General features: G+C 63.2%; 87 protein-coding genes and 1 pseudogene (1 of these 88 running past the window's edge). 35 read left to right on the top strand and 53 right to left on the bottom strand.

Annotated features, from left to right (window positions below):
• The 5 genes from NDO48_RS15880 to NDO48_RS15860 form a co-directional block, all read left to right on the top strand.
• Window positions 1-223, top strand: partial view of an aldo/keto reductase gene (locus NDO48_RS15880; protein WP_018430780.1) — the 3' portion only. The gene continues 767 nt to the left of window position 1, outside the view; 223 of the gene's 990 nt are visible here — the last part of the coding sequence; its start codon lies off the left edge, out of view; the stop codon is at window positions 221-223.
• Between the two features lie 21 nt (window positions 224-244).
• Window positions 245-1,972, top strand: coding sequence for a glycerol-3-phosphate dehydrogenase/oxidase (locus NDO48_RS15875; RefSeq protein ID WP_018430781.1), 1,728 nt, complete (start codon window positions 245-247; stop codon window positions 1,970-1,972).
• The gene (locus NDO48_RS15870) at window positions 1,945-2,790 is read left to right on the top strand and encodes a class I fructose-bisphosphate aldolase (RefSeq protein WP_267321771.1); all 846 of its coding nucleotides are present in this window, start codon (window positions 1,945-1,947) and stop codon (window positions 2,788-2,790) included. The genes NDO48_RS15875 and NDO48_RS15870 overlap by 28 nt, the downstream gene beginning before the upstream one ends.
• 127 nt (window positions 2,791-2,917) lie before the next feature.
• A complete protein-coding gene (locus NDO48_RS15865) occupies window positions 2,918-4,432 on the top strand; it encodes an FGGY-family carbohydrate kinase (protein WP_018430783.1) in 1,515 nt (504 codons plus the stop codon).
• Window positions 4,429-6,039 carry a GMC family oxidoreductase gene (locus NDO48_RS15860; protein ID WP_018430784.1) on the top strand — a complete coding sequence of 537 codons (1,611 nt, stop codon included), beginning with the start codon at window positions 4,429-4,431 and terminating at the stop codon, window positions 6,037-6,039. The genes NDO48_RS15865 and NDO48_RS15860 overlap by 4 nt, the downstream gene beginning before the upstream one ends.
• Before the next feature lie 39 nt (window positions 6,040-6,078).
• Here the strand turns inward: NDO48_RS15860 and NDO48_RS15855 are convergent, their stop codons facing one another.
• The 19 genes from NDO48_RS15855 to NDO48_RS15765 all read right to left on the bottom strand — a co-directional run bounded on the left by NDO48_RS15855 (window position 6,079) and on the right by NDO48_RS15765 (window position 29,036).
• The gene (locus tag NDO48_RS15855; RefSeq protein WP_018430785.1) at window positions 6,079-6,906 is read right to left on the bottom strand and encodes an HpcH/HpaI aldolase/citrate lyase family protein; all 828 of its coding nucleotides are present in this window, start codon (window positions 6,904-6,906) and stop codon (window positions 6,079-6,081) included.
• Window positions 6,903-8,120 carry a CaiB/BaiF CoA transferase family protein gene (locus NDO48_RS15850; protein ID WP_018430786.1) on the bottom strand — a complete coding sequence of 406 codons (1,218 nt, stop codon included), beginning with the start codon at window positions 8,118-8,120 and terminating at the stop codon, window positions 6,903-6,905. The genes NDO48_RS15855 and NDO48_RS15850 overlap by 4 nt, the downstream gene beginning before the upstream one ends.
• Complete coding sequence (locus NDO48_RS15845; RefSeq protein WP_018430787.1) at window positions 8,117-9,172, bottom strand: ABC transporter ATP-binding protein; 1,056 nt, start codon at window positions 9,170-9,172, stop codon at window positions 8,117-8,119. Before NDO48_RS15845 ends, NDO48_RS15850 begins: the two co-directional genes overlap by 4 nt.
• Window positions 9,173-9,242: 70 nt before the next feature.
• On the bottom strand, window positions 9,243-11,348 hold the full coding sequence (locus NDO48_RS15840) for an ADP-ribosylglycohydrolase family protein (protein WP_018430788.1): 2,106 nt from the start codon (window positions 11,346-11,348) through the stop codon (window positions 9,243-9,245).
• Between the two features lie 21 nt (window positions 11,349-11,369).
• Window positions 11,370-12,554, bottom strand: a complete 1,185-nt coding sequence (locus tag NDO48_RS15835; protein WP_018430789.1) for an ADP-ribosylglycohydrolase family protein — start codon at window positions 12,552-12,554, stop codon at window positions 11,370-11,372.
• A complete protein-coding gene (locus NDO48_RS15830) occupies window positions 12,541-13,965 on the bottom strand; it encodes an extracellular solute-binding protein (protein WP_267321770.1) in 1,425 nt (474 codons plus the stop codon). Before NDO48_RS15830 ends, NDO48_RS15835 begins: the two co-directional genes overlap by 14 nt.
• Before the next feature lie 46 nt (window positions 13,966-14,011).
• Window positions 14,012-14,908 carry a carbohydrate ABC transporter permease gene (locus NDO48_RS15825; RefSeq protein WP_018430791.1) on the bottom strand — a complete coding sequence of 299 codons (897 nt, stop codon included), beginning with the start codon at window positions 14,906-14,908 and terminating at the stop codon, window positions 14,012-14,014.
• Window positions 14,908-15,882: an ABC transporter permease gene (locus NDO48_RS15820; RefSeq protein ID WP_018430792.1), complete on the bottom strand. Its 975-nt coding sequence runs from the start codon at window positions 15,880-15,882 to the stop codon at window positions 14,908-14,910. Before NDO48_RS15820 ends, NDO48_RS15825 begins: the two co-directional genes overlap by 1 nt.
• A gap of 6 nt (window positions 15,883-15,888) precedes the next feature.
• Window positions 15,889-16,932, bottom strand: coding sequence for a LacI family DNA-binding transcriptional regulator (locus NDO48_RS15815; RefSeq protein ID WP_018430793.1), 1,044 nt, complete (start codon window positions 16,930-16,932; stop codon window positions 15,889-15,891).
• 269 nt (window positions 16,933-17,201) lie between these two features.
• Window positions 17,202-19,184 (bottom strand): NAD(P)-binding protein, encoded by a 1,983-nt coding sequence (locus NDO48_RS15810; RefSeq protein WP_018430794.1) that lies wholly within the window; start codon window positions 19,182-19,184, stop codon window positions 17,202-17,204.
• A 268-nt stretch (window positions 19,185-19,452) separates the two neighbouring features.
• Window positions 19,453-20,508, bottom strand: coding sequence for an Ldh family oxidoreductase (locus NDO48_RS15805; RefSeq protein ID WP_040457354.1), 1,056 nt, complete (start codon window positions 20,506-20,508; stop codon window positions 19,453-19,455).
• Between the two features lie 2 nt (window positions 20,509-20,510).
• Entirely contained in the window at window positions 20,511-21,473 is a 963-nt protein-coding gene (locus tag NDO48_RS15800; RefSeq protein ID WP_267321769.1) for a hydroxyacid dehydrogenase, read from the bottom strand.
• 52 nt (window positions 21,474-21,525) lie between these two features.
• A complete protein-coding gene (locus tag NDO48_RS15795) occupies window positions 21,526-22,311 on the bottom strand; it encodes a FadR/GntR family transcriptional regulator (protein WP_018430796.1) in 786 nt (261 codons plus the stop codon).
• Window positions 22,308-23,387, bottom strand: a complete 1,080-nt coding sequence (locus tag NDO48_RS15790) for a four-carbon acid sugar kinase family protein (protein WP_018430797.1) — start codon at window positions 23,385-23,387, stop codon at window positions 22,308-22,310. Before NDO48_RS15790 ends, NDO48_RS15795 begins: the two co-directional genes overlap by 4 nt.
• On the bottom strand, window positions 23,384-24,376 hold the full coding sequence (locus NDO48_RS15785) for an ABC transporter ATP-binding protein (protein ID WP_018430798.1): 993 nt from the start codon (window positions 24,374-24,376) through the stop codon (window positions 23,384-23,386). The genes NDO48_RS15790 and NDO48_RS15785 overlap by 4 nt, the downstream gene beginning before the upstream one ends.
• On the bottom strand, window positions 24,376-25,386 hold the full coding sequence (locus NDO48_RS15780) for an ABC transporter ATP-binding protein (RefSeq protein WP_018430799.1): 1,011 nt from the start codon (window positions 25,384-25,386) through the stop codon (window positions 24,376-24,378). Before NDO48_RS15780 ends, NDO48_RS15785 begins: the two co-directional genes overlap by 1 nt.
• On the bottom strand, window positions 25,383-26,342 hold the full coding sequence (locus tag NDO48_RS15775) for an ABC transporter permease (protein WP_026227761.1): 960 nt from the start codon (window positions 26,340-26,342) through the stop codon (window positions 25,383-25,385). The genes NDO48_RS15780 and NDO48_RS15775 overlap by 4 nt, the downstream gene beginning before the upstream one ends.
• Before the next feature lie 7 nt (window positions 26,343-26,349).
• Window positions 26,350-27,306 carry an ABC transporter permease gene (locus NDO48_RS15770; protein WP_018430801.1) on the bottom strand — a complete coding sequence of 319 codons (957 nt, stop codon included), beginning with the start codon at window positions 27,304-27,306 and terminating at the stop codon, window positions 26,350-26,352.
• A gap of 80 nt (window positions 27,307-27,386) precedes the next feature.
• Window positions 27,387-29,036: an ABC transporter substrate-binding protein gene (locus tag NDO48_RS15765; protein WP_018430802.1), complete on the bottom strand. Its 1,650-nt coding sequence runs from the start codon at window positions 29,034-29,036 to the stop codon at window positions 27,387-27,389.
• Between the two features lie 376 nt (window positions 29,037-29,412).
• Between NDO48_RS15765 and pdxA the strand changes: the two genes are divergently transcribed.
• From pdxA to NDO48_RS15745, 4 genes are all read left to right on the top strand, one after another.
• Entirely contained in the window at window positions 29,413-30,402 is a 990-nt protein-coding gene (gene pdxA, locus NDO48_RS15760; RefSeq protein WP_040457322.1) for a 4-hydroxythreonine-4-phosphate dehydrogenase PdxA, read from the top strand.
• Complete coding sequence (locus tag NDO48_RS15755; RefSeq protein WP_018430804.1) at window positions 30,399-31,304, top strand: dihydrodipicolinate synthase family protein; 906 nt, start codon at window positions 30,399-30,401, stop codon at window positions 31,302-31,304. Before pdxA ends, NDO48_RS15755 begins: the two co-directional genes overlap by 4 nt.
• 71 nt (window positions 31,305-31,375) lie before the next feature.
• Window positions 31,376-32,512: a sialidase family protein gene (locus NDO48_RS15750; RefSeq protein WP_018430805.1), complete on the top strand. Its 1,137-nt coding sequence runs from the start codon at window positions 31,376-31,378 to the stop codon at window positions 32,510-32,512.
• 40 nt (window positions 32,513-32,552) lie between these two features.
• Window positions 32,553-33,683, top strand: a complete 1,131-nt coding sequence (locus NDO48_RS15745) for an iron-containing alcohol dehydrogenase (protein ID WP_018430806.1) — start codon at window positions 32,553-32,555, stop codon at window positions 33,681-33,683.
• Window positions 33,684-33,720: 37 nt separating this feature from the next.
• Here the strand turns inward: NDO48_RS15745 and rfbD are convergent, their stop codons facing one another.
• From rfbD to NDO48_RS15725, 4 genes are all read right to left on the bottom strand, one after another.
• Window positions 33,721-34,605 (bottom strand): dTDP-4-dehydrorhamnose reductase, encoded by an 885-nt coding sequence (gene rfbD, locus NDO48_RS15740; protein WP_267321768.1) that lies wholly within the window; start codon window positions 34,603-34,605, stop codon window positions 33,721-33,723.
• Window positions 34,602-35,681, bottom strand: a complete 1,080-nt coding sequence (rfbB, locus tag NDO48_RS15735; RefSeq protein ID WP_157632923.1) for a dTDP-glucose 4,6-dehydratase — start codon at window positions 35,679-35,681, stop codon at window positions 34,602-34,604. Before rfbB ends, rfbD begins: the two co-directional genes overlap by 4 nt.
• The gene (gene rfbC, locus NDO48_RS15730; RefSeq protein WP_267321767.1) at window positions 35,678-36,241 is read right to left on the bottom strand and encodes a dTDP-4-dehydrorhamnose 3,5-epimerase; all 564 of its coding nucleotides are present in this window, start codon (window positions 36,239-36,241) and stop codon (window positions 35,678-35,680) included. The genes rfbB and rfbC overlap by 4 nt, the downstream gene beginning before the upstream one ends.
• 91 nt (window positions 36,242-36,332) lie before the next feature.
• Window positions 36,333-37,514, bottom strand: a complete 1,182-nt coding sequence (locus tag NDO48_RS15725; RefSeq protein ID WP_157632924.1) for a glycosyltransferase — start codon at window positions 37,512-37,514, stop codon at window positions 36,333-36,335.
• 185 nt (window positions 37,515-37,699) lie between these two features.
• Between NDO48_RS15725 and NDO48_RS15720 the strand changes: the two genes are divergently transcribed.
• The 5 genes from NDO48_RS15720 to NDO48_RS15700 all read left to right on the top strand — a co-directional run bounded on the left by NDO48_RS15720 (window position 37,700) and on the right by NDO48_RS15700 (window position 44,056).
• On the top strand, window positions 37,700-38,950 hold the full coding sequence (locus NDO48_RS15720) for a polysaccharide biosynthesis/export family protein (protein WP_018430811.1): 1,251 nt from the start codon (window positions 37,700-37,702) through the stop codon (window positions 38,948-38,950).
• A gap of 82 nt (window positions 38,951-39,032) precedes the next feature.
• The gene (locus NDO48_RS15715) at window positions 39,033-40,622 is read left to right on the top strand and encodes a GumC family protein (protein WP_018430812.1); all 1,590 of its coding nucleotides are present in this window, start codon (window positions 39,033-39,035) and stop codon (window positions 40,620-40,622) included.
• 174 nt (window positions 40,623-40,796) lie between these two features.
• Window positions 40,797-41,459 (top strand): hypothetical protein, encoded by a 663-nt coding sequence (locus tag NDO48_RS15710; RefSeq protein WP_157632925.1) that lies wholly within the window; start codon window positions 40,797-40,799, stop codon window positions 41,457-41,459.
• Window positions 41,460-41,581: 122 nt separating this feature from the next.
• A complete protein-coding gene (locus NDO48_RS15705; RefSeq protein ID WP_018430814.1) occupies window positions 41,582-42,418 on the top strand; it encodes an ExeA family protein in 837 nt (278 codons plus the stop codon).
• A 117-nt stretch (window positions 42,419-42,535) separates the two neighbouring features.
• Entirely contained in the window at window positions 42,536-44,056 is a 1,521-nt protein-coding gene (locus tag NDO48_RS15700) for an O-antigen ligase family protein (protein WP_018430815.1), read from the top strand.
• Between the two features lie 115 nt (window positions 44,057-44,171).
• Here NDO48_RS15700 and NDO48_RS15695 read toward each other — a convergent pair whose 3' ends face one another.
• The 4 genes from NDO48_RS15695 to NDO48_RS15680 all read right to left on the bottom strand — a co-directional run bounded on the left by NDO48_RS15695 (window position 44,172) and on the right by NDO48_RS15680 (window position 50,014).
• Window positions 44,172-45,515: an oligosaccharide flippase family protein gene (locus tag NDO48_RS15695; protein ID WP_267321789.1), complete on the bottom strand. Its 1,344-nt coding sequence runs from the start codon at window positions 45,513-45,515 to the stop codon at window positions 44,172-44,174.
• Window positions 45,516-45,937: 422 nt separating this feature from the next.
• A complete protein-coding gene (locus NDO48_RS15690) occupies window positions 45,938-47,224 on the bottom strand; it encodes a glycosyltransferase family 2 protein (RefSeq protein WP_245262422.1) in 1,287 nt (428 codons plus the stop codon).
• Window positions 47,225-47,568: 344 nt separating this feature from the next.
• Entirely contained in the window at window positions 47,569-48,432 is an 864-nt protein-coding gene (locus NDO48_RS15685; protein ID WP_081623578.1) for an SDR family NAD(P)-dependent oxidoreductase, read from the bottom strand.
• 16 nt (window positions 48,433-48,448) lie between these two features.
• The gene (locus NDO48_RS15680; protein ID WP_018430819.1) at window positions 48,449-50,014 is read right to left on the bottom strand and encodes a GMC oxidoreductase; all 1,566 of its coding nucleotides are present in this window, start codon (window positions 50,012-50,014) and stop codon (window positions 48,449-48,451) included.
• 581 nt (window positions 50,015-50,595) lie between these two features.
• Here NDO48_RS15680 and NDO48_RS15675 point away from each other — a divergent pair.
• From NDO48_RS15675 to NDO48_RS15650, 6 genes are all read left to right on the top strand, one after another.
• On the top strand, window positions 50,596-51,552 hold the full coding sequence (locus tag NDO48_RS15675) for a glycosyltransferase family 2 protein (protein ID WP_018430820.1): 957 nt from the start codon (window positions 50,596-50,598) through the stop codon (window positions 51,550-51,552).
• A 284-nt stretch (window positions 51,553-51,836) separates the two neighbouring features.
• Window positions 51,837-53,363: a hypothetical protein gene (locus NDO48_RS15670; RefSeq protein WP_157632927.1), complete on the top strand. Its 1,527-nt coding sequence runs from the start codon at window positions 51,837-51,839 to the stop codon at window positions 53,361-53,363.
• A 424-nt stretch (window positions 53,364-53,787) separates the two neighbouring features.
• Complete coding sequence (locus NDO48_RS15665) at window positions 53,788-54,789, top strand: glycosyltransferase (protein ID WP_198292917.1); 1,002 nt, start codon at window positions 53,788-53,790, stop codon at window positions 54,787-54,789.
• 179 nt (window positions 54,790-54,968) lie between these two features.
• The gene (locus tag NDO48_RS15660; protein ID WP_157632928.1) at window positions 54,969-55,430 is read left to right on the top strand and encodes a hypothetical protein; all 462 of its coding nucleotides are present in this window, start codon (window positions 54,969-54,971) and stop codon (window positions 55,428-55,430) included.
• Between the two features lie 16 nt (window positions 55,431-55,446).
• Window positions 55,447-56,433: a polysaccharide deacetylase family protein gene (locus tag NDO48_RS15655; RefSeq protein ID WP_267321766.1), complete on the top strand. Its 987-nt coding sequence runs from the start codon at window positions 55,447-55,449 to the stop codon at window positions 56,431-56,433.
• Window positions 56,430-57,632: a glycosyltransferase gene (locus NDO48_RS15650; RefSeq protein ID WP_267321765.1), complete on the top strand. Its 1,203-nt coding sequence runs from the start codon at window positions 56,430-56,432 to the stop codon at window positions 57,630-57,632. The genes NDO48_RS15655 and NDO48_RS15650 overlap by 4 nt, the downstream gene beginning before the upstream one ends.
• A gap of 459 nt (window positions 57,633-58,091) precedes the next feature.
• Here NDO48_RS15650 and NDO48_RS15645 read toward each other — a convergent pair whose 3' ends face one another.
• Complete coding sequence (locus NDO48_RS15645) at window positions 58,092-58,319, bottom strand: hypothetical protein (RefSeq protein ID WP_018430827.1); 228 nt, start codon at window positions 58,317-58,319, stop codon at window positions 58,092-58,094.
• A gap of 163 nt (window positions 58,320-58,482) precedes the next feature.
• Window positions 58,483-64,974, bottom strand: coding sequence for a type I polyketide synthase (locus NDO48_RS15640; RefSeq protein ID WP_267321764.1), 6,492 nt, complete (start codon window positions 64,972-64,974; stop codon window positions 58,483-58,485).
• 326 nt (window positions 64,975-65,300) lie between these two features.
• Between NDO48_RS15640 and NDO48_RS15635 the strand changes: the two genes are divergently transcribed.
• Together NDO48_RS15635 and NDO48_RS15630 are read left to right on the top strand one after the other, a co-directional pair.
• Window positions 65,301-69,941, top strand: coding sequence for a MupA/Atu3671 family FMN-dependent luciferase-like monooxygenase (locus NDO48_RS15635; RefSeq protein WP_267321763.1), 4,641 nt, complete (start codon window positions 65,301-65,303; stop codon window positions 69,939-69,941).
• Between the two features lie 59 nt (window positions 69,942-70,000).
• Window positions 70,001-70,597: a 4'-phosphopantetheinyl transferase family protein gene (locus tag NDO48_RS15630; RefSeq protein ID WP_157632929.1), complete on the top strand. Its 597-nt coding sequence runs from the start codon at window positions 70,001-70,003 to the stop codon at window positions 70,595-70,597.
• A gap of 22 nt (window positions 70,598-70,619) precedes the next feature.
• On the opposite strand, the gene NDO48_RS15625 is transcribed toward NDO48_RS15630, so the two are convergent.
• Both NDO48_RS15625 and rfbA read right to left on the bottom strand, forming a co-directional pair.
• Window positions 70,620-72,044: an undecaprenyl-phosphate glucose phosphotransferase gene (locus tag NDO48_RS15625; protein WP_018430831.1), complete on the bottom strand. Its 1,425-nt coding sequence runs from the start codon at window positions 72,042-72,044 to the stop codon at window positions 70,620-70,622.
• A 466-nt stretch (window positions 72,045-72,510) separates the two neighbouring features.
• Window positions 72,511-73,386 carry a glucose-1-phosphate thymidylyltransferase RfbA gene (gene rfbA / locus NDO48_RS15620; protein ID WP_018430832.1) on the bottom strand — a complete coding sequence of 292 codons (876 nt, stop codon included), beginning with the start codon at window positions 73,384-73,386 and terminating at the stop codon, window positions 72,511-72,513.
• Between the two features lie 318 nt (window positions 73,387-73,704).
• Between rfbA and NDO48_RS15615 the strand changes: the two genes are divergently transcribed.
• Window positions 73,705-74,505, top strand: coding sequence for a WecB/TagA/CpsF family glycosyltransferase (locus NDO48_RS15615; protein ID WP_267321762.1), 801 nt, complete (start codon window positions 73,705-73,707; stop codon window positions 74,503-74,505).
• Window positions 74,506-74,572: 67 nt separating this feature from the next.
• Here the strand turns inward: NDO48_RS15615 and NDO48_RS15610 are convergent, their stop codons facing one another.
• Both NDO48_RS15610 and NDO48_RS15605 read right to left on the bottom strand, forming a co-directional pair.
• The gene (locus NDO48_RS15610) at window positions 74,573-75,832 is read right to left on the bottom strand and encodes a glycosyltransferase (RefSeq protein ID WP_018430834.1); all 1,260 of its coding nucleotides are present in this window, start codon (window positions 75,830-75,832) and stop codon (window positions 74,573-74,575) included.
• A gap of 421 nt (window positions 75,833-76,253) precedes the next feature.
• Window positions 76,254-76,691 (bottom strand): Lrp/AsnC family transcriptional regulator, encoded by a 438-nt coding sequence (locus NDO48_RS15605; protein ID WP_018430835.1) that lies wholly within the window; start codon window positions 76,689-76,691, stop codon window positions 76,254-76,256.
• Window positions 76,692-77,036: 345 nt separating this feature from the next.
• On the opposite strand from NDO48_RS15605, the gene rocF reads away from it, so the two are divergent.
• Window positions 77,037-77,957, top strand: a complete 921-nt coding sequence (rocF, locus tag NDO48_RS15600) for an arginase (RefSeq protein ID WP_026227771.1) — start codon at window positions 77,037-77,039, stop codon at window positions 77,955-77,957.
• Entirely contained in the window at window positions 77,957-79,015 is a 1,059-nt protein-coding gene (locus NDO48_RS15595; protein ID WP_018430837.1) for an ornithine cyclodeaminase, read from the top strand. Before rocF ends, NDO48_RS15595 begins: the two co-directional genes overlap by 1 nt.
• Window positions 79,016-79,169: 154 nt before the next feature.
• On the opposite strand, the gene NDO48_RS15590 is transcribed toward NDO48_RS15595, so the two are convergent.
• Both NDO48_RS15590 and NDO48_RS15585 read right to left on the bottom strand, forming a co-directional pair.
• Window positions 79,170-79,823: an aspartate/glutamate racemase family protein gene (locus NDO48_RS15590; protein ID WP_026227772.1), complete on the bottom strand. Its 654-nt coding sequence runs from the start codon at window positions 79,821-79,823 to the stop codon at window positions 79,170-79,172.
• Between the two features lie 2 nt (window positions 79,824-79,825).
• Window positions 79,826-81,277, bottom strand: a complete 1,452-nt coding sequence (locus NDO48_RS15585) for an MFS transporter (protein WP_018430839.1) — start codon at window positions 81,275-81,277, stop codon at window positions 79,826-79,828.
• Between the two features lie 253 nt (window positions 81,278-81,530).
• Between NDO48_RS15585 and NDO48_RS15580 the strand changes: the two genes are divergently transcribed.
• The gene (locus tag NDO48_RS15580) at window positions 81,531-82,373 is read left to right on the top strand and encodes a MurR/RpiR family transcriptional regulator (protein ID WP_018430840.1); all 843 of its coding nucleotides are present in this window, start codon (window positions 81,531-81,533) and stop codon (window positions 82,371-82,373) included.
• 188 nt (window positions 82,374-82,561) lie between these two features.
• Window positions 82,562-85,237 carry a DNA translocase FtsK gene (locus NDO48_RS15575; protein WP_267321788.1) on the top strand — a complete coding sequence of 892 codons (2,676 nt, stop codon included), beginning with the start codon at window positions 82,562-82,564 and terminating at the stop codon, window positions 85,235-85,237.
• Between the two features lie 85 nt (window positions 85,238-85,322).
• Here the strand turns inward: NDO48_RS15575 and NDO48_RS15570 are convergent, their stop codons facing one another.
• From NDO48_RS15570 to tauA, 10 genes are all read right to left on the bottom strand, one after another.
• Window positions 85,323-86,036, bottom strand: a complete 714-nt coding sequence (locus NDO48_RS15570) for an outer membrane protein (RefSeq protein WP_267321761.1) — start codon at window positions 86,034-86,036, stop codon at window positions 85,323-85,325.
• A gap of 282 nt (window positions 86,037-86,318) precedes the next feature.
• Window positions 86,319-87,335 (bottom strand): NADP-dependent oxidoreductase, encoded by a 1,017-nt coding sequence (locus NDO48_RS15565; RefSeq protein WP_267321760.1) that lies wholly within the window; start codon window positions 87,333-87,335, stop codon window positions 86,319-86,321.
• Window positions 87,336-87,510: 175 nt separating this feature from the next.
• Window positions 87,511-88,743, bottom strand: coding sequence for a peptidase T (gene pepT / locus NDO48_RS15560; RefSeq protein ID WP_267321759.1), 1,233 nt, complete (start codon window positions 88,741-88,743; stop codon window positions 87,511-87,513).
• 97 nt (window positions 88,744-88,840) lie between these two features.
• Complete coding sequence (gene pta, locus NDO48_RS15555; RefSeq protein WP_267321758.1) at window positions 88,841-89,839, bottom strand: phosphate acetyltransferase; 999 nt, start codon at window positions 89,837-89,839, stop codon at window positions 88,841-88,843.
• 59 nt (window positions 89,840-89,898) lie between these two features.
• Window positions 89,899-91,674, bottom strand: coding sequence for a sulfoacetaldehyde acetyltransferase (xsc, locus tag NDO48_RS15550; RefSeq protein WP_267321757.1), 1,776 nt, complete (start codon window positions 91,672-91,674; stop codon window positions 89,899-89,901).
• A gap of 108 nt (window positions 91,675-91,782) precedes the next feature.
• Window positions 91,783-93,183, bottom strand: a complete 1,401-nt coding sequence (locus tag NDO48_RS15545) for an NAD(P)/FAD-dependent oxidoreductase (protein ID WP_018430847.1) — start codon at window positions 93,181-93,183, stop codon at window positions 91,783-91,785.
• 23 nt (window positions 93,184-93,206) lie between these two features.
• Entirely contained in the window at window positions 93,207-93,593 is a 387-nt protein-coding gene (locus tag NDO48_RS15540) for a nuclear transport factor 2 family protein (RefSeq protein ID WP_018430848.1), read from the bottom strand.
• Between the two features lie 135 nt (window positions 93,594-93,728).
• A complete protein-coding gene (locus NDO48_RS15535; protein ID WP_267321756.1) occupies window positions 93,729-94,556 on the bottom strand; it encodes an ABC transporter permease subunit in 828 nt (275 codons plus the stop codon).
• The gene (locus tag NDO48_RS15530; RefSeq protein WP_018430850.1) at window positions 94,549-95,361 is read right to left on the bottom strand and encodes a taurine ABC transporter ATP-binding protein; all 813 of its coding nucleotides are present in this window, start codon (window positions 95,359-95,361) and stop codon (window positions 94,549-94,551) included. The genes NDO48_RS15535 and NDO48_RS15530 overlap by 8 nt, the downstream gene beginning before the upstream one ends.
• A gap of 78 nt (window positions 95,362-95,439) precedes the next feature.
• Window positions 95,440-96,459, bottom strand: a complete 1,020-nt coding sequence (tauA, locus tag NDO48_RS15525; protein ID WP_267321755.1) for a taurine ABC transporter substrate-binding protein — start codon at window positions 96,457-96,459, stop codon at window positions 95,440-95,442.
• Between the two features lie 156 nt (window positions 96,460-96,615).
• On the opposite strand from tauA, the gene NDO48_RS15520 reads away from it, so the two are divergent.
• Window positions 96,616-98,097 carry a PLP-dependent aminotransferase family protein gene (locus NDO48_RS15520; RefSeq protein WP_267321754.1) on the top strand — a complete coding sequence of 494 codons (1,482 nt, stop codon included), beginning with the start codon at window positions 96,616-96,618 and terminating at the stop codon, window positions 98,095-98,097.
• 6 nt (window positions 98,098-98,103) lie between these two features.
• Here the strand turns inward: NDO48_RS15520 and NDO48_RS15515 are convergent, their stop codons facing one another.
• The 3 genes from NDO48_RS15515 to NDO48_RS15505 are packed head-to-tail and all read right to left on the bottom strand — an operon-like array spanning window position 98,104 to window position 102,652.
• Window positions 98,104-99,009, bottom strand: coding sequence for a DMT family transporter (locus NDO48_RS15515; protein ID WP_416377205.1), 906 nt, complete (start codon window positions 99,007-99,009; stop codon window positions 98,104-98,106).
• On the bottom strand, window positions 98,993-101,398 hold the full coding sequence (locus NDO48_RS15510) for a PIG-L family deacetylase (RefSeq protein ID WP_267321753.1): 2,406 nt from the start codon (window positions 101,396-101,398) through the stop codon (window positions 98,993-98,995). Before NDO48_RS15510 ends, NDO48_RS15515 begins: the two co-directional genes overlap by 17 nt.
• Before the next feature lie 48 nt (window positions 101,399-101,446).
• Complete coding sequence (locus NDO48_RS15505) at window positions 101,447-102,652, bottom strand: ROK family protein (protein ID WP_416377204.1); 1,206 nt, start codon at window positions 102,650-102,652, stop codon at window positions 101,447-101,449.
• Window positions 102,653-102,952: 300 nt separating this feature from the next.
• Between NDO48_RS15505 and NDO48_RS15500 the strand changes: the two genes are divergently transcribed.
• From NDO48_RS15500 to NDO48_RS15470, 7 genes are all read left to right on the top strand, one after another.
• Window positions 102,953-104,206: an extracellular solute-binding protein gene (locus tag NDO48_RS15500; protein ID WP_018430856.1), complete on the top strand. Its 1,254-nt coding sequence runs from the start codon at window positions 102,953-102,955 to the stop codon at window positions 104,204-104,206.
• 13 nt (window positions 104,207-104,219) lie between these two features.
• Entirely contained in the window at window positions 104,220-105,164 is a 945-nt protein-coding gene (locus NDO48_RS15495) for a carbohydrate ABC transporter permease (protein WP_026227776.1), read from the top strand.
• Complete coding sequence (locus NDO48_RS15490; RefSeq protein WP_018430858.1) at window positions 105,161-106,012, top strand: carbohydrate ABC transporter permease; 852 nt, start codon at window positions 105,161-105,163, stop codon at window positions 106,010-106,012. Before NDO48_RS15495 ends, NDO48_RS15490 begins: the two co-directional genes overlap by 4 nt.
• A gap of 3 nt (window positions 106,013-106,015) precedes the next feature.
• Window positions 106,016-107,530 (top strand): argininosuccinate lyase, encoded by a 1,515-nt coding sequence (gene argH, locus NDO48_RS15485; protein WP_267321751.1) that lies wholly within the window; start codon window positions 106,016-106,018, stop codon window positions 107,528-107,530.
• Entirely contained in the window at window positions 107,530-108,573 is a 1,044-nt protein-coding gene (locus NDO48_RS15480; RefSeq protein ID WP_018430860.1) for an ABC transporter ATP-binding protein, read from the top strand. Before argH ends, NDO48_RS15480 begins: the two co-directional genes overlap by 1 nt.
• On the top strand, window positions 108,570-109,484 hold the full coding sequence (locus NDO48_RS15475; protein WP_267321750.1) for a carbohydrate kinase family protein: 915 nt from the start codon (window positions 108,570-108,572) through the stop codon (window positions 109,482-109,484). The genes NDO48_RS15480 and NDO48_RS15475 overlap by 4 nt, the downstream gene beginning before the upstream one ends.
• Window positions 109,485-109,884: 400 nt before the next feature.
• Complete coding sequence (locus NDO48_RS15470; RefSeq protein ID WP_267321749.1) at window positions 109,885-110,532, top strand: outer membrane protein; 648 nt, start codon at window positions 109,885-109,887, stop codon at window positions 110,530-110,532.
• Window positions 110,533-110,579: 47 nt separating this feature from the next.
• Here the strand turns inward: NDO48_RS15470 and NDO48_RS15465 are convergent, their stop codons facing one another.
• The 5 genes and pseudogenes from NDO48_RS15465 to NDO48_RS15445 all read right to left on the bottom strand — a co-directional run.
• Window positions 110,580-112,547 (bottom strand): 3-hydroxyacyl-CoA dehydrogenase NAD-binding domain-containing protein, encoded by a 1,968-nt coding sequence (locus NDO48_RS15465; RefSeq protein WP_267321748.1) that lies wholly within the window; start codon window positions 112,545-112,547, stop codon window positions 110,580-110,582.
• A 2-nt stretch (window positions 112,548-112,549) separates the two neighbouring features.
• Window positions 112,550-112,945 carry a RidA family protein gene (locus NDO48_RS15460; protein WP_018430864.1) on the bottom strand — a complete coding sequence of 132 codons (396 nt, stop codon included), beginning with the start codon at window positions 112,943-112,945 and terminating at the stop codon, window positions 112,550-112,552.
• A complete protein-coding gene (locus NDO48_RS15455) occupies window positions 112,938-113,354 on the bottom strand; it encodes an acyl-CoA thioesterase (protein ID WP_018430865.1) in 417 nt (138 codons plus the stop codon). The genes NDO48_RS15460 and NDO48_RS15455 overlap by 8 nt, the downstream gene beginning before the upstream one ends.
• A 9-nt stretch (window positions 113,355-113,363) precedes the next feature.
• On the bottom strand, window positions 113,364-114,557 hold the full coding sequence (locus NDO48_RS15450; RefSeq protein WP_267321747.1) for an acyl-CoA dehydrogenase family protein: 1,194 nt from the start codon (window positions 114,555-114,557) through the stop codon (window positions 113,364-113,366).
• 3 nt (window positions 114,558-114,560) lie between these two features.
• Window positions 114,561-115,214 (bottom strand): annotated as a pseudogene (locus NDO48_RS15445) (enoyl-CoA hydratase family protein); the annotation flags it as partial.
• Window positions 115,215-115,343: the final 129 nt, after the last annotated feature.

Here is a 115,343-nt window from a genome sequence, read left to right as displayed (position 1 = left end):
GGCGGCCATTGCGCCCGTCATCGACCGGCACCGGGCGAGCATGGCGCAGGTGGTGATCGCCTGGACGCTGGCCCAGCCCGGAATCACATTTGCGCTCTGTGGCGCTCGCAATCCGGCGCAAGCCCTTGATAACGCGCGGGCCGGCCAGATCAGGCTCGATGCCGACGATCTGACAGCCCTCGACACCGCCATTTCCAGGCATCTCGTCGCGATGGACGCCTGACCGAAGGAAGCGCTCCGCACCATGAACCGCAGCGAAACCATAGCCGGCCTCAAGGGCCGGAACGGCCCTGCCGTGCTCGTGATCGGGGGCGGCATCAACGGCATCAGCTTGTTCCGCGAGCTGGCGCTGCAGGGTGTCGACGTGCTCCTGGCCGACAAGGGCGACTATTGCTCGGGGGCGAGTGCCGCTCTGTCGCGCATGGTGCATGGCGGCTTGCGTTATCTAGAGAACGGCGAGTTCAAGCTGGTGCGGGAGTCGCTGCTGGAGCGCGACAGGCTGCTCAAGAACGCCCCGCATTTCGTCGCCCCGCTGCCGACGACGGTGCCGATCTTCGATCTCTTCTCGGGCATCACCAACGGTGCCTTCCGCTTTCTCGGCCTGACCCGAAGGCCAAGCCGTCGCGGTGCTGTCGTCATTAAGGCGGGGCTCGCCGTCTATGACGTCCTGACTGCCAGCCGCCAGCTGATGCCGAAGCACATCTTCCGCAGCCGGGCCGAAACACTGAAGACCTGGCCGGCGATCAATCCCGATATCCGCAACTCCGCGACCTACTATGACGCCTGGGTCAGCCGGCCCGAGCGGCTGGGCGTTGAAATGCTGAACGACGCGCTCGTCGCCAATCCTTCTGCAGCTGCGTTGAACCATGCGCAGGTCAGCGGTGACGCCGACGGGGTGATGCTCACCGACACGCTGACCGGCGAGACGATGCGGCTGAAGCCGCAGCTGATCGTCAACGCCACCGGCGGCTGGATCGACCTGACAAACGCTGGCCTTGGCACCTCCGTACCCAGAATGATGGGCGGCACCAAGGGCTCGCACCTGATCGTCGCCAATCGCGAGCTGCACGACGCGCTCTCGGGCCACATGATCTATTACGAGAACGAGGACGGTCGCATCTGCATCCTGTTCCCCTATCTCGGCAATGTGCTTGTTGGCTCGACGGATATCCGTGTCGACGATCCGGACGAGGTGCGCTGCGAGGCCGACGAGCGCGATTACATTCTTCAGTCGCTCGCCTTCGTTTTCCCCCATCTGCGCATCGCACCTGAAGAGATCGTCTTCCAGTTCGCCGGTGTACGCCCGCTGCCGGTCAGCGACGATAGCTTCACCGGCCGAATCCCGCGCGATCATTTCTGTGAAGCGGTTCCAGCGAGCGGCGCCGTGCCGGAGATGCTGTGCATGATCGGCGGCAAGTGGACCACGTTCCGCTCCTTCGGCGCGCTGGCCGCCGACATGGCGCTGGAGAGGCTCGGCATGAAACGGGCCAGGGATACCGAGGAACTTGCCATCGGCGGCGGCAGGGATTTCCCTGCTGATGTCGAACGCTGGCTGATCGAACAGGCAGCCATTTCAGGACTGCCCCGTGCCCGCATCCGCGAGTTGTTCGAGCGTTATGGCACGGACGCGGCAACGATTGCCGAAGCGCTCGGCGATGACACGATGTTGCTAGGCTGCCGCTACTCCATTGCCGAGCTCGCCCATCTGATCGCGCATGAACATGTCGAGAAGCTCGACGATCTGCTGCTGCGGCGCACGACAATCGGCGTGACCGGCAAGCTCTCGTCCGGGCTCATCGAGCAGGCGCTCGACATCTTGGCTGGGGCCAAGGGGTGGGATGAACAGCGTAGCGCCCGCGAGCGCCAGGAATTTCTCGCCCTGCTGGAAAGCCGGCACGGGCTCGACGCCACCAAACTCTCAGCAAGATCCGAAAGGAGCGCTCAATGCGCATCAGCCCTAAAGTCCGCATGAACCGTCTGTTCGCCAACGGTCGCTGTCTCGACGTTGCCATCGACCATGGCGTCTGCAACGAGCCATCCTTCCTTGACGGGCTGGAAGACGTGGCTGGTGTGGTCGACCAACTGGCCGCGGCGCGTCCCGATGCCATCCAGATGAATTTCGGCCAGGCCGATCTGCTGCAGGAGCGCGCGGGCAAGGACAAGCCGGCGCTGGTCATGCGCATCGACATGGGCAACCCCTACAACAAGACCCGCCACCGCGACATGTGGTCGGTGCTGCAGAACGAGCACGAACCTCTGATTGGCGCGCTGGCGATGGATGCTGCCTGCGTTGTGGTCAACCTGTTCATGCTTCCCGACGAGCCCGACCTGTTTCGACAGTGTGTGCAGAACATCGCGCGTGTCCGCGCCGACTGTGACAAATACGGCATGCCGTTGATGATCGAACCGCTGGCGATGCTGCCAAATTCGGAGCGCGGCGGCTACATGGTCGACGGCGATGCCGAGAAGATCGTGACGCTGACGCGGCTGGCTCGCGAGATGGGCGCCGACATCGTCAAGGCCGACCCGACCACGGAGGCTGGCGATTTCTACCGGGTGGTCGAAGCGGCGCGCTGCCCGGTGCTGGTGCGGGGCGGCGGCAAGGAGGACCTGCGGACCGTATTCGACAAGTCGGCGGCACTGATGGCGCAGGGCGCGCATGGCATGGTCTATGGCCGCAACGTTTACCAGCATGCCAATCCGCGCGCGGTCGTGGCGGGCCTGATGGCGATCATCCACGAGGGAGCCGACGGTGCAACAGCCTGGGACCGGTACAGCCGGTCGAACTAGGGCATTTGCTCGACGCAGCGTCCCGCAAGCTGCGAACCGGTCGTGCGGGCACATGCGATCAAACAAGACAGAGCCTAATTCCCATTCGATGCGAATGGGATAGGCTCCAAGGCCTTGGGAGGGGCTTATGGGAGGATATATTCTCGGCCTCGATGCCGGCAACACCGTCATCAAGGCCGTGCTGTTCGACCTTGAAGGGCGTGAGCTGGCACTTGCCGCCAAGGACGGCCGGTCGTGCATGCCGAAAGCAGGTCATGTCGAGCGCGACCTGGGCGAGCTGTGGCGCAATGCCGTCGAGGTCATCGGACAGTGCATCGAACGGTCGGGTGTCGATGCCGCAGACATCCTCGCCGTCGGTTGCGCCGGCCATGGAAACGGGCTCTATGCGCTCGACCGTGACGGCGAGCCGCTTGTCGGCATCCAGTCGCTCGACACACGCGGCGCAGCACTTGTGTCGGAATGGCAGAAGCAGGGCGTCGGCGAACGCACCTATCCGCATTGCCTTCAAAAGCCGTGGGCGGCGCAGACGCCGACGCTGCTCGCCTGGCTGAAACGCCACGATCCGGCGCTTTATGGGCGCATCGGTACTGTGTTCCTGTGCAAGGATTTCGTCGTCAACCGGCTGACCGGCGCGCGCTCGTCCGACACCACCGACATGTCGGGATGCGGACTGCTATCGATGCCGGGCCGCCGCTATGAAGGTGAGTTGCTTGCCGCCTACGGGCTCGAGGACTGCGCGCCGCTGTTGCCGCCGGTGCTGGAATCGGCCGAGATCGCCGGGCGCATTTCACCTGAAGTTGCGCGCCTGACCGGGCTTGCCGAGGGAACATCTGTCATTGCCGGGCTCTTCGACGTGGTTGCCAGCGCCGTAGGCTCCGGCGTCACCCGCACCGGCGCTGCCTCGATCATCGCCGGTACCTGGAGCATCAACCAGGTCATCACCAACGAGCCGATCCGCGACCCCAGCATCTTCATGCTTTCGACCTACGATCCCGAGCGCTATCTGGCGATCGAATCCAGCGCCACCTCCGCCGCCAATCTCGAATGGATCGTGCGGGAGTTCTTCGAGCACGAACACGAAACCGGCCGTTCGCCCTTCGAGGTCTGCGGCGAGCTGGTCGCTTCGATCGATCCGACGAGTGATGTGCCGATCTACCATCCTTATCTCTATGGCGCCCAGACCAACGGCCAGGCGCGTGCCGGCTTCTACGGCATCGCCGGCTGGCACAGCCGTGCCCATCTGCTTAGAGCGCTGTTCGAGGGCGTGGCGTTCGAACACCGACGTCATGTCGAGACGTTGCGGGCAGCGGGTGCTACGCTCGACGAGGCGGTGCTGTCGGGGGGCGGCTCGCGCAGCGCCATTTGGCCGCAGATCTTCGCCGACGTGCTGGGCCTGCCGGTAACGGTGGCGCGCAGCCGCGAGACAGGCGCACTGGGTGCTGCCATTGCCGCCGCCACCGGCGTCGGTGTCTTCAAGGACTTCGCCGACGGTGCATCTGCAATGACGGCGGCGGCGCGCCACTATGAGCCCAATTGCGAGCTGGCGCAGGCCTATGGACGGCGCTACCGGCTTTATGGCGAAATCAATAAGGCGATGGGCCCATTGTGGCAGAGCATGGCGAGCGAACAGGTCGGGGCATGACCGATACAAGCGATTTCGGCACCTATGACTTCGTCGTGGTCGGCGCCGGCTCGGCCGGCTGCGTGCTGGCCAACCGCCTGTCCGCTGATCCTGGAAATCGCGTGCTTTTGCTCGAAGCCGGCGGCAGCGACCGCTATCACTGGATCGATATTCCCATCGGCTATCTCTACTGCATGGGCAATCCGCGCACCGACTGGCTGATGAAGACCGAGGCCGAGGCGGGCCTCAACGGTCGGGCGCTCAACTATCCCAGGGGTAAGGTTCTGGGCGGCTGCTCGTCAATCAACGGCATGATCTACATGCGCGGCCAGGCCGCCGACTATGATGGCTGGCGCCAGGCCGGCAATGTCGGCTGGGGCTGGGACGACGTTCTGCCCTATTTCCTCAAGTCGGAGGACTATCATGGTGCGGCGCCATCCGGACACGGCAAAGGCGGCGAGTGGCGGGTCGAACGCCAGCGCCTGTCCTGGCCGATCCTCGATGCCTTCCGCGATGCCGCCGAGGAGATCGGCGTTCCGCGTACCGATGACTTCAACCAGGGCACCAATGAAGGTTCCGGCTATTTCGAAGTGAACCAGAAGAAGGGCGTGCGCTGGAACACCTCCAAGGCGTTCCTCAGGCCGATCCTCAACCGGCCCAATCTGCGCGTCGTCACCGGCGCCGAGACAGAACGGCTGGTGCTCGATGGGCGGCAGGTGCGCGGTGTGGTCTTCCGCTTCGATGGCAAGCTGTTTGAGGCGAAGGCCGGGGAGACGATCCTTGCCGCAGGCGCGATCAATTCGCCGAAAATCATGGAGCTGTCGGGCATCGGTCGGCCCGATGTGGTCTCCGCGCTCGGCATCGATGTGGCGCACCGGCTCGACGGCGTAGGCGAGGGGCTGCAGGATCATCTGCAGATCCGCACCGTCTTCAAGGTGAGCAATGCCGCGACGCTCAACCAGCGCTACCACAATCTGTTCAGCCGCGCGGCAATGGGCATCGAATATGCGCTCAGGCGCTCCGGCCCGCTGTCGATGGCGCCCAGCCAGCTCGGCATCTTCGCCCGCAGCGATCCGCGCCTCGAGACGCCCGACCTCGAATACCACGTCCAGCCGCTCAGCACCGACAAGCTCGGCGAGCCGCTGCACCGCTTCCCGGCGGTTACCGTTTCGGTTTGTAATTTGAGGCCGGAAAGCCGGGGCACGGTGCATGCCGTGTCGGCCAATCCGCGCGTGGCGGCCGCCATCAGGCCCAATTACCTTTCAACGGAAGGCGACCGCGATGTCGCCATCGCTTCCATCCGCCATGTGCGCAAGCTGATGTCGACTGCGGCCATCAAGCGCTTTTTGCCGGAAGAGATATTGCCCGGGCCGGCAGTCGCGAGCGACGCCGATGTGCTGCGCAAGGTCGGCGACATCGCCACCACGATCTTCCATCCGGTCGGCACCTGCAAGATGGGCTCGGATCCCATGTCGGTGGTCGATGCGCGGCTCAGGGTTCACGGACTGACCGGCCTGCGCGTCGTCGATGCCTCGATCATGCCGTCGATCGTCTCGGGCAACACCAATTCGCCTGTCATCATGATCGCGGAGAAGGCGTCCGAGATGATTTTGGCGGATGCTGCATGAAACTGCGCGACGGGTCTGACAACCCCTGGGCGCGCTGCTCTAAGCCCTGTCCAGGATCGTCCGGGCGCGGGCAATGACGGGTGCATCGACCATCTTGCCGTCGAGTGCGAAAGCACCGCGGCCTTCGCTTTTTGCGGCCTCGGCGGCAGTCGCGAGCCGCTGGGCCCAGTCGAGCTCGGTTTCGGTCGGGGAAAAGCCGGCGTTCAGCAGCGGCACCGCGGACGGATGCACACAGGTTGCGCCGTCGAAGCCGAAGGCCTTTGCCTCAGCTGTGGCTGACCTGATTCCGTCGAGGTCGGTGTAGTCGGCAACGCTGCGCAAGAGCCCGAACGACTGCTTGCCGCATGCCTTTGCGGCCATGTGCAGAAGTTGCTTGGGCAGGCGCAGCACCTCGGGCGTGGGCTCGGCGCCCATTGCGGTGGCATAGTCCTCGCCGCCGAGCGCCAGCCCCATGACACGCGGATGTGCGCCAAGCGAACGGGCATCGAGCGCCGCGCCTGGGTCCTCCACAAGGCCGATGAACAGCGTCGGCTCGCGTTCGATCGAGGCGAGCAGCGTCGCCAACTGGTCGAGTTCCTCAGGTGCCGACAGCTTTGGAATCATCAGGCCGGTCACGCCGGCCCGGCAGGCGGCAGCGGCATCGTCGAACCGCAGTTCGGCGGGCGCGTTGATGCGCACGAAAACCGCGGCGCCTGCTTGTCCGACCTGCCTGACTGAGGCGGCAAGGTTTTCGCGCGCCGAAATCTTGGCGTCTTGCGGCACCGAGTCCTCGAGATCGAGGATGATGGCGTCGGCGCCCCGCTCATGCGCCTTGGCGACGAACCGCTCGGCATGAGCCGGCACATAGAGCAGGGAGCGCAGCCTCATCTGCCGGCTCCCGCGACGATTTTCGCAACTGCCTCGGGCGAGACGCCGACCTCCTCGAGCACTTCAGACGTGTGCTCGCCGAGCCCCGGCGCCGGGCGACGGAAGGTTCCCGGTGTCGCCGACAGACGCGGCACGATGTTATGCATCGGCAGCGCGCCATGGTCGGCGTCGTCGAGCGAAACGATCACCTCGCGCTCGGCGAAATGCGGGTCGCCGGCAGCGTCGGCGATACTGTAGATCGGCCCGACGGTGGCGCCGCTGTCACGCATGATGGCGAGCGCTTCGTCATGCGAACGGGTCGCGAACCAGGCGCCGATGGCGTCGTCGACCAGTTCGCGATGCCTGAGGCGCTCGCTGTTGGTGACAAAGCGCGGATCCGTGTTCATGTCGGCCCGGCCGATGATCTCGAAGATGCGGCGCGCCACTGCCGGCGTCGAGCCGGACAGGGCGACATATTTGCCGTCGGCGCAGCGATAGACGTTGCGCGGGCTGGCCGTGTTCGAGGCACTGCCGACACGCTCCTTGACCTTGCCGGTCAGCGCATGGATGCCGGCCTCGGGGCCGAGCACCGAAAAGATAGGCTCGAGCAGCGACAGGTCGACGACCTGGCCGCGCGACTTGCCCTTTTGGCGGGCAAAGAGCGCGGTTGCCGTCGCCGACATGCCATAGATGCCGGCAATCATGTCGGCGAGCGCCAGGGGTGGCAGCACCGGTTCACGATCAGGGAATCCGGTTCGATAGGCGTAGCCGCTCATACCTTCGACGATGGTGCCGAAGCCGGGGAGTTCGGCATAGGGCCCAGTCTGGCCGAAGCCGGAAATGCGCACGACCACAAGATCGGGATTGCGCTCAAGCAGCAGGTCCGGGCCAAGACCCATCTGCTCCAGCGTTCCCGGGCGGTAGTTTTCGATCAGCACGTCAGCACTGTCGATCAACGTCCACAGCGCCTCGCGGTCGGCGTCCTCGCGCAGGTTGAGCACCACCGAGCGCTTGTTGCGGCCATAGGTCTTCCAGAAGATCGACAGGCCGTCTTCTTTCCATTCGCGCAGTGGATCGCCGGCCGGCGGTTCGATCTTGATGACGTCGGCGCCAAAATCGGCAAGCTGCAGCGACAGCATGTTGCCGGCGACCAGTCGCGACAGGTCAAGCACCTTGATGCCTTCAAGCGGTCCCTCGGCGGCCGGGTCCCAATGCATGCGGGCAAAGCCGGTCATTGAAGGCGTCCGCCGGTCTGCTTGTCGAACAACAGCACCTTGGCCGGGTCGAAGCCGAGCCCGACAGGCTGGCCGGCCTGCAAGGGTGTTGCATCGCTCAGCACCATGGAGATGTCGTTGGCGCCGATGCGCAGCAGCACTTCCTGTGCGTCGCCCGTCGGTTCGACCAGGACGACCTCGGCGGCAACACCGTCATCGGCGAGGCCGATATGCTGGGGGCGAATGCCGTAGACGACCTTGCGACCCCGCGCGAGGCCGACACCGGCGGGCAGGGGCAGCGTGGCGCCGTCGGCAAGCCGCAGGTCTTGGCCGTCGACTTCGCCGGACAGCAGATTGATCTCGGGCGAGCCGATGAAGCCGGCAACAAAGAGGTTGTGCGGGTTGCGATAGAGCTCGAGCGGCGGGCCCATCTGCTCGATCCTGCCGCCGTTCAGCACCACGATCTTGTCGGCCATGGTCATGGCCTCGGTCTGGTCGTGGGTGACGTAGATGGTGGTTTTGCCGAGACGCTGATGCAGCTTCTTGATCTCGCCACGCATTTTGACGCGCAGCTTGGCGTCGAGATTGGACAAGGGCTCGTCGAACAGGAAGGCTCTGGGATCGCGCACGATGGCGCGACCCATCGCGACGCGCTGGCGCTGGCCGCCCGACAGCTCGCGCGGCAGCCGGTCGAGCAGGTTTTCGAGCCCGAGGATTTCGGCTGCCTCGGCAACGCGCTGTCGGATCTCGACCTTGGACACGCCGCCGAGTTTGAGCGCGAAGCTCATATTGTCGGCGACCTTCATATGCGGGTAGAGCGCATAGTTCTGGAACACCATGGCCAGGTCGCGTTCCTTGGCCGGCATGTCGTTGACGATCCTGCCGCCGATGGTGATTTCGCCGGAGCTGATATCCTCAAGCCCGGCGATCATCCTGAGCAGCGTCGATTTTCCGCAACCCGACGGGCCGACCAGAACAACGAACTCGCCGCTGCCCATGTCGAGCGAAATGTCGTCGAGCACCGGCACGCTGCCATAGCTCTTGCCGACGTTCCTGAGTTCGATTTCAGACATATTCCTCCCTTTCGATAGGCCCTTGCCGGTCCCCGCTCCCGTCGCCAGACCAGGAGCGGGGACCACACCGTCAGGCCGTCTCGATGATCTCGACCGTTCCCACGCTCATGCGGCCGAGCGCGCCCAGGCGCAGGCCGGCCATGCCGTAGGTGTACTCGTCGTCCTTCGCCTCGATGAGCGTCTTGCCGTCGATAGCAAAGGACAGCGTGTCGCCGGTCGCCGAAAACGCGAAGGCATAGTTCTTGCCGAGCTCGCGGTTGAACGGCGCGCGGGCGAGAACGGTCGTGCCGAAGTCCTCCTTGAGGATCACCACGTCGCTGCCGTCGAAGCCGGCGGCATAGAACCGGCTGGTGCCCTGGACACGTGCCGTGACCAGCTGCGAGCCACCGGCCAAAGGCTGGATGTCGGCCACGACCTTGACGTCGCGGGCATAATAATGGCCCGCCCACATGTCGGCGTCGTTTGGCGTATGGGCATGGATGCGGCCGTTCTGCAGCGTCCAGTGACCGCGGTTCCAGGTGAAGCGAGAGATCGCACCCCATTCCTGCACCTCGGTGCGCGGATCGATGACGGAGTGGCCGGCACCTTCGACCTTGAAGTCGGCAAGGAACAGGCGGCCCAGGAACTTCACCCGGCCGAAATACTCGACCTGGATGCCGATCTCGTCGATGGCTTCGAGCCCTTCCGGCACGGTGAACTCATAGTCCTGCCAGGCTTCGTGATTGGGCACGTGCCAGCCGCCGATCTCTTCGATGGTGCCCGACATGGCGCGGCGGACATAAGGCGCGACGCGCAGGTTGCCGTCGCCGTTCCACGGATCGAGCCAGAGCTTGAACGACACCTTCTGACCGGCATCGACCAGCGGAGTGAACATCGGCCGATAGCGTTCGTCGTCGAAATCTTCGCGACGGTAGAACGGCTTCCAGAAGATGCGGCCGCCCTGGCCGCGCTCCAGCCGGTCGAGCTGGATTTCGAGCGAGCCGCGTGAGCCCTCGACGTGCCTTTCGGTCGAGGCCTTGGCGCTGACCTGATTGAAGCCGGCGGTGCGGAAGGCGTGGGTGGCGCCGGGAAGGTCGAAGTCGAAGCGCACGCCGCGGCGGGTGAAGTCCTCGAGCCACAGAGCCGGCACCTCGTCGCCGCGCAGTTGCAGCGCAAGCACTGTCAGTTCGCGGGCAAAGGACGGAATGTCGACGATGTTGAGCGAGCCGACGACGCCCGAGGCGATGACGAAATCGTTGATCGGCTTGCGGTACTTGTCCCAGCCGGGCTGCACGCCCTGGAAGGTGCCGACGATGGCGCCCGCATTGCCGGCGTTGCAGTCGGTATCCCAGCCGGCCATGGTGGCGATCTCGGCGGTACGCGGCAGGTCGCCCTCGCCATAGAGGATCGCCATCACGGTCACGCCCGCATTGGGGATGATGTGGCAGACGCCGGGATAGCGGTCGTAGCCCCACTCGGCAGTCAGCATGTCGCGGCAGGCACGCCAGTTATCAGGATTGGCCTTGTGGAAAGCGATCACCGCGTTGGCCACGCGGGCATAGGTCGAGCGCGGATCGATGGTTGCAAGGGCCGCCGCAACGATCTCGTCGATGGAGGTTGCCTCGAAGGCCTTGGCGATGGCTGCGGCGCAGAAGCGCGCGCCATTCAGGCCATCGCCGTCATGGGCGACGGATGCCGCGCGCGCCGAGGCGTCGGCGGCCTTCTGTGGCTCGCCCGGATGCACCCAGCCCCAGCTGTCGATGAAGATCTGGCCGCCGATCTGCTCGGCGATGGTGCTGCCGTTCTGGGCGATGGAGCCCGACTGCGGGGCAGGAATGCCGGCGCGCAGGTTGCGATAAGCGGTGTGTTCGGTGGAGACGCCGAAGCCGCCCCACCAGTACATGCCGTGCTCTTCTGCGGCATAGTTGACCCAGGTCTTGCCGACATGCTCGGCGGTGGCGCCCAGACCGTAGTCGCGCAGCGCGCGGATGAAATAGACCGGCCCGTTGGTGTCGTCGTCGGCGGCGAAATTCTTGAAATCGCGCAGGTACTGGGTGACCTCGCCATAAGTCTTCTGGACGCGCTCATAGCTCCAGATCGTCGGTTCGACCGGTGCGCCAAGGCGAACGCCAATGGCCTTGCCGATGAAGCCGGCATAGATCTTTTCGTAAATCGTCTCTTTGGTGAGCTTGGGCATCGTCGGTCTTTCGTTGCGAAACTAGAGCGTAAGGGCCGCGCGGCGGGCAGCACGCGCGTCAGCGGCGGCCTGGTCGGCGGCAAGGATGGTCTTGACCGTCGCCGTGAAGGCGTCGGCGGAGGCGTTGAGATCGAGCCGGTTGGCGGTGTCGAGCAGCGCCCGGTCGGCTTCGGCAATGACGCTTTCGCCATGCATGGCGCCGAGGATCGCGCCGGCCATGACGCCGATAGAGTCTGTGTCGCGGCCGGAGTTGGCGCCGTCCTCGATCGACTTGCGGAAGTCGCCCGCATTGAGCAGGCAGAAGCCCAGCGCCAGCGGCAGCTCCTCGATCGCGCCCAGGCGGCTCGGCTGGTAGGCGTTGGTCAGCCGACCGGCCTTGGCGGGCGTGTGATTGACGTCGTCGCCCATCGGCGAATAAGGCGCGATGACCCTGTGGAACTCGGCAACGACCGTTGCATGGTCCGCGCCTGTCGTGCGCAGCCGTTTCGCGGCGTCGGCTATGTCGGCAATGGCGTTGCGGGTACCGTCCTTGGCGAGCGCCAGCGCCGTTTCGACGACCTCGTCGATGGTGGTGCCAGGAATGAAGGCAGCGGCCACTGCTGCTGCGAAGACGCCGGCGGCTTCGAGGCCATAGCTCTCCTGGTGGCCGGAGGCGAAGGCGATCGCTTCGTCATAGGCGGCCCTGGGATCGCAGGCGTTGACCACGCCGATGGGGGCCACATACATCGCAGCTCCGCAATTGACCATGTTGCCGATACCGCCCTGGCGTGGATCGCAGGAGGCCAGCTGGTGGCGCTGGAAAATCCACTTTTCCGGGTAGAACAGCCGCTCGATCAGCATCGCCTCGCGCTGCAATTCGGGTACCCAGCGCGGGACCCAGGCGATCTGGCGCACCATGCCGTCGGCCATGTCCCAGGCGTCGAGATGCCTGCCGGTCTCGGCATAGATATCCATCAGGCACAGGGTCATCAGCGTGTCGTCGGTGACGATGCCGTTGCCGCGGATTCTGCCGTTGCGCGCCGTCGCATCGAGCGACATCTTGTGCCACTCGGTGTCGAGCGAGCTCACCCGCCCGTAGCGCTTGGCGATCTCGGCGGCGGAAAGCTTTTCGATCGGCGCTCCGATGGCGTCGCCGAGGGCGACGCCATGGATGAGCGCACGGACTCGTCCCCGGAGGGAGAGCCCCTGTGCATCACTTGGCTGCATCAAGTACGGTCCTTGCATATTCGTTGAGACGCTTGCCACCGGCGGCTTCCCATTCGGCGACATACTGGTCCCACTGGTCCATCTTGGCTTCGCCGGAGATGAACTTGTAGACCCAGGAGCGGTAGACGTTTTCGGTGGCGTCGAGATCGGCGGCATATTCGGCCGGCCAGACGAAGGAATTGTCCGGCTTGAAGTATTTCTGGATCGTCGCCAGCGACTGCTGGGCGGCTTCCGACTGCCAGACAACAGGCGGCTTCCAGTTTGCCGTCACCATGAAGCGGGCATACCAGGTCGCCATCTTGTCGGTGACCTTATAGGTGTCGCCGTCCTTGGTGTATTCCTGGCCCTCGAAGCCGAGGCGGTCCATCATCTGGCCCTCGGGGCTCGCCATGAAGTCGAGCAGCTTCATCACCTCGGCTTTGTGCTTGGAGGTGGTCGAGATGGCAAAGCCGCGCGACTCCTTGGACACGTCAACGGCCGACAGGCCCTGGCCGACCGGGCCCTTCGGCGGCGACAGCAGCACAAGCTCGGTGCCCGGATGGACCTGGCGCATCTTGCCGCCATAGATGTCGATGACTTCGCCCGACGAGCCGAAGATCACGCCGGCCTTGCCGGTGTAGAACTTGTCTTCCTTCACGTCGAACTTGGTGGTGATGTATTCGGGATCGTACAGGCCCTGCTCGCGCAGCGAGGCGTAGAAGGCGATCTTGTCCTTCTCCTGGCTGGTGATACGGGCATGCACCCACTCGCCGGCGGCATTCTTCATCCACGAACCGGTGACACCGAATGCCTGGTTGAAGATCGAGTCGAGCTCGTTGGTGTTGTCGGCAGTGGTGACGCCATAAGTGTCGGCCTTGCCGTTGCCGTCGAGGTCGCCGTCCTTGATCGCCTTGAACAGGTTCACATAGTCTTCGACCGTTTCAGGCGCCTTGAGCCCGGTCTTCTCCAGCCAGTCCTTGCGGATCACCGGCTGCGGGCCACGCACCGGATAGACATAGAGCAGGTAGGGATAGTTCTTCAGGCGCTCGACATTGTGCGGCCACAGCCCGTCCTTGACGTTCTTGGACTCGGCGATCATGGGCGTGAGGTCCTCCAGCACGCCCTGTTCGACCATCTTGGCGTCGCCGCCCTGGAAATAGATCAGGTCCGGAATGTCGCCCGACAGCAGCATCACCGACAGCTTGTCGGCGTAACCCGACGAAGGCAGATCGACCAGCTCGATATCAAGGTCGGTGCCCTGTGCCCGCAGCGCATCCTCGATGCGCTTGAGGTGCTTGACGTCGTCGGGGTTGTTCGGCCCGAAATCCTTCGACACGATGCGGATCTTGACCGGCTCGGCCATGGTGGGGACAGCCACGGCAAGGCTCAGCGCGAGCGCTGTCGATGCCATCAGGAAAACTCGTCTCAACATTTCATCTCCTCCTTTGGATAGGCTTTTTGGTTGGTACTCTTCGCCATCAGCCCTTGAGCGCGCCGCTCATGGTGCCCTTGGTGAAGAATTTCAGGATCAGCGGGTAGATCGCGAGGATCGGCGCGATGGTCAGCAGGATCATGCCGGCCTTGAGTGACCTGAGGTCGATCTGGCTTGCGCCGGTGTTGTTGTTGGCGTTGTCGATGCCGACGATGGCAAGCTTGTCGCCATCGATGACGAACTGGCGAAGCACCACCTGCAGCGGCCATTTGTTCTGGTCGTTCAGGTAGATCATCGCATGGAAGAACTCGTTCCAGTGGAAGACGAGGTAAAACAGCGAGATCGTTGCCAGCGCTGGCTTTGCCAGCGGCAGCACCACATACCAGAACACCTGGAAGGGATTGGCGCCGTCGAGCTCGGAGGCCTCGAGCAGTTCCTTGGGGATTTCTTCGAAGAAGCGGATCAGGATGATGAGATACCAGGCGTTGACCGCCTTGTAGAGGATCACCGACCAGTAGCTGTTGAGCAGCCCGAGCCGCTTGTTGACGAAATATTCCGGAATGATGCCCGGTTCGAAGACGATGGTGACGAGCACCAGGATGAACAGCGCCTTGCGTCCCGGCAGGCCCGGCCGAGACAGGCCCCAGGCCATCAGTGCGGTGCCGACGACGCCGATAGCAGTCGAGGCGGCGGTGATGAAGATCGAATTGAAGATGCCGCGCTGCACGTTTGGATGCTGGAGCAGCACGCTCCACACCTCGAGCGAGAATCCGCTGGGCAGGATGGTCAGGCCGCTCATGCCGGGCACCCTGGCGGGCTCGGACAGCGACACCGCCAGAAGGTTGAGGATCGGCTGCACGGTCACCACGACGAGCAGCAGAAGCGTCGACACGATGATGGCATATTCGATGCGTTCGAGCGGGGTCTTGCGCGACAGGGCCATCACCAAACTCCCTTGCCGGTCAGGCGCTTGGACACGAAGTGGGCCACAACGATCATGATCGTGCCCAGCACCGCCTTGAACAGGCCGGCCGCTGTCGCCAGCGAATACTCGCCTGTCTGCAGACCGATGCGGTAGACGTAGGTGTCGACGATATCGATCTTGGAGCGCACCACGTCGTTGGAGAAGTTGATGACCTGGTTGAGATCGGCGTTGAGGAACATGCCGGCATTGAGGATGAACAGCGTCGCAATCGTCGGCACGATGCCCGGCAGCGTGACGTGCCAGATCTTTTGCCAGCGGTTGGCGCCGTCGATCTCGGCGGCGTCATAGAGTTGCTGGTCGATGGCGATGATGGCGGCGAGGTAGAGCAGGCTGTCCCAGCCGGCGGAGCGCCAGATTTCGGTGAAGACCAGAACCCAGCGGATGGCGCCGGTGTCGGTCATGAACGAGCGCGGCGCGATGCCGGCCATGCCCATCAGGTTGTTGACGGCGCCGTCGGTCGGCGACAGCGCGGCGATGAAGATGCCGGCGATCACGACCCAGGACAGGAAGTGCGGCAGATAGATCGCAGATTGGATGAACTTGCGCAGGCGGCCGCCGCGCACCTCGTTGATCAGGAGCGCCACCAGGATCGGCACCGGCAGGAAGAACGCCATCTTCATCGCCGAGATGATCAGTGTGTTGGCAAGCACCTGCCAGAACACCGGCGAGGCAAACAGCACGTAGAAATGCTTGAGCCCGACCCAGACATTGGGCGGCACAATCCGGACCTGCTCGAAGGCGATGCGCGCCTCCCAGATCGGCAGGTAATGCAGCACCAAAAAGAAGGCGAGGCCCGGCGCCATCATCACGTAATACGGCCACCAGCGGCGCCAGCCATGCGCCAGCGAGGCCTGCGTCGGCTTCCGGCGGACACTTGATTTGGGAACGTTCCCAATTTCGGGCGCGACCATGGCCCTGTTGTGGTCGGTCATATCAGGCTACCTCCCGTTCCCGACCGCGCGCCTGGGCTGGACCAGCGACAGGTCGGCAAGCGACCCACGCTCGATCAGCCGGCATGGCAGGAACACCCGGCCGTGTTCCGAACGGCCGGCAATTTCGTCGAGCAGGCAATCGAGTGAGCGCACGCCCATCTCGCGCCCGGGCTTGGCCACGGTTGTCAGGCCGGGCCATGAGAAGGCGCCGGCCGGCACGCCGTCGAAACCAAGGATCGAAACGTCCTCGGGGCAGCGCATGCCGGCTTCGCGCGCCGCCATCATCGCGCCCAGCGCCATCAGGTCGTTGGCGGCGAAGACGGCAAAATGGCCGCCGCGATGGCGCTGCAGCAGGCGTTTCATCGCCTCACGCCCCCCTTCGACCGTGTATTCCCCGTCTTCCATCGGCAATGCCGCCGGATCGACGTCGCGCTCGACGCAGTGCTCGTGAAAGGTCCGCAGGAAGCGCGCGCGGGCGATACGCGACTTCGGGCCGAGGATCAGGGCAGGGGCGTGATGACCCTTTGAAACCAGGTGGTCCATGCCCAGCCGTACCGCCTGGGCGATGTCGGAGCCGACACTCGATGTCTCGGGAAAGCGCTCGGCGCTGGAGCCGATCAGCACGAAAGGCAGGCCGAAGCGGTCGAGATCGTCGAAATTGTCGGCCACGGGATTGATGATCGCGCCATCGACCCGCGCCTGGCGCAGCGCGCGCAAATGGCCGGCCTCGCGCTGATGGTTCCAGTCCGAGGAGAATACCAGGAGCGACGCGCCGTTTTCAGCGGCGCGATCCTGGGCGCCGCGCGCCACCTCCGCCCAGAACGGATTGGTGATATCGGGAATGACCAGGCCGAGCAGCCCCGTGCGCCCGGAGCGCATGCCGACAGCGAGATCGTTGCGCTCGTAACCCACGGCCTGGGCTGCAGCGAGCACCCGCTCGCGGGCCTCGTCGGTGACGTTGGAGGCTCCGGAAAGCGCACGACCGGCGGTGCTCTTCGACACCCCCGCCTTCTCCGCGACGTCAATGATCGTCGGGCGCTTCCGCTGCATTCCCTATGCTCCTCCCGAGCGACTTGTGGGAACGTTACCATGATCATTTGCCGGCGGCAAGCCACCGCCGCCAATTTGGCAGTGCGGTTGGAGCACAATGCTTGCGCCCCGGTATCTGTTCTCAAGGATTGTTCACGCAAGCCCGGCCCGATGCCGCGACCATTGCGCCAACGAACATGCAGCCCGCAGTCGGCGCGCGCATGAAGTAATGAAGTGGTTCGGCATGGCGGCGCGGGGTCGTTTTGGCCGCGCCGCCTTGAGCCGATGTCTCAGAGCCCGATCTTGTCGAGCGGCGGGCCGGGGAAGCGGCTGAAATCGGCTGCGCCTTCGGGCGTACCGATCAGCTCGCGCACGGCGCGGATGCCCTGGTCGATCGCCGAATGCGCATAGGCATAAGCGCCGCTGTCGGCATTGGCGATGGCGATGCGTCCCCATGGCTTGCGTGCCGTCTCGATGGGCAGCGGGCCATCCGGCCAGTAGGCGTCCCATGGCCTCATATACTCATAGGCGTAGCCATGAGCCCAGCGGTTGCAGGTGATTGCCTCGATGTCACGTGCGGCGTCGAAGCCGCCCGGCCCGAGGGCGCGGTTGAGCATGTCGCGGATCGAGCGCTCCATCTCTTCGAAGGTGAGGCTGTAAAGCTCCCAACGCCCGGCCTGGAACTGTTCGCGCGCCGTGTCGGCAGGGGCGGCAAACACCTTGGTGAGGTGCAGCGCCACCGGCTCCGACGGCTTGTCGACGAACTTGTAGTCGCCCACCGACACCGGGAAGTCGATCGAGGCGCCGCTCCAGAAATTGCCGCGCGCGGCAAAACGGTCGATCTTGAGCTTGTCGAAGGCCTCCCAATTGCGGATCACCACGTTGGTGTAGATCAGCGGCACCTTCTGCTGGTCGTTGAGAGCGGTCACCTGCTCCTTCGGGAGTTCCTCGGTGAGGTAGGGGATGACACGGTTCCAGCAGGCGAGCACGACATGGCTGCCGGTGACCGAGAACGGCTTGCCGCCTTGGCCGGCATAGGTGACGACCACTCGCTCGGCGCTGCCAGGCGCACCGTCATGTGCGACCTTCACAACCGTCGAGTTCAAGCGGATACGCACCGGGTTCGCAGCCACGTCGAGCTGCCCATAATCAAGCGTGCCGGTGGTGATCTCTTCCATTGTCGTGCCGGGGAGGGCTGCCGGAATGAGGCCGCGCACCAGCGCGCGGGCGATGCCGGCATTGCCCTCGGGGAAGTGGTAGATGTAGTCGTCTGGTCCGGCGAAACCCAGTCGACCGCTTGGCGCCATGTTCTTGTGAACCGCCTCGCCGAGATCCATCGCGTCGAAGCCCGGGCTGCCGTTGGTCCAGGCGTCGAGCGCGCTGGTGGCGTCGATGCCGACACCGAAATAGCCCATGGTGGTGATCTGGTAGAGGGCAACGATCTGCGGGTCGACCTTGGCATGGTCGAGCAGGAACTGCTTGTAGGTGATGTCGCTCAGCTTTTGCAGCTTCGCTTCTCGGTCGAGGCCGGGCAGGTAATCGGCTGGGCCTTCGATCAGCGTGACGAGGTCGGCCTTGGCCTTGTCGTTGAGCGGGGTTTCGGCAATCCAGGCTTTCGCATCCTTGCCGCGGATCACCAGCTTGTCTTCGCCCCACTGCTCCTTGCAGAAGAACAGAGCCCGGCTAGAAAGGCCGCGATCGTCGCGCCATTTGTTGTTGAACCAGGTTTCGAAACGCTTGAGGTCGATGCCGACATCGAAGAGCAGCTTGTGCACGGCGGGGCTGAAGAAGCTCGGCGTGTCGATCGACTGCGAGCCGCCATAGCCGATGATCTTGCGGCCGCTGGCCGTGACATATTCGTTGCGCTTGGCATGGCCGCCGAAATCGTCGAGCGGGTCGATCAGCAGCACGCGTTTGTCCTGCCCGGCCTGCTGGCGGTAGACGTAGGCAGCGGCCAGGCCCGACAGGCCGGAGCCGACGACGACAAGGTCATAATGCTCGCCGGTCGCAGTCACCGCGCCGGCCTTCTGCCAGTAGGAGCCGTCGCGCACGGCATGCATGACGTTCTGGGCGGCGTCGGTCTGGCCGCGCAGGCCGGCCACGCTCGGCGGGTAGGCGGCGGGTGCCCCTGCGGTTTGCGCCCTCGCGGCGCTTGGGCCCAGCGCCCGCATCGCCATCATGCCGCCAGCGGCAAAGGCGATCCCATCGAGGAAATCGCGCCGGCTGATCGGCCGGTCCATACCGAGCCGCTTGTCGTCTTCATTCCAGTTCATTCTGCTGGCCTCCCTGCTTGCCCCTCTATTGCTGACGTTGGGGCAAGTTGATGTCAATGCAGGGGCAAGTTGTTTTCCTGAAATTCAACACGGAAAACTGGAGGCCGTCATTTTTGGATTAGCGTATGCTCTTAAGAGTCAGTTATTGCTGCGAAGCCGAAAGATGATACAGAGTATAGGTGCAATGATAGAAAATTGCACCCTTTAGTTGAGTTCGTGGTCGATCCGACATACTGTCGACGAGAACCTGTCGTGTCGCTTTTGAACTTCACCGACGCGACGTTGCGTTGACGTCAATGCCCAGGCGCACTGCCTCGGCGCACAGTTTGTCGAATACACCATCGTGCAAGGCGAGGCCTTCGACCAGTGCCTTGCGCTTGCGTCTGGCGGCGCTTTCGCCGGGCAGCCGGACGCGTTCGACGCCGGGGCGCGGCGGGTTTGTGCGGCATGCTTCTGCCAGCCAGCCGGTCTGGCGGGTGAAGGCTGCTTCTCCGGCGAACGCGGTAGGGTCGATGACTTGAAGGAACACCGAGGCGTTGGTTCCCTCAGGCTTGTCGGCGCGACCGAAGCCTGCGAGGCCTTGCGTCAGCGCTTCGACGAGGATCGCCAGCGCATAGCCCTTCTGACCGTGATCGAGGCCGCCGGCGGGCAGGATGGTGCCGCCGTTGTTGAGCACGCGCGGGTCGTTGGTCGGATTGCCGTCGCGGTCGAGCAGCCACTGGTGCTCGAATGTTTTTCCCTCGGCGATCAGCCGCGAACTCATATTGTTGGTGGTGATCGAGGCGCTGACGTCGATCAGGATCGGATCGCCGTCGGTCGGAATGCCGGCGGCGATCGGGTTGGGCGTGAAGATGCCGCGCGTGCCGCCGAAGGGAGCGACCGAGGCGCCCGAGGGGCTGGAACTTGCCAGCAGCGCCACGTAGCCGCGATCGGTGGCGCGGGTGAGATAGGCTGCGAGGCAGCCGATGTGGTGGCTGTTGCCGATGGTGACGGTAACCGTGCCGTAGGTGGCGGCGCGCTCGACCGCGAGGTCCATGGCGGTCGCTGTCAGCCAGGCGCCGGGCAGGCGCAAGCCGTCCCAGGCAACGCAGGCGCCGCGATCCGAGATCACCCTAGGTGCGCCTGATTTGGTCATGACGCCGTTGCGGATGCTTTCGAGATACCAGGGGGCGAGTGCCAAACCGTGGGTGGTGTGGCCCATCAGGTCTGCCTCGACAAGGATCTCGGCCACCGCATGAGCCTTGTCAGGCTCGAGGCCAGCCGCCTTGAAGATGGCGAAAGCCAGATCGGTCAGCGTGTCGGCGTCGTGGAGTTCGGGAGCCATTGTCAAACCCTTGCGTAGAGGTTCTGGGCGAGCGGCTCGCCGCGGAGGAAGGCGAGCACGTTTTCGGCGGTCATGATCGAGACGGCGCGGCGCGCGTCCTCGGTTACGCCGGCGACATGCGGGGTCAGAAGCACATTGGACAGTTGCCACAGCGGGCTGGCGACCGGCGGCTCTTCGGCAAAGCTGTCGAGCCCGGCGCCGGCAATGCGCCCGGCCTGAAGCGCCGCGATTAGCGCCGGCTCATCGACGACTTCGCCGCGCGCCGTGTTGATGAGGAATGCAGTCGGCTTCATCAGGGCGATCTCGCGCGCGCCGATCAAACCGCGGGTGCCCTCGGTCAGCGGACAATGCAGGCTGACGACGTCGCTCTCAGCCAACAGGACATCGAGCGACGGGGCGCGGACAACGCCGCCGGCAAAGGCTGCATCAGGCGCGAACGGATCGTAAGCCGAGACCTGCATGCCGATGGGCGTAACCATCCGGGCAAGGATCTGGCCGATGAGGCCGAAGCCGACGAGGCCGAGCTTCTGGCCGCGCAACTCGCGCCCGGCATAAAGCTTCTTGTCCCACCGGCCGTTGCGGATATGCCCGTCCTGGCGCAGGAAATCCTTGGTCAGGGCGAGGATCAGCCCGAGCGCGTGTTCGGCAACCGAGTGGGCGTTGGCGCCCGTGGCCATGATGACAGGGATGTTCATCGCCTTTGCGGCAGCGACATCGATGTCGTTGGTGCCGACGCCATGCTTGGCGACGATCTTCAGCTTGCTCGAGGCAGCCAGCATGTCGCGGTCGACCAACTCCACCAGCCGCACCACAAGGGCCGCCGGCTGGTGCCGTTCGATCAGCGCCATGACCTCGGATTTCGTCGGATAGGCTTCGGTCGAGATACACTCGATGCCGGCGATTTCGAGCATGGCAAGGCCCTCGGCAGCCATGCGGCCGCCGACCGTAACGATCGTCGTTGTCATCGTTCTTTCCTGTCGTGCCGCAACAGCGGCGTCGGTTCAGCCGACCTTGAGGTCAGCGCGAGAGGTCGAGCACCTTGTTTTCGAACAGCCGGTTGCGCGAGCCTTCGAGGTGCTCGCGCATGCGGTCGCGCGCCAGCTCGGATTCGCCTGCGGCGATGGCGTCACAGATGCCGCGATGCTCGTCATAGACCTGTTCCAGCTTGGTCAGCGGACCCATCAGGGACAGGCCGTGTAGGTTCATGCCGACGGCGATGTGCTGGCGCAGCGCATCGAGGCAGGCGGTGTAATAGTGGTTGTTGGCGGCCTCTGCCACCGAGCGGTGGAACAGGAAGTCGACGTCGGAGCGGTGGGTCTGGTCGCGCGTCGCATCTCGTAGTTCCGCCAGTGCCGCGCGCATCTTCTGCATTGAGGCGTCGTCGTGGCGAAGGGCGGCGAAATAGGCGGCTTCCGGCTCGATGGTCAGGCGGAACTCGTAGCAGCGCTGGATGTCGGCGATGGTCTTGACCGGCGAAAAGCCGAGGCTTGTCTTCTGGGTGTCGAACACGCGGACATAGGTGCCGGAGCCTTGGCGGGAATAGACCAGGCCGACATCGCGCAGCCGACCGAGTGCATCGCGCACGACCGGCCGGGAGACACCGAGCAGCGTTGCCAGGTCGTGCTCGCCCGGCAGCTTGGATCCCGAAGGGAATTCGCCCGAGACAATACGCTCCTGCAACTGGTCGAACACCTTGTCGACCAGCTTCGGCGCCTTGGAAGCGGCCTTATGGCCGTTGCCCGACTTTTCGCCCGTTTCGGTGGTGTCAGGCTCGGTTCCGTCCTGCTGCAATTCGGTCGTCATGTGTGTTCCGCCTGTTCCCCGGTCGGCGGCCGCAAGAGATCGGAAAGAACCGCGACCGTCCCGAATCCGCCGGATTTTACGACACAGCGCAGCCCCTCGCCATGGCGTGTCGCAATGGTGAACCAGGGCAGGCCCGGCGCCACCTCGCCCCGCGGAAATAGCACGTCGACGCCAAGCGCGCCAAGTATGGCAAGTGCCGTGTCGCCGCCACCCATGACAAGCGTGGAGGGACGAAGGCGCTCGACGGCTTCGGCCACGCCGACAGCGAAGTCGGTGGCGACCCGGCCGGGGTCGTCAACCTGGTCGCCGGTACAGCGGACGACCAGCGGCAGGCTGGCATCTGGTGAAAGCTCGAAATGTCCGGCAGGTGCATCGAGCATGCCGATGCCGGGATGATCGTATTGAAGCCGCGCCACCTGTCCGTCGGTGATCGGGTCACGCGAGCCGAAGGCATACAGCGCCTCGTCATCGGCCGGGAATGGCTGTTCTTTCCCTAGGGCATTGCCGCCGAGATGACGGGCGAAGGCGAGGCCCAGTCCGCGGGCGCCGATGGCGACCGCATCCGACCAGTTGTGTGCGGAGATGATGGCGTCGAGATCCGCATCGTCGTCCGCATCGAGTACTTCTGTTGGCAAGCCGAGGCCGGCCAGCGCCTCGCGAACAGGCAAGGGAGTGTCGACGCCGCGGCCGAGCACCACGCCGTCGCGCGTGAAGCGACCCTGATCGGGTACGGCTGGAGCGACGACAAGCAGGCCGCGCCCCGATGTTTCGGCGAGAGCTTGTGCTTCGGCGCCGACATTGCCCTTCAGGCGCGAGTCGATCTTCTTCATCACGATGCCGGGGTCATGGGGCATCAGCCGGATCGCGACATCCCTGACCCTGGCCGATGCGACGTCGGCCGTCAGTGCCCGCGACGCCGTGCTGACCGCAAAGACATCCGGCTTGATGGCAAGCGCCTTGCCGGTCGCTTCAGGGGTCGTCGCCACCGCCACCTTGAGACCCGAGGTGACGAAGGGCGCCGAGGTGTCGAGCGCTCCGGTCAGGTCGTCGGCGACGATGGCGAGCATCAAGGTCATTCCGGCAGTCCGTCGGTCACGGCATGGCAGGCAACATGATGGCCTGCTGCCACCTCGCGCCACTCGGGCACGACAGCCTTGCACTTATCCATGGCGATCGGGCAGCGCGTGTGGAAGCGGCAGCCGGCGGGCGGCGCCAACGGGCTCGGCACGTCGCCCGTCAATATCTGGCGCTGGCGCGTCTTCTCGAGTTCCGGATCCGCCTCGGGCACGGCCGAAAGCAGCGCCTTGGTGTAGGGATGCAGCGGGTTGGAAAACAGCTGCTCGCGCGTCGCCAGTTCCGCCATGCGGCCGAGATACATCACGCCGACGCGGGTGCTGATGTGGCGGACCACGGCAAGGTCGTGCGCGATGAACAGGTAAGTGAGACCGTACTTCTCCTGCAGGTCGAGCAGCAGATTGATGATCTGCGCCTGTACCGAAACGTCGAGCGCCGAGATCGCTTCGTCACAGACGATGAATTTCGGCTGGCAGGCGAGCGCCCGGGCGATGGCGACGCGCTGGCGCTGGCCGCCGGAGAGTTCGTGCGGATAACGCTGGGCGAAGCGAGCCGGCAGGCCGACATCGGCGAGCAGGCGCGACACCCGCTCGGGCAGCTCGGCCTTGGTGGCAAGCTTGTGGAACAGGATCGGCTCGCCGACCACCTCGCCGATGGTCATACGCGGGTTGAGCGTCGAATAGGGGTCCTGGAAGACGATCTGCAGTTCGCGGCGATAGGGCCGCATGCGCTTTTCATCAAGCGAGACGATGTTCTCGCCCTGGAAGATGACCTTGCCCGAGGTCGCCTTCTGCAGGTTGAGCAGAGTGAAGCCGGTGGTCGACTTGCCGCAGCCGGATTCGCCGACCAGCGACAGCGTCTCGCCGGCGAAGATATCGAAGTTGACGTCGTCGACGGCATAGACGGTGGCGCCGCGCTCGCCGAAGGCACCGAGGCGGACGACGAAATGCTTGACGAGGTTCTCGACCTTGATCAGCGGTTCGGCAGCCATCACGCGGCCTCCATCATCTGGCGCTGGGCGACGAAGCAGGCGACGCGATGGCCGCCCGAACCGGCGACCGGCTCGAGAACAGGCACGCGCTCATGGCAGATGCCTTCGGCCAGCGCGCAGCGTGGCGCAAACGGGCAGCCCTTGGGGCGACGACCCGGTTCGGGCGGCGTACCGCCGATGGAGGACAGTCGGCTGGCGCGTTCGTCCGACAGCTTGGGGATCGAGGCCAGCAGGCCGCGCGTGTAGGGATGCGTCGGGTGGGCGAACAGCTCACCGACAGGCGCGTCCTCGACAACCGTGCCAGCATAAAGCACGGCGACCCGGTCGACGAGGCCGGCGATCAGCGCGAGATCGTGGGTGATCCACACCACCGACATGTTGAGCTTCTTGCGCAGATCCTTCACCAGGTCGACGATCTGCGCCTGGATGGTGACGTCGAGCGCGGTCGTCGGCTCGTCAGCGATCAAAAGCTCCGGGTCGCAGGCAAGGCCGATGGCGATCATGACGCGCTGGCGCATGCCGCCCGACAGTTCGTGCGGATAGGCCTCGATGCGCTGTTCCGGACCGGGGATGCCGACGAGGCGCAAAAGTTCGATGGCGCGGGCACGCGCCTCGGCCTTGGTCATGCCGCCATGGTAGATCAGCGGCTCGCACAGCTGGTCGCCGATGCGCATGACCGGGTTGAGCGAGGTCATCGGATCCTGGAAGACGAAACCGATCTTGCCGCCGCGCACCTGGCGCAGCTCCGATTTCGTCATCTTGAGCAGATCGCGGCCGGCGAATTCGGCCGAGCCACCCTTGACCCTGATCTTGTTGGGCAGGAGCCTGACAAGGCTGAGCATGGTCAGGCTCTTGCCGCAGCCGGATTCGCCGACGACGCCGACCGTCTCGCCCTTGCCGACGGTGAGATCTATGCCGTCGACGATCACGGCGGGGCCACGGCGGGTGTCGATCTCGATGGTCAGGCCCTTGATATCGAGCAGCGGTTTGTTGTCTGCGGGAGCGGTCATTTGCTGCCCCTCGGGTTGAGAGCGTCATTGAGGCCGTCGCCCAGGAAAGAGAAGGCGACGGTGGCGAGGCCGAGCACGGCGGCGGGTGCGGCGAGCAGATGCGGATAATGCTGCCAGACACGCAGGCCGTCGGAGATCATGTTGCCCCAACTGGGCGTGGGCGGATTGACGCCGACGCCGAGGAAGGAGAAAGCGCTTTCCAGTACCATCGCGGTGCCGAGGCCGGCGCTGACCGAGACGATCAGCGGGCCGATGGCGTTGGGCACGATGTAGCGCATCAGGATCAGCCGGTTGGTCAGGCCGAGCGCGCGGGCAGCGGTAACATAGGGCCTGCCACGGATAGACAGCACCTGGGCGCGGACGAGGCGGGCGTAGGGCGGCCAGCTGATCAGCGCCATCGAGCCGAACACCAAAAGGAAGTCGACCCAGATTGTCTCGCGGTAGAACGGGTTCAGCGTCGCCTGGTAGCGGGCCTCCATCCAGGCGGTGATCGGCGTCTTCAGCGAGGCGTTGATGACCACGACGAGCAAAAGGTTGGGCACTGACATGGTCATGTCGGTGAACCACATGACGGTGCGGTCGAACAACCCGCCGAAGAAGCCGGCCATGGCGCCGAGCGCGACGCCGATGACAACGGCGATCGTGGTCACCACGATCGCCACGACGAAGGCGGTGCGGGTGCCGTAGACGACGCGGGAGAAGACATCCCGGCCGAGATCGTCGGTGCCGAACAGATGGGCAAGCGATGGCGCCTGGTTGCGGGCGTTGAGGTCCTGGGTCAGGAAGTCGTAGGGCGTCAGCCACGGGCCGAAGACAGCGACGAAGGCGAGCAGGATGACCACGGCGAGACCGGCGACCGCCAGCTTGTTGCGCAACAGGCGATGCCAGGCATCGCGCCACAAGCTGACGGGGGGCTCGTCGTCGGCCACGGAGGAGGGGAGTGTGACGGGTGTCATGGTCATGTCAGCGGCTCCTCATCGTGTCGTTGGCGCGCGGATCGAGCAGCGGGTAGAGCACGTCGACCAGAAGGTTCGACAGCATCACCAGAAACGAGCCGATCAGCGTGATGGCCAAGATGACGGGATAGTCGGAATTGGTAAGCGCCGAGACCGTCAGGCGGCCGAGACCCGGCAGGCCGAATACCAGTTCGACGAAGATGGCGCCGTTGACGATGGTGATCATGATCAGGCCGAGCTGGGTGACGACTGGTGTCAGCACCGGCCTCAGGATATGGCGCAGCGCCACCACCATCTCGGGCACGCCCTTGGCGCGGGCCGTGCGGACGAAATCCTCCGACAGCACCTCGATCACCGCGGCGCGCGTCTGGCGCACGATCAGGGCGATCGGCTGGAACGAGAGCACGAGCAGTGGCAACAGGATACGCAAATCGAAGATGCCGCCCCAGCCATAAGGAACCTTGCCGCCGGGCAGGACGAAGATCAGCGCCACCATGAGCAGCGGGCCGGCGACATAGGCTGGGATGGCCCAGAGGAACAGCGCCGAACCGAGGATCGTGTAGTCGATCTTGGTGTTCTGGTTCATCGCCGCGATCATGCCGAGGGGAACGGCGACGATCGCCGTCAGCACCACGGCGCAGAGGCCGAGCTTGAACGACACGGGTGCGGCGGCCGACACCATCGCCCAGACCGATCGGCCCGAGGTCAGCGAGTTGCCGAAATTTCCCTGCAGAAGGTTCAGGATGTAGCTGCCGAACTGGACGAGGAACGGTCGGTTCAGGCCGGCGGCATCGCGGATCGCCTCGATCTTCTCGGGATTGTAGGCAACGTCGCCCGGGGCGCGCAAGAAGATCAGCTTGATCGGGTCGCCGGCGCCGTAATATGCCATGGCGTAGACGGCCAGCATGACCAGCAGGACGGACGGAATCCACAGCAGCAGCCGTGTTGCAATATAGCGCAGCATGGCGGGCGGCCTCCCACCGCACGGTATCAGTTCGAAAAGAGTAGCACGGGGGACGAGCCCCCGTGCGCGTTACCGGGACATCAGCCGACGGTGATTTCCCAAGGAGCGACAACCTGCCAGTCGAGGTTCTTGTCGATGCCCTTTACATTGGCGTTGGCCCAGCGCGACATCGCCTGAGCGTACCAGGGAATGAAGGTCCAGTCGTCGCGGAAGACCTTCTGTGCCTCCTGGGCAAGTGCGACGCGCTGCGGATCGTCGGCCGCCTTGGTCGCGGCTTCTGAGAGCAACTGATCGACCTTGTCGTTCTTGTATCCGCCGAGCTTGTTCTGGGCGTTGGACGAGGTCGAGGCGATGGAGCCGGCGAGATAGCTTACGGCATCCGGCACGCGCGTGCCGACGTCGTCGCGGAAGATCTGCACCGAGTTCTGGTCGGGACCGGCATAGGCGTCCTGCTGCGGCTTCATGTCGACGGCGGTGATGCCGAGATTCTGGCGCCACTGCTCGGCGATGAACTGTGCGGCTGCCTCGTTGGCCGGCGAGGAAATGCCGACGAACAGGATCTTGGGCAAGCGCTCCGGACCGCCATAGGTCGACTCGGCGAGCAGCTTCTTGGCGCCTTCCGGATCGTATGCGTAGGGCTCGAAGCCGGAATTGTCGGCGCCGGGTACGGAGTTGATGACCTGGTCGGTCTTCTTGTGCGGGCCGTCGGGGAACGAGGCCTTCATCAGGCCATCGCGGTCGACCGCCATGATCAGCGCCTGGCGAACCTTGGGGTCGTCCATCGGCGCGCGCTTGGAGTTGAACCAGAAGTGCTGGCTGGTGGGGATCAGCGGACCGGAGGCAAATTCGCTGCCGAGATCCTGCACGATGGTCGAGGTGACCAGCTCGGTATGGGCGTTGAACTCGCCCGATTTGAGCAGCGAGGTCGCCGTGACATTGTCCTCGATCGAGGTGATCTCGATGCGGGCGAGCTTGGGCTTAGGGCCGAAGAAGTTCTCGTTCGGCTCGAACACCAGCTTGCCGGCGTCGATGTCGATGCTGGTCAGCTTGAACGGGCCGGAATAGACAGCACCCGCGTCGGGCGTGAACCAATCCTGGATCTCGTTGCCGTCCTCGCCGCGCGACTGCGAGGCCTTGGTGATCGGCACGATGTGGTTGGCGACGCGCATGAAATAGATCGGGTCGGCCTCGATCAGCGTCACGACGACGGTGCCTTCGTCGGGGGTGGCGACGCCGGAAATGGTGTTGGCGCTGCCGCCGGTCACTTCAGCGAAGCCTGCGACCTTGCCGAGAACCTGGTCGGCACGCTGGCTCTTGGTGCCGGGCATCGCCGCCACGTTCCACGACCCGGCGACATCTGCCGAGGTGATCTTGCTGCCGTCGGAGAAGGTTGCCTTGGGGTCGAGCTTGAAGGTCCAGGTCTTGGAGTCGGCCGAGCCTTCCCAGCTGGTGAAGACGTAAGGGTGGATCTTGCCTTCGCTGTCGAAATACATCGGCGATGCCCACCAGGCCGAGTTCCAGCGATAAGGCACGCCGCCGCCGCGCAGCGGCGACCAGTCCTGATTGAAGGCCGGATTGGCGACTTTCAGCACCTGGCCTTCCTGTGCAAAGGCGATCTTGGCATTGAGGCCGAGCAGCGTGAAGCCCACAGCACTGCCCAGGCCGAGCCTGAGCGCGTCGCGGCGGGTCATCCCGGCGCGCGACGGAGTCTCGGTGTTCCGTTTCGACATGACATTCCTCCCGTGAAATCCATGAACGGCGATGCTCTGGTCCATCGAAAGGCAACAGACACGGGAGCGGCGACCGTGGCCGAACAAATGCCGCCATATTGTAAACATGTCAATTCATTTTTTGCTGCCAGAAGTCGATAAAATTAGCGTTTGGTGAACTGAATGAAATTTTCTTGTTAAAAATCAATATGATGGACAGATTCGCACAAAGGGCGTCAGTGGGGTGGTGAAAAAGCAACTTGACAACTTATCTGCTTGTGGTCAGTTTTCATAAAGCCAAGTGCAGTTCGCGCCTCGAGGTGCATGCGCTCGGGAGGATTCCAGCACGCGGGGACCGGGTAGCCGGCATTACCTGCGACAAGACGGACAGGGAGCGATGGCGAGTTCTAGCCGCACGATTGGCATCACCATGGGGGACCCGGCGGGCGTCGGCCCCGAGATCATTTGCAAGTCGCTGGCCGAGATGGGTGCCGCCGACCGCGCCACCATGCGGGTCTTCGGCAACCGCGACAGTCTTGAAGCGGCAGCCAGCATCGTCGGCGCGCCGCTGAAGTTCGCTTCCGTCTCGGATGGCGCCGACACGGTTGCCGTCGAGCATGTCGCCATCGAGGGCGGCCCGATCGCCTTCGGCAAGATCGACATTCGCGCCGGTGACGCCTCATTCCGCTTCATTGCGCGTGCGGTGGAAGCGGCGACCGCAGGTGAGATCGGCTGCATCGTCACCGCCCCCATCAACAAGGAAGCGTTGAACCTCGCCGGCCACCACTATGACGGCCACACCGGCATGCTGGCGCATCTCACCGGCTCGCGCTCGTCCTGGATGCTGCTTGCCGCCGAACGCATGTCGGTCATCCACGTCTCGACCCATGTGTCGCTCAAAGACGCTATATCGAGGGTCAGGCCCGAGCGCATTCTGGAGACCATCCGTACGGGCCATAGCCATCTGCGCCGCATCGGCATCGAAAACCCGCGCATTGCGGTCGCCGGCCTCAACCCGCATTGCGGCGAAAACGGCCTGTTCGGCACCGAGGACGACGAGTTCATTGCCCCTGCAGTCGCCGCGGCCAAGGCCGAGGGCATCGATGCCTACGGCCCGGTGCCGCCAGATACAGTCTTCCACCGTGCCTATACTGGTGCCTTCGACCTTGTGGTCGCGCAATATCACGACCAAGGCCACATCCCGATGAAGCTGGTGGCCTTCGAGACCGGCGTCAACATCTCGCTCGGCCTGCCCATCGACCGCACCTCTGTCGACCACGGCACCGCCTTCGACATCGCCGGAACCGGCAAGGCCAACCACGTCAACATGAACTCGGCGATCGCCTATGCGCGCAAGCTCGCCGGAACGCCTCGGGTGACCGCATGACCAGTTTTGCAATCTCGGGCGTCTTCTCGGCTGCCGCTACGCCCATCAACGCCGACCTTACGCCCGACCATGGCCTGCTGGCCGCGCATTGCAAGCGGCTGCTCGACGAGGGCTGCCATGGCGTGGCCCTGCTCGGCACCACCGGCGAAGCCAATTCGTTCTCGCTGACCGAGCGCAAGGCGATGCTGGAAAGCGTCGTCAAGGCGGGCGTCTCAGCCGACAAGCTCATGCCCGGCACGGGTGTCGCCGCCATCCCCGAGACCATCGAACTGACGCGCCACGCGCTCTCGATCGGCGTCGACAAGGTCGTGATGCTGCCGCCCTTCTATTACAAGGGCGTGTCCGACGACGGCCTGTTCGATGCCTACTCCCGCATCCTCGAAGGCATCGCCGACGACCGGCTCAAGGTCGTGCTCTATCATATCCCCCAGGTGTCTGGCATTTCGCTGTCCGTCGAGCTCGTCGGCCGGTTGATCAAAGCCTTCCCGAAAACCGTCGTCGGCATCAAGGAATCCAAGGGCGATTTCGCCAACATGCAGGCGCTGGTGCAGGCCTATCCGGGCTTTGCCGTGTTCCCGGGCGCTGACCCGCTGATGTTGCCGCTGTTGCGCGAAGGCGGCGCCGGCTGCATCACCGCGACCTCCAACCTGATCGCGGATTCGCTGCGCACTGTCTTCGACAACCATGCGACCGCTGGCGAAGAGGCGAAGGTCGAGGCGGCGCAGGCGCGCATCAACGCCTGGCGCAACCTTTCCAACAGCTACGCACAGATCCCGACCATCAAGGCGATGGTCGGCCTCAAGCACGGCAAGCCGGCCTGGCAGCGGCTGCGCCCACCGCTTGTGTCGCTGAGCGACGGCGATGTCGCCGCGCTCAGGCCGCAACTGGAGCAGCTGCCGTGAGCACGGGGACGGCCATGGGCGCGGCACAAGCGGAAGCATCCGTCATGACCCACGCGGAGGTGGCAGCTCGCATGGACGGCAAGATGAGGGCTGCCGCACCGGGACGGTGGGACGCCTTCCTGCCGTCACCGACAGTGCAGAACCACGCCGCAAACCTGTCGCTGTTGCCCGATGGCACGCTGGCTTGCGTCTGGTTCGGCGGCACGATGGAAGGCATGGGCGACATCTCGATCTACATGTCGCGACTGTTGCCCGGTTCGGATGTCTGGTCGGCGCCGGAGAAGATGTCCGACGACCCCACGAAATCAGAACAGAACCCGATGCTGTTCAACGCGCCCGACGGCAAGGTCTGGCTGCTCTACACCTCGCAGACCTCGGGTCATCAGGACGGCGCGGTGGTCAAGCGCCGCATCTCCGAGGATGGCGGCAAGAGCTTCGGCGCCGTGACCACGCTCTGCGACGTGCCGGGCACCTTCGTGCGCCAGCCGATCATCGTCAACGGTCGCGGCGAGTGGCTTTTGCCGGTGTTCCGCTGCATCGGCCGGCCGGGAACCCGCTGGAGCGGCGACGTTGACACGGCCGCCGTGCTGGTGTCGACCGACGCCGGCACCAGCTGGGCCATGCGTGACGTAGCCGACAGCATCGGCGCCGTACACATGAACATTGTGCCGCTCGGCGGCGACGAGATGGTGGCCGTCTTCCGCAACCGTTTTTCCGAACAGGTTCTGCGCAGCCGCTCGCGTGACGGCGGCCGCGGCTGGAGTGCGCCTGAACCGACCGACCTGCCCAACAACAACTCGTCTGTGCAGGCCGTGCGCATGGGCGATGGCCGCATCGCCATCGTCTACAACCATGCCAATGCGTCGATGTCGGATGACCGGCGGCTGTCGCTCTATGACGAGATCGAGGGCGACGAGCCTTTGGCGACCGAGCCGGCTGCAGAGCCGGAGGGGCGCAAGGCCGTCTGGGGCGTGCCGCGTGCGCCGCTCAGCCTCGCATTCTCGTCCGATGGCGGCGAGAGCTTCGGCGGCCGCATCGACCTGGAGACGGGGGACGGCTTCTGCCTCACCAACAACTCCAAGGACGGGCTGAACCGCGAGTTCTCCTACCCGTCGATCGTGGCTGCGCCCGATGGGGCGATCCATGTCGCCTTCACCTATTTCCGCCGCGCCATCAAATACGTCCGCCTGACACCGGCAGACATCTGATGCGTATCAGCGGCGACCATATCCAGCAGGAGCAAAGACGATGAACGGTCTCAACACGCCCATCACGATCGTTCGGCCGCCGGTCATCGAGTTCGGTCCCGGTGTGGTGTCCCGGCTCGCCGGCTGGGTGAAGTCGCGCAACATCACAAAGGCCCTTGTCGTCGCCGACGCGTTTAATGCGGCGCGTGTGGACACGCTCGATCTCGGCGTCGAGACGGTCGTCTTCGGCGAGGTACGCCCGGAGCCGGACCTGCCCAATCTCGAAAAGGTGCTTGAGCTCGCGGCCCGTTCGGAGGCCGACCTGATCGTCGGTTTCGGTGGCGGCAGCGCCATGGACCTCGCCAAGCTCGTTTCGGTCATGGCGGGCACCGGCCAGCGCCTGCAGGACATCGTCGGCGTCGGCAAGGCCACAAGGCGGCGCGTCGCTCTGGCGCAGGTGCCAACGACCTCGGGCACCGGCAGCGAGGCCGGCATCCGCGCCTTGGTCACCGATCCGACGACGCAAGCCAAGCTTGCCGTCGAAAGCATCGAGATGCTGGCCGACATCGCCGTCGTCGATCCCGCGCTGACCATGACCGTGCCCGCTGCCGTCACCGCAGCGACCGGCGTCGATGCGATGGCTCATTGCGTCGAGGCCTACACCAACAAGAAGGCGCATCCGATGATCGACCTCTACGCGCTGGAAGGCGTGAAGCTGGTCGGTCGCTACCTCGCCCGTGCGGTCAAGGACGGTAGCGACGTCGAGGCCCGCGCCGGGCTGGCACTCGCCTCGCTCTATGGCGGCTTCTGCCTCGGCCCGGTCAACACTGCCGGCGGCCACGCGCTCGCCTATCCGCTGGGCACGCGCTGGCACATTGCCCATGGCGCTGCCAATGCGCTGATCTTTCCACATGTGCTCGCCTTCAACCTGCCGTCGGCAGGGGAGAAGACCGGCCACATCCTCTCGGCCCTCGGCTTGCCGGAGGCCCATGCCGTGCAGGATGTGTTCGGCTCTACGCACGACTATTGCGCTTCGCTTGGCATCGAGATGCGGCTGTCGAAGCTCGGCGTGCCGGAGAACGACCTGGAGACGATGGCCGACGACGCCTTCGCCATTCGTCGCTTGCTCGACAACAACCCGCGCGACCTGGCGCGTTCAGATATTCTGTCGATCTACCAGACGGCCTATTGAGCGCGACGCTGCCGATGGAATGCGCCGGCAATCCGGGTCAGCGGTCTTGAAGCAGCGTTTCGACGAGGGTGGCGGTCCGCGCTCTCCAATCGCCCGCCCGATAACCGAAGTCGCGTTGGAATGCGTCCGAATTCAGCTCTGAATTGGCCGGGCGCGCGGCTTTTGCCGGCCACATGGAGCTGCTGATCGGTTCTACAACGGCGCTCGGGCCGCCCAGAGGAGCGCTGACCTCAAGGACATGCCGTGCAAGCTCATACCAGCTGGCTCGACCTTGCCCGGCGAGATGATAGAGCCGGCCCGGAAAGCTGCCGGTGGAGCGCCTTGTGTTGGCGGCGGCAAGAATGCCGTCGGCAAGATCGTCTGCTTCCGTTGGATTGCCGAACTGGTCGGCGACAACGGTCAATCTGTCCCGGCTTTGCGCGGCCGTGAGCATCGTCTTGACGAAATTGCGGCCATAGCGGCTGACGACCCATGCTGTGCGTACGATCAGGTGATCCGGATTGCCGTCGCGCACGGCATCTTCGCCTGCGAGCTTGCTGCGCCCGTAGACCGTCTGCGGATTGGGCAAATCGGCCTCGACATAGGGGCGAGCCGACCGTCCGTCGAACACATAGTCGGTGGATACCTGGATGATCGGGATACCCGACAGCCTGGTCAGGCGGGCCAACGCCGACGGTGCCTCGGCATTCATCGTGAAGGCACGCTCAGCCTCGTCTTCCTGCTGGTCGACACCGGTATGCGCCGCTGCATTGACGACCAGGTCCGGGGCGATCAGCTTGAGAACCGGGGCAAAGGTGGCTGGCGCCTCCAGATCCAGATTCGGCCGTCCGATGCAGACGAGTTCAATCCCCCTATGGAACTGCGCTCGCGCCGCAAGGGCGCGCGCCAGCTGGCCTTCCGTTCCGGTGACGAGGATCTTCACTTCGCCTCGACCAGTCCGAGCCGGTTGCCATCGAAGCGCTGTTCGCGGATCGGTCGCCACCACCAGCCGTTTGCAAGATACCAGTCTACCGTTCGTGCCAGTCCGCTTTCGAAGGTCTCCAACGGGACCCAGCCAAGCTCGCGCTCGCTCTTGGCCGGGTCGATGGCATAACGCCGGTCATGTCCGGGACGGTCGGTCACGAATTCGATCAACTCGAGATGCGAGCGTCCGCCCTGACGCGGCCGACGATTGTCGAGGAGTTCACAGATTGCCTCGACGACCTGGAGATTGGTGCGCTCGGCGCGGCCGCCGATGTTGTAGCTCTGGCCTGCGCGTCCCTTGGTCAGCACAGTCTCCAGCGCGCGTGCATGATCCTCGACGAACAGCCAGTCGCGCACATTGGCGCCCTTGCCGTAGACCGGCAAGGGCCGCTCATCGAGCGCATTGGCAATCACCAGCGGGATCAGTTTTTCGGGGAAGTGGTAGGGTCCATAATTGTTCGAGCAGTTGGACAGCACCACAGGCAGCCCATATGTCTCGTGCCAGGCACGGACGAAGTGGTCCGATGCGGCCTTGGATGCCGAGTAAGGAGACGAAGGCTTGTAGGGCGAGTCTTCCGTGAACACGCCGGCATCGAAGGGCAGGTCGCCGAACACCTCGTCGGTCGAGACATGGTGGAACCTGAAGGTTTCCCGCCGGCTCGCGTCCAGGCTGCGCCAATGGTCGAGGGCTGCAGACAGCAGGCTCGCAGTGCCGACGACATTGGTGGTGACGAAGGCCATCGGGCCATCGATCGACCGATCGACATGGCTCTCCGCTGCCAGATGCATGATCCGGTCGACGTTTTCGTCCGCTAGTATCCGCCTCACCGCGTCCGTGTCGCAGATGTCTGCCCGATGAAAGGCATAGTTCGGATGGCCCTCGAGATCGCGCAGCGATGTCAGGTTGCCGGCATAGGTCAGCTTGTCGAGATTGATGACCCGGTAGCTGCCTGTGCCCACCAGGTGGCGGCACACTGCCGACCCGATGAACCCGGCGCCGCCGGTGACCAATACGGTTTGCGTAGCTTGCTTCACGGGTAGACGAATCCTGTTTCGATTTCGGCGAGCAATGGTGCTGCACTGTCCTTTGCCGACAAGGTCATTTCGGCTGCCTGCACCGGCCAATCGATCGCGATGGCGGGATCGTCGAAGCGAACCGAGCGGTCGTGCGGCTGCGAATAAGGGGCGGAGACCTTGTAGACGACCTCCGTGTCCGGCTCGAGCGTGACAAACCCATGGGCAAATCCCTTGGGCACGAGGATCTGGTTCCAGGCTTCGGCCGAAAGCTCGATGCCCACCCATCTGCCATAGGTCGGCGAGCCCTTGCGGATGTCGACCGCGACATCGAAGACCGAGCCGCGCAGCACCCGCACCAGTTTGTCCTGGGCAAAGGGCGGCGTTTGGAAATGCAATCCGCGCATCACTCCACGACCGCGCGAACAGGAGTGGTTGTCCTGCACGAAATCGACCGTGATGCCGGCCTGCGCCAGCTTTGCCGCATTCCAGGTTTCGGAGAAGAAGCCGCGCTCGTCCGCGAATTTCGGCGGCCTGATCTCGAACACCCCGTCCAGGCCCAGACTAATTATTTCAACCATGGGTTATCCCTTGACCCATTTTCGACGCAATAAGAGCAGTCACTATAAGCCAGTGCAATACGTGTCGCGTGCTTCGATGAGCCTAACGGAACTATCCAGTGCGTTTTCGGGCCGCGACCTGCTTGAAGAAGTCCATTCGTCTGGCGAAGGTCTGTTCGAAAGTATGCTGTCGGGCAAAGGCCAGGGCGGTGCGGGATTTTCGAGCAATTTCCGCTCTATTGCCGGCTATCTTGACGACTGTGTCTGCCAATCCCGCAGCGTCGTTTTCGCCTACGCACCAGCCGGCATCGACGCGCTTTATCAGGCCTGCCAATGCCTCGTTGCCGTAGCCGGCGATCGGCACGCCAAGGGCAAAAGTCTCCAGATAGGTCGACGAGGGGTCGCCCTGCTTGTGGCAGCAGAGGAACAGGTCCGCCTGCTGCTTGACGAAGGGCACGAGCTTCTCCTGGAATGGCAGCACGCCCATCATGGTCACGTGGTTGCCAAGATCGTCGCGGGCGATACGTTGCCTCATGGCGTCTTCGAGCACGCCTCCGCCACAGATCGACAGTTTGAAGTTCAGTCCCCGGCGGCGCAGCATGTTTGCAACGACGATAAGGTCCATGGCACCCTTCATTTCGTTGAGACGACCGGAAAAGACGAGGCGCAAGGCAGCCGTGCTGTCGCTGGATGCGGTCAGGCGCTGCTCCAGTTCGTGCTCTGCAATGAGCGCGGATTGTTTTACCCAGGAAGCGAAATACAGCAGGTTCCTGTCGTTGAGGGCGGCATACGCATCATAGGTCGGGGTGCCGTTCGCTTCAAAGCCGGCAGCTGCCGCGATGCTCCTGCGTATCTGCCGTTCCTGGCCTCTTTCCCACCACCGGCGACGCCAGCGTTTCAGAAGGTTCGGGGCCGTTTCATCGACGATCTGGAGCCGGGTCTTAAGCGAGTACTCGGTGTTGTAGACGTTGGCGATCTGCCTTGGGCCGACGATGTCGGCAAGGTCGTGCGTTTTGTAGTGAGGGCCCCAGTGAACGAAGCCGGATTGGCTCGCCAGGTTTCGAAGCTCTTCGGACTCGAACTGGATTGCCTTGATCTCGAAGTCTATGTCCTTTGGGTCGACCCGGACGTTGTCGAGATTGTCGGTTGCAGCGTGGGCCGGATCCATGACCGCGACGACCGGGCCATCCCAATGGGCCACGTAGTGGTTCATGCCTTCGATGAACTTCTTGGTGAGCGTGAAGCTGCCGTCGTCGTGGGCCACGACGGGAAGGCTGGTCAACTCGGCAAACACACGGCTCATATGTCAGGCCTCGAGCTAATGGAGCGCAGTCTCATTAACCTCATCATCTTATTTGAATACTACCATGCAGTTCATTGGCGATCGCTTATTTTCAAGGCGACCGTTTGCCAATAAGACAGAAGTGGACCTCGCGGCGAGCGTGCATGCTGCCGTAACGATGTTCTTCAGGAGAGCTTATGCGTTCAACCTGGTGCACATTTTGCCTTGTCTGGCTGTTTTCGCTGGTGGTATCGCCGGCGCTTGCCGAGTACAGGCTACAGCCGGGTGACACGGTTGAGATTTCAGTCGCCCAACAGACGAACCTGAATCGCCAGGCGGTGATTGCGCCGGATGGTCGCCTGTCGTTGCCGCTTGCCGGTCACCTGCAGGCGGAAGGGCTGACGGTGGAGGAGCTTGAGGCGGCACTGGTGGAGCGCCTGAGCAGCTTTTTCAAGGACAAGCTCAACCTGACTGTCATGTTGCTGCCGAACCCGCAGCACATGCCAACCGTCTTTGTGGTCGGCGATGTGAACACTCCCGGAGCCTTCCCCTTCAGGCAGGACATGACCGTGCTGCATGCGGTCAGCGTCTCCGGCGGCCTGTTCAGGTCGGCTCTGCTTGCGGCCGATCGCGATCGCGCCCTGGTCGTTGAAGGTGAGATCGAGCGGCAGCGCAAGCGTCTCGTCGAGCTTCAGCTGAAGATGGCGCGCCTTCAGGCCGAACTGGACGACCGGGACAAGATAGAAGTGCCGGCGCAGGTGAACTCGTCTATCTCCAAGGGCGTGCTGGACGATCTTCTGGCGGAGGAACAGAAGATCCTCGAACGCCGCCGCGATGAAGTTCAGATGCAGCTCGATGCCAAGAAGCATATCGACGAAATCACGCAGCGCAGCGCCGAAGCAGCACAGGAGCAGATGCAGACCGTGACGCAGCGCATCGAGCTTGCAAAGCAGCGGCTGGCAAGCACCTCGATACTTGTCGACAAGGGCCTGGCGAATGTTTCGGTACGCCTTGAGATCGAAGGTAGCATTGCCGAGCTGGAAGGCATGCGAAACTCGCTCCAGTCCGCCATGGCCACAGCCGAAGGCTCGGTCGCAGCCGAGGCCAACCGGCTGCAAGGGCTGTTGGAAGAGCGTCGGACACGCGACCTGCTCGACCTCCAGGATACTCGGCGCGAGGCCGACGAATTGGCTGCCAGCATGGCTGACAGCGAAAACGTTCTCTCGATCTATTCGAACGATGCCGCAAACACCCGCGGCCGCAATGCGACCCGCACGGTCGAATACCGCATCGTCAGGTCGGAGAACGGGCAGACAAGCGAGATCGAGGCCAACGAAATGACCAAGCTTCGGCCCGGCGACCTGGTGCGCGTCGTCTTTGTCGATACGTCAGGCCAGTCGGAAGCGCAGCTGACGGGTGGCGCTGCCACTGGCGCCACCGGGCAATAGCGGGCAGACTATTCTGGGTTGAGAGCAGGAATAAGATACGCAGGCATGGACGCTCGAAACGATGCGTCAGCGGAGCGACGGCATGGACAATGAACTGACCCGGATTGCCTATTATTATCTCGACCTCCTGTTGAGGAAGCCGCTCTACTGGCTCGTGCCGGCAGCCATTGTGTTCGCCTTGGGCGCCATGTTCGTCTTTTCCAAGCCGAGGACCTACTACACCGAAGCTCTTATGGTCGTTGAATCCCAGCAGATTCCGTCGTCCCTGGTGGAATCCACCGTTGCCAACGAGCGGACCCAATTCATCGAGCAGCGCGTGCTGGTCCGCGAAAACTTGCTTACCCTGGTCAACAAGCTCGATCTGTTTCCAGGCCTCCGCTCGGGCCTGTCCAACACGAAGCTGGCCGAGCTCGTGCGCAGCCACATCAAGATCAGATCCGTCAACACCGGGACACCCGATCAGAATCCCACCAGTTCGACCTTTTATATCGGCTTCGAGTACAGCGACCCGCAGCTTGCTGCAGCGGCCACGAGCGAGCTTGTTTCGATGATCATCGAAGAGAACAGGCGGACGCGCACCTCGCGCGCCTCGGAAGCCACCCAATTCCTCGAACGCGAAGTATCTGACCTGGCAACCCAGGTGAAAACGAGCGAAACGAGCTGGGCGCAGTACATGGAACAGAACAAGGAAATCCTGCCGGGTCGTGTGGCGGGTTATCTGACCGAGCTGCAGGACAAGGAGCGTGACCTGACTGCGGCAGAAAAGGCGTTGCCGGACCTCGAGGAAGAGCTGCGGCTCCTGGAGGTCCAGTTCCAGCTCAACGCGCCGCTGGCGAACTCGTCGGCAGCCAATCAGCGCACTCAGCTTACCAATCTCAAGGCTGAACTCAGTCAGAAGTCGTCGATCTATTCGGACACCCACCCTGACATCGTGGCATTGAAATCCCAGATCCAGTTCCTTGAGAACCAGATCGCGCAGGCGGGCACGACGCCCCCGCCGACCGCCGACACGAACTACAGCGGACTGAGCCCGGAAATGGCGCTCGTGGCGGAAAGGATCGCATTGGCAAAGCCCAAGCGAGAGGCGCTTATACGCCAGCGCGACCAATTGCGCGAACGGGTTGCATGGCTGCGTGAAACGATTGCGCGGGCGCCGGAAGTGGAGGCGGAACTGGCGACACGTCTCCGTGAGAAGGAAAGCATCCAGCGCAGCCTCGACGACATGAAGGCCAAGCTGGAGACCGCCCGCCTCGGGCAGCGCCTGGAACAGGACCAGTATTCGGCCCAGATCCGTGTCCTCGAACAGCCGGAGACGCCGAGATACTCAACAGGGGCTGGGCGCACCACGCTGATGTTCGGGGTGCTGGCGCTGGCCGGGCTCGCCGGGCTCGCCTGTGTCTACGTATCCGACTTGTTCGACAGAACCATCAGGCGCACTTCCGATCTGGCGGGTGCGCTGCAGGGACAGGTACTCGTCGTGATCCCCCAATGGTCTTCCTCGGACAGCTTCTCCGGCAGGGTCAGGAGGTTTTTTGGCGCGTCGCTCGGACTGATGCTGCTGGGGGCGGGGATATACGGTCTTCAGCCCCTCGACCAATCCCAACAATTCCTGCAGTCTGGCTTGTCTCTCACGAGAGCTGGCGAACTCTCGGCGCAACCGGTTCATATCTAGGTCGACACGATGGAACGCGTAACCGAAGCATTGCAGCGGGCAAGGGCCGAACTGGCAGGCGAGAGCGCACCGCTCAGACCTGTCACGCCACTGCGCGACGCCGGACCCGACAGCCGATCGAGGCAGGATGGCGGTGTCGCCGGTCATTTCCGCCGCGACGCGGCGGGATCGCCGTTGGCGGCGGATCCGCGCTTTCCACTCGTCAGGCTTGACGAAGCGGCGCTGGAGCAGAATCGGGTCGTTGCAAACGACAGCAGCAGCCCGCTGACGCGTTATTACGACATGCTGCGCAACCAACTGCTGAGCAACAAGGAGGGCATGGTCGGCACCATTGCGGTCACCTCGCCCACCGCCGGATGCGGTGTAACGGTCACGGCGATCAATCTTGCCTTCAGCCTTGCCCGGATGCGGACGACGAATGTGTTGCTGGTCGACGCCAATCCGTCGGATGCGGGCGTGGCTGCGAAGTTGAGGTTGTGGGACGGATTGACGACAAGCGATGCCCCCGACGGCATCATCCGGGCCGAAGCCGGCGAGGTGTGCGTATACATCGTGACGGCTCCTGGGACCGCAGGCGAAGTGGTTGATCATCATCGCTTGTCGGAACTTGTCGAAAGCGCACGCAAGGCGGTCAGGCCGGCTTTGGTCGTTCTGGACCTGCCGCCGATGCTGGCCAATGACGAGACTATCCCATCGGCGCTCGATGCTGACCGCCTTGTGCTGGTGCTTGCCGTTGGTGAATCGACTGTCGCTGATCTCGAGGCATGCAAGACGTTCTTGGGTTCGAAAGCCGGTGTGCAGGTGGTGCTAAACAAGACGAGGTGGCACGACCTTTAACGAAGTGCGCGCCATTATCGGCCGACCGGTCGTGCAGATGCTTTTTGGCGGGCTGCTCATCGAAATGCGGCAAAGGCGGTAGCCGGCCCCGTGGGGTTCGACGCCCGCTTTGGAGTAGATGAATGTACGAGACATACTTCGGATTGCGCGAGAAGCCGTTTTCGATCCTTCCGGATCCGAAATTTCTCTATTTCAGCAACGCGCACCGGATGGCATTTTCGATGCTTGAATATGGCATCGTCAACCAGGCCGGGTTCACTGTCATCACCGGCACCATCGGCTCTGGAAAGACCACGCTCATTCGCCAGTTGCTCGGCAACGTCACCGGCGAGATCAAGGTCGGCCTCATAAGCCACACCTCGAAGTTCGGCGGCAATTTGCTTGAGTGGATTCTGATGGCATTCGACCAGCCGTTTGAGGAAGGCACCTATCCACGTCTCTACAAGCGGCTGCGCGACTTTCTGGAGCACGAGGGCGAGCGGCGGGGACGGGCTGTGCTGGTCATCGATGAAGCCCAGAATCTGGAGGCTGAAAGGCTCGAAGAGCTCCGGATGCTGTCAAACATCAATACGGACACGATGCTTCTGCAACTGATACTGGTCGGACAGCCCGAGCTGCGATCGATCCTTCAGGCGCCGGAATTGACTCAGTTCGCCCAACGCGTTTCGTCCGATTTCCATTTGCCGGCGTTGGACCGTGTCGAAGCCAAGGCCTATATCGAACACCGGCTTCAGGTTGCCGGCGGCGATCCCGAGCTGTTTACGTCGACGGCCAAGCGTCTGATCCACGATGCTTCGGACGGCGTTCCCCGGCAGATCAACATCCTCGCCGATCGTTGCCTGGTCTATGCCTTCGCTGAATCGACTAGCGTCGTGACGGCGAAGATCGTGACCAAGGTGCTGGCCGACAAGAGACGGCACGGCGTCTTCAGGATGGACGAGGCCGGGATTCTGGCCTGAGGTCGACGGATTGAGCGGGGATGTCTGGCAGGTGAACAAAGCAGGCGGAGGCATCGGCGGCGATGGCAACGGCCTGACCGGCTCTGGTGAGCTGCGATCCGGGGCCAGGGGGCAGACATGCCTGAATATGTAAGAGCGCTCGCCTATGTCCTGATCATTTCGACCCCGGTCTGGTTCCTTGCGCGCCGGCTCGCGGAACCCACAATCGACGCGGCTGAATTCACGCTGTGGCGCAATGCCTGGTTCGTGACGACGTGCGTGTTGTTCTTGTCGGGCAATTTTTTCATTTTTGCCGCCTTTTTGGGTATCATCAGCATCTATGCCTTTCGCAAGAGCAACGAGCCGGCATATCTCTACATCGTCCTGATGTTCGCGGCGCCGGCCTTGCCCGTGATCGTCGGCCTGTTCGGTGTCATCAACAAGATCATCGACTTCAATCCGAGCCGGCTTCTTGCCCTTGTCATTCTGTTGCCGCGTGCCATCCAGCTGGCGCGGGGAAGTTCCGGCAGTACGAAATTCAGCATCACCGACAAGCTCGTGGTCGCTTATTGTGTGCTGTTGATGCTGCTGTCGCTGCGCCTGGGCAAGGTGACGGACATCTCCCGAATGGCCTTCATCTACGGGCTGGATATTCTGCTGCCCTATTTCGTGTTCAGCCGCGTGCTTGGATCTGTCAGCGATATCAGAAAAGCGTTGATGGCCCTTGTCGTGGCGGCCATGCCATTGGCCGCCGCTGGCATGTTCGAGCTCGCGAAGGGCTGGAGGCTCTACAATACCATCGCGGACGCCTGGGGCATTAACCTCATTGCCCCCTATCTTATCCGCGATGGTATCCTGCGGGCTGCGGTTACGTCGGCCGAGCCGATCGCCTTCGGGTTTGTTTGCATGGTGGCTGCCGGATGCCTGCTCACAATAAGGGTCAACCGGCCCTTCGGTCTGATCGGCTATGCTTCGCTGGCCATTCTTCTCGGCGGTCTCCTTGCCAGCGTTTCGCGCGGCCCTTGGCTGGGCTTTGCCTTGCTCGTGTTGGTTTTGCTGGCCGCCCATCCCAAGGGTATTACCAATGTGCTGCGCGGCTCGCTGGCCTTGGGCATATTCATCGTTCCGTTCCTGATGAGCCCTTACGGCGCGCGCTTCACCAAATACCTGCCATTCATCGGGACCGTCGAAACCGGCAACGAAGACTATCGGGTGGATCTCTTCCACAACGCCATGATCGTGATTGGCCGCAATCCGCTTTTCGGCTCGCCCAACTTTCTGCATGAGCCGGAGATGCAGGCGATGGTTCAAGGTCAAGGGATTGTCGACGTGGTCAACACATACATCGGCGTTGCGATCGAATTCGGCTTGATAGCGCTTGCACTTTTCGTGCTCGTATTTGCAACCATCGGGTTCAAGCTCGCCTGGCTCAGCTTCACGGCGCCGCGACAAGACATCAGGATAAGCGGACTGCTTGGGTGCCTGGCTGCCATCTTGGTGACGATCGCAACCGTCAGCAGCGTATCGATCATCCCTTATCTCTACTGGACCTTTGCAGGCCTCTGCGTCGCCCTTCTCAGGGTTGGCGCTACGGCCGAAAGCCATGTCGAACAGCCGGAGCCTGTCGCCAGGATGAGGGTGGTCGGGCGCTCGTCCTGACGAGAGGCAGCCTGCCGCGTCGGCCAGGAAAGCCGGATTCGTATTTCCGCAAAGCAGGATGCTCAATGCGCAGGGGTCGAGCACTTCGAGCGTCGCTGGTTCGGACTACGGCACTCTACGACAGCGACAGAAGGCTGTTTGCTGCGTAGGCGAAGCCCATGCCCAAGGCCAGGCCGACCGGCCATATCAGCAGGACCTTGGCTTCGTAGATAAAGTCGTTCAGGCCGAATTGCCGGTTCATGAAGAAGATGATCGGGATGGTCGGCAGGCCGTGCAGCGCAATCGCCCACAAGGTGCCTTCGAAGCCGAAGAACAATTGCGCCAGCGGGGTGACGACGAACATCGAAATCGCCTTGCAAATGTTCAGTACCGTCAGATTCCTTGGCACGCCAAGGGCGATGTAGACCGTGTAAGCGACCGTGAACCTGCTGATGAGAAGGCTAAACGACAGCACCTGGACGATCGCACCAGCCTGCGCGTATCGCGAGTCATACATGATGTCGATGATGGATTGTCCAGCCCCGTAGAGCAGCCCGGCACTGACCACGAATGCGAGGTCCATCGGCAGCCGGAACTTGAAGTAGACGTCCTTGAGCCTGCTGGGGTCGTCGCGCACCACGTGGCTGAAGGCAGGGGTCGAGACCGACCAGAACAGGCGGCCGCCAGCGCCTTCGATCATCGAGATCAGATTGTAGGCCAGCACATAGATCCCGAGCAGGACCGGGCTGATCCATGCTCCGAGCAGCACCCTGTCGCCGTTCTGGGCGAGGACTGAAAAAAGCGAAGAAATTAGAATCCAGCGCCCGAACTGGATCAATTCCCTGGCCGACTCCCGATCGATGAGGAGGCGGTTTGGGGCGCCGGAGAGCCAGAAATGGCTGAGCGCGGTGGAAACGACGCAAGACGCGAGGCTTCCGATTACGAAAGACCAGATCGAACGCGTCATCAAACCCAATGTGATGGTGATCGCGAGGCCAACTGCCTGCGAGATGAGTTCGATATAGGTTATCTGGCGGAGGTCGAGATGGCGGTCACGGGAGATGGCCTTTGTCGACTGAAGGCCGGTGATGACCGACGAGAACGACGATGCCGCCAGCACAAGCGGCAATTCCGGGGTAGCATAGACCAGGTCGGCGGGGATCATGCCCCGGTTGTTGGCAGCGTAGAGGGCGAGAGCCACCAACAGGCAAGCGAGCCAGATGACCACGCCGCGTATCACCTGCAGCGTCCATGCCGTGTTCAGAAACACCGGCAGGTCGCCCTTCGGGCTTTGTATGATCGATTGCCTTAGGCCGACGTCGGACAGGAGGTTGACGATGATCAGGATCACCGTCGAAACCGCCATGATACCGAACATTTCCGGCACCAGAATACGCGTCATGATCAGATTGCTGGCGATGCGCAGGACATAGCCCGCCGCCATCCCGCCAACGGTCCAGCCGGCGGCGCGCAGTATCATCGATTTCAAGGAGCGCTCGCCCTTGTTCACTGCGCTGGCGCTCCATCCTTCGACGGCCTCAGCCACGCCGCGACGGCGACCACTTTTTGTGTTCGCGACAACCGTAGGACAGGGCAGTTGGTCATGCGTCGCAAGTCCACGTTCCTTTCGTGACACGTTGCGAGCCGTACCGCAGTTTCAGCCGAAAACGCATCTCGACAAATAGTCGCGCCATATCCTGTATAAGATGGACTCACTATTGAAGTGCTAACGGCTTAATCATCTCCGATGGAAGACGGTCGAGATCTATTGCCAAAACGACACAAAAAGTTGCGCAGCGGGACGCTATTGGCAATAGCGATTGTATGCAGACTGTCGTGAAAATCGCCCGAAGCGGTTCGCTGATGCAGTTTGTTGTCCAAGCATACATGGTTCATGGCAGTTCAAGGCTTGTCATCCTGCCTGCTGCGATCTGTCCGGATCCAGGCACTCGACGTTCGCGCGAACAATACCTTCGGATAAAGGCTTAGCTTGCGCAGGACATAGAGTGGAATCTGTCCGAAATCGCGTGCCGGCAGCACGGTTCGGCCCACGGCTGCCCAGGCCGCCAGCGAGGCCAGCGCAAACAGGGCGAGATTCAGGCCGGAGAAAAAGAGCGCCGTCGATGACCCTGTCAGTGCGGACAAACCGGCGGCGAGGATGAACGCGCCAACCAGCAGCAGCAGCAGCAGCGTCAATGGCGGGACGAGCAGATCGAGTGCCAATGCCGCCAATGCGGGCGTCCTTAGGACCGCCGGGCTGGACAGTGTCTGAAGGGCAACCTTGATCATCTTGAGATGACCTTCCTCCCATCGCCGACGCTGAGACGCAGTACCACTGCTCGACTGGGGGAATTCGCTGGCGATGCCAGCCGCAGCGCAGAACATCGGTGGGTGCCCGGCGCGAGCCAGGTCCAATCCAAGCTTCATGTCCTCGACGAGATGACCTGTCGCAAGATCGACCTGTCGAATGACCGACCACGGGAAAGCCATGCCGCTGCCTGTCAGTTGGCAGGGCAGGCCAAGGGCGCTCAAGCCGAGCGGCCGCAACTTGTTTTTGACGATGAACGCGAACTCGGCGACGCGAAGCTGCAGCGCTGCCCCCGCCGGCGCCTTGATCAGATAGCAGGCCTGTACCGGTCGTTGGTTCATGGCCGCGGTCGCAGCAAGCAGCGCCACCGCGCCATCTTCAAGCTGGCAATCTGCGTCCACGAAGATGACGATCGGGGTCGGAGCTTCGGCGAGATGGCGAATGCCGGCGTCGAGGGCATACCCCTTTCCGCGTCGATTGTCGTCATGGCGGACAATCACCTCCGCGCCGCCTGCGCGAGCAAGTGAAGCGGTGTTGTCGCTGCAGTTGTCGGCAATCACCAGAAGGCGGTCGCTGGGCCGAAGCTGGTTCCCTATGCTGCGAAGCGTGGCCGATATGCCGCCTTCTTCATTGTGCGCGGGTACGAGCACCGTCACGTCAGGTCGTTGGCTGGGCAGTTGCTCGCTGCGCTTGCGCATTGCAAGGCCGGCGAGCACCTCGGCGCCATAGATCAAGGTCGGAAGCGCAAGCACGAGCGCGACCGCAGTCATGATCGATGAAAGCACCACCATGCGCCATATGCTCCGTCGACAATTGTTCGCGACAATCCTGCCTATGGTGCCGCTGCGGGCATAGTCCTTTGACTTGGGAAAGAAGTCCACCAGACTTCCATTGCTCCAAGGCCGAAATCTTCGATCCTGCTGAGCAGGCAGTCCGGCTTGCTTCTACCAGTACCAGATCAGCCTGTGTGACATGGCGCAGATGATGATCCACCACGCGATTGTGACACACATTGATACGTAGGCGGCCTTCCGGAGACGCCGCATTTCCCATTCTGACACAGTATTTGACGAATTTACCATGATACTTACCCTCTCAGAGAGTTGTCGGACTCTCCGTTGCAGGGCTCGTGCCACTTTGTCGGCTGCAGAATCTCGGCTGAGCCTTGGCCCGTTGGCTGGGCCGTATTGGCGCTACGTGTCCGCGGCGATGGACGGCCGCGCTTTCAAACGGCGCCGGGTGTCTCGGAGGCGTACGCCAATCGTGCTCCGTGATCGGCATCGAGGCGACGTGGCGTCGGCGCGCCACGCAGCCGCAGGCGATCCCAGACGCGGCTCTTCCAGCGCTGGATTGGAAGAATTTCGGCATCGCGGTCGAATGTTGCCCCGTTCAGGCTGCGGTCGTGCCAGAGCGCCAGATTTGCTCCCCAGCATGCCGCCACGGCCGGATCGAGGCCGACGGAGTGTCCCATGGCCGTGGCAAGCAAGCCCGGTACCCAGTGCGAAATCACGATGTTGGGAAAACGGTCGGCCAAATCTGCCACGAGGGCCAGGGTCAGCATTCGTGTGGCCCCTGTCGAGACGGAAAAGGCGCTCGCACCAGGACGGGGTGTCGTGTCGACAAGCGTGCCGACGTTGAGGATGCGCCCGATACCCGTTTCGACCATGCATTGGAGCGCCGAATAGGTGCAGGCCACCGCGCCTCCAAGGTTGGTCTCGACGGATTTCATGAAGCTTGTCGGTGTTTCCTGCAGGAAGTCGAGCTGGGAGTGAACCGACGCGTTGTTCACCAGGATGGTGACGTCGCCGATCTCTGCGCGGATCCTTGCGAAGGCAGACTTCACCGCATCGTCGTCGGCGACATCCACGACCATCGGTACCAGTCGACCGCTCGCAACGAGGTCGCCTGCCGATTGGAAATTGGCCGCACTGCGGGAAAAGCCGACGACCTGTATGCCTCGGCTGGCCATCTCGATCGCGAGTGCATGCCCCAGCCCGGAACCGCACCCAGTTACCACGGCCACGCCTGTGCGGATGCCGTCATTGGCATCGGTCAGTCTTCTGAGTAGTGGCCTGGATCGTTTGGGCATGTCTGCAAATGCGTCGCTATATCCGGGCTAAGATGCGGTCCGCCACTCGGAGGGCATTCGCGGCGATGGTAAGGCTCGGGTTGATACCAGTCGAGGTTGGCATGAACGAGGCGTCGGTGACATAGAGATTTTCGACCTCGTGCGCGCGGCAGTCGCGATTAAGCACACTGGTGGCAGGATCTTCGCCGAAACGTAGGGTTCCGCAGGCGTGGGCGAAGTCGAGCTCAGGCTGGAATGTGAGGAACACCGATCTCTGGCCACCCAGTCTGCGCTTCAGCAGGCGACGGAACTCGCGCCGTCGGCGCTGCAGCTCCGGCTGTACCGCATATTCGAAACGCAGGCGACCGGGGTCGGTTTCGTCGAGCAGGACCCTGTTGTCCTGGTATGGCAAGTCCTCGATGATTGCCCTGAATACCTTGGCGTCACCGAAAACCCGTGCTGCAATAAAAGCAGGAATGCGGGTCAGTTGGCGCAGCGGCTTCAGCTTGTGAAGTGCTGACCGGTCGAAGATGTTCTTGAGGTAGTGGGCGATCTCTCCATAAGACGCGTCGATGCCAATGGCCTGGACCGCTCCGTAACGATTGCCGTCGATGAAATAGAGGTCGCGCAGGGCGATGGCTTTTGTCGGGCCATTGAAGCTGATTCCAGATTCTGGCCAGATCGCTATCATTTCCGCCAGGTGGAACATCAGGTTGCGGCCGACCAGCCCTGAGCCGTTGGCGCATCCGTGCGGCCATTCTTCGCTGCGGGATGCGAGCAGCAGCCGCGGGGAGCCGAGGCCGCCGCCGGCAAGAATGTAGCGCTTGGCGCGGAGTTTCAGCCGTTCACCGCCCTTTTCTGCTTCGATATGGCTGATCCTGCCGTTGGACCCGCGCAAGGCGAGCACGTCGCACATGTCGAGCACCGTTGCTCTGCCAGTAGCCACAGCCGGCTCCACCCCGGCTGAGCGTCCGTCCATTTTGCACGTGCGCGGGCATTTGTAGCCGAAGCACATGTTGCAGCCCGGAAGGAAGCGCACGCCCATGTGCAGTCGGTAGGGGTTCAGGCCCTTGCGCTTGAAGCCATCGATCATCGCATGGTCGCCCTCTGTCAGGGCGGGAGGCGGAATCAAGGTCGTGGCGGTGTCGGGCGACAGCGGGTCGTTTTCGCCGCAAACTTCGAACATCCGTTCCGCCGCCTCGAAATACGGCCGGTAGGCATCGTATTTTTCTGGCCACCCGCCGGTCGGATGAGGCCGTGCTGCGCTGTCGTCGAGGTCGTGTCTTTCGGGGCGCTCGAGGGTCGCTGCGTAGAAGGCCGAGGAACCGCCCACACCGGAGCCGACCGGGCCAAAGAACAAGGTCTGCCGACCGTCGATCTTGGCGTTGAGCGGGGTTGGCCAGAACCCCCTGATCCGCCGTGCGTTGGGGTCCTCGATATCGGTTCGCAATTGCTGTTGTTCTGTCCGGGGCCCAAAAGGTCCTCGTTCAACGAACAGGACTGACAGGCCTTGTTCAGCGAGGCGCCGACCGACAACGCCGCCGCCCAAACCGGCGCCGATAACGATCACGTCCCATTGCTTTTCGACGATGTCAGCGATCATGAGTGGACCCTGCTCTCGCTGAGGTCGTCAACCCTGCCTGCGGGCCGAGGAGGGGGAATCAGGCCGCAGGTGGGCGTGTGATCCAGCATGCACTCAGCGTCCACGAGATCCAACCGCAACCGAATGTTGCATGAGCCAAGGAATGCGGTCCGACGGTCCAGGTAGACCGTCCTTGTGAACGCTGCCCAAACACCTGCGTGAACGCATCAAACGCTGCCTGAACGACGGCATCTTGACCAATCTGCTAGGAAACCCCTTGGCTTTATAAGATGTCCCATTTTAGCTAGTCAATTGAGTATCCTATCCGAACAATGTCCGGCCTGAACTTTTGAACGAATTGACCAAAGCAAGGCCTTTGCGCGAAAAATTCTGTACGTTTTTTGCCGGCTTTGGTTCGACTGAAGACAAAACCGCAAGTGGATGTAGCCGGCTTTGATCGCGTCCGGCTTGATGATGCAAAAGGGATCGGGAGTATCGAGCACCGGACAATCGTCTTATTCCGGATAGACGGATGCTTTACATCTTGTCGCCTAGGATCGGTGTCCCTGGCGATCGGCCTCTGACAGGAGACTGCTTGAACGATGCAGCTTGCTATTGTCATTGTAAACTACCGGACAGCCGATCTGGTGATCGATTGCCTTGCCTCGCTCGATGGCCCCGACGCCATGCCTGCGGGATCGCAAATAGTCGTTGTTGACGGATGTTCGGGCGACGGCTCGGCGGAGCGCATCGCCGCAGCGATCGACGAGCATGGTTGGTCCGGTCACGTCACCCTGCTGCCGCTGGCGGTCAATGGCGGGTTTGCCTATGGCAACAATCGCGGTATCGAACGCGTGCTGGCCGATTTCGGCAAGCCGGATTTTTTTCTGCTGCTCAATCCGGACACTGTTGTTCGGCCTGGCGGCATCTTGCCGTTGCTCGCCTTCATGCAGGCAAATCCCAAGGTGGGCATTGCCGGTAGCCTGCTCGAGGATCCTGATGGCACGCCGCAGGCCTGTGCCTTCCGCTTTCCCTCCGTGTTCAGCGAGTTCGAGGGTCAGATGCGCTTCGGACCGGTAACCCGGCTGCTCTCGCGATGGCGCGTTGCGCCGGAGCGGCCCAAGGTCGCGACCCGGATGGGCTGGGTGTCCGGGGCCAGCATGATGGTCCGGGCACAAGTCATCGACGACATCGGATTCATGGATGAGGACTACTTTCTCTATTACGAGGAAGTCGATTTTACGCTGCGCGCGGAGCGTGCCGGCTGGGAATGCTGGCATGTGCCAGAGAGCCGTGTCGTGCATCTGGTTGGGCAGTCGACCGGTGTAACCAGACGAGGGGCTGCGCCAGCGCGGCGGCCGGCCTACTGGTTCGACTCCCGCCGGCGCTATTTCATCAAGAACCATGGGCGCGGATACATGATGCTGGCTGACGTTGCGTGGCTGGCCGGGCAAGGCCTGTGGCGCTTGCGGGAAGTCCTCGAGCGGCGCCAGCGTAGCGATCCGCAATATATCGTTCGAGATTTCGTTCGACACAGTGCGTTCCTGCGGGGTCTCTAGGACTTTTGCAGCAATCGAAGATATCGGGCGCTGCGCGTCAAGAGACGTGTGAGTGCCGAGAGCATGCAGGACACAATATCGGCTTTCAGTGCGACCTAATATTCGCTTGAAGATAAGGCAGCTATCGTTACTGTAAATTTCGTTGCTGTTGAGCCGTGGATGTGGATCGACGATCTATTTCGTACGGCTTGGGTCACGCCTCTTGTCTAGGCGTGTGCGATGATCGGCACGGTGCCCTGGTGGCAGTTCATGGGAAAGGATCGCTCTTGAATAGGCGCACACTCTTGCAACTGTTGTCCTCCGTTGCCCTGTGGCCGGCGGCCTTGCCAGCCTGGGCGCAGGCGGGAGGCGGCGAGCCATTGCCGCTCGGTCTCAATCTGGCCGGCTTTGCATATTGGTCGACGGAACATCCCTTTTCCAACTTGGCCCTTGGCGCGGCGAACTGGCGATTGCAGAAGGATGGCGCGTCGTTCACCTGGGACGATCCCCTGCCACCCATGACCGACGATGGTTACCCGACGATCGTTCCCAAGGGGACGACCATCGAGAGCTTTCTGATTTTCACGCCGCGGCGTTCGCATCTGCCAGTGCAGATGTCGCTGCTATATGACGGCAAGGGTCGCATCGGCTACCTCAGCGGCGCGGAGCTCGAAACCCGGTCGCCGGGTCGCGACGAGGTCAGAAATCTGCGCAACGGCGGTCCGTTCTCTGTGCGTCTTCTGGAAACCGATCCGAAGGATCCGGTGCGCAACATTCGTCTCTATCCGCGCGACAAGCAGCCCGAGGGTACCTTCCGGCCGGAATTCCTCCAGCGTCTTGGCGGGATGCAGGCGCTGCGCTTCATGGATTGGATGGAGACCAACAATTCGGCCGTGAGCAATTGGGACGAGCGGCCGAAAAAGGCCCGCTTCACGCAGGCTGATGGAGGAGTGGCGCTCGAATACATGATCGAGCTGGCCAGCACCGCCAAGGCGGCGCCGTGGTTCACCATTCCCCACCTTGCCGACGACGACTACGTCACCCGCTGCGCAACGCTGGTCAAGGAGACGCTCGCTCCGGAGCTGCCTGTTTATGTCGAGTATTCGAACGAGGTTTGGAACGGGCAGTTCAAGCAGGCCGAGTACGCGCGCCAGCGCGGGCTTGCCCTTGGGCTGTCGGGCAACGACTTTGAAGCCCAGTTGCGCTTCTATGCGCAACGGTCGTCCGAGGTGATCGCCATCTGGAAAAAGGTGTTTGCGGACCAGGCCGAGCGGGTGCGGGGCGTGCTGGCCGCGCAATACGCAAACGACTGGACCAGCGAGACCATCCTGTCCTGGAAAGACGCCGCGGCAGGCGCCTATGCTCTTGCGATCGCCCCCTATTTTGGCGTTTCGCTTGGATCTCCGGAGCAGGCGAGTGAGATCTCCGGGTGGTCGCTGGACCGGCTGTTTGAAGCTCTCGGCAGTGAAATCGACGGCGAAAATCGGACATTTGTCGAAAAGCAGGCCGCGCTTGCCAAGCGCCATGGTGTCAAGCTGATCGCCTACGAGGGCGGGCAGCACCTGGTTGGCCATGCGGGGGCCGAGAACAATGACAAGCTGACAGGCCTGTTCCAGGCCGCCAATCGCGACCCCAGAATGGGCGAGCTATATCTGCGGCACCTCGCACATTGGCAGGCGTCCGGCGGTGGCCTGTATGTGCTCTTCAATTCGATGGGAGAGTACACGAAATGGGGCAGTTGGGGCCTTCTTGAGACGGAAGGCGTTCCCAACGCGAAATGGGATGCTGTTCAGAGTCTGCTGGCCAATGCGGGAAAGCCTAGCGGAGAATAGGCGCAACCGGCGCCTTGCTGCTTGGAACGGCCGAGCTTTGCGCGGCGCAATCCGCCTGCCGCGCGAAATATGCGTAGATCGAATATGAGATCGCTGCCGCAGCGACGATGGGCCAGACAAGGCAGAGCAGAAGCCCGATCAGCCTGGCGAAATCCCAGCTAGGCGAACTCTCCTCGCCTTCCATAAAAGTCAGCACAGCAGCATATATGGCTGGAATCATATACGCTGATATAAACACAACTGCGAACAAGTAACTCATGATCGAACCGGCTACATCTCGTTCAACGCACGCAACGGAAGCAGGCAAGCAGTCTTTAACAATTCATTAATGTTAAAATACATTAATTTTCGCATTGTAGCCAGAGCTTAAAAAGGTGCCGGCAATTTGAGCGCGTCGTGCTGGACGGGCAGGGATGGGGGACGAGTGACCACGAGCGGACAACCAGCAGAATCGGGGCGCATCGGCGTCGTGGTCATTGGCCGCAATGAAGGCCAACGGCTGGTCGACTGCCTGAATTCGATCGGCTCGGCGCTTGCTCTCACGGTCTATGTCGACTCCGGATCGAGCGACGGCAGCGTCGCTGCCGCCGAGCGCATGGGGGCGACAGTGCTCTCACTGGACATGTCCGTTCCGTTTACCGCCGCGCGCGCCCGCAACGCCGGCTTCGAGCGGCTGTCGGCCCTCGATCCCAACCTGAGCTTCGTCCAGTTTATCGATGGCGACTGCCAGTTGCGGCCCGACTGGATCGGAAAGGCCAGCCTCTTCCTGCAAGAGCGCGCGGATGTGGCGCTTGTCTGCGGGCGCAGGCGCGAGCGATTTCCCGAGCGATCCGTCTACAATGCGCTCTGCGACCGGGAGTGGGACGCGCCGGTCGGCGAAATACTCGAGAGCGGCGGCGATTTTCTCATCCGAGCCGATGCTTTCCGGCAGGTTGGCGGCTTTTCCCCGGCGCTGATTGCCGGCGAAGAGCCGGAACTGTGCGTTCGACTGAGGGAAAAGGGCTGGAAGATCTGGCGTGTCGGAGAAGAGATGACCTGGCACGATGCCAACATCACACGCATCGGTCAGTGGTGGCGACGCAACGTCCGGGCCGGGCATGCCTTTGCCGAGGTTTCGCAGCTTCATCGCGGTTCATCCTTCGGCATCTGGCAGCGAAGCGTGGCAAGGGCCATGTTCTGGGGAGGCGCGTTGCCTGGAATTGCCCTGGTTGGCAGTTTGGTTTCGCCGATAGCGCTTGCCCTGTTGGGGCTATATCCGCTTCAGATCGCACGCATTGCCCGCAGGGCCGATGGTGACGATGCGACGACCAAATGGGTGGCTGCAGCTTTCGGCATGCTTGGCAAGTTTCCGGAATTGCAGGGCGTCGTCCAGTTCCACCTCAACCGGTATCTCAGGCGCCGCCAGCTCATCATAGAATACAAGTAACCGTCTGAAGCGGACACTGGCGGGGCGCTCGGATTGGCGGCGGCCGGTCATGCAATTGGCAACACCCTCAAATTTGCCTGATCCAAAGTTGTTTTTATCGTCATGGCTGCACTATAGTCGGATGGCATCAGGCGGCATGAGCGGTCCGATAATCTTCGAAACCGGCGTTCCAGACTTGGTTGGACGCCAAGCTTATCGTTTCCGAACAGCGGGGGACGGCAGTGGCGTTTCTAGTCGGCCTGAAGTTGCGGGGACCGGATCGCGATCGTCAAACCGATGCGCGGCGTTTTGCTGAACTTCAAACCTCGTTCGATCACGTGTCGGCGGCAATAGAGGCGGAGAGGAGCGGCTTGCATCGCCGTTACGAAGCGGCGACCGTCGATGCTGCGTTCCTTGCCGAAGCCATGGAAAACGATGAGGCGGGAGGCGGATCGTCGAGCCGGATGGATGGCCTCGCCGCAACGATTTCCGGCTATCACCGTCGCGTCGAGGAACTGAGGCGCCAGCAAGCTCTGGTCGATGAACTGCGCGTCGTCGTCGCGAACTTCACCGCGCCGAAACCGCAGGCCGTGGACGATGCGTCGGCGGGCCAGGCAGGCCTTGGCCGCGACGGCCAATTCGGCCCAGGTAATTCGCGCTGATGGGTGGCATCGCTTGATGAAGGCATTGATCAGGAGCGCTCTGGCGGAGCTTGCGGCGACGGCTGGAGTGTTGCGCTATGCCGAGCGCTCTTTGCGTAACACGCTGACTGTGTTGTGCTATCACCGGGTTCTGCCGGAGGAGCAGCGCAAGGCATATCACGATCCGGATCTCGTGGTAACGCCGGAGGTGTTTCGCGCCCACTGTCGACTGCTTGCGGAGCGCTACACGGTCGAGCGGCTGGATGTTGCACTTTCGAAGTGGCAGAGCGGCGACAGGCCGGCGCGGCCGCTTGCGGCGATCACCTTCGACGACGGCTACCGTGACAACTTTCGCTATGCAGCGCCGATCCTCAATGAATTTGGCCTGCGGGGGACCTTCTATGTCATTGCCGGCCTCGTCGATAGCGAGGAGCTGCCCTGGTACGATACGATGGGGGCTGCCTGGCGCATGTTGGCGACGGCGGATGAGCCGACAGCCAAACAGGTGCTTGCCGAGGCCAAGGGGCTTTCCCCGCAGGAGAGGGCAGCCTGGGTTGAACGTCTGCGCAGCCGCGCCGGTGAACTCCCCATCGTCGATGACGACCACATCATGACGTCGGCCCAGGTCAGGGCCCTTGCCGATGCTGGTCACGAGATTGGCTCGCACACGATGACCCACCCGTTGCTGCCTCAATGCGATGACGCCACCCTGGCGATCGAGATCGCCAGGTCTCGAAGAATTCTGGCCGATCTTTGCGGCCGAGAGATTGTCGGCCTCTGCTATCCGAACGGGGACAGCGACGATCGCGTTCACCGCGAAGTGGTGGCGGCGGGCTACGGCTACGCGACGTCGATGCAGCCCGGGACGAACGAACCGCCGACATTCGATAAATTGCGAGTAAGGCGCTGGTTCATAAACCAGGATCGGCTTGCCGCCCGCGACGGGAGCGCATCGGACGCCCTTCTTCGCATGGAATTGAGCGGCGTGTCGCAACGGCTGTTTGCAAGGAAAAGGGCAGCATGAGAGTAGCCTACCTCGCCAGCCGCTATCCGGCCTTGAGCCACACATTCATCACCAACGAAATCCTTGGCGTGGAAGCCCTCGGCGTGAAGGTGCTGCGCTTTTCGGTTCGGCAGGCCAAGCCTGGCGATATTCTTGGCGATGTCGCCGCGGCCGAGGCCGCCAAGACGCGCTGGCTCGTTCCACCGCCGATCCTTGCCATAGTCAAAGCCTTTCTGTGGGCTCTGCTGACGCGGCCATTGCGGCTGTTTTCGGCGCTGTTCGATGCCGTTGTTACGCCGCCCGGCACCAAGCAGAAGCTCAAATGGCTGGCCTATGCGGGCGAAGCGGTTCTGTTGGCATGGTGGATGGTGCGCGACGGCGCCCACCACCTGCATTGCCACTTCGGCAATTCTGGATCCAATACGGCAGCGATAGCGGCCAGGCTTGCCGGCATTCCATTCAGCATCACCTTCCACGGTATCGATCTCGACGAGCCGGAAATCTTTCGTCATGCCGACAAGCTGCGCGACTGTGCTTTTGCCGTCTGTATCAGCGACTTCGGCAAGGCCCAGCTCTTGCGCAGCAGCGCTGAAGCCTTTGACGACAAGGTGCATGTCGTCCGCTGCGGCTACCTTGTGCCCGATGAAGATGATCTGGCACCGCTGCCGCATGCGAACCGGATGGTGTGCGTTGCACGTCTTTCGGAGGAAAAGGGCCATCGTGTCCTGCTCGAAGCGCTTCAGATGCTGCGCATGAGAGGGCGGGCATTTCATTGCACGCTTGTTGGCGGAGGCCCGTTGGCGGCGGAGATTGCAGCGCAGATCGAGCAGTCCCAGCTCAACGATGTGGTGACCATGGCAGGTGCGCGCGCGCCCAGCGAAGTCTCGGGCTTCGTGCAGCGGGCGGACATGGCGGTGCTGGCAAGTTTTGGCGAGGGCATTCCCATGGCGCTTATCGAAGCGCTGTCGATGCGCCGTCCGGTCGTCGCGACGTCGGTGGGCGGTATTCCTGAACTCGTCCGCGACGGCGAAAATGGCCGTCTCGTACCTTCAGGCGATCCTGTCGCGCTTGCCGATGCGATCGACGCCATGCTTGCCGATTACGATGCCTTGCAGGTGATGGGAAATACCGGGCGAGGGGTGGTGCTTGCCAACCATGATCCCAAGCTTGCGGCAAGGCGCATGCGGGATCTCTTCGCGGCTTCGGCTGGTGCCGAATGATCCGTCGGGGCTAGCTCGAAAGTACTACGCACCGGTCGATCCTGGCGCTGAAGTGTACATCGAAGAAGCCGGTATGGGTGACTTCGCGGCATCTCGGAATCTGAATCCAGGCAGAGTCTTTCGGGGTGCCTAGCGCAAGATGTGTGCCTCGCTCATGCTTGGCTCTTCAAATATTCGGCATTAGACATATTACGTTATATGTAGAGCATGATCAAATATGCTTACGCGGGTTCACTCCGGAAAATATATTGGTTAATAATAGGTTATCGGGGTTTTTTGGGTACAGGGTAAACCGAATGTTGACGAGAGCGTCCGCGCCCGCAGCAAAATTGCTGCCGGCAGCCATAGCATCGTTTGTCTTCACTTATGTTTGGTGGGTGGCTTTGATATATGTGGCTGGCAAGCCGATCTGGTTCTGGTGAACTGGCGGCCGCGAGCGTCAAGGAAATTTGCTTAGTGTCAGCGCCTTGTTGCCTGCACAACGGATGCACCGAAAAGGTATCCGGTGTTGAGCGCTGCCATGTAGCCAAACCAAATCGCCAGCTTGAACCAGCTTAGTTCGTCCTGAGCGACCCAGATCGCGAAGACCAGAGCCGTACAGGCGACCGCAACAGGGATCACCCACACCACAGTGGTCCTGCGGCCTATGAAAAATCCTACGACAAAAAGCGCCAAGGCGATAAGCACGCTGTGTCCCCTGGGGAGCGATCAAATACGGAAGTAACAGGCGAAAATCTGTACAGACTGATTCGATAACGCTTCCGCAACTTCAATAGCGTCTGCCAATGTCGCTGGCTAGCGTTACCAATTCCTAAACACAGTCCTAATTCGACCGCGGCAGAAGGGGGGACTATTCTGCGGCAAGTCGGCTGGGAGCATCCTGCCTGGGAGTGCGGATGCTCGTACGTAGGCGATTGGAAAGCACGCGCACGAAGGGCTCGAGCACCATGCTGTCGTGGTCGCCTGGAACTTCAATGACTGTAAGGTCGGCGATCAACGGCGTCCAGCCATTGTCGTCGAGCAAGATCGTTCGTCCTTCCTGAAGCCTGCGTCCGCCGCTCAGGCGATACAGCACGACACCCTTGGGCCGGAACAATGTGACCGGACCAGCGTAAGGTTGGACGTCGTAGAGCTCCAAAGCCTGGCGGAATGCCGTTTCGATCTTCTGATTGTGGAAGTTCTCCGCCGAGACGTGCTGCTGGGCAGCATCGCGGCGCTGAGCCTTTTCCTGTTCCCACCGGATGCGGTTGCGGATCCAGTTGGTGAAGAACGCGCCACGTTCGCGCTGCAGGTCCTGCAGCTTCATGCTGGCCTTGTCCAAAGCCGAAAGCGGCGGCTGGGTGGGCAAGGGCGTATCGAGCATCACCAGTTGCGCGACTTCTTCGCCGTCGGCGGTCAGCTGGCGCGCGATTTCGTAAGCGGTCAGGCCACCGCCCGAAAATCCACCCAGAAGGTAGGGGCCCTGTGGCTGGATCGTGCGGATTTCCGCGAGGCAGGCGCTCGCCATCTCCTCGAAGGTCTCATGCGGCTCCTGGTCGCCGTAGAGGCCACGGGCCTGCAGTCCGTAGACCGGCCGGTCTGCGCCGATATGCAGAGCGAGGTGGCGCAGGTTGAGAATGTTGCCGAACATACCGGCGCAGATGAAGAACGGCGTCGCGCCAGGGTTCTGTCCGGGATGCATTGCCACGAGATGGGTGGTCGCAGCCTTCACCTTCTGGTCCGCGACGGCACCGGTGCTCTTGGCCTCGGCTGCATCTGGGCGCTGCGCGGCAATCAGCTCGGCGCACTGCGCGATCGTCGGCGCTTCGAACAACACCGAAATCGGGAAGTCCAGCCCGTATTCCTTCTTGATCATCCTGAACAGCCGGACGGCGATCAGGGAGTGGCCACCGATATCGAAAAAGTTGTCGTGAATGCCGATTTGCTCGACGCCGAGCAATTCACGCCAGAAGCCGACGAGCGTCTGTTCGACCTCGTTGCGCGGAGCGACATAGTCGCTGTCGAGGGCCGGGCGTTCGAACAATGCGCCGGCCGTGGGACCGGCGGCGACGCGCGAGGCTTGCTCGCGCAGCAGTTTGAGGTCCATCGAACTGACGATGGCCTGTGGCCTGCCGGCTGACAGCACCCGCGTCAGCGCCTCGAAGCCTTCGGACGGCAGAATGCCTTGCCTGACCTGCGCGGCCAGCTGCAGCATCGCCGGTGATGGCTGTGCCTGATCCCGTCCCGAGGCATTGGCCCCGGTTTCGTGGGCAGGGCGCACCGATGCGAAACTCACATCGTCATCCAGCCGCTTGATCAGAAAGCGTTCGATCTCGGCGACCACGTCGCCATCCGGTGTGGCGATGGTGATGTCGAAAGCAGCATAGCCGTCGCCGAATTCGGTGCTGTCGACCAGCCGAGCCCAGCTCATCACGTGGTCGGGCAGGTGGCGGAACAGCTTGATGCGTCCATACGAGGCCGGCGCCCAGAGCACGTCTGCCGGGTCGTAGCCCTCAATCAGCTCCATCGCAAATCCGGTGGCAATGTCCAGCAGGGCCGGATGCAGCAGCACACCAGCTTCCAGGTCGTTGTGGTACATAGCCGGAAGCTCGAGCTCGGCCAGAGCCTCGGCGTCCCCAAGGGCCAGCGACTGGAGCACCCGCCAACGGGGGCCAAACCGCAAATGTTGTTCCTGCGCGGTGCGCATGGCTTCGCCCGCAGGTGCGACACGCTTTTCGGCGCAGCGCCGGGCAATGGCCTCGGCATCCAGCGGCTTGGGAACCGCGCGGGCGCGATATCTGAGGATCGCTTCGGCGTGCTTCTGGAAGCCGGCGTCGGCGTCGCCGGAGACGCTGGCAACGACGACAACGCGATAGCCGTCGTCGACGGGTTCCAGCCGGACGCGGATCTTCTTCGTCTTGCCGTCGTCGACATCGAGCGGACGCAGGAATGCCAGGTCTTCGATCTGGCTTTCGAATGCCAGTCCGTATTCGTTGATCGCCTGCGCGATCAGCTCGATGTAGCCGGTGCCGGGCAGGATGGACTGGCCGGAGATCAGGCGATGCTCATCGAGCATCCAGTGATCTTTCGGGCCGAGCTCGGCTTCGAGCCAGGTGATGCCGGAAGCGTCCTCGACCCAGCGCTGGAAGAATGACCCAATGGTCTTTGACTGCGGGGAGGTCGTCTCGGCCTTGTTTTCGACAAGACCCATGGCCCGCGCGGCCAGTCCGACCTCGTTCCATACGCCCCAATGCAGGGCGACCGTCTTCCGGTCCTGCCGCGATGCGGCACTTTCAGCGTAAGCGTTGAGATAGGCGTTGGCAGCGACGTAGTCGACCTGGCCAGCGGGAGCCGTATCGGTACTGGTCGATGAAAACAGGACGAAGAGGTCAAGCTTCGTATCGGCCAACAGCTCGTCCAGAACTGCCGTGCCGTGCAGTTTCGGGCCAAGCACTATCTCGGCGCTCTCCAGCGTTTTCATCTGGATCAGTTCGTCGTTCACCACGCCGGCGGCGTGAAAAACACCGTTGATCTCGCCGAATTCCGCTCGCGCGGCTGTCAGCGCCGCGGCCATCTCGTCGGGATTGCTGACGTCAGCGCTTAGATACAGGACTTGCGCGCCCTTGGCTTCAAAGGCCTCGATGGCCTCCAGGGCCCGCCGCCGGCGGTCGCTCGATGGCAGCATCTTGCGGTAGGCATCCCATCGGCTTCGTGGCGGCAGCGCCGCGCGCCCGATCAGCACCAGCCGAGCCTGATAGTGCTCTGCAAGGTTGCCGGCGATCGCCAGGGCAAGATCGCCGAGGCCGCCGGTGAAGAGATAGACCCCGTGCTGTCGTAGGCCCGAGTTTCCGTCCGCAGGCGCAAGCGACAACTTGTCATAACCGCGGAGCCAGCGCTGGCCATTGCGATAGGCGACCACTTCCGTCGCCGGCTCGGAAAGGATGTCTTCCCAAAGTTGGTCTATCGCCGGTCGCGGCATGTCGACCGGCTTGCCGCCGAACAAGGTCGAGAGCACGCCCGAGGCCGCCGGCTTTGCAGTTGCGGCGTCGCGCAGGTCGATATCGATCAACCTGACGCTGGCGCCTGCCATTTCCTTGGGGATCGTCAGGCCCGGCCCCAGGATCGTGGCCTTCTCGGGATATGGAACTGCTTCCTCGCCGACCCGCTGCATGCCGTTCGTGACCAGGGTGAACTGCATATCGCCTGTCATGGCGGCATCGCCGAGCGCCTGGGCAAGATAAAGCAGACTGTAGAAGCCGCATTCCTGGTTGCGGTGGAAGAAGCTCGAGCCCGGCCGGAACGTCTCTTTCTGAGTGAGCAGCCAAAGATGCACGATCCGCGAGGGCACTGCGCCATCAGCCTGCAGGCCGCTCAGCAGCGCGTCGTAGCCGGGGCGCCCATCCTCGGGGCAGATCACGTATTCATCGGCACTGCGCTTGGCGAAAGTGTCGCCAGCCAGGACAGTTACGACCCGGTGCCCGCGGTGCCGCAGTCTTGCGGCGATCTCCGCGCCGACGCCCGCGTCGTCGAGGAAAAGCAGCCAGGACCTCACGTCCTTTTCCGCGCCGGCTGCATAGTCCGGCAGCGACCGTTTCCAGATCGGCACGTAGCCCCAATCCGCCATGTCGGGCAGCTTGATGATCGGCGCGGCATCCACGCCCGTGGCCCCGGATGAGACGACGGGATCGAGGAAATAGTGCTTGTGCTGGAACGGATAGGTCGGGAGCGTGACGCGGCGGGGCTCGCGCTGTGCCCACAGCTTGTCGAGGTCGACCTTAAGCCCTGTCGCCCAGGCGCGCCCGACCGCAGCCAGGAAATGCAGCTGCTCGTCCCATGCCTCCTCAGGGTGGGGCAGGCTGTTGATGACCTGGTTCGCGTCGATGCTTCCTTGCGCCTTGGTAAGAGAAGAAAGCGCGCGGCTAGGACCGACCTCGATGTAGACGCGGTTGCGGTCGGCCGCGAGCGTTGCCAGGCCTTTGGCGAACTGCACCGTCGAACGCAAATGCCTGACCCAATAGGCCGGATCGGTTGCATCCCGGTCGGCGAGTATCTCGCCGTTGCCGTTGGAGATGATCGGAATGGTCGGGGCACGCAGGTCGATGCTGCGCAGGAAGGCCTCGAAGCGCCCGAGGATCGGGTCGAGCATGCGCGAATGCGCGGCAATGTTGATCGTTATGCGCGTCGCATCGATGCCGTCTGCTTCCAGCGCCTGCTTGAAATGGTCGAGGTCCTCGTCTCGGCCGGAAACGACGCAAAGTTCCGGCGCATTGATCGACGCAATGTCGAGCTCGGCCGGCAGTCGTTCCTTCAATGCATCAGGGCTCAGCGGGACGCTCAGCATGCCGCCGGGTTCGACCGTATCGAAGAGCTCGCCGCGCAGCCTGACCAGCCTGACGACGTCGCGGTAACTCATCACCCCAGATAGGCATGCGGCCGCATTCTCACCCATCGAATGGCCGATGAGGGCAACGGGCTTGACGCCCCATTTCATCCAGAGCCGCGCCAAGGCGATCTCGACGATCAGGATTGCCGGCAGTTGCACCGAAGGACGCAGGAATGTTTCAGCGCCGCTTTGGGATGCGGCTGCGTCGCCCAACCATACCGCCCGGATTTCCGCCGCCGCGGTTGCCTCGAGATAGCCGAGGCCCTCGTCGACTGTGGCCCGGAAGAAGGCGTCCCGTTCATACAGCTGCCGCGCCATGCCGGCATGCTGGGCGCCGCCTCCGGGAAGCAGGAAAACCGCGCCTGAGGGTGATTCCAGGGCTGAGTGGGTGAAAGCGCGCTTGAGATCTGGCTGGGTGAGGGCCGCCACCGCGTCCGCCCTGCCGCGGATGGCCACGATCCGCCTGTGCTCGAAATGCTTGCGGCCGGCGTGAAGCGTGTAGGCGGTGTCGTCGAGCGCCAGTTCGGCATCGTTGCCGAGCGCGTCCCCAAGCCGCTGGGCGGCATCATCGAGCGCCTTGCGCTGCTTGGCGGCCAGGATGAGCACGGTCGGCTCATCGTCAGCCGCCTTCGGGCGCCCGCCGGCATTGGCTGTCCTGGGGGCCTGTTCGACGATGGCGTGGGCGTTGGTGCCGCCGACGCCGAGTGAGTTCACGCCGGCACGGCGCAATCCGCCGCCGGTGCTTGGCCACTCGGTCAGCCTGTCGTTGACGATGAACGGGCTCTTGGCGAAGTCGATTGCCGGATTGGGCTTCTCGAAGCCCAGCGTCGGCGGAATTTCGGCGTTCTTGACCGCAAGGGTCGCTTTGATGAGGCTGACGACGCCAGCGGCAGTGTCGAGATGGCCGATATTCGACTTCACCGAACCTACGCGGCAGAAACCGGTCTTGGCGGTGCTCTGGCGGAATGCCTGGGTCAGTGCTTCGATCTCGATCGGATCGCCGAGATAAGTGCCCGTGCCGTGGCATTCGATGTACTGGACAGTTTCGGCCGAAACGCCAGCCAGTCCCTGTGCCTCGATGATAGCCTCGGCCTGTCCAGTGACGCTGGGAGCCAGATAACCCGCCTTGGAGCCGCCGTCATTGTTGATGGCAGTGCCCTTGATGACACCGTGAATGATGTCGTTGTCGGCAAGTGCATCCGACAGCCGCCGCAGGACGACAACGCCGGCGCCGCTGCCGAATACGGTACCGGCTGCGCGGTGATCGAAGGCGCGGCAGTGCCCGTCGGGCGAGAGGATTTCTCCTTCCTGGAACATGTAGCCACGCCGATGCGGCAGCTCTATCGTCACGCCGCCGGCCAGAGCCATGTCACATTCGCCGCTGAGCAGGCTTTGGCAGGCATAGTGGACGGCAACGAGCGAGGTTGAGCACGCCGTCTGCACGTTCACGCTCGGACCGCGAAGATCGAAGCTGAACGAGGCGCGCGTGGCCAGGAAGTCCTTGTCATTGCCCGTGTGCCGCAACAGGAACATGCCGACCTGGTCGACGAGTTGGCGGTTGCTGCAGACGTTGAAGTAGAAATAGCTGCCCATGCCGCAGCCTGCGAAGACGCCAACGGGGCCGGAATTGGAGTCGGGCGTGTGGCCTGCATCCTCCATGGCTTCCCAGGCGCATTCGAGGAAATGGCGGTGCTGCGGGTCCATGATGGCCGCTTCCTTGGGGCTCAGCCCGAAGAAATCGGCATCGAACATTTCCATGTCGGGCAGTTCGGCGGTGCGGCGCACGTAATTGGGATGATGCATGCGGTCGGCCGCTTCGCCAGCCTTGAGCAATTCATCCTCGGACAGATTGCGGATCGACTCCACCCCGCCGCGCAGGTTCTGCCAGAACTCGTGCACGTTGCGGGCGCCCGGCACACGCAGGGCCATCCCAACTATCGCAATATCGTTTGGAGAATTCTGATCCGTGTCGTCGACCATATCCGCTCTGCTGCCGGGCAGTTCGGCTGCCCCACCCTTCCACCAGCGGCACCAGCAGCTCGCGAGCAGCCGCTTCTATCCCAAGTTGTTTCTAGTTCTTCGAACTTAAGCTGTCACGAATTCATTTATGACATATGCAAACTTGGTTACGAACCAATGTCGGCACATCCGTGGCCACGGGCGGCTTCTCCGTCGGCGATCGGCGAGGCGTCATCGCCCGGAGCCTCCCGTGGAAACCATACCAGCAAAACTTGGCTTGATCTTTGTTTAATATTGGGAGGCTAATGTGAGCTTCCAAAAACAGTAGGGGCTGGGACCGACGATCCATGGCTAAGCTAAACTGTGTGTTGATTGGCGACGAGTCGCTGCTAGTGCAGTGCGCTGAGATGTTGCGCGCGCGGGACCATGCGATCACAGCGATCGTGACCGGCCGGGCGAGCGTCCGCGACTGGGCCGAGGCCCAAGGCATCGCCGTGGTCGAATGGAGTGCTGACCTGTCGGCACAACTGGCGGCGGTAGACTACGACTGGTTGTTCTCTGTCGCCAACCTTCGCATGATTCCGGATGCTGTCTGGCAACGGGCCAAGCAGGGCGCGATCAATTTCCACGATGGCCCGCTCCCGGAATTCGCCGGACTGAATACGCCCTCGTGGGCGATCATCGAAGGCGCCGCAACGCACGGGGTGACCTGGCATGCCATTACCGCGGGCATCGATGAGGGCGACGTCTATGCGCGCGCTAGTTTCGATGTCAGCGAAGACGAAACCGTCCTGACGCTCAATTCCAAGTGTTTCGAAGCCGGCATCGCAACTTTCGGCGATCTGCTCGATCAGATCGAGCGCGGCACGCTTGCGCCGCAACATCAGGATTTCAGCACGAGGCGCTATTTCGGCCGGTACTTGCGGCCGGATGCGGCTGCGACGTTGCGTTTCGAACGGCCCGCCGCTGAACTTTCGCGCCTGGTCCGGGGTCTCAGTTTCGGCGACGGCTATGCCAATCCGCTGGTGACGTCGAAAGTCCGCGCCGAAGGCAAGGTTTTTTCGGTGACAAGGCTGGAAGTGACCGACGAGCCCGGTGGCGCGAGACCTGGCAGCGTGCTCGCCCTGGGCGAACGCGGCGCACTGGTGGCCACTGCCGACAACCAGGTGTGGATCGATGGCGAACTGCGGCACAGAACGGGCAAGACCGGACTGGCGTCGCTGTTGAAGGTTGGCGCAAGTCTGCCCCTTATCGATGAAGCGGATGCGCGTGACCTGTCGGCCATCGTGGCCGAGATCGTTCCGCACGAAGGCTTCTTCAGCCGGGCCCTGGCTGCGGCCGGCGACATCGACTTGCCGGACGTGAAGTCCGGTCAGGAGAACGAGCCGGATCTGCAAAAGATCGCGCTTGATATGCCGCGCAATGTCACCGGGGACGACAGGATCGTCCTGATCGGTGCGTTCCTGCACCGCTTGTCGGGACAGCAGACCTTTACGCTGGCATATGCCAATGATGACCTCGCAGCGCTTCAGGCGAAATATGCCGGCTATTTCGCAGCAGCCGTGCCGCTGCGCATCGAGGCCGGCGACGGCATAGATCTCACGCATTTCGCGGATGCCGTGCACCAGTCCCTGCAGCAGCTGCGGAAGCGCCGCACCCATCTTCGGGATCTTGCAGATCGGTCACCAGTCATAGCCGAATTGAGCAGTTCGTTTGGCATTTTGGAAACTGCCGGTGCCGAACAGGCCGCATCCATCGAAGGCTGTGCACTGACGTTTGTGTTGGAAGGCCATGATGGCCAGGCATTCGCGCTCTACGACCGCAATCGCGTCGCAGACCTGCAGGTCGGCGATTATGTGAAGCGTCTCAATATCCTGGCGGCCGCATTTGCCGCTGGCACAGAACACATTGCCGACCTGCCGCTTCTGTCCAAGGAAGAGGAGCAGCGCGTTCTTTACGATCTGAACCAGTCCGAACGTGATTATGAACGTAGCGCCTGCGTCCATGAACTCATCGAGCGCCAGGTCGATCTTACGCCGGATGCTGTCGCACTTGCCTATCGCGACCAGTCGCTGACCTACAGGCAGATGGACGAGCGTGCGAACAGCATCGCGCGGGCTCTCGTCGAGATGGGCGTCGGGCCCGATATGCCGGTAGGCCTCTGCGTCGGCCGCTCGATAGACCTGGTGGTGGGTGCGTTGGCAATCCAGAAAGCGGGCGGCGCCTACTTGCCGCTCGATCCCGATTTCCCCGCCGATCGCCTGTCGTTCATGGTCGAAGACAGTGGCATCAAGGTTGTGCTGGCCGATCGGGCCCATGCGTCCTCGCCGTCATTGGCCGGCGCCAAGGTTCTCTGTGTCGAGGATGTCCTGGCGCGCCGGCAGTCGACGTCCCGGGTGAAGGGTGGCGCGACCTCGGCCAATCTTGCCTATGTGATCTACACGTCAGGGTCCACCGGCCGCCCGAAAGGCGTGATGGTCGAGCATCGGAACGTGGTGAACTTCTTCGCGGGAATGGATGAGCGCGTCGAGGTCGGCAGCCAAGGGCAGCCCGTATGGCTCGCCGTTACCAGCCTGTCTTTCGACATCTCGGTTCTCGAGCTTTTCTGGACGCTGACGCGCGGCTTCAAGGTTGTGGTCTATTCCGGTGAAGCACAGCGGGGCAGGGAAGCTCCGATCCTGCGCACTGCAGGGCAGGGTGCCATCGATTTCGGGCTGTTCTACTGGGGCAATGACGACGGTGCCGGTCCGGCCAAGTACCGGTTGCTGCTCGAGGGCGCCAAGTTTGCCGACGAACATGGCTTCCAATCCGTGTGGACGCCGGAACGGCATTTCCACGCCTTTGGCGGCCCTTATCCCAATCCGGCGGTAACAGGCGCTGCGGTTGCAGCGGTTACCAAGCAACTGTCGATCAGGGCAGGCAGCTGCGTGTTGCCGCTGCACCATCCTGCCCGCGTCGTCGAAGAATGGGCTGTGATCGACAATCTCAGCAACGGCCGCGCCGCGCTCGCCTTTGCGTCGGGCTGGATGCCGGAAGATTTCATCTTGCGGCCGGAGAACGCCCCGCCAAACAACAAGGCGAGCATGATCCGCGACATCGAGACGGTTCGCCGGCTGTGGCGCGGCGAAAGCGTCGACTTCGAATTCGGCAAGGGCAAGGTCAGTGTGGTCACCCAGCCGCGACCGGTCCAGAAGGAGCTGCCGATCTGGCTGACGACGGCCGGCAACCCCGAGACATATCGCGAGGCCGCACGCCTGGGCGCCAACGTGCTGACCCATCTGCTGGGCCAGTCGATCGACGAGGTTGCCGAAAAGATCAAGATCTACCGCGAGACGCTGGTTGAGGTCGGGCGCAATCCTGCCGACTATACGGTCACCCTCATGCTGCACACTTTGCTGGGCGAGGACCGTGAAGAGGTGAGGCGGCAGGCGCGCGGTCCGATGAAGGACTATCTGCGCAGCGCTGCCGCGCTGATCAAGCAGTATGCCTGGGCGTTTCCCGCGTTCAAGAAGCCGCAAGGCGTCACCCAGCCAATGGACATCGACCTCCAGTCGCTCGATGCGGAGGAACTCGATGCCATCCTCGAATTCGCCTTCCTGCGCTACTTCGAGGATAGCGGGCTGTTCGGCACGGTAGACGACGCGCGCCAGCGCATCGAGCAGGTCGCCGCCGCAGGCGTCGACGACATTGCTTGCCTCATCGATTTTGGTGTGCCGAGCGAACTGGTCATGGAGCGCCTGGTGCCGTTGGCGCAGGTCGTGGCGCAGGTGCGCGGTTCAGCCGATCTGGAGCCGGCTACGGAATGGGATGGTGGTTTCGCGACAGAGATCCGCCGACATGGCGTGACACATCTGCAGTGCACCCCCTCTATGGCCAGCATGTTCCTCATGGGCGATGAGGACAGGCGCGCCCTTGGCGGCGTTCAGCATCTCTACATCGGGGGCGAAGCGCTGCAGGGTGCCCTTCTGGCTGAACTGGCCAAGGTATCCGAGGCCACAGTCGAGAATATGTACGGTCCGACCGAGACGACCATCTGGTCATCGACGCTGACCGCGCAGAAGACCGAGGGCGTCGTGCCACTGGGACGTCCGATCGCCAATACGCAGCTTTACGTTCTGGACCGGGCTCGACGCCCGGTGCCGCCGGGGCTGCCCGGCGAGCTTTATATCGGCGGCGACGGCGTGACCCGCGGCTACCTGCACCGGGACGAATTGACGGCGGAGCGTTTCCTGCCGAACCCCTTCATGGCCGGGCGTATCTATCGCACCGGCGATCTGGTTCGTCTCGGTGCCGACGGTACACTGCACTTCCTCGGCCGGGCGGATTTCCAGGTCAAGGTCCGCGGCTATCGCATCGAGCTCGGTGAGATCGAAGCCCGCATCGGTTCTTATCCAGGTGTGCGCGAGGCCGTTGTCGTGGCACGCGAGGATCGGGCCAACGACGTCCGTATCGTCGCTTACATCCGCGCGCCTGGGGTGACGATCGATGAGAGGGGCTTGCGTGCCCACATAGCCGAGGTGCTGCCCGATTACATGGTGCCGGCGCATTTTGTGACGCTCGAGGCATTTCCGCTCACGCCCAACGCCAAGGTCGACCGCAATCGCCTGCCCAAGCCGGAGGAAGTCCGCAGCGTGCCGGCTGCACATGAATATGTGGCGCCGAGCGACAACACCCAGATCGAGATCGCCGAAGCATTCCGGCGTGCCTTGGGGCTCGAGCGCGTCGGGCTGCATGACAGCTTCTTCGCGCTCGGGGGGCACTCGCTTCTCGCGGTGCAGGTGCATCGAGAGCTCAGGAGCAAGGTCGCGCCCGAGCTTACGATCACGGACCTGTTCAGGTTCCCGACGGTGTCGGGCCTGGCAGCCCACATCGCCGACCGGGGTAAGGCAGATGAACGGCTGAGCCGCGTCGCCGATCGGGCCGCCATGCGACGCAATGCGCTTGGCGATCGCCGGGCCGGATTGGTGCGCTCTCGCGACACGGGATGAGCCTGCTTGAAGGCATATTCGGGCCTGATGTCGCAACATCCGAGGGCAATCTTGGAGACATGGCAGCCGACCTCCTGCCGGAGGAGGCTGTTCATCTCACGCGTATGGTCGCGTCGCGCCGTATCGAATTCGCTGCGGGGCGGATGTGCGCCCGCGCGGCGATGCGGAGGCTGGGCCTGCCGTCACTGCCTGTTCTCCACGGCGAGGACCGGGCGCCGATCTGGCCCGACGGGGTGGTCGGCAGCATAAGCCACAGCGGAACGAAGTGCGTGGCTGCGGTCGCACTGGTTGCGCAAGGCTATCGCGCCATCGGGCTCGATATCGAACTGGCGGAGCCATTGCCGCCCGAGCTTTGGTCCGAAATCTGCAGCAGACGCGAACTGCAATGGCTGCTGAGGCAGGACCCACAGTCCAGAGGCGTGCTGGCCAAGACGATCTTCAGTGCCAAGGAATGTGCCTACAAGGCACAATTCCCCATCTCGCGGTCGCTCTTCGGCTTCGAGACGCTGGGTATCGCACTCGACCTGGATGAGGGCAGCTTCGACATCGTGTTCGAGCATGCCGTCGCGCCGTTTGCCGCTGGCCACCGCATGCACGGGCGCTTCCGTATCTCGGATGGGATGATCGTCTGCGGAATGGTTCTTAAGGACACCTGAACTGACGTGGCCCGCGCTGCGATCAGTATCCGGTCTTCGAACTGAGCATTTCCGGGAAGGTCCGCAGCACAATCTGGATATCGAGCCAGAAGGACCAGTTGTGGATGTACCACAGGTCGTGGTTCACCCGTTCTTCCATGCTGAGCACTGTTGGCGTTTCACCGCGATGACCGTTGATCTGTGCCCAGCCGGTCAGGCCGGGGCGCACGTGGCGGCGATAGGCATATTTGGCAATCAGCTTGTCATACTGGTTGTCATGGGCGACCGCATGGGGTCGGGGGCCGACGACAGACATGTCGCCCCTAAGCACGTTCAGGAACTGGGGCAGTTCGTCGATGCTTGTCGACCGCAGCAGAGCGCCAACCCTGGTTACGCGCTGGTCGCCGCGGCTGGCTTGCCGGATCTCTTCCCCGTCCTCCATTACGGTCATGGTCCTGAATTTCAGGATGCGGAAGGCATTGTCGCCATAGCCCTTGCGTCGTTGCGTGAAGAATATCGGGCCACGGGTGTCCAGCTTGATGGCAATCGACACCAGGATGAGCATCGGCGACAGCATGATCAGTGCGGTTGCGGCAAAGGCGATGTCGAAGCTGCGTTTCAAGGCGCGTTCGAATATCGTCAGTGGACGCCGCTGCACCTGGATGGCTGCCTTGTCGCCCATCTGGCGTACAGGCTTGGAAACAATGTCCGCCGCGAAATCATCCAGGATAAGCTTCGCCGGCAGGGGGAGCGCGCGCAGTTCCATCAAGACCGGCTTCAGCGTGGCGAGGTTGGTTCCGTGACCTATCACCAGGACTTCATCGATGTCGAAGGATCGGGCGCCATCCAGCGCATCGCCGATCAGGCGCGTGGCCGAACCTTCGTCGCAGAAGCGTACGACGTGGGATATCGACAGCCCGTACCGGGCGATCTGACCTTGCAGCGGTTCGATCGCATAGGTCTTGCTGCAGACGACCAGCGCTCGCCTTATCTGGAACAGGCCGTGATCCAGTGCGATTCGCAGCTCATTGCGCCAGATGATGCGGCTCGTCACCAGCGAAAACAGGGAGAACCCGGCAAAGACAATCATCGAACCGCGTGACAGCAACTCGCCGATCTTCAAGAAAAAGATCACGGCCGCCAGGAAGGCGAAGATGCTGATGCTGACTATCACGAGAAAAGGCAATTGCCTGCCGAGAGAGACCAGCTCCGACGGCTTGTATTTCCCACCTGCGGTCACCACCAAGGCAAAGATGACGGCATAGACCAGCCCTACGCCAAGATACTCGGATGGCGCGTAAAACGCGCCGAATGCGATCTGATGATAGACGAAACCTGCCACAAGGCTGGAACCCACGATGAGGCAAATATCGATGGCGGCCGCGACAAAGGCTATCGCCTCGTAGTTGAGCCGGAAGGGGAGCCTTGCGCGGATATCCACGCTAGTCGGCTTCTCGGGTATCGACATCCTAGCCTCGTCGCCTGGATATATTGATTAACATGTCGTTAAAGACATGAGCAAGCGTCGAAGCAACATCGCGAAACGATGTCATGGCCGGCGGTACATCGCGATGTTTAACTGATTTATTTTCGTAGCCGACAAAATTTACACTCCCCCGCCCTCACAGGTGATCACTTTTCGCGTGATGAATATTCGAACGGAAGCGGCAGTCGCGGTTGGCGGGATCGAAGATGGCGATGTCGAGTCGGTTTCCGTATCTACTTTCCCTTCTGTGTCACTACACTTTGCATACAACTTCTCGTTTACTGAAAGCTGCAAGCCATCTGCGGTAATTCCATGCACCCATAACGCGCATTTGTGGCCAAGAGTTGCGCAGCCGGGGTGAAATTCTATTGCCAGCGAAAATGGGCTGCGCCGAAGCGGGGCGCGGAGACACAGCGCGACGATGCTCGTCTCTCGGCAGGGCCAATCGCTACAAGAGTTCGGCCATCCGCTTGCGCAGGTACTGCGCATACTCGTTCTTGCCGAGCCGCTCGGCACGTTCCAGTACGCGATGCGGATCGACCCATCCCATCTCTGCCCCGATCTCTTCCGGGCATGCGATCTTGATGCCTTGGCGCCTCTCGATCGTGCGCACGAAAGATGAGGCCTCGTCGAGGCTGTCTACGGTGCCTGTGTCGAGCCAGGCATAGCCGCGCCCCAGCTGGTAGACCTGCAGGTCGCCACGCTCGAGATAGGCGTTGTTGACGTCGGTGATTTCCAGTTCGCCGCGTGCCGACGGGCGGATCGAGCGGGCTATGTCGACCACGTTATTGTCGTAGAAATACAGGCCGGTGACCGCCCAGTTGGATTTGGGCTCGACCGGCTTTTCCTCGATCGTAAACGCTCGTCCGGTGGCCTTGTCGAAGCTGACGACGCCGTAACGCTGGGGGTCGTCGACCTGATAGGCGAACACCGACGCGCCACTCGTGTTTGCAGCGGCCTGGCGGCAGATGTCCGACAAGCCGCCGCCAAAGAAGATGTTGTCGCCGAGGATCATTGCGACGCTGCCGTCGCCGATGAAGTCGCGTCCGATGATGAAGGCTTCCGCCAGGCCGCGCGGTTCGGCCTGTTCCGCATAAGAGAGACGGATTCCGAAATCGCCGCCGTCGCCGAGCAGTGCGCGGAAGCCGGGCAGGTCTCGCGGTGTCGAGATCACAAGAATGTCATTTATCCCTGCGAGCATGAGCACGCTGAGCGGATAATAGATCATGGGCTTGTCGTAGATCGGCAGCATCTGCTTGGATACGGCCAGAGTCAGCGGATAAAGACGTGTCCCGCTTCCTCCTGAAAGAATGATACCCTTCATCAGCTCAATCTCTGCGGTCACAAGTCTTGGATCGACATAGAGGAGGCTAGTCGATCCAATATAAGGATCCAAGGATATAGTTGCCTGTAGGTTAACAGGGCAGGCACCGAATGCAGACGCTGAGCGGCTTGCGACTTCCCAATAGACATCCGGCCGAACCCGGTCGATCGTCGATGGCGCTTGGGACGACCCACCCTCGGCACCCACGTTAACGCTAGCTAAGTTAAGAACTTGTTTACTTTAGCGGCAACGCTACAATCACAACATGCATCAAAATCGACCTGAGTGTGTAGCGTGTTGAGTTCATAGGGGGACATTGTGCTTGTCCGGGAGGAAGTGATAGTTCGCCGCGAACATGGATGCGCTGGTGGAAGAGACCGTTTTCTCGGGACGCCGTTTGATTCAGTCGGTTTCCAGCAGGCGATAGACCTGCTCGAGGCGACAAAAGCAGACACCACTTTCCGCTATGTCGTCACGCCCAACGTCGATCACGTAGTCAGGCTGGAGAAAACTCGGCAACTCGCCGAGTGCTATGATGCGGCGTGGCTTTCGCTTTGCGACAGCAAGCCGATCTCTATGATGGCGAAGGTCCTGTCGCTGGAAATTCCCCAGGTGACGGGGTCCGACCTGACAGTGGCCCTGTTCGACAAAGTCATCGGCGATACGGACAAGGTCGCGATCATCGCTGCCAACGACACGCTCGTGGATGATCTCAAGCGCACCTTTCCACGGATGTCGTTGCGTACCTTCGTACCACCTATAGGCCTCCTGGGCGACAAGGATGGAATGAGGCGCTGCGTCGAATTCGCGGCGCAGGGCGATGAGCAGTTCATTTTCATTGCGGTCGGTTCGCCGCAATCGGAGCGAATTGCCTTTGAGTTGTCGCGACATCCCAAGTCCCACGGCGTGGCGCTTTGCGTCGGCGCGTCGCTGGAGTTCATTGTCGGTGCCAAAAAGCGCGCGCCGTCGTGGATGCGGAATGCCGGGTTGGAATGGCTGCACCGGCTTTCCAGCGAGCCGCGCCGTCTGTGGCGGCGCTATGTCTACTCGGTGGTGCCGTTGATGCGGCTGTTTGCCAACGAATGCTGGACGCGCCGCCTGCGCGCGCGCTCTCAATGATGGATCGTAAGCTCCGGGCATGGCGACTTGGTCGCGGCATGTCCAATAGCTGACTGGATCCGCCGCCTTACACGATCGGCAGTGAAGTCAGCACGGCGGCAACCAGCGTTGCGAGCCGCACCGCCTCGGTGTCCGAGTTATGGGCAAGCAGAACCCTGGCCCGGCCGGCCAGGCCCATCGTTGCAAGTTGCGCAGCGGGTACCTTGGCCAACTGGCGGATCGTTGCGGCCAGGGCCGACACATTGCCGGCCGGAACGAGCCAGCCGGTCTTGCCCGGCTCGACCAGCTCCGGCAGCCCGGCTATGTAGGTGGCGATGACAGGGCGGCCAGCGGCCATCGCCTCCATCGCGACCACAGGCAGGCCCTCAGCAAAGCTGGGTAGGACAAGGGCATGTGCGGCAGCGAGTTCGGCACGGACGCGACGCTCGTCCACCCATCCGGTGACGGTAACGTGCCCCTCAAGGCCGTTCGCCTTGATTGTCGCCTCAACCTCCTGGCGCAGGTCCCCATCCCCGACAAGGGTCAGATGAAGATTCGGCAATTCGTCCCGAAGTTGCGCGATGGCTTCCAGAAGCAGGAGCTGTCCCTTTTGTTCTACGAGACGGCCGACCGAGACGAGGCGAACCCCGGAATCCGGAAACGGCTCTGGTTGCGAAAAATGTTGCGGCTCGACGCCACAGTGCACGACATGAATGCGGTCCCATTCCTCATGTTTGGACCAGCGGTACAGCTGGCTGCGACCATATGAGCTGACTGCGACCGTAAATGCAGCTCTCTTGATTTTCTCGGCGAGCCCGATGGCCAACGGTTTGTCGAATTCTTCCGGTCCGTGGACAGTGAAGCTATAGGGCAGGCCGCTCAGAATGTGCGTCAGCATCGCCACGGTGGCGGAGTTCGTGCCGAAATGTGCGTGAAGATGCTTGATGTCGAGCGACTTGCAGCGACGGGCGATGTGGCAAGCTTCGACGAAATAGGCGATGTGGCGCAGAAGCCCTGCCTCTGAGCGCCTCGACATCTTGATGGCCAGCTTCAACGCTGCGAGCGCACGGCCGGGGGAGACGAACGCTTGCCGCGCCGTTTCAAGAAGGAGCTTCGCACCACCAAGCGCAAGCACATGCTCGGTGCGGCTGTCTTCGGCAATGTCGGCCGGATCAACGAGTTGGCTTGTTGCGCCCCTCATTGCAAAGCGCTGCACCTTCAGTCCCTGCCGCTCCAGTGCCTGGATTTCGCGGCGGATGAAGCTGTGCGATGGCATTGGGTAAGTATTGATGATGTAGGCGACATTCATGGCCGGATGGGCCGCTGTAAAGCGCGGTGTCATCTTCATAGCGGATGCCTTGCACTTGCACGCCTTGGCAGGAGGGTCACATACCGTACCCATGGTTCGTCTGGAGGAGGCGCAGCTCGCACTTCATGCCTGGCACCATCGTGAGTACAGATGACTTCCAAGTTGCTGCCTCGCAATGCACATTCTTCGCCTGCAACGGGCAACAACTCTCGCACGTCTACTGATTTGCAGTCGAATCCTATCAACGAAAGTCCAACCATCGCTGAGCCGAAAATCGGCTGAAGATCCGCACCCACGCGTATATTTGTAGCGGTTTGGCTCATTTACGGCAATACACTTGTCCGGCAAGGGCTAATTGCCAGTCCGTATGGACGCTACCCGCAAATGGCGCCAACGATGGCCCGGTTGATGGGAGATAATGCCGATTGAGCGCGTCCGAATTGTGACGCCTGCCTAGCGCCTATAATTTCGCCCGCGTGCTGCGTGGCGTGGCAAGGAGCAGGCTGGTCTCGCTGCCGGTGATGCCTGGAATCAGGCGGATGCGCCGCAGCACCGCGTCGAAATCGGATAATGTCTGCGTGCCTAGTTCGACGACGAGGTCCCAGCGGCCATTGGTCGTATGGATCTGCGATACTTCTGAAAAGCCGCCGAGCGCGCGCACAACCCTGTCCGAGACATGCCCCTCGATCTCGATCAGCATGATGCCGCGCACCGGCTGGTCGACGGCGTCAGCACGCAGGATCACCGTGTAGCCAATGATGTCGCCCGATTTCTCCAGCCGTTCCATACGCGAGCGGACGGTGGCGCGTGAGACGCCCAGGTCGATCCCGATGTCGGAGATGCTGCGCCGCCCGTGGTGGCGCAGGAGAGTTACGAGCCGCTTGTCGAGTTCGTCCATTGTGGTTTTCCACTTCGCACAAATTAGCCGCCGTTTCGCAAGGCTTGCATATCGGAATCGCTAATACAATGGCCTCACGTCGCCTGACCTCACCAACCATCCGATGCGGGCGCGGACGGTGGTGCGCGGCAGGCGAGGGCTGGTCGCAACATAAGAGATGCTGCTCGGTCCGACGCGGGCGGCGACAGGGCGACGACTCTTATCAAATTTGGCGGGAGATTTGTGCATTTTGAGAAATATTGCTGCCGTTTTGAGCAGAAAGCATATCGAAAGTGCCAATTCAGTGGCTTCATATTGCCAGCCGCCATCGGTTCAATCGTGACCTGATTGACACGGGTTTGACCAATGCACTGCAAAATCATCGGAGTTCCGCTTCAGGACGGCGCTGGCCGCATGGGCTGCGAGATGGGGCCGAGCGCGCTGCGCACGGCGGGCATCGCGCCAGCCCTTGCCGAGCTTGGCCACGAGGTCACCGACCTCTGCAACATCGCGCCCAGGCCTGTGCGGGTAGATATCCATCCCAATCCCGCGCTGAAGGCACTACCGGAGATCGCTGGCTGGACTGCGGCTATTTCCGAGGCGGCTTATGCTGCAAGCGCCGACGGCATGCCGATCTTCATGGGCGGCGACCATGCGCTGTCGGCTGGCTCGGTTTCGGGCATCGCCCGCCGCGCCGCCGAGACGGGCCGGCCGCTGTTTGTGCTCTGGCTCGATGCTCATCCCGATTTCCACACGCTCGACACCACCGCCAGCGGCAATCTGCATGGCGTGCCTCTGGCCTATGCCAGCGGCCTCGATGGCTTCGAGGGTTACTTCCCCAAGCTTGCGGCACCAGTCGACCCGAGGCGCGTCTGCACGCTCGGCCTGCGCAGCGTCGATCCGGCCGAGCGCCGGGCGTTGACCCAGGCGGGCGTCACCGTTCACGACATGCGCACCATCGACGAGCACGGACTGGCCCCGCTTCTGCGCGCCTTCCTCGAGCGCGTCTCGGCCGAGAACGGCCTGTTGCATGTCAGCCTCGACGTCGATTTCCTCGACCCAGCGATCGCACCAGCGGTCGGCACCACCGTTCCCGGCGGCGCCACTTTCCGCGAGGCGCATCTTGCAATGGAAATGCTGCATGACAGCGGGCTGGTCACCAGCCTCGATCTCGTCGAACTCAACCCCTTCCTCGATGAACGCGGCCGCACAGCAATCCTGATGGTGGATCTCGTCGCCAGCCTGATGGGCCGCCGCATCATGGACCGTCCGACCAGGAGCTTTTGATGACCGCCGCCAGTCTCAACATCGTGCCTTTCGTCAGCGTCGACAACATGATGACGCTGGTTCTCGAAATCGGCGTCGACCGCTTCCTCGGCGAGCTCGCCGGCTACATCGAGGAGGATTTCCGCCGCTGGGAGCTGTTCGACAAGACGCCGCGCGTCGCCTCGCACAGCCATGACGGCGTCATCGAGTTGATGCCGACCAGCGACGGCCAGATGTACGGCTTCAAATATGTCAACGGCCACCCCAAGAACACGCGCGAGGGCCTGCAGACGGTCACCGCCTTCGGCGTGCTGGCCGATGTCGGCTCGGGCTATCCGATGCTGCTTACCGAGATGACCATCCTGACGGCACTGCGCACGGCAGCCACTTCGGCGGTCGCAGCCAAGTATCTGGCGCCCAAGGGCTCGGACACCATGGCGATTATCGGCAATGGCGCCCAGTCGGAGTTCCAGGCGCTGGCCTTCAAGAAGCTGCTCGGCATCGACAAGCTGCGTCTCTACGATATCGACATCGAGGCGAGCCGCAAATGCGCCCGCAACCTCGAGGGGCAGGGCTTCGACATCGTCGTCTGCAAGTCTGGCCAGGAGGCGGTCGAGGGCGCACACATCATCACAACCGTCACCGCCGACAAGCAGTGCGCCACCATTCTCACCGACAATATGGTCGGTTCAGGGGTGCACATCAACGCCGTCGGTGGCGACTGCCCTGGCAAGACCGAGCTGCACCGCGACATCCTGCTGCGCTCGGAAATCATCGTCGAGTATCCGCCGCAGACGCGCATCGAGGGCGAGATCCAGCAACTCGAAGCCGACTATCCTGTCACCGAACTGTGGCAGGTGATTGCAGGCAAGGCCACCGGCCGCGCCAGCGACCGCCAGGTGACGCTGTTCGACTCTGTCGGCTTCGCCATCGAGGACTTTTCGGCACTGCGCTATGTCCGCGACGTGCTGCGCCAGACCAGGCACTATGAGGAGCTCGACCTGCTCGCCGATCCGGACGAACCACGCGATCTGTTCGGCATGCTTCTGCGCCACCGGAAGAAGATAGGCCAGGCCTGAGGACTGGTGTCTTGAGCGAGCGCGGCTCGCAACGATGAGCGTCAGGCCACCCCCTAGAGCGTTTCCGCCTTTCTTCTAATCGCGGAAACCCTCTATCTCTTTGTTTTTGCGCAATTCCCGACGGAAAATCGCTGCACGCTTTTTCTGGAGTTGCCTAGGTCGAGACGAGACCGAGAAGCCGTTCGATCGCACTCGGGATCGGGGCGATGACGGGTGTGCCGAACAGCGGCTGAAGCTGCTCCGCCGCCTGACCCAGCGGGCCACCGCCGATGATGACGGCCTCGGCACCGTCGAGCTCGATGCACTGGCGCACGGCTTCCGCCAGCGACTGCTGCAGTAATACGGGGTCGCTTGCCACCGCCACCGGGTCGCCAGGTGTGCAGCGTATGCCGGTGTAAAGATGGGTGAGGCCGAGATCACGGGCCCGACCGGCGATCGCTTCGGTAAGCTCAGGCGTCGAGGTGGCCACGCCGAACCTGCGGCCGCCCTGCGAGGCCTCGATCATCGAGGCCTCGCAGATGCCGACGACCGGTACGCCGACACGCTCACGCAGGGCCGCCAGGCCTGGATCGCCGAAGGCGCTTACCACGATGCCCCGGCAATTCTGGTCATGCCCGGCTCCGATCTCGATCACCTGTTCGGCGGCAGCGGCAAGCTGCTCGCTGTTGACGATCATCTTCGGGTTCCGGGTGGCCGTGGCGATTGCCACGGCCGTCCGTCCTGTCGCCGCCTTGCTGGCGATCGCGTGCATCATGTCGCTTGTCGCATGCGAGCTGTTCGGGTTGATCAACAGGATATGTGCAGTCATCGTCATGCTCTTGCTTCAACGCGGGCGGGCGAGATTTCGGTTTCCTCGGGCTCGGCGCGCTGGGTCAGGTCTTCCATCGACATGCCGTAGGTCTCCGGCCCGAGCTGGATGCAGAAGGCAAAGACCGCATACATGCCGGCTGCCAGGCCGAACACGCCGATCATGCCGTAGCTGTCGAACAGCGCACCGGCGACTGTGGGAATGAACGAACCGGCCGCCGAGCCGGTGGCCAGGATGAAGGCCACGCCGAAGGCGCGGATGCGGGTCGGGAACAGCTCCGGCGCATAGATCCAGATCGAGGTGTTGAGCAACAGCACGAAGAACTGGAAGATCGCGCCGAACATCAGCACCAGGTAGATGTTGGTGCCGAGATAGACGATCGACACGGCGGCCAGGCAGGCGCAGATGGCGCCCAGGGTCAGCACCTTCTTGCGCGGGAAGTAGTAGCCGAACATGGACGCGGCGATGGCGCCGAGCACGCTGCCGCTCTGGATGATCATCGAATAGAGTAGGCTGCCCTGGAGCGTGTAGCCCATCGAAACGAAGATGATGGGCATCAAGGTCAGCACCGAAAGCTGGGCACCGTAGCTCATCAGGATGGCGATGGCGACCGGGATGGTGCGGCCGATGAAGGGTGCGCGGAACAACTCTTTCCAGTCGCTCCTGGTCGGCTTGGCGTCCTTTGCCAGATCAGCGCTCAGATGCTCGCGCACCACCAGGTTCTTGGGCCGAAGCGTGCCGGACTCCAGGATGGACAGCACCTTGTTGGCCTCGGCGATCTTGCCCTGCGAGGCCAGGAAGCGCGGCGTTTCGGGTACGAAACGACGATAGAACACCACCAACAGTGCCGGCAGAGCCAATGCGGCGAACAGCCAGCGCCAGGCGTTTTCGCCCGGGAACAAAGTGAAGATCATCAGGCCGAAAGCGGGTGCCAGGAAGTTGCCGAAGCCGCCGGCGCCGACATTGACCAGGCCGGCTGCGGTGCCGCGGAATTTGGGCGAGCAGAACTCCGACAGCATGGTGACGGCAGTCGAGATTTCGCCGCCGACGCCGAAGCCGACGATGGCACGGGCAAAGCACAGCGTGGCGAAACTGGGCGCCAGGGCGCAGGCCGCCGAGCCGATGGTGAACAGCAGCAGATTGATGGTCAGCATCACGCGCCGGCCGTAGCGGTCGCCGAGGATGCCCGACAGAAGGCGGCCAATGGCCGCGCTTCCGAAGGTGATCGTATTGAGGAAGCCGATATCGGCGCCGGTCAGGCCCCAATGCTCCTTCAGCATCGGTCCGGCCACGCCGATGGTGTTCTGCTCGAAGCTGTCGAACAGGCAGCCGATGAGCACAAGCGCGATGATCTGCTTGTGTGCCCCCGTCACGCCGATGCGGCTCAGCGCCGTTTCCATTTGCTTGATCACCGGCGATGATTTGCCGGATGACATCATCCCTTCCGCTGCCATGGTCTCTCCTCCCTTGGCTCAACCAGATGTGAAAACTGATTTTCACAAAGGTATCACATGAAATTGAGATTTTACAACCCGATCTTGCGAAGCTTGCCGGCTGTGTGAATTGCGTTACCGCCGAAAGTGGTTATGTCTTTGTGATTCCTGTGCGTTTGGCGCGGGAGCGCGCGTGATCGGGCGCTGTGATGCCTTGCGGCGGCGCCGGATAGGCGCGACAGTGTGGCGGACTGGGCGAATGGCGGAAGGCGCTATGGCATCGAAGGAAAGGTCGTTCCTCTTCCGCGTCAGGGAGGCGCTCGAGGATCTTCACCCGGCCGAGCGCAGGCTGGGCGACTTTGTCTGCGACTTCCCCGGCGAGCTGGCCAGTTACTCGGCCTCGGAGCTTGCGACGCTCGCCCAGGTGTCCAATGCGACCGTCTCGCGTTTCGTCAAGCGACTCGGCTACGAGAATTACGAAGAGGCGCGCCGCGCGGCCCGCGAGGAAAGGCAAACCGGCTCGCGCCTGTTCCTGACCACCTCGGCAGATGCGGCCGGCACTCAGTCGCTGTCAGCCCATGTTGCCCAGGGCATCGCCAATATCGAAGGCACTTTCTCCGGCATCACCGACAGCCAGATCGATGACGTCGTCGACGCAATGCTTCAGGCCCGCAAGGTCTGGGTGATGGGCTTTCGCAGCAGCCACCCTTTTGCCGACTACCTGCAATGGCAGATGACGCAGGTGATTGAAAACATCGTCGCCATTCCCGGCGGCGGGCAGACGCTGGGCGAACATCTGGTCAGCGTTGGCAAGGACGATGTGGTCGTGGTCTTCGGTATGCGCCGCCGTGTTGCCCGCATGGACATGGTGCTTGAGGCAATCGAACGGAGCGGCGCTCGGCTGCTCTACATCACCGACGAGGGCCTGCCCCACCGCCAGAGTGCCGCCTGGCATTTCCGCTGCCAGACCCTGGCGCCTGGACCGCTGTTCAACCATGTCGCCGTCATGGCGATCTGCCACCTGCTTGCCACCCGCGCCATCGAGCGCGCCGGCGCCAATGGCCGTGCCCGCCTCAGGGGCATCGAGGCCATTGGCGATGCCCTCGAGGAACTCTAGCCGCGGGCCAAACGGGTCAAAAAAAATCTTCGTGCGGCAACCCATTGGGAACGCTCGGGAGTGCCCGCCCGGCTGTGCCAAAACGGCTCTGATCCTGTCTGCCAGGGCCGATTTCGGAAGGAACTGTTAACCATCGGTTCCTATTGCTCAGGGGACGTTCAAACCGGCGAGTCCTCAGTATGGCATCCATGCGTTTTCCCAGGGCAAATCTATCTGGCACTGACTCCGGGGAGGGTGAGCAGCACCGCCACGAGGCCGCGCGCGAGCAGGCGCATGTGGTCGATTTTGCCGGCCGCATTGTCAACCTGCGCGGCAACGAACACACCTATATGAAGCCCAAGGATGACGGCGCGGTGTTCCCGAATTTCGGCGGCAACGAGGGCGAATTCGCCCGCCCGGGCTGGCAGGACTATTTCTTCCTCGCTCCCAATGTGCGCTTCACCCGCACGCCCGACCGCGAGGTCAAGAAGATCAAGCCCGAGGACGGCGAGCAGGTGCACGACGAGCCGGTCCAGCAGGCGCCAGCCCAGCCGGTCGCGGCTGCACCCCAAACCGCACCGCAGGCTTCCTCCCAAGCTTCGAGTTCAGCCGCCGTTGCCAGGCCTGCCGCAGTGACGCCTGTGCAGTCGCGCCCGGCAGAACCTTCGTTGCAGCGCGTCGTCGAGAGCGCCCAGGTGCTGACCCCGGCTGCGCCCGTGCACGCCCCGACCGCGCCCGCAATGGCTGCCGCCCATGCCACCACGCGCCATCAGGCGGTTGTGGACGCAGCGACCGTTGCTCCGACCACCGCGTTCAGTGCGCGCTGGTCTTATCTGTCGGATCACGCCTTCTTCGAATTTGGCGCGCCCTATGCAGGCGAGTTGTTGCCCCAGATGGCAGCGGCTGCCACGCCTGTTGTCGTCCAGGCACCGCGACCAGCTTTTGTCGCTCCCGTGCGGGTGGCCGCTCCGGCGCCAGCCACGGCATCCCGCCGCACCACGTCCAGGCCGGCATCGGTGGCTGATGTGACTGCGCTCTACAGGGTCATCGAGTGCCCGACGCCGAACCATCCGGTAGTCGCAGACGTCGAAGCTCTGGCCACCACGGTTACGGTCGAGACGCTCGAGCCAATCGCCGCGACGCCTGCCGTCGCTCCGGCGCCTGAGATTCCGGTCGCCGCAGTGGAGGAGGCCGTGGCTGTCGAAACGACAGCGGAGGTCAAGACGCCGACGCGTGTCGCTGCCAACGATGCAGCGCCGGCAGTGGCGTCACGGACCGTCGAAATCACCATGCCGGCTCCGCGCCAGACGCCGTCCTTGCCGATGGCCGGCAAGCTCATGCAGTTCGAGCCCGGCGAGAACTATGAGCTTCCGTCAGAGGAGTTGCTGCAGCAGCCGCCGGAAGGGCAGGGCTTCTACATGTCGCAGGAGCGGCTGGAGCAGAATGCTGACCTTCTCGAAAGCGTGCTCGAGGACTTCGGCGTCAAGGGCGAGATCATCCATGTCCGCCCGGGCCCGGTGGTCACCCTCTACGAATTCGAGCCGGCGCCAGGCGTGAAGTCGTCGCGGGTCATTGGCCTTGCCGACGACATCGCCCGCTCCATGTCGGCGATCTCAGCGCGCGTCGCCGTCATCCCGGGTCGCAACGTCATCGGCATCGAGCTGCCCAATGAGACCCGCGAGACAGTCTATTTCCGCGAGTTGATCGAGTCCGACGGCTTCCGCAACACCTCGTGCAAGCTGGCGCTCTGCCTGGGCAAGACCATCGGCGGCGAACCCGTCATCGCCGAACTTGCCAAGATGCCCCATCTGCTTGTCGCCGGCACCACCGGCTCGGGCAAGTCGGTCGCCATCAACACCATGATCCTGTCGCTGCTCTACCGGCTGAAGCCGGAGGAATGCCGCTTGATCATGGTCGATCCCAAGATGCTGGAGCTTTCGGTCTATGACGGCATCCCGCATCTTCTGACCCCCGTCGTCACCGATCCCAAAAAGGCGGTCACCGCGCTGAAATGGGCGGTGCGCGAAATGGAGGACCGCTATCGCAAGATGGCACGGCTCGGCGTGCGCAACATCGACGGTTACAACCAGCGCGCGGCGATCGCCCGCGACAAGGGTGAGACCGTGGTGATGCAGGTGCAGACCGGCTTCGAAAAGGGCACCGGCGCGCCGCTGTTCGAGGAGCAGGAAATCGACCTCGCACCGATGCCCTATATCGTCGTCATCGTCGACGAGATGGCCGACCTCATGATGGTCGCGGGCAAGGAGATCGAGGGCGCCATCCAGCGCCTCGCCCAGATGGCGCGTGCCGCCGGCATCCATCTGATCATGGCGACCCAGCGTCCCTCGGTCGACGTCATCACCGGCACCATCAAGGCCAACTTCCCGACCCGCATCTCGTTCCAGGTGACGTCGAAGATCGACAGCCGCACCATCCTCGGTGAGCAGGGCGCTGAACAGCTGCTCGGCCAGGGCGACATGCTGCACATGGCCGGCGGCGGCCGTATCGCCCGTGTCCACGGCCCGTTCGTCTCCGATGCCGAGGTCGAGCACGTGGTTGCCCACCTCAAGGCCCAGGGACGGCCAGAATATCTTGAGACCGTCACCGCCGACGAGGAGGACGAAGCGCCTGAGGTCGACGACAGCGCGGTCTTCGACAAGAGCGCCATGGGTGCCGAGGATGGCGACAACATCTATGACGAGGCGGTCAAGGTGGTGCTGCGCGACAAGAAGTGCTCGACCTCCTACATCCAGCGCCGCCTTGGCATCGGCTACAACCGTGCGGCGTCGCTGGTCGAGCGCATGGAAAAGGAAGGCATCGTCGGCGCTCCCAACCATGTCGGCAAGCGCGAGATCATGCTCGGCAAGCGTGAAGAGATGGATTGAGCGCTTCGGCGCTCATCGATAGATCACAAAGAACAGGCCGCGCATTGCGCGGCCTGTTTTCTTAGTAATTCCATGAGGGGCGTACTTAGAACCGATAGTTGATCCCCAGTTTGAAGGCATGGATGTCGAAATTATCGTCATAGGTGCGGAAGAGGGCAGGCTCGTTGAGCGCGAGATTCGCATCAAATCGATAGAATTGATATTCGCCTCTGATCGACCACTTTTCGTTGAGTGCCTGTTCTATACCTGCGCCGACTGTCCAGCCGGTCAGGGTCTCGGATCCGCTTGCGTTCACGGTGTTAGCCAACGATATGTCGCTCATCGAGAGCTTGGTAAAACCAACGCCACCCTTGACATAGAACAAGGTGCGATCCATGGCATAGCCCAACCTGCCGGTTATGCTGCCGAGATAAGTGAACTCGTTGTCGTTGGTTGCAATAGGTCCACCCGCAACTGGAAAGCTGACAATATCGCTTGTTCCGTTGGCCCAGGAATAGGCCAGCTCACCTTCGACGCCGACCACCATCGAGCCCCACTGGTGATTGTAACCGACCTGGCCGCCTAGAAGTGCGCCGCGTGCATCGGGAGATGCCGTCTCAGCTCTGACACCACCTGGCGATAGATAGGCACCTTCGCCGCTGCCTTTGCTGTAGCCGAGTTGGAGCCCGATATATCCGCCTGTCCAGACAAAGGGAGCCCCGACGGAGGTTGGAACAGGCTCTGAAGCGACAACGTCTGCAGCCGAAGCCGTGCCTGCAGCCAATGAGACGAGCACGATAGCAAGCGCGGTAGATTTCATCCCAAGCTCCCCCTTGTTTAGGGGAATGCTATATGCATGATTTACTTGTGCAAGCAGGAATTGCGTTCGCCGGCTACGGTTGCGCTCTTGGGGTTGCGGTCTTGCAACACTGGCGCGAACAGCTGCTAGCTAGGTGGCAGGAAAGTTGCCGCGCCGCGCGGCTTTGCTCTCCCAACGCACGAAGGCTATCGTCGGCGCGCCCAGCCATGCTCGGCAAGCGCCAGGAAGACTGAGCGCTTCGGCGCTTGGCAGGCGGGCACTCCGTGAAGACATGGAGGCCCTCTATGAGCTTGTCATCTGCACGACCACCTTGCCTTTGGCGTGGCCGGCTTCCAGGTAGGCAAAGGCTTTGGCAATGTCCTGGAAGGGAAAGACACGGTCGATGACGGGTCTGACCGTGTCGTCGGCAATCAGCCCGGCGAGCTCGGTCAGCTCGCTCCCGCTCGGATGCATGAAGAGGTAGCGGTAGGAGACGTGATGTTTCCGGGCCTCCGCGCGCAAGCGGTAGGAGATGAACCAGAAAAGCGTCGCAAGCACGGCACCGCGGCCCAGATCCTTGCGCGCGGTCTCGGGCTCCGGCATGCCGGCAATCGAGACCACTTTTCCGCCTGGTTTGACCACGCCGAACGACTTCATCAGCGTTTCGCCGCCAAGCAGATCAAGCACCCCGTCCATGTCGCGCAACTCTTCCTCGAAGCGTTGCGTCGTGTAGTCGATCACCACGTCGGCGCCGAGTTGTTCGACAAGCGCCCTGCCACGTGGCGATGCCGTCGTCGTCACCTCGGCTCCGAGCCATTTTGCCACCTGAATGGCGAAGGTGCCGACGCCGCCCGCTCCCCCCGGAATGAAGATCCTGTTGCCTTGCGTCACATGGAGTTCGTCGCGAAGTGCCTGAAGTGCCGTGAGGCCTGCGAGGGGCACACCGGCGGCGGCGTTGAAATCGATGGATGCGGGAATTTTCGCCAGAAAACCTTCCGGGACGACGGCATATTCGGCGAACCCACCCATGGCTTCCTTGGGCATGCGGGCGAAGACCCGGTCTCCCGGAACGAATGACGTGACGGCCTCTCCGCATTCCTCCACGACGCCTGCCATTTCATTGCCCATGACGATCGGCAAGGGATATCGCTTGATGACCCTGAGCTTGCCTTCGCGTGTCTTGTAGTCGACGGGATTGAGGCCCGCGGCATGCACCCGCACCAGGACATCGCCGCGAGCCGGCCGTGGACGCGGTATGTCGTGCAACTGAGCGGCTTCCGGGCCGCCATATCCGGTGAGTACAAATGCCCGCATGGTCATGAGCGCATCCGGTGGCCGATTTCCTTTGCCATCATCCTCTACGAGATGAGGCGCTTGGACAATGCCGCGACGCGCCTATCGAGCAGGCCAACACTTCGCTTGGGGTCGGCCAATCGACGTCGTTGTGAAAGAAAAAGCCGCGCAGTGCGCGGCCTTTATTGTTGGTTGTCAGGCGTTACGCCCGCTCTTCCCAGACCTGGACTAGCTCGACGATGGTGCGGACGGCTTTTTCCATGTCCTGGCGGCTGACCCATTCCAGAGGCGAGTGGAAGGCATGGCCGCCGGCGAAGATGTTGGGGCAGGGCAGGCCCATGAACGACAGGCGCGAGCCGTCGGTGCCGCCGCGGATGCTGCCGCGGACAGGCTCCATGCCGGCGCGGCGGATTGCCTCGACGGCGTTCTCGACGATCTCGGGATGGCGGTCGAGCACCACCTTCATGTTGCGGTACTGCTCCTTGACCGTGAAGCTGTAGGACGAGCCGGGGAAGCCCTTCATCACGTCCTTGACGATCGCCTCCAGCATCGCCTCCTTGTCGGCGAGGCCCTTGTCGTCGAAGTCGCGCACGATCAGGCTGATCGCGGCCTTCTCCATCGAACCGCTGACGTTGGTCGGATGGACAAAACCCTGGCGGCCCTCGGTCGTCTCGGGCGCCTGGCCCCTGGGCAGCCGGTCGACGATGGCGCCGGCGATCTTGATGGCGTTTTCCATGCGGCCCTTGGCGAAGCCCGGATGCATGGCCACGCCCTTGATCTCGATGTCGACGCCGTCCGCCGAGAAGGTCTCGTCCTCGATGGTGCCGGCCGTCTCGCCGTCCATGGTGTAGGCGAAGTCTGCGCCGAGCTTTTCGAAATCGACCTTGTCGACGCCACGGCCGATCTCTTCATCAGGGGTGAACAGGATCTTGACGGTTCCGTGCTTGATCTCGGGATGGTCGACCAGGTACTGCGCCGCCGCAACGATCTCGGCTACGCCCGCCTTGTCGTCGGCGCCAAGAAGCGTCGTGCCGTCGGTGGTGATGATGTCGTTGCCGATCTGGTTCATCAGTTCAGGATGTTCGCTGACGCGGATGATCCGGGATGTGTCGCCCGGCAGCACGATGTCGCCGCCGGCATAGCTGTTGATGACCTGCGGCTTCACCGCAGTGCCGGTGAAATCGGGTGCTGTGTCGACATGCGAGCAGAAGCAGATGACCGGAACCTGCTTGTCGGTGTTCGACGGGATGGTGGCGTAGACATAGCCGTTCTCGTCGATATGGGCGTCCTTCAGGCCGATCGTCAGCAGCTCCTCGACCAGCACCCGGCTGAGGTCCTTTTGCTTGTCGGTCGAAGGCTGGGTCCTCGAGGCCGCATCCGACTGCGTGTCGATGACGACATAGCGGAGGAAACGGTCGGTCACGGTGTAGTTCATGGCTCAATCCATTGCGGCTTGTCGGCGATGGCGTGTCATAGCCTTCGCCACGCATGGAGTGAATGGCCTGCTCTCAAGTTCCGTCGGGCCAGCTGCCTTATGCCTGTCCGGCCTGCACGACCGTCACCGCGATCATGTGGTAGGCGTCGTCGGCGGTGCAGCCGCGTGAGAGGTCGTTGGCGGGTTTGGCGAGGCCCTGCAGGATCGGGCCGATGGCGTCGGCACCGCCGATGCGCTGGGCGATCTTGTAGCCAATGTTGGCGGCGTCGAGATTGGGGAAGACGAAGACGTTTGCCTCGCCATGCAGTGCCGAGTTGGGCGCCTTGGCCGCGCTTACCGCTTCGACGAATGCCGTGTCGAATTGCAGCTCGCCGTCGATGACGAGATCCGGGGCAGAGGCGTGCACCAGCCTTGTCGCTTCGATGACCTTCGACACGCGCTCGTGCGCAGCGCTGCCATTGGTCGAGAACGACAGCATCGCCACCTTGGCTGTGGCACCCGCCAGCGCTTCATAGGAGCGCGCCGACATGCGGGCGATGTCCGCAAGGCCTGTCGCATCGGGATCGACCACCAGGCCGCAATCGGCAAAGACGAAAGCGCCCTTCTTCACATGGTGCGGTTGGCACAGCATCATCAGGAAGAAGCTGGACACGAGCCCGACGCCGGGTGCGCGGCCGATGCATTGCAGCGCTGCCCGCACGGTATCGGCGGTGGTGGCGACAGCGCCGCCGACCGTGCCGTCGGCAAGGCCCTCGCGCACCATCATGGCGGCAAAGACAAGCGGCGAGCGCAGTGCGTCGCGCGCCGCCAATTCGTCGATGCCCTTGGCCCTGCGCAACTGGTGGAATGCCCCGATGAGGCGAGGCGTCAGCGACGAGACTTCGGGGTCTTCTGTCTGGAACCCTGCCGGACGGGAGCCGGCTTCGGCGACGCGCCTTTCGATGACGGAGCTGTTGCCGATCAGGATGATCTGGGCGAGGCCCGCGGCCTGTGCCCGGACAGCCGCTGCAACGATGCGCGGGTCCTCGCCTTCGGCGAGCACGATGCGCTTCGGCGCCTTTTTTGCGGCTTCGATGATGCGGTCGAGCGGCTTCATACAGTCCCCCCCAGATACCGGCCTGCCCGGAAAGCTCCGGGCAGGCCGTGTTGGTGTTGTCAGGCGCGCTGCTGCGGTCGCATGTCGGAGCGCTCAATGCCGGCAACAGGCACCGGTTTCTTCATCGCGTCGCGGCGGAAGGGCTCGCCGAGTTCCTGGTTGAGGATGACCTCGACGAATGTCGTCACCCCATTGACCTGGTCGCCGATCGCCTTGGCGAGTGCCTCCGTCAGCTTCGCCGGGGTGTCGACGACGACGCCCTTGAGGCCGCAGCCCTCGGCGACCTTGGCGTAGCTGAGATTGGGATTGAGCTCGGTGCCGACGAAGTTGTTGGCGTACCACAGCGTCGTGTTGCGCTTTTCGGCACCCCACTGGTAGTTGCGGAAGATCACCATTGTTATCGCCGGCCAGCCTTCGCGGCCGATGGCGCCCATTTCGTTCATCGAGATGCCGAAGGCGCCGTCGCCGGCGAAGCCGACCACCGGCACGTCGGGGCAGCCGATCTTGGCGCCGACGATCGACGGGAAGCCGTAGCCACAGGGGCCGAACATGCCGGGCGCGAGATACTTCCGGCCCTGTTCGAAGCTCGGATAGGCATTGCCGATGGCACAGTTGTTGCCGATGTCGGTGGAGATGATCGCCTCCTTGGGCAGGGCCGCCTGGATCGCGCGCCAGGCCTGGCGCGGCGACATGCGGTCAGCCTCGCGCAGGCGGGCGCTCGCGTTCCACTCGGTGCCGACGTCGTCTTCTTCGTGGTCCATCGACGACAGCTGCTGCAGCCAGGCCGAGCGAGTCTGGTGGATGGCTGCCTTGCGCTGCTCGCGGCCCTCGTTGCCGGCCGATGGCGTCAGCTGTTCGAGGATCTGGCGGGCGACCTGCCGGGCGTCGCCGCAGATGCCGACCGAAACCTTTTTGGTCAGGCCGATGCGGTCGGCATTGATGTCGACCTGGATGATCGAAGCGTTCTTCGGCCAGTAGTCGATGCCATAGCCGGGCAGGGTGGAGAACGGATTGAGGCGGGTGCCGAGCGCCAGCACGACGTCGGCCTTGGCGATCAGCTCCATCGCCGCCTTCGAGCCGTTGTAGCCGAGCGGGCCGACAGCGAGACGGTGGCTGCCGGGGAAGGCGTCATTGTGCTGGTAGCCGCAGCAGACTGGCGCGTCGAGCCGCTCGGCCAAGGCAATCGATTCCGGGATGGCGTTGCCGATGACGACGCCGGCGCCGTTGAGGATGACCGGGAATTTGGCTTCCGACAGTAGGCGGGCGGCTTCCGTGATCGCCTGCGGCCCGCCGGCCGGACGCTCGAAGCGCACGATTGCCGGCAGGTCGACGTCGATGACATGGGTCCAGAAGTCGCGCGGGATGTTGATCTGCGCCGGTGCGCTGCCGCGCCAGGCCTTCTCGATGACGCGGTTCAGCACCTCGGGAATGCGCGAGGGGTCACGCACCTCTTCCTGGTAACAGACCATCTCCTCGAACATCGCCATCTGGTCGACCTCCTGGAAGCCGCCCTGGCCGATGGTCTTGTTGGCCGCCTGCGGCGTGACCATGAGTAGTGGCGTGTGGTTCCAGTAGGCGGTCTTCATCGCGGTGATGAAGCCGGTGACACCGGGGCCGTTCTGGCCGATGGCCATGGACATGGTTCCGGTGGCGCGGCTGAAGCCGTCGGCCATCATGCCGGCATTGGTCTCATGTGCGCAGTCCCAGAACTTGATGCCGGCCTTGGGGAACAGGTCCGACACCGGCATCATGGCCGAGCCGATGATGCCGAAGGCGTGCTCGATGCCGTGCATCTGCAGGACTTTGACGAAGGCTTCTTCGGTGGTCATTTTCATGTTCTTGGTTCCTTTCGAAATCGGGTCGAGAGCGGCCTGGGACGCTCTGGCTTACTAATTGGCGCATCGTGCTTTCCGAAAATCGGGTCCGATTTTCGGGCCGATGCGCTAGAGGATCTCGTCCTTAAGGTAATACCAGCGGTACATTCCCCACTGACCGAGGCGCCGGAACGGCGTCAGCACACCGTGGCTCGGCAGCGGGGAGGTGAAGATCGGCAGGTCGAGGGCGCCGCTCTTGCCGGCCACCATCTGGGCCATGCGGCGGCCGGCCTGCGCCGAATACATGACGCCGTTGCCGCCATAACCCATGGCATAGAACAGCTGCTGCTTCGGGTCGGGCCGGAAGATGCGCGGCATCATATCGTGGCTGACATCGACCCAGCCCCACCAGGAATAATCGACCTCGATGCCGCGCAGGACGGGAAATTTCCGGTGCAGTCCGGCAAGCAGAAGGTCGAGATGTTTCGGGTTGACCGCGTCGCGCCCTGTTATGGCGCTGCGGCTGCCGATCTGCACGCGGCCGTCGGGCAGCATGCGGTAATAGTGGCGCAGCGTGCGCGTGTCGGTCAGCGGGATGCGGGCCTTGAAGTTGAGTATCTCACGCTCGCCTGGCGACAGCGGTCGCGTCACGATCGAGTTGGACAGGATCGGCATCAGCCGATGGCGGGTCAGCTCGTGCAGGCCAGGCGAGGTATAGCCGGCGGTGGCGATGCACACCGTGCGCGCCCTGACGATGCCACCCGGCGTGCGCAGATGGTGGACGCCGCCCTTGAGTTCGCTGCCGAGCACCGGGCTCGACGTGTGCACCTTGGCGCCCAGCTTGCGGGCCAGCCTGAGATAGCCGAAAGCGAGCTTGGCGGCGTGGATGCCCATGCCGTCGGGCTCGTACATCGCCCCCTTGGCCTCGGCGTCACGGACGAAGTCGCTGTGCACCTCCTCACGGCTGACGATGCGGGTCGGGTAACCGAACACCTCGTTGAGCAGGCGCGATTCTTTCTCGAGCGCCGGCATCATCTTGTCGCGGTGGGCGATGTAGAGGTGGCCGCCGTCCTGCGGGTCACAGTCGATCTCGGGCTCGCGGATCAGGTTGCGGAAAAGGTCGAACGCCTCCGATATCTCGCCGTGCAGCTTCCTCGCAACATCGACGCCCCAGCGCTCGATCCATTGCGAGCGCTTGAGCCGGCCAGCCGAGATCTGCGCCTGGCCGCCATTGCGGGTCGAACAGCCCCAGGCAACGCCGTTGGCCTCGAGCACGGTGGCCTTGATGCCATGCTCGCGGGCCAGGTGGATGGCGCAGGAAAGGCCCGTATAGCCGGAGCCGACGATGGCGACGTCGACATCGATGTCTTGGGTCACGGGCCCATCGTCGTCGGGCTGTGGCCCGGCGGTGGCGATCCAGTAGGTCGGCGCGTAGTCCTTGCCTTCGCCCGGATTGGGCGCATGGACCGGATCATAGGCCGGATCGAATGGCTTCCGTCGAGCCATCGTCCGGGCAAGCTGCTGTTCCATCTCCTTGACCTCCCGAGCCTTGCTCAGCCCTTCGCCGCCAGCAGTGGCCGGTTCTTGCGGAAGGCCTGCTTGCGCACGATCTTGCCGCCACCAAGCGTGAACAGGTCGCAGCCCTCGGCCTCGATGCGGCTGCCGTCGGCATTGGTGCCGGAGAAGGTCCATTCCGAGACGGCGCGGTCGCCCTGCACGAAGTGGCCATGGTGAGCCCAGTGGGCGTCAGGCATCGCCTTCCAGACGCCGCTGAAGGCGTTGGCGATCGCTTCGGTGCCCTCGAAGCGGACGCCGTAGACCTCGGGGCCGCCGACGGCGTTGAAGATGCAGTCTTCGGCAAAGAAGCTCATGACGCCGTCGATGTCGTGCCGGTTGAAGGCATCGAAGAGGCTGGCAAGGTCGTCGGCGGTTAGCGACATGGTGTGGTCCTCGTATCTTCGGGGCGGTGCCGGACATGGCTCCGCCAGGGCCGGACGCGCCGGCCAGTTTCGTTGTCTTGGGTGGGCGGAAAGCTCAGCCGGGCGGCGAGGTAGCCGAATGTGCGGACACTGCCATCAGATCTTGCCCTTCCAGGGAATGAGCGTCTTTTCGAGGTAGCGGATCATCAGGTCGAAGGCGAAGGCGAAGACGCCGATGACGATGATGCCCATGATGACCGTGTCGCTGGCGAGGTATTCGGCGGCATTCAGCACCATGAAGCCGAGGCCGCGATGCGCAGCCACCATCTCGGCGGCAACCAGCGTTGTCCAGCCAACCCCGATGCCGATGCGCATGCCGGTGAAAATTTCCGGCAGGGCCGCCTTCAGGATGACGTGGCGGATGACCTGCCCACGGCTGGCGCCCATGGCATAGGCGGCGTGGATCTGCTCGGTCGAGACGGAGCGCACGCCGGCGCGGGCGGCGATCGCCATCGGCGCGAAGATGGCGAGATAGATCAGGAAGACCTTCGGAAACTCGCCGATGCCGAGCCAGATGATGATCAGCGGCAGGTAGGCGAGCGGAGGCAGCGGCCGGTAGAATTCGATGATCGGGTCGAACAGGCCGCGGATCGTGCGGTTGACGCCCATCAATATGCCGACCGGCACGGCGGTCGCCAGCGCCAGGAAGAACGCGCCGAGCACACGCCCGAGGCTCGCCAGCGTGTGTTGGGTCAGGGTCGAATTGGAGACGCCCTCGGTCATCGCGATGACGAACTTGTCCCAGACGGCGACGGGCGAGGGCAGGAAAAGCGGCCTGACCCAGCCCATCTCCGTGACCAGCAGCCAGACCGCGAACAGCACCAGCGCGGTAAGCAGGCTGATATGGCCGCTCATGCCTTCGCCGGGGGCGCCGTAGATCTTGCCGGGGCGGACCGGCTTGGCCTTGGTGAGGCGCTCAAGCATGCGCGAGTTCCGGGTTTCCGGACTGGCGCTCGTCGCCGTAGATGATGCCGAGGATCTGTTCGCGCATGTCGATGAAATCGCGGCTGGACTTGATTGCACGGGCGTTGCCCTCTTCAAGGAAGCGTCTGTTGAAATCGAGCTCGTAGGTGTGGGTGATGCGGCCCGGCCGCGGCGACATGACGATCAGCCGCGAGCCGAGGAACAGCGCCTCCTCGACGCTGTGGGTGATAAAGAAGAACATCTTGTTGGTGAGCTGCCAGACCTTGAGCAGCAGTTCCTGGATGGTTTCGCGGGTCAGCGCGTCGAGCGCTGCCATCGGTTCGTCCATCAGGAGCATGGAGGGATCGCAGGTGAGCGCCCTGGCGATGCCGACGCGCTGCTGCATGCCGCCCGACAGGTGGTAGATCATGTGGCGGTGAAAATCCTGCAGGCCAACAAGCGCAAGATTGCCGGTGGCCAGTTCACGGCGTTCGGCCTTGGCGACACCGCGCAGCTTGAGCCCGAATTCGGTGTTGTCGATGACGTTGAGCCAGGGCAGCAGCGCGTGCTTCTGGAACACGACACCGCGGTCCGCGCCGGGACCGGTGACCTGTCGGCCACCAAGCGTGATGTCGCCGGCGGTCGGCGCCATGAAGCCCGCCATGAGGTTGAGAAGCGTTGTCTTGCCGCAACCCGAGGCCCCGAGCGCCACGACGAAGTCGCCGCTGTTGACTTCGAGGTTTACGCCCTTGAGCGCGACGATCGCCTGGTCGGAATAGAGACCGGGGTAGGTCAGGCTGACATTGCTGACTTTGAGACTTTCCATTTCGCCGGCCTTTCGCAAGCAGAGCAGTCGAATGGTGGGGAGGCCGCCGGCCGGTCGCGACGGGCGGCCTCTCCGGTCTTACTTGGCTGCTTCCTTGGCGTAGCTGCTGTTGACGAAGGGCGCGTAGTCGTCGAGGGCCTTGTCGATCTGCTTCTGGGCGACGAGGAACTTGGCGCTTTCGTTCAGCGCCTTGACGGCGCCGCTGCCCAGCCAGGTGTCCGACGCCTGTTCGGCGGCATCGGGGAACGACAACAGGTTGAGCGCTTCGACGGCGCCCGCGCCATCGCCGCCGATCAGCTTGACGATGCCCTGGACCTGGGGCGAGTCCGCCGTCCAGGTTGCCTTGTTCTTGTTGTAGTCGGCATAGGCGTCGGCCAGGACCTTGGTGAAGGCAGTCATGAACTTCGGATTTGCCGCGGCCCACTTCTTGTCGGCCACCAGGCCATCGAAGGTCGGCACGCTGGCAGCGCCGATGACTTCGGAATCGGCGATCACCTTGCCGTTCTTGAGCAGTTCGGTCAGTGCCGGCGGCCAGACATAGGCCGCGTCGATGTCGCCGCGCTGCCAGGCCGCGATGATCTGCGGCGGCTTCATGTTGAGGATGTTGACCTCGCGCGGGTCGATCTTCCACACCTGTTCGAGACCGACCAGCAGATGGAAGTGCGAGGTCGACACGAAGGGCACGCCGACATTCTTGCCCTTGAGGTCCTCGGGCTTCTCGATGCCCGAGCCGTTGCGTACGGCGAGTGCTTCCGATTTGCCGATGTTGTCGAGGATCCAGAACAGTTCGAGGTCCACGCCGCGGGTGGCGGCTGCGGTGGTACCGGTCGAGCCGATGACGCCGATCGGCACGCTGCCCGAGGCGAGGGCGGTCGAGATGTCGCCACCGGAGCTGAACTGGCGCCAGTCGATCGTGTAGCCGGCCTCCTTCGCGGCCGCATCGAAGCGTCCGTCGGCAATCGCCGTGACGAACGGCCCGACGATCTGCTGGTAGCCGACGACAACTGATGTCTCGGCATAGGCGAGGCAGGAAGTGAAAAGTCCAGCCGCGACAGTCACGGCACCTGCCAATGTCTTGAAAGGCTTGAAATGTATCATTGTTTCCCTCTTTTTGTTTGACGCCGGTTTCCCGGGAACTTGCCGGCTTCGGTGCCGGTCTTGGTTCTGACTTAAAGGGATAATTTAGCTGGGCCGATTGCCTTATATCCAGATTGGAAGTTGAATGATTCCAGATCGGATTTGCAGGCTTTGCTCATGGCGCATGCCACGGTTTCGGAAACAGTCTTCTTCCTCGACAGGGACAGTCGCATCGGCCTGCAGGCGCAGATTCGCGAGACGATCGTTTCTGCGGTGCTGGCCGGCCGCATCCAGCCGGCGGCTCAGCTGCCGTCGACGCGCAAGCTCGCCAGTTATCTCAACATATCGCGCATCACCGTCACACTTGCCTATCAGGAGCTTGCCTCCCAGGGGTATGTCGAGGCGGCGAGCCGCAGCGCCTGGCGTGTCGCCGGCAACCCACCGATCAGCCTGCCCGAGCCCACGGTCCTCGAACCCGGCGCCGGCTCGATAGACTGGCAGGCCAAGCTCAGCCCGAGCTTCATCGTTGCCAAGCAGATGCGCAAGCCGCTCGACTGGCGACGCTATCCCTATCCGTTCCTCTACGGCCAGATGGACACCTCGCTGTTCGACCTGGCAGCCTGGCGCGACTGTGCCCGTCGGGCCCTCGGGCGCGACGATTTCGAGCTGATGGCGGGTGACTTCGCCGCCGCCGACGATGTGCAACTGGTCAGCTACATTTGCTCGCGCACGCTGCCGAGCCGCGGCATTCGCGCCAATCCTGACGAGATCCTGGTGACGGTCGGCGCCCAGAACGCGCTGTGGATCGTCACCCAGCTTCTGCTGCGCCGGGGCGCGCATGCGGTCTGTGAAAACCCCTGTCATCCCGACATGAGCGCATCGTTGCGGCTGAGCGGAGCGGAGGTGACGGCGGTCGACGTCGACAAGGACGGACTGCCGCCTGAAGCACTGCCGGCAAAGGTCGACGCGGTGTTCGTCACGCCAAGCCACCATTCGCCGACCGGCGCGACGATGCCCGTCGACCGGCGGGCGGCGCTGCTTTCGGCGGCCGCCTCCAAGGATTTCATCATCGTCGAGGACGACTACGAATTCGAGATGAGCTTTCTTGCGCCGCCGTCGCCGGCGCTGAAGGCATTCGATCGCGATGGCCGGGTCCTCTATATCGGCAGCTTTTCGAAGTCGCTGTTTCCTGGCCTGCGGCTCGGCTATCTGGTGGCGCCTGCGCCTGTCATCCGCGAGGCGCGCGCGCTCAGGGCCTTGATGCTGCGTCATCCACCGGGACATCTGCAGCGGACCGCAGCCTACTTCCTGGCGCTCGGCCATCACGACGCGGTCATCCATCGCATGCGCGGCGAATATCATCGCCGCCATATCGTCATGGCGGATGCGTTGCAGCGCGAGGGTTTTACCATCGCCGGTTCGTCGGCCTTCGGCGGCACGTCGTTCTGGATCGAGGGTCCGGAGGGGCTCGACGCCGACCTGTTGATGAACGAGCTCAGGCAGGACGGCGTGCTGATCGAATCCGGCTCGCCCTTCTTCCCCGACGGCGATGGCCCATGCCGCTTTTTCCGCATGGGCTACTCGTCGATCCCCCGCGCCCGCATCGTCGAAGGGGTGGTGCGGACCGCGGCCCGCGTCAGCCGGTTGCTTGCATCTTGAGCCGGCTCATTTGGCCTTTCGACGTTCGAGATAGGCCGTTGTCTGCAGCGCGATCAGGATCAGTACGGCGCCGATGACGATGCGCTTGTCGGGTACTTCGCCGAAGAAGATGTAGCCGGCGGCTGTGGTCACCACGATGGACAGGTAGCCGATGGGCGCGAGCACGCTGGCCTCGGCCAGTCGATAGGCGCGGAGGAAGCAATATTGGCCGGCCTGGGCGAGCAAGCCGATGCCGAGCAGCGGGATCCAGTCGAGCGGCTTCACCGGCTGCCAGACGAAGATGGCCGGCACGGCGGTGATGACGGCCAGGCCGACCGTGTAGAACACCATCATGACGGTCGTGTTCTCGTCACGTAGGGCGCGGGTCTGGATGATCGCCAGCGAGCCGAAGACGACGGTGCAGAAGACGGCGAGCAGGCCAAGGTTCCACTCGACGCCGCCAGGCGCCAGCATCACCAGAACGCCGGCAAAGGCGAGGGCAGCACCTACCCAGCGCAGCCGCGACACGGTCTCGCCGAGAACGGCGACCGCCATCGCCATGGTGATCAGCGGCCGCGAGAAGGAGAGTGCGTTGACCACCGCCAGCGGCAGCATGGTGTAGGCGAGGAACTGGCTGGTCAGCGCAATCGCATTGCAGCTGATGCGCGAGATATTCTTCCACGGGTGCCGGGTGTGGCGGATGTGATGGCGGTGGCGCCAGATCAGCGGCAGGATGAACATCAATCCGATCAGTGAGCGGATGAACACCAGCTGGAAGGCCGGATAGACCATGCCCTGCGCCTTGACGAGCGCCGTCATGCCGCCGGACACCAGCAACATGTCGGCGAGCACCCACAGGACGCCCTCGCGGTTGGCCTTGCGCCGCTCCTCCCCCGCAGGCAGCGGCGCCTCCTGGTCAGGCTGGCTGGACAAGATTGGCCATCAGCCTGAAGGCGCCGGGGACCAGCTTGTCGAGCTGGTGGTGCAGCACGAGCGAAGTATGGGTGTGGCGGCCCTTGCCGACGGGAGCCGAAACGATGGCGCCGAGCAGCGGCTGTTCGTTCACGTCGTGCATCGAAACCAGCGGCTGGTAGGCATCGTCCCAGCGGGCGGCGAAATAGAGCCCGCGCTCCTTGTCCCAGCCGGACCAGTCCTGCGGGCCGATGGCATTCGGGCCCTTCAACAGGACGTGGTCCGGCGCAAGCACCGTGACCTCGGCATTGGGATCCGTTACGCGCCAGCGTAAAGACGGCGAGCCGATCTCGAGTTTCCTCGGCGGCGTCGCTAGTGGATCCCAACCATCGGTCGGGCGGTGATAGAGCGTGACGAGATGGCCGCCGTCCTCGACGAAGCGGTGCAGCTTTTCGGTGGCTGCCGCGAGGTCCTTGCGGATACCGAAGGCGAAGATGCCGATGACGATCGTGGTGTAGCGGCTGAGGTCGCCCGCCAGCGCCTTGGCGTCGAGTTCGGTGACGTCGAGGCCCATGCGTGAAAGCCAGAGGCCGACGCGGTCGGCACCGGCACCGACATAACCGACGACAGCACCTTCGGGCAGCGTGAGGTCGAGCGCCAAAAGCCTGAGCGTCTCAGGCTGGCGATGGGTGACGCGGCCGATATGGGAGTAGGAGATCGGCGTCAGCCGCAGCGCCGGCCTGCCACCGACCTCAGGCACGATGGTCGTTAGCCCGGCCTCGATATTCTCGGGTGCACGAAGCACCTGGCCGGCTGACGTTTGCGACAGCGACCAGCCACCTGCCACGCCGAGCGACACCGGCGCTTGCCTGCCGCTCACCGTCGGCTTGATCGGCCATTCGCGGCGGCCGCCGTCGAGCGGCACCACGATGGCCTCTGGCTCGATGGTGACGGAGCTTGCCGGCAGCAGCGCAAACGGATCCTCGAGATCAAAGGTGGCGTGGGCGACATGGTCGCCGAAGCTGGCGGTCACCAGCACATGCGCCTCGCCATTGCCGGCGAGTGCCGACCAGGCGGGCGCGTAGAGCCTGGAATAGGCAGCATCGCCGGCGGCGGAGACGGAGAAAGTGCGGCGGTTGCCGGCCGTGGTGTCGGCCTTGGCCGAGACCGCGGTCGGAAGCACCGGCTCGACCTTGATCGAGCGGCCGTCGGCGCCGGGTGCGAGGTCGATGGTCAGCGTGCCGGTTTCACCGGGCGACAGCGTCGACGGTAATAGTGTGGCGCGGTCGAAGATGCCGGCAGCCTCGATCAGCGCCGCGTCGATCTCACGCGTCTTGCGGTCGAGGCGGTGGCCATGCAGTTCGAGGAAGGCGGGCGAGGCGCCCTTGCGGGCGGTGTCGATCTGGATGGCCGCTTCGGTGAGGGCTGCAACGATCGCGTCGGCGTTGGGGAAGGCTGCGATTGCCCTGTCGATCGCCGTTGCAGCCGCCTTCAGCGCCTGTGCGACTTCATAGGAAAGGACCTTCGACGACGAGAGATCGGCGAGCGAGGCAGGCAGGCTGTCGAGCACGGATTTTTCCGCTTTCGCGCCGTCCTTGGCCAGAAGCAGGTGCAGCGGCCAGGAATCTTTCACCCGGTCGCGCCAGTGCCCCATGCCCTGCGAGGCGTGATAGTAGCGCGACCACTCGCCGATACGGTCGTATTCGGCGCCGGTGGCAGGTTCGCGGCCTGATGCCTCGACGAAAACAGTGGCATCGGGCGGAGGCACCTCGTCGTCATAAGTGTCGCCGCCGCCGGACCATGCCGGCAGGTAATATTTCGCCACCTGCCACGGGCTCATGCCCTCGGCGAAATGCTCGGGAAAGGCTTCCGGATCGGCGGCCAGGCGGATCGCCGTCTCGGCGGCGCGGGTCATGGCGCGGTGATGGCCATGCTGTCCCGGAACGTCGAGGAAGGTCGGGATGACGATATCAGGGCGTTCGCTGCGATAGGCGCGCACAAGGCGCTCGACCGTGCGCTGTTCGCCCCAGCGGGTGAAGGTCTGGTCGCCATCCTTGGAGAAGCCGAAATCGTGGACGGCATCCTCCGGGCCGTGGCCGAGCCAGTGGACATCGCAATCCAGCGCGCGGGCTGCTTCTTCCATTTCGCGCGAGCGCATCATGCCGAGCACGCCGAGCCGCTCCGGCCCGAGCGAGTTCTGGCCGCCTTCGCCGCGCGTCGAGCAGGCGACGATGACACGCATGCCGAGCCCGAGGCGGAAAAAGGCGAGCATGCCGCTCTGCTCGTCGTCGGGATGGGCGCCGGTGTTCATCATCGTGACGGTGGACTTCAGCCGGCTCAGGGCCCGGTGCAGACGGATGAGCGAAGGGCTGGCCTTCTGTCTCTCGATGCGTTCGCGGGCTGTGAGCATGCTAGTCCTCCGGTATGCTGAATGCGGTAGGCTGAAATGTCTGGGCGGCTATTCGGTCGCCGCCGTCTCGAGCTTGGGCGTCACCACCTCGAATAGCGGCAGGGCTGCTGCGCCGAGGGCCGCCGTGTACTGACCGGTCTGGCCGCGGATCACCCGGGGCAGCGCTCGGGCCCTGCGGCTGGCGACCGAGATCGGCAATGGCCCCATGCCTTCGATCAATTCGTCGATGATGGCGTCCGGCAACATGCCGCCGAGGATGACAGTCTCCGGATCGAGGATATTTTCGATCATGGCGATCATCGGGGCGAGATGGGCGGCGGCCTCGCCCATCCATTCGACCAGCACCGGATGGCGCTCGGCGTAGAGCCTTTCGAGGTCGGTGAAGTCGCGGTCGGCGATGCCTGCCTCGCCGAGACGCTCGCGCAGAGCATAGACGGAGGCATAACGCTCGAGGCAGCCATGCTGGCCGCAGGGGCAGGCGCGGCCACGCGGCGCAACCACGACATGGCCGATTTCGCCGGCATTGCCGAAGGCGCCGCGGAAGGGCGTGCCGTCCTGGATCATGCCGAGGCCGAGGCCGGCGCCGAAATAGATCATGGCGAAGCTGGAGATCGAATGTCCCGCGCCGAACAGGCGCTCGCCCACGGCTGCAGCATTGGCGTCGTTCTCCACGGTCACCTGCTCGCCGCAGGCCTCGCTCAGAAGACTTGAGGCATCGATGTCGGCCCAGCCGGGCAGAGTGGTCGGGCCGACCGAGGTCATTCCCTCGATCTCGAACGGGCCGGGCATGACGACGCCGATGCCGAGCAGCGGCGCCTTGAAATCCTTGCGAACGGCTTCGAGCTCCGTGCGCAGATGCGCGATCACCTGGCTGGGGCTGGTATCACGCACCGGTGTGATGCGCTTCGAACGCGGCTGGCCGGACAGGTCGAGCACGGTCGCCACCATGTGGTCCGAGGCCATCTCGATACCCATGGTCATGGCGCCGTCGGGATTGACCGCGAACTGGATCGGCGGTTGGCCACGGCCTGAGCGCAGGCGCCCGGTCTCCATCAACAGGTTTTCGCTCACCAGTTCGTCGACGATGTTGGCGATTGCCTGTGCGGTCAGATGGGTCAGCCGGGCGATATGCATCCGCCCCAGTGAGCCGTGACGGCGCACGACATCGAGCACCACGCGTCGGTTGTGATCGCGGCTGCGCTCGGGATTCTTGCCCAATGTGACCTGATGCGTGCTTCCAGGCTGAAAAGCCATTTCGCCCATCCTGACCTTTTCCGCAAAACTGATAACGCGGAAGTCTGTCCAGCCGCAATAGATTAATTCAAGTAGATTATCTTATTGACAAACGGCTGATGAAAGGGAACCGTAGAGGCAGTATGCGGGGAGGATCCGCAGCTCCTTGGTGTCAGTGTTGTCGGGCGTGGACCGCCCGCGTTCGATGACCCATGAATTTAAGCGAGTGGCCCGTTTCTCGATCGAACGAGAAAATTTGGGCCAAGGGGATAATGGTCGCTCGTGGTTCGGGAAATCCGACGGGCGCATTTGGAGGCTAATATGCGTAAAGCAACCTTGTTTGCCGGTCTGATCGCCGGTTTCAGCACACTGGCCATGAACGCGGCCCAGGCCGTCGAGATCGAGTACTGGCAGTATGTCTTCGAGACCCGCGTCAAGGCGATGGATCAGCTGATCGAGAATTTCGAGAAGGCCAATCCCGGTATCACCGTCAAGCAGACGACCTTCCCCTACGCCGATTACCAGACCCGCGTGATCGCGGCGAAGATGGGTGGCCAGGGCCCCGACGTCATGCAGCTGTTCTACGGCTGGCTCGACAAGTTTGTGGCCGGCGGCCTGCTGCAGCCGCTGCCGACCGATGCCTTCCCGCATGACAAGATCGAGAGCGAGTTCTTCCCGATCGTTTCGGCCATGAAGCGCGGCGAGGACTATTACGGCCTGCCGACCGCGGTGCGCTCGCTGGCCCTGTTCTACAACAAGAAGCTGTTCACCGAGGCTGGCCTCGACCCGGCCAACCCGCCGAAGACGCTGGACGAGTTCGTCGCGGCTGCCGAGAAGCTGACCAAGCGTGACGCCAGCGGCAACCTCGTGGTCGCCGGCTCGACCCTCGACATGGGCGGCCAGGATCACCAGTGGTGGCGTGAAGTGCTGGTCCGCCAGTTCGGCGGCGAGCCCTACACGGACGGCGACCGCAAGGTGGCTTACAACACCGAGGCCGGCGAAAAGGCACTGAAGTTCTACACCGACCTGCAGCTCGAGAAGAAGATCGGCCAGGCCGGCTTCATGGATGAAGGCCAGGCGGCCTTCCGCGCCGGCATGGCAGGCATGACCATCGACGGCACCTTCCGTCTCGGCGCCTTCAAGTCGATCGAGGGCTTCGAGTGGGGCGTGACCGAGCTTCCGGCCAATGCCGAGGGCAAGCGTTCGAACTACGCCAGCTACTTCGCCAACGGCATCAGCTCGAAGACCGAGGGCGAGAAGCTCGAGGCCTCCAAGAAGTTCCTGGCCTACATCTCCTCGCCTGAAGCCATGGACGTCTGGTTGAAGACCGTCGGCGAACTGCCGGCGCGCCGTTCGGCCGCGATGACCGACGCCAATCTGGCCGACCCGATCTACGGTCCGTTCCTGAAGGGTCTGGAATACGCCCACACCACGATGTTCGTGGATGAGGCCGCCCAGCGCCAGAACACCATCGACATGACCAACCGCGTTCTGCTCGAAGGCCAGTCGGTGAAGGACTCGCTCGCCGCCGGCGCGACCGCCGAGCAGGCGATCATCGACGGCGCGGCCAAGTAAGGCCGGGGCACCAATGACTGTGGCAGCGGATCGACAGGGGGCGGCGGTGAGCCGCCCCGGCGGAACCTTCTGGGACCGCCGTTCCATGCGGACGAAACGGCTGGTTTGGGTGTGGAGCTTCCTCGCCCTGCCGATCCTGTTCTATTCGGTCATCCGCTTCTATCCCACCATCGAGGCCTTCTGGCTCTCGCTGACCAACTGGGACCTTCTCAAGCCGCCACAGTTCATCGGGCTGGCGAACTACCAGAAGCTGTTCGCCGACCCGCAATTCTGGAAGGTGTTCAAGAACACCTTCGCCTATCTGCTCATCGGTACGCCGATCAGCCTGCTGATATCGTTCGTCATCGCGTTCTATCTCGACCGCGTGCGATTCATGCACGGGCTGATCCGCGGACTGTATTTCCTGCCGTATCTCACCACCGCGGCGGCCATGGCCTGGGTGTGGCGCTGGTTCTACCAGCCGGCTCCCATCGGCGTGATCAACAATGCGCTTGGTGTCATCGGCATCCCGCAGCAGCAGTTCATCCGCTCGGTCGACCAGGCGCTGCCGTCGATCATGGTCACCGCCATCTGGGCCGGTCTCGGCTTCCAGATCATCATCTTCATGGCCGGCCTGCGCGCCATCCCCAACACCTTCTATGAGGCCGCCCGCATCGACGGTCTCGGCGAATGGGCGATCCTGCGCAAGATCACGCTGCCGCTGCTCAAGCCCACCACCGTCTTCCTGGTCGTGTTCTCGTCGATCGGGTTCCTGCGCATTTTCGACCAGGTCTACAACATGACCACCAACGATCCGGGCGGGCCGCTCGGCTCGACCAAGCCGCTGGTGCTGATGATCTACCAGACCGCGTTTTCGTCCTATGCGATGGGCTATGCGGCGGCGCAGACGGTCGTGCTGTTCTCCATCCTGCTCTGCGTATCGCTGCTGCAGCTCTGGATCCTGAGGGAAAAGAAATGAGTGCCGTTACCGAAACCCCGGCGCTCTCCCACGCCAGTCTCCGCCCCGGCCGTATTGTCGTCTGGACGCTTTTGTTCATCGGCGGCCTGATCATGGTCACGCCGTTGGCCTTCATGTTCTCGACGTCGCTGAAGACGGCCGGACAGGTTTATGACCTCAGGCTGATCCCTTCGGCGCCGACGCTGCAGAACTACATCACCATTCTCGCCGACGGGCGCTTCATGCGCTGGTTCATGAACTCGATGATCGTGGCAGTGGCCGTCACCGTCTCCAACGTGTTCTTCGACAGCCTCGTCGGCTATACGCTCGCCAAGTTCGAGTTCCGCGGCCGCTACTTCATCTTCCTCGCCATCCTGTCGACATTGATGATTCCGACCGAGATGCTCGTCATCCCATGGTACCTGATGTCGGCCAATCTCGGCTGGCTGGACAGCTACTGGGGCATCATGTTCCCGGGCATGATGACGGCCTTCGGCACTTTCCTGATGAAGCAGTTCTTCGAAGGCGTGCCCAACGACTTCCTCGAGGCGGCGCGCGTCGACGGCCTCAACGAGTTCCAGATCTGGTGGAAGGTGGCGATGCCGCTGGTGACACCGGCACTGTCGGCGCTCGCAATCTTCACTTTCCTCGGCAACTGGACGGCTTTCTTCTGGCCGCTGATCGTCACCACCAGCCGCGATCTCTACACGCTGCCGGTCGGTCTCTCGAGCTTCGCCGTCGAACAGTCCATCCAGTGGGAGATGATCATGACGGGTGCGGCGATCGCCACCCTGCCGACGCTGATCGTCTTCCTCGTGCTCCAGCGCTACATCGTCCGCGGCGTCATGCTCGCCGGGCTCAAGGGATAAAAAATGCCTGAACTGAACCCGAGGCTCTCCGACAAGAGCGTCTTTCCCGATCCCGTCTACAAGGAGACGGTGCTTCGGCCGCTCTTCGACGGCGCCAAGACCCACCATGTCGACGGCTTCCGTGCCATCGACCGCGCTCATCTGGTGATGCTGACCGAAACCGGCATCCTCGACAAGAAGCAGGCTTCGGCGATTGCCGGCGCCTTGGAGGCGATCGACCGCGAGGTCGATCCGTCGAAGCTCGAATACACCGGTGAGGTCGAGGACTTCTTCTTCCTGATCGAGAAGGAACTGAAGGCGCGTCTCGGACCCGACGTTGCCGGCCGCCTGCATACGTCGCGTTCGCGCAACGACATCGACCACACGCTCTTCAAGCTCGGCCTCAAGCAGCGCATCGACGCGCTGATGGTCAAAGCACGGGCATTGCTGTCGGCGATGATCGACACCGCCGAGCGCGAGAAGGCCACGCTGGTCGTTGCCTACACCCACGGCCAGCCGGCGCAGCCCTCGACCTTCGGCCACTATCTGTCGGCTGCCATCGAGGTTTTGATCCGCGATATCGAGCGTTTCGAGGAAGCGCGGAAAATCGTCGACCTATCGCCGATGGGCGCCGCCGCCATCACCACCTCGGGCTTCCCGATCGACCGCCAGCGCGTCGCCGCGCTGCTTGGCTTTGCAGCGCCGCTGCGCAACTCCTACAGCTGCATTGCTGCGTCCGACTACATCACCTCGACCTACTCGGCGATCGAGCTGATGTTCTTGCATCTCGGCCGCCTGATCCAGGACTTCCAGTTCTGGACCGCCTTCGAGGTCGGACAGATCTACGTGCCAAACGCCTTCGTGCAGATCTCCTCGATCATGCCGCAGAAGCGTAACCCGGTTCCGATCGAGCACATGCGCCTGTTGGCCAGCCAGACCATGGGCCGGGCGCGCACGGTGCTCGGCGTCATCCACAACACGCCGTTCACCGACATGAACGACAGCGAGGGTGAAACCCAGTCGATGGGCTACGAGGCGTTCGTTGCCGCCGGCCGCGTGCTGGACCTGCTCGCTGCCTTCGTCGGTGCGATCAAGATCGATCCGGAGCGGGTGGCAGACAACATCCGCCGCTCCTGCATCACCATCACCGAACTTGCCGACTCGCTCGTCCGCATCGAGGGGCTGTCCTTCCGCGAGGCGCACGAGATCGCCGCTACCGTCGCCAAGGCGGTGGTGGCTGCCGGCGGCGGGCTCGCCAAGGATGGCTATGGGCCGTTCCTCGACGCCTTCAGGCATTCGACCGGGCGCGAGCCGTCCTTCGGTCGCGACAAGTTCGAAGAGATCGTGTCGCCGGAGCATTTCGTTGCCGTACGCGACCGCTTCGGCGGCCCGGCTCCCGAGCCGATGGCAGAGGCGTTGAGCGTCTACAGGAACAAGGCAGCAGCTTTCGAAGCCGCTGCACAAGAGCATGCCGGGCACGAGGCGAAAGCCGCGAAGGAACTCGGCGAGAAATTCAAGGCGTTGGTGGAGGCGCTCTGATGGCGACGATCGAACTCGAAAAGCTGGTCAAGCGCTATGGCAAAGTTGATGTCGTGCGCGGCATCGACCTGCAGATCGCCGATGGCGAATTTGTCGTCTTCGTCGGCCCGTCCGGCTGTGGCAAGTCGACGACGCTGCGCATGATCGCCGGCCTCGAAGACATCTCCGGCGGCACGCTGAGGATCGCCGGCGACGTGGTCAATGAGCGCGAGCCCAAGCAGCGCAACATCGCCATGGTGTTCCAGAACTACGCCATCTATCCGCATATGAGCGTACGCCAGAACATTGGCTTCGGCCTCTACACCTCGAAACTGTCCAAGGCCGAGAAAGACAAGCGTATCGAGGACGCCGCGCGCATCCTCGGTCTCGAAGCCTATCTCGAGCGTCGCCCGGCGGCCCTGTCCGGCGGCCAGCGCCAGCGCGTCGCCATCGGCCGCGCAATGGTGCGCAACCCCTCCGCCTTCCTGTTCGACGAGCCTCTTTCCAACCTCGACGCTCAGCTGCGCTCGCAGATGCGCATCGAGATCAAGCGCCTGCACCAGAGGCTCAAGACCACGACCGTTTACGTCACCCACGACCAGGTCGAGGCCATGACCATGGCCGATCGCATCGTCGTCATGCGCGACGGGCACATTCTGCAGGTGGGCACGCCGACCGATCTCTATGAGAACCCGGTCGATGTGTTCACCGCCCGGTTCATCGGCAGCCCGTCGATGAACCTGGTGCCTGGCCGCAAGAACGGCCATGGCGCAGAGCTGTCGGCCGGCGGCGATCTGCTGATCGGCATTCGCCCGCATGACCTGACCGCGCTCGCTTCGGACGAGAAGGCGGAAGACGGCCTGGTGCTCAACGGCACGGTCACTGCGGTCGAGCCGCTTGGACCCGAGACGCTGGTGCATCTCGACGTCGACGGTGCTGCCGTCATCGCCACTGCACCGGCCAAGTTCATCCCGGCGGCCGGCACCAAGCTTGCCTGTCGCGCGGCTCCGGGCAGCCTTTATCTGTTCGACGCCAAGACCGAGAAAAGCCTGGGCCGGCAATGACTTCGGGAAATGCCAAGCGTCCGGCGGTGCTCAGCATCGGCCGGATCTATTGTGACCTCATCTTCACCGGCCTGGGCTCGTTGCCCGGGCTGGGCAGGGAGGTCTTTGCCCAGGACATGAAGATGGCTGCCGGCGGCGGTGCCTTCATCGCAGCTGCCCATATGGCGCATGCCGGGCGCGAGGTGGCGCTTGTCGCACGCCTTGGCACCGACGCCTTGTCGGCTGGCATCGAGCCCGAACTCAGGGCCAGCGGTGCCGACCTGCAGTTCCTCGAGAAGTCGCCGGGTGCAGGCCCGCAGGTGACCGTCGCCTCGGTCATCGGCAACGATCGCGCCTTCCTGTCGCGCCGTGCCGGCTCCGCATTGCCCGACACGCTCGACGCAGCACTCGCTTGGACGGCGGCAGGTCATCTCCACATCGCCGAATACGCCACGCTGCACGAGATTCCCGATCTGGTGTTGCGCGCCAAGGCGAGGGGTCTTACGGTTTCGCTCGACCCGAGCTGGGACGAGACGCTGATCTACGAGGCCGACCTGCTCGACCGCTGCGCCGGCGTCGACATCTTCCTGCCCAACATGGAAGAGGCGACGGCCATCACCCGCGAGAACGACCCCGTCGCTGCTGTCGAGATGCTGGCCGAGGCCTTCCCGGTTGTTGCGCTCAAGGCGGGCGGCGACGGCGCCTGGCTCAAATCCAAGGGGCAGGTGCTGCATCGCCTTGCGGAAGCAGTGCCCGTCATTGACACGACAGGTGCAGGCGATGCCTTCAACGCCGGCTTCATCGATGCTTGGCTGTCGGGTGAGAACGAGGAAACCTGCCTCGCGGCTGGCATCCACTATGGCAGCCTGGCCGTGCAGGCCGCAGGCGGCTCGGCAATCCTGCGCCGGCCCGAGCATCGCATCGCAAGCTGAGGCTCCGACTTCAGCGCCTGCAACGACCTGTGATTCGGGGCAGTCGAGCCTTTCTTCGCCCGCCAAAAGCCTTCTGGCGGGCGCGAAAGGCGCATGTTTCCCGAGATAGCGGGCCGGCGGCCGCGATTTATTTGCATGCAAAGTTTTTTTGCCGCTGCCGTCGCTAATCTCCGCGACGATTTCAGCATTACTTCAATCTGCTAATAAGCGCGCAGGTTGTGCATCTCAGGGTTGGGGATATCCTTTCCTTCGCCCGAAAACAACACGCGTCAGCCTGTGTTGCGTAATAATTACAATCACTTGTGAAATGCCCATTTTGAACCGTGGTGGCGTTGGCGGCGGCACTTGGTTCTGATTCTCTTTTGTGAGGGGGACGCGGATACCACTTTCAGGAGCGGTCATGATCAGAAACATTGTCTTCGCAAGTGCCGTGCTTTTCACACTCGATACATCTGCCAAGGCTGCCGATGCGGTCACCGTGGCTGCTCCCGCAAACGACTATTGGAGCGGCCTCTATGCGGGCGTTCATGCCGGTTATGGCTGGGGGCGGGCGCGAGACGTCGATGCGTCAGGCCCCGACTCCTACCGGAACATCGACGGCTGGCTCGGTGGCGTTCAGATCGGCGCCAACGCGCGGATGAACAGTTTGGTGTTCGGTGTCGAAGGAGACATCGCCGCCACCGGCATTGGCTTCTCGCAGGCCGGTGACGGCTTTAGCCTCAAGGGCAACGTCGACTGGCTGTCCACCATACGGGGACGCGTCGGCTTCACGCCGACCGATCGTATGCTGGTTTACGGGACCGGAGGCGTCGCCTTCGCGGGGTTCGATCTGGACCTCAACGGCGGCGGGCAATCCTTCGGCGGCAATGGCTTCCACACCGGCTGGGCGGTTGGTGCCGGCGTCGAAGCAATGGTCACCGACAAGATCTCGTTGAAGGCCGAATACCTCTACAGTGACTTCAGCAGCGACAGCTACAAGCTGCCTGATCCGGCCAACATTGCGCTCCGCGTCCACACTGTCAGGGTCGGCGCCAATTTTCACTTCTAGCGCAGAAGACGCGCGCTCGGCACGGCCGGGCGCGCCTCCATTCCCTGCTACGCGTACGTGTCTGCGACAAACATCGGACCGCCCTTGTGAGCGGGGAAGCCGTAGCCATTGATCATCACGAGATCGATGTCGCTCGATCGTGCCGCGATGCCCTCCTCGAGCAGGGACTTGCCCTCATCGGCCATGGCGCGCAGCAGGCGCTCCACGATCTCGCCTGATGTGAAGGTCCGCGGGACAATGCCCTTTGCGGTCCGTGCCGCCTCGATCAGGACAGAGACCGCGGGATCGACGGCCTTTTCGCTCGACGAATAGTCATACCAGCCTTTGCCTGTCTTGCGGCCGAAGCGGCCGGCCTCACACAAGCGATCGGCGATTTCGACATAACGAGCATTGGGATCGCGTGTCGCCGCCTGCCTCTTGCGCCGGGCCCAGGCGATCTCCAGGCCGGCCATGTCGTAGACGTTGAAGATGCCCATCGGGAAGCCATAGGTTTCGAGCGCGGCATCGACCTGATCAGGTGCCGCGCCGTCCTCGATCATGAACTCCGCCTCGCGGCGATAGGCCGAGAAGATACGATTGCCGATGAAGCCTTCGGTCACGCCGGAGACGATGGGCAGCTTGCCCAGCTTCTTGGCAAAGGCCAGCGCGGAAGCGAGCACGTCGGGCGCGGTCGCCCTGCAGTCGACGACCTCGACGAGGCGCATGACATTGGCCGGCGAGAAGAAGTGCAGGCCGACCACGCGTTCGGCGTGGGCGGTCGCCGAGGCGATCTCGTCCGGGTTCAGATAGCTGGTGTTGGTGGCGAGGATCGCACCGGGCCTGACGATGCCGTCGAGCCGCTGAAAGAGTTCCGTCTTGACCGTGAGATCGTCGAACACCGCTTCGACGACGAGGTCGGCGGCGGCCAGTCTGCCGGCGTCGGCTGCGACTTGGAGCCGATCAAGGCAGGCGGTGCGCGCGAGGTCGCTGAGACGGCCCGACTGGACGGCCTTGTCGAGAATGCCTGATATGCGTTCGCGCCCCTTTGCCGCGGCGTCTTCACTCTGCTCGATGCCGACGACGCGATAACCGGCGGTCAAGGCCGCAACCGCGATGCCGGCGCCCATCAGGCCGGTACCGACGATGCCAACCGTCTCGACCATGCGCGGTGCGATGCCCTCGAGCTTGCTGACCTTGCCGGCCTGCCGCTCGGCGAAAAAAACGTGGCGAAGGGCTGCCGCCTCCAGGGAATCGCGCAGGCGCAGGAAGGTGGCGCGCTCGTCGGCGAGACCGTCTTCAAGGCTCGTTTCGGATGCAGCTCTGACCAGCCTTACGGCTTCCGCCGGAGCTGCCTGCCCGCGGGCTTTGGCGAGCACTTTTTTCGCTGCGGCGTCGACCGCCGAGGCATCCGGTGTGGCGATCTGGATGCCGCCGGTGCGCCGCAGCGGACCCGAGGCCATGCCGCGCGCCAGCGCAATCGCCGTGGACATCTGGTCGGTGGCGATACCGTCGACGAGGCCGAGCCTGAGCGCCTCTTCAGGCTTCACGGTGCGGCCGCTGCCGATAAGATCGATGGCAGCTATGGTGCCGGTCAGGCGCGGCAGGCGCTGCGTGCCCCCCGCACCCGGCACGATGCCGAGCTTGACCTCAGGCATGCCGATGGATGCCGCCTCGGCGGCGATGCGGCCATGGCAGGCGAGTGCGATCTCGCAGCCGCCGCCGAGGGCTGCCCCGTTGATGGCCGCAACTACCGGCTTGCGGCAGTTCTCGATGCGGGACATGACCTCGGGGAGCGTCGGCTCGACTGGCGGCATGCCGAACTCCTTGATGTCGGCGCCGCCGACAAAGGTGCGACCGGCGCCGGTGACGACGACGCCGATCACGGTGCCCACCGCGACCGCATGGTCGACGGCCTTGACCAGCCCCTGCCGGACATGCGCCGATGTGGCGTTGACCGGAGCATTGTCGATCGTGATGACCAGCACGCCGTCGCGGATGCTGCCCGAAACGCTCTCCGAAAACCGCGTTGCGCTCATGGCTATGCCGGGATGACCGCGGTGGCCTGGATTTCGATCTTGGCGCGGTCCTCGACCAGCGCCACCACCTGCATGGCGGCCATGGCCGGGAAGTGGCGGCCGATTACGTCGCGATAGGCCTGGCCGAGACCGCGCAGGTTTTCGGTGTATTCCTTCTTGTCGGTGAAGTACCAGGTCATGGTCGTGATGTGGTGCGGCTCGGCGCCGCCGGCCTTCAGCACGGCGACGACGTTTTCCAGCGTCTGGCGCACCTGACCGACGAAGTCGTCGGTCTCGAACTGGCACTGCGCGTTCCAGCCGATCTGGCCGCCGACAAAGATGGTGCGGCCGGTTGCCGCCACGCCGTTGGCATAGCCGACAGGCTTGGCCCAGCCCTCGGGTTGCAGGATCTCATGCATCTGACGTCTCCAGGCGGCTTTCGAGCGCGGCGCGGAGGTCGTCCGGCCAGGCAAGCGATTTGTGGGTGTCGAGCGAGGTCGCGACCACGCTGTGGCGAGCGCTCCAGAGCAGGGTGCCAGCGGCCGAAACCTTGTGTTCGAGGTCGAGCGACGAGCGGCCGATGCGACGGACGAACAGCTCGAAATCGAGTATGTCGCCGTGGTAGCCCGGATGGACGAAGGTGAGGTCCAGCCGCACCGTCGGCGTGCCGATGCGGCGCTCGTCGACGAGCTGTTTCCAGGGCGCGCCGGCATCGCCGAAGAATTCCTCCAGAACACCGACTAGAATGTTCAGATAGGACGGGAAATAGGCGATCCCGGAGGGATCGCAGTCGCCGAAACGCAGCGGCCTGGAGGTGCGGAAGGGCACGGGGCGCTCCTACTTCGCAGCCTTCATCAGCTCGCGGCCGATGATCAGCTTTTGCACTTCGGTGGCGCCTTCATAGATGCGCAGCGCACGGATCTCGCGATAGAGCCGCTCAGTGATCTCGCCGACGCGCACACCGCGGCCGCCGAACATTTGCAGCGCCTGGTCGATGACCCACTGCGCATTTTCGGTGGCGGTCATCTTGGCCATCGCTGCCTCGCGGGTGATCGGCAGCTTCTGCACGTCGCGGCGCCAGGCGGTGCGCACGGTGAGCAGCGACGCAGCGTCGATGGCCGTCGCCATCTCGCCCAACGTGCTCTGCGCTGTCGGCAGGTCGGCCAATGTCGCCCCGAACATCTTTCGCGACTTGGCGTGCGCAACGGCCTCGTCCAGTGCACGGCGGGCGAAGCCGAGTGCCGCGGCAGCCACCGACGGCCGGAAAATATCCAGGGTGCGCATGGCGATCTTGAAACCTTCGCCCGGTTCGCCAAGCAGCTGCGACGCCGGGATGCGGCAATTGTCGAAGCGGATGCGGGCCAGGGGATGCGGCGCGATCGTCTCGATGCGTTCGGCGATCGAGAAGCCGGGCGTGTCGGCATGGACGACGAAGGCCGAGATGCCGCGGGTCCCAGGTGCTTCGCCGGTGCGGGCAAAGACGGTGTAGACGTCGGCGATGCCACCGTTGGAGATGAAGATCTTCTCGCCGTCAAGCACGTATGCATCGCCGTCGCGGCGGGCAGAGGTGCTCATCGCGGCGACGTCGGAGCCGGCCTCCGGCTCGGTCAGCGCGAAAGCAGAGATCAGCTCGCCTCGGGCGACCTTCGGCAAGATGGCCTGCTTGAGCGCGTCCGAGCCCGACAAGCTGATCGCGCCGGTGCCAAGACCCTGCATGGCGAAGGCGAAGTCGGCGAGACCGTCGGCATAGGCAAGTGTTTCGCGGATCAGGCAGAGCGAGCGGCTGTCGATCTGCTCGGACACGCCGCCGAAGGCCGCCGGCACGCAGTTGCGCAAGATGCCGGCAGCGCCGAGTGCTTTCACCAGCTTCTTGCAGGCGCCGTCGGCGTCGGCATGATCGATGTCGCCGAGTCCGCCCTTGGCGATGAAACCGTCGAGTTCGGCTACCAACGTCTTGTGGCTGTCGGCGAAGAACGGCCAGTCCAGATGGTCACGGGCCGGCGCACCGGTCGGCATCAAATGCGCGGCCATGACTCAGTTCCCCTTGAATTCCGGCTTGGACTTGGCGGCGAAAGCCTCGAAGGCACGGCGGAAATCGCCTGTCGCCATGCAGATCGCCTGGGCTTGGGCCTCGGATTCGATCAGCTGGTCGATGCCCATCGCCCATTCCTGGTCGAGCATCTTCTTGGTCATGGTGTGCGCAAACCAGGGGCCGTCGGCGATGTCGCGGGCGAACTTCTGCGCAGCGCCCAGCAACGTGCCGCGCTCATGCAGGGCGTTGTAGAAGCCCCAGGCATGGCCTTCGACCGAGGTCATGACGCGGCCGGTGAACAGCAGTTCTGCGGCGCGGCCCTGGCCGATGATGCGGGGAAGGATGCCGCAAGCGCCCATATCGGCGCCGGCCAGGCCGACGCGGTTGAACAGGAAGGCGGTCTTCGCCTCAGGCGTGGCGATGCGATAATCTGATGACATGGCGAGGATCGCACCGGCGCCGGCGCAGATGCCGTCGACGGCTGCGATGACCGGCTGCGGGCAGGCGCGGATCTGGCGCACCAGGTCGCCGGTCATGCGGGTGAAGTCGATGAGGTCGGGCATCGACATCTTGGTCAGCGGCTCGATGATGTCGAACACGTCGCCGCCGGAGGAGAAGTTGTTCTCAGCGCCTGTCAGCACCACGGCGCGCACGTCGCGGGGGGGGGGCCGCCCCCCCCCCCCCCCCGGGGGGGGGGGGGGGCGCCGCCAGGCCAGAGGGAGGGGCGCAAAGAAATGCGACCTTCCAACATTTCACACTCCTCCATTGCCACCCCCCGTCTGCGG

It is taken from the genome of Aminobacter sp. MET-1, from assembly GCF_026521175.1.
Taxonomy (GTDB): domain Bacteria; phylum Pseudomonadota; class Alphaproteobacteria; order Rhizobiales; family Rhizobiaceae; genus Aminobacter.
The sequence above is the reverse complement of the archived record's forward strand: the minus strand, read 5'-3'. Positions and strand labels throughout refer to the sequence as shown.

What these genes read in the sequence shown, in the direction of transcription:
- NDO48_RS15585 (WP_018430839.1), bottom strand. Translation starts at nt 81,277, where the DNA reads ATGGCAGCGGAAGGGATGATGTCATCCGGCAAATCATCGCCGGTGATC.
- pta (WP_267321758.1), bottom strand. Translation starts at nt 89,839, where the DNA reads ATGAAGCCGCTCGACCGCATCATCGAAGCCGCAAAAAAGGCGCCGAAG.
- NDO48_RS15625 (WP_018430831.1), bottom strand. Translation starts at nt 72,044, where the DNA reads ATGTCGATACCCGAGAAGCCGACTAGCGTGGATATCCGCGCAAGGCTC.
- tauA (WP_267321755.1), bottom strand. Translation starts at nt 96,459, where the DNA reads ATGATACATTTCAAGCCTTTCAAGACATTGGCAGGTGCCGTGACTGTC.
- NDO48_RS15800 (WP_267321769.1), bottom strand. Translation starts at nt 21,473, where the DNA reads ATGACAACGACGATCGTTACGGTCGGCGGCCGCATGGCTGCCGAGGGC.
- NDO48_RS15495 (WP_026227776.1), top strand. Translation starts at nt 104,220, where the DNA reads ATGACTGTGGCAGCGGATCGACAGGGGGCGGCGGTGAGCCGCCCCGGC.
- NDO48_RS15535 (WP_267321756.1), bottom strand. Translation starts at nt 94,556, where the DNA reads ATGCTTGAGCGCCTCACCAAGGCCAAGCCGGTCCGCCCCGGCAAGATC.
- rocF (WP_026227771.1), top strand. Translation starts at nt 77,037, where the DNA reads ATGCACTGCAAAATCATCGGAGTTCCGCTTCAGGACGGCGCTGGCCGC.
- NDO48_RS15855 (WP_018430785.1), bottom strand. Translation starts at nt 6,906, where the DNA reads ATGAGGCTGCGCTCCCTGCTCTATGTGCCGGCTCATGCCGAGCGGTTC.
- NDO48_RS15530 (WP_018430850.1), bottom strand. Translation starts at nt 95,361, where the DNA reads ATGGAAAGTCTCAAAGTCAGCAATGTCAGCCTGACCTACCCCGGTCTC.
- NDO48_RS15590 (WP_026227772.1), bottom strand. Translation starts at nt 79,823, where the DNA reads ATGACTGCACATATCCTGTTGATCAACCCGAACAGCTCGCATGCGACA.
- NDO48_RS15840 (WP_018430788.1), bottom strand. Translation starts at nt 11,348, where the DNA reads ATGCCCAAGCTCACCAAAGAGACGATTTACGAAAAGATCTATGCCGGC.
- NDO48_RS15875 (WP_018430781.1), top strand. Translation starts at nt 245, where the DNA reads ATGAACCGCAGCGAAACCATAGCCGGCCTCAAGGGCCGGAACGGCCCT.
- NDO48_RS15815 (WP_018430793.1), bottom strand. Translation starts at nt 16,932, where the DNA reads ATGCAGCGGAAGCGCCCGACGATCATTGACGTCGCGGAGAAGGCGGGG.
- NDO48_RS15785 (WP_018430798.1), bottom strand. Translation starts at nt 24,376, where the DNA reads ATGGCTGCCGAACCGCTGATCAAGGTCGAGAACCTCGTCAAGCATTTC.
- NDO48_RS15790 (WP_018430797.1), bottom strand. Translation starts at nt 23,387, where the DNA reads ATGACCTTGATGCTCGCCATCGTCGCCGACGACCTGACCGGAGCGCTC.
- NDO48_RS15755 (WP_018430804.1), top strand. Translation starts at nt 30,399, where the DNA reads ATGACCAGTTTTGCAATCTCGGGCGTCTTCTCGGCTGCCGCTACGCCC.
- NDO48_RS15490 (WP_018430858.1), top strand. Translation starts at nt 105,161, where the DNA reads ATGAGTGCCGTTACCGAAACCCCGGCGCTCTCCCACGCCAGTCTCCGC.
- NDO48_RS15505 (WP_416377204.1), bottom strand. Translation starts at nt 102,652, where the DNA reads ATGGCTTTTCAGCCTGGAAGCACGCATCAGGTCACATTGGGCAAGAAT.
- argH (WP_267321751.1), top strand. Translation starts at nt 106,016, where the DNA reads ATGCCTGAACTGAACCCGAGGCTCTCCGACAAGAGCGTCTTTCCCGAT.
- NDO48_RS15640 (WP_267321764.1), bottom strand. Translation starts at nt 64,974, where the DNA reads ATGGTCGACGACACGGATCAGAATTCTCCAAACGATATTGCGATAGTT.
- NDO48_RS15540 (WP_018430848.1), bottom strand. Translation starts at nt 93,593, where the DNA reads ATGTCGCTAACCGCCGACGACCTTGCCAGCCTCTTCGATGCCTTCAAC.
- NDO48_RS15810 (WP_018430794.1), bottom strand. Translation starts at nt 19,184, where the DNA reads ATGAACTGGAATGAAGACGACAAGCGGCTCGGTATGGACCGGCCGATC.
- NDO48_RS15450 (WP_267321747.1), bottom strand. Translation starts at nt 114,557, where the DNA reads ATGGCCGCGCATTTGATGCCGACCGGTGCGCCGGCCCGTGACCATCTG.
- NDO48_RS15820 (WP_018430792.1), bottom strand. Translation starts at nt 15,882, where the DNA reads ATGACCGACCACAACAGGGCCATGGTCGCGCCCGAAATTGGGAACGTT.
- NDO48_RS15860 (WP_018430784.1), top strand. Translation starts at nt 4,429, where the DNA reads ATGACCGATACAAGCGATTTCGGCACCTATGACTTCGTCGTGGTCGGC.
- NDO48_RS15750 (WP_018430805.1), top strand. Translation starts at nt 31,376, where the DNA reads ATGGACGGCAAGATGAGGGCTGCCGCACCGGGACGGTGGGACGCCTTC.
- NDO48_RS15835 (WP_018430789.1), bottom strand. Translation starts at nt 12,554, where the DNA reads ATGCAGCCAAGTGATGCACAGGGGCTCTCCCTCCGGGGACGAGTCCGT.
- NDO48_RS15695 (WP_267321789.1), bottom strand. Translation starts at nt 45,515, where the DNA reads ATGATACTGCGCGCCGCCGGCTGGACCGTTGGCGGGATGGCGGCGGGC.
- NDO48_RS15565 (WP_267321760.1), bottom strand. Translation starts at nt 87,335, where the DNA reads ATGACCATGCGGGCATTTGTACTCACCGGATATGGCGGCCCGGAAGCC.
- NDO48_RS15720 (WP_018430811.1), top strand. Translation starts at nt 37,700, where the DNA reads ATGCGTTCAACCTGGTGCACATTTTGCCTTGTCTGGCTGTTTTCGCTG.
- rfbA (WP_018430832.1), bottom strand. Translation starts at nt 73,386, where the DNA reads ATGAAGGGTATCATTCTTTCAGGAGGAAGCGGGACACGTCTTTATCCG.
- NDO48_RS15715 (WP_018430812.1), top strand. Translation starts at nt 39,033, where the DNA reads ATGGACAATGAACTGACCCGGATTGCCTATTATTATCTCGACCTCCTG.
- NDO48_RS15570 (WP_267321761.1), bottom strand. Translation starts at nt 86,036, where the DNA reads ATGAAATCTACCGCGCTTGCTATCGTGCTCGTCTCATTGGCTGCAGGC.
- NDO48_RS15520 (WP_267321754.1), top strand. Translation starts at nt 96,616, where the DNA reads ATGGCGCATGCCACGGTTTCGGAAACAGTCTTCTTCCTCGACAGGGAC.
- NDO48_RS15845 (WP_018430787.1), bottom strand. Translation starts at nt 9,172, where the DNA reads ATGTCTGAAATCGAACTCAGGAACGTCGGCAAGAGCTATGGCAGCGTG.
- NDO48_RS15510 (WP_267321753.1), bottom strand. Translation starts at nt 101,398, where the DNA reads ATGCTCACAGCCCGCGAACGCATCGAGAGACAGAAGGCCAGCCCTTCG.
- pdxA (WP_040457322.1), top strand. Translation starts at nt 29,413, where the DNA reads ATGGCGAGTTCTAGCCGCACGATTGGCATCACCATGGGGGACCCGGCG.
- NDO48_RS15700 (WP_018430815.1), top strand. Translation starts at nt 42,536, where the DNA reads ATGCCTGAATATGTAAGAGCGCTCGCCTATGTCCTGATCATTTCGACC.
- NDO48_RS15500 (WP_018430856.1), top strand. Translation starts at nt 102,953, where the DNA reads ATGCGTAAAGCAACCTTGTTTGCCGGTCTGATCGCCGGTTTCAGCACA.
- NDO48_RS15635 (WP_267321763.1), top strand. Translation starts at nt 65,301, where the DNA reads ATGGCTAAGCTAAACTGTGTGTTGATTGGCGACGAGTCGCTGCTAGTG.
- NDO48_RS15675 (WP_018430820.1), top strand. Translation starts at nt 50,596, where the DNA reads ATGCAGCTTGCTATTGTCATTGTAAACTACCGGACAGCCGATCTGGTG.
- NDO48_RS15795 (WP_018430796.1), bottom strand. Translation starts at nt 22,311, where the DNA reads ATGACGACCGAATTGCAGCAGGACGGAACCGAGCCTGACACCACCGAA.
- NDO48_RS15685 (WP_081623578.1), bottom strand. Translation starts at nt 48,432, where the DNA reads ATGCCCAAACGATCCAGGCCACTACTCAGAAGACTGACCGATGCCAAT.
- NDO48_RS15465 (WP_267321748.1), bottom strand. Translation starts at nt 112,547, where the DNA reads ATGAGCGCAACGCGGTTTTCGGAGAGCGTTTCGGGCAGCATCCGCGAC.
- NDO48_RS15775 (WP_026227761.1), bottom strand. Translation starts at nt 26,342, where the DNA reads ATGACACCCGTCACACTCCCCTCCTCCGTGGCCGACGACGAGCCCCCC.
- NDO48_RS15595 (WP_018430837.1), top strand. Translation starts at nt 77,957, where the DNA reads ATGACCGCCGCCAGTCTCAACATCGTGCCTTTCGTCAGCGTCGACAAC.
- xsc (WP_267321757.1), bottom strand. Translation starts at nt 91,674, where the DNA reads ATGAAAATGACCACCGAAGAAGCCTTCGTCAAAGTCCTGCAGATGCAC.
- NDO48_RS15480 (WP_018430860.1), top strand. Translation starts at nt 107,530, where the DNA reads ATGGCGACGATCGAACTCGAAAAGCTGGTCAAGCGCTATGGCAAAGTT.
- NDO48_RS15575 (WP_267321788.1), top strand. Translation starts at nt 82,562, where the DNA reads ATGCGTTTTCCCAGGGCAAATCTATCTGGCACTGACTCCGGGGAGGGT.
- NDO48_RS15830 (WP_267321770.1), bottom strand. Translation starts at nt 13,965, where the DNA reads ATGTTGAGACGAGTTTTCCTGATGGCATCGACAGCGCTCGCGCTGAGC.
- NDO48_RS15825 (WP_018430791.1), bottom strand. Translation starts at nt 14,908, where the DNA reads ATGGCCCTGTCGCGCAAGACCCCGCTCGAACGCATCGAATATGCCATC.
- NDO48_RS15865 (WP_018430783.1), top strand. Translation starts at nt 2,918, where the DNA reads ATGGGAGGATATATTCTCGGCCTCGATGCCGGCAACACCGTCATCAAG.
- NDO48_RS15630 (WP_157632929.1), top strand. Translation starts at nt 70,001, where the DNA reads ATGGCAGCCGACCTCCTGCCGGAGGAGGCTGTTCATCTCACGCGTATG.
- NDO48_RS15765 (WP_018430802.1), bottom strand. Translation starts at nt 29,036, where the DNA reads ATGTCGAAACGGAACACCGAGACTCCGTCGCGCGCCGGGATGACCCGC.
- NDO48_RS15650 (WP_267321765.1), top strand. Translation starts at nt 56,430, where the DNA reads ATGAGAGTAGCCTACCTCGCCAGCCGCTATCCGGCCTTGAGCCACACA.
- NDO48_RS15475 (WP_267321750.1), top strand. Translation starts at nt 108,570, where the DNA reads ATGACTTCGGGAAATGCCAAGCGTCCGGCGGTGCTCAGCATCGGCCGG.
- NDO48_RS15850 (WP_018430786.1), bottom strand. Translation starts at nt 8,120, where the DNA reads ATGACCGGCTTTGCCCGCATGCATTGGGACCCGGCCGCCGAGGGACCG.
- rfbC (WP_267321767.1), bottom strand. Translation starts at nt 36,241, where the DNA reads ATGGTTGAAATAATTAGTCTGGGCCTGGACGGGGTGTTCGAGATCAGG.
- NDO48_RS15580 (WP_018430840.1), top strand. Translation starts at nt 81,531, where the DNA reads ATGGCATCGAAGGAAAGGTCGTTCCTCTTCCGCGTCAGGGAGGCGCTC.
- NDO48_RS15605 (WP_018430835.1), bottom strand. Translation starts at nt 76,691, where the DNA reads ATGGACGAACTCGACAAGCGGCTCGTAACTCTCCTGCGCCACCACGGG.
- NDO48_RS15655 (WP_267321766.1), top strand. Translation starts at nt 55,447, where the DNA reads ATGAAGGCATTGATCAGGAGCGCTCTGGCGGAGCTTGCGGCGACGGCT.
- NDO48_RS15870 (WP_267321771.1), top strand. Translation starts at nt 1,945, where the DNA reads ATGCGCATCAGCCCTAAAGTCCGCATGAACCGTCTGTTCGCCAACGGT.
- NDO48_RS15680 (WP_018430819.1), bottom strand. Translation starts at nt 50,014, where the DNA reads ATGATCGCTGACATCGTCGAAAAGCAATGGGACGTGATCGTTATCGGC.
- NDO48_RS15805 (WP_040457354.1), bottom strand. Translation starts at nt 20,508, where the DNA reads ATGGCTCCCGAACTCCACGACGCCGACACGCTGACCGATCTGGCTTTC.
- NDO48_RS15780 (WP_018430799.1), bottom strand. Translation starts at nt 25,386, where the DNA reads ATGACCGCTCCCGCAGACAACAAACCGCTGCTCGATATCAAGGGCCTG.
- NDO48_RS15460 (WP_018430864.1), bottom strand. Translation starts at nt 112,945, where the DNA reads ATGCATGAGATCCTGCAACCCGAGGGCTGGGCCAAGCCTGTCGGCTAT.
- pepT (WP_267321759.1), bottom strand. Translation starts at nt 88,743, where the DNA reads ATGAACTACACCGTGACCGACCGTTTCCTCCGCTATGTCGTCATCGAC.
- NDO48_RS15545 (WP_018430847.1), bottom strand. Translation starts at nt 93,183, where the DNA reads ATGGAACAGCAGCTTGCCCGGACGATGGCTCGACGGAAGCCATTCGAT.
- NDO48_RS15610 (WP_018430834.1), bottom strand. Translation starts at nt 75,832, where the DNA reads ATGAAGATGACACCGCGCTTTACAGCGGCCCATCCGGCCATGAATGTC.
- NDO48_RS15470 (WP_267321749.1), top strand. Translation starts at nt 109,885, where the DNA reads ATGATCAGAAACATTGTCTTCGCAAGTGCCGTGCTTTTCACACTCGAT.
- NDO48_RS15745 (WP_018430806.1), top strand. Translation starts at nt 32,553, where the DNA reads ATGAACGGTCTCAACACGCCCATCACGATCGTTCGGCCGCCGGTCATC.
- NDO48_RS15705 (WP_018430814.1), top strand. Translation starts at nt 41,582, where the DNA reads ATGTACGAGACATACTTCGGATTGCGCGAGAAGCCGTTTTCGATCCTT.
- NDO48_RS15770 (WP_018430801.1), bottom strand. Translation starts at nt 27,306, where the DNA reads ATGCTGCGCTATATTGCAACACGGCTGCTGCTGTGGATTCCGTCCGTC.